General features: G+C 66.0%; 72 protein-coding genes and 1 pseudogene (1 of these 73 cut by a window edge). 23 read left to right on the top strand and 50 right to left on the bottom strand.

The features are described 5' to 3' along the window. Positions 1-12: 12 nt before the first annotated feature. The 6 genes from CVV68_RS11990 to CVV68_RS25140 all read right to left on the bottom strand — a co-directional run bounded on the left by CVV68_RS11990 (position 13) and on the right by CVV68_RS25140 (position 3,995). The gene (locus CVV68_RS11990; protein WP_110501227.1) at positions 13-543 is read right to left on the bottom strand and encodes a DUF4192 family protein; all 531 of its coding nucleotides are present in this window, start codon (positions 541-543) and stop codon (positions 13-15) included. An 88-nt stretch (positions 544-631) separates the two neighbouring features. Continuing rightward, positions 632-2,026 (bottom strand): MFS transporter, encoded by a 1,395-nt coding sequence (locus CVV68_RS11985; RefSeq protein ID WP_110501226.1) that lies wholly within the window; start codon positions 2,024-2,026, stop codon positions 632-634. Positions 2,027-2,082: 56 nt separating this feature from the next. After that, positions 2,083-3,072, bottom strand: coding sequence for a proteasome assembly chaperone family protein (locus CVV68_RS11980; protein WP_110501225.1), 990 nt, complete (start codon positions 3,070-3,072; stop codon positions 2,083-2,085). Positions 3,073-3,197: 125 nt separating this feature from the next. Further along, positions 3,198-3,389, bottom strand: a complete 192-nt coding sequence (locus tag CVV68_RS24245; protein ID WP_245933493.1) for a glycine cleavage T C-terminal barrel domain-containing protein — start codon at positions 3,387-3,389, stop codon at positions 3,198-3,200. A 181-nt stretch (positions 3,390-3,570) separates the two neighbouring features. Further along, positions 3,571-3,888 (bottom strand): hypothetical protein, encoded by a 318-nt coding sequence (locus tag CVV68_RS24240; RefSeq protein WP_497707310.1) that lies wholly within the window; start codon positions 3,886-3,888, stop codon positions 3,571-3,573. Next, positions 3,795-3,995, bottom strand: a complete 201-nt coding sequence (locus tag CVV68_RS25140) for a hypothetical protein (RefSeq protein WP_497707309.1) — start codon at positions 3,993-3,995, stop codon at positions 3,795-3,797. The genes CVV68_RS24240 and CVV68_RS25140 overlap by 94 nt, the downstream gene beginning before the upstream one ends. Before the next feature lie 179 nt (positions 3,996-4,174). On the opposite strand from CVV68_RS25140, the gene CVV68_RS11970 reads away from it, so the two are divergent. From CVV68_RS11970 to CVV68_RS11950, 5 genes are all read left to right on the top strand, one after another. Next, the gene (locus tag CVV68_RS11970) at positions 4,175-5,698 is read left to right on the top strand and encodes a leucyl aminopeptidase (protein WP_245933492.1); all 1,524 of its coding nucleotides are present in this window, start codon (positions 4,175-4,177) and stop codon (positions 5,696-5,698) included. Positions 5,699-5,973: 275 nt separating this feature from the next. Beyond that, positions 5,974-7,356, top strand: coding sequence for a dihydrolipoyl dehydrogenase (lpdA, locus tag CVV68_RS11965; RefSeq protein ID WP_110501223.1), 1,383 nt, complete (start codon positions 5,974-5,976; stop codon positions 7,354-7,356). A gap of 129 nt (positions 7,357-7,485) precedes the next feature. Then, on the top strand, positions 7,486-9,303 hold the full coding sequence (gene sucB, locus CVV68_RS11960) for a 2-oxoglutarate dehydrogenase, E2 component, dihydrolipoamide succinyltransferase (RefSeq protein WP_110501246.1): 1,818 nt from the start codon (positions 7,486-7,488) through the stop codon (positions 9,301-9,303). A 90-nt stretch (positions 9,304-9,393) separates the two neighbouring features. After that, a complete protein-coding gene (locus CVV68_RS11955; RefSeq protein WP_110501222.1) occupies positions 9,394-9,618 on the top strand; it encodes a hypothetical protein in 225 nt (74 codons plus the stop codon). A gap of 187 nt (positions 9,619-9,805) precedes the next feature. Next, complete coding sequence (locus tag CVV68_RS11950) at positions 9,806-10,234, top strand: OsmC family peroxiredoxin (RefSeq protein WP_110501221.1); 429 nt, start codon at positions 9,806-9,808, stop codon at positions 10,232-10,234. A gap of 144 nt (positions 10,235-10,378) precedes the next feature. Here CVV68_RS11950 and CVV68_RS11945 read toward each other — a convergent pair whose 3' ends face one another. After that, positions 10,379-13,927, bottom strand: coding sequence for a S41 family peptidase (locus CVV68_RS11945; RefSeq protein WP_110501220.1), 3,549 nt, complete (start codon positions 13,925-13,927; stop codon positions 10,379-10,381). A 94-nt stretch (positions 13,928-14,021) separates the two neighbouring features. Beyond that, a complete protein-coding gene (locus CVV68_RS11940) occupies positions 14,022-15,689 on the bottom strand; it encodes a serine/threonine protein kinase (RefSeq protein ID WP_170133157.1) in 1,668 nt (555 codons plus the stop codon). A 175-nt stretch (positions 15,690-15,864) separates the two neighbouring features. Here CVV68_RS11940 and lipB point away from each other — a divergent pair, with 175 nt between their 5' ends. From lipB to CVV68_RS23875, 4 genes are all read left to right on the top strand, one after another. Further along, on the top strand, positions 15,865-16,596 hold the full coding sequence (gene lipB / locus CVV68_RS11935; RefSeq protein WP_110501245.1) for a lipoyl(octanoyl) transferase LipB: 732 nt from the start codon (positions 15,865-15,867) through the stop codon (positions 16,594-16,596). Then, on the top strand, positions 16,593-17,609 hold the full coding sequence (lipA, locus tag CVV68_RS11930; RefSeq protein ID WP_110501218.1) for a lipoyl synthase: 1,017 nt from the start codon (positions 16,593-16,595) through the stop codon (positions 17,607-17,609). The genes lipB and lipA overlap by 4 nt, the downstream gene beginning before the upstream one ends. 92 nt (positions 17,610-17,701) lie before the next feature. Continuing rightward, on the top strand, positions 17,702-18,472 hold the full coding sequence (locus tag CVV68_RS11925; protein ID WP_110501217.1) for a DUF4191 domain-containing protein: 771 nt from the start codon (positions 17,702-17,704) through the stop codon (positions 18,470-18,472). A gap of 225 nt (positions 18,473-18,697) precedes the next feature. Further along, positions 18,698-19,180, top strand: coding sequence for a hypothetical protein (locus CVV68_RS23875; protein ID WP_146238875.1), 483 nt, complete (start codon positions 18,698-18,700; stop codon positions 19,178-19,180). Between the two features lie 24 nt (positions 19,181-19,204). On the opposite strand, the gene CVV68_RS11915 is transcribed toward CVV68_RS23875, so the two are convergent. Continuing rightward, the gene (locus CVV68_RS11915) at positions 19,205-19,642 is read right to left on the bottom strand and encodes an RDD family protein (RefSeq protein ID WP_110501215.1); all 438 of its coding nucleotides are present in this window, start codon (positions 19,640-19,642) and stop codon (positions 19,205-19,207) included. A gap of 179 nt (positions 19,643-19,821) precedes the next feature. Here CVV68_RS11915 and glnA (CVV68_RS11910) point away from each other — a divergent pair, with 179 nt between their 5' ends. Next, positions 19,822-21,246 (top strand): type I glutamate--ammonia ligase, encoded by a 1,425-nt coding sequence (gene glnA / locus CVV68_RS11910; RefSeq protein WP_110501214.1) that lies wholly within the window; start codon positions 19,822-19,824, stop codon positions 21,244-21,246. Between the two features lie 222 nt (positions 21,247-21,468). Beyond that, positions 21,469-21,864 (top strand): VOC family protein, encoded by a 396-nt coding sequence (locus CVV68_RS11905; protein ID WP_110501213.1) that lies wholly within the window; start codon positions 21,469-21,471, stop codon positions 21,862-21,864. Between the two features lie 57 nt (positions 21,865-21,921). Here the strand turns inward: CVV68_RS11905 and CVV68_RS11900 are convergent, their stop codons facing one another. The 4 genes from CVV68_RS11900 to CVV68_RS11885 all read right to left on the bottom strand — a co-directional run bounded on the left by CVV68_RS11900 (position 21,922) and on the right by CVV68_RS11885 (position 25,558). Further along, entirely contained in the window at positions 21,922-22,122 is a 201-nt protein-coding gene (locus CVV68_RS11900; RefSeq protein WP_110501212.1) for an AsnC family protein, read from the bottom strand. 136 nt (positions 22,123-22,258) lie between these two features. Beyond that, a complete protein-coding gene (locus CVV68_RS11895) occupies positions 22,259-23,164 on the bottom strand; it encodes a glutaminase (RefSeq protein WP_110501244.1) in 906 nt (301 codons plus the stop codon). Positions 23,165-23,261: 97 nt separating this feature from the next. Next, positions 23,262-24,017: an amino acid ABC transporter ATP-binding protein gene (locus CVV68_RS11890; protein WP_110501211.1), complete on the bottom strand. Its 756-nt coding sequence runs from the start codon at positions 24,015-24,017 to the stop codon at positions 23,262-23,264. After that, entirely contained in the window at positions 24,014-25,558 is a 1,545-nt protein-coding gene (locus CVV68_RS11885; RefSeq protein WP_211320808.1) for an amino acid ABC transporter substrate-binding protein/permease, read from the bottom strand. The genes CVV68_RS11890 and CVV68_RS11885 overlap by 4 nt, the downstream gene beginning before the upstream one ends. 1,361 nt (positions 25,559-26,919) lie before the next feature. On the opposite strand from CVV68_RS11885, the gene CVV68_RS11875 reads away from it, so the two are divergent. Then, a complete protein-coding gene (locus CVV68_RS11875) occupies positions 26,920-28,440 on the top strand; it encodes an arylsulfatase (RefSeq protein WP_110501209.1) in 1,521 nt (506 codons plus the stop codon). A 20-nt stretch (positions 28,441-28,460) separates the two neighbouring features. On the opposite strand, the gene CVV68_RS11870 is transcribed toward CVV68_RS11875, so the two are convergent. Together CVV68_RS11870 and glnA (CVV68_RS11865) are read right to left on the bottom strand one after the other, a co-directional pair. Further along, positions 28,461-31,514 (bottom strand): bifunctional [glutamine synthetase] adenylyltransferase/[glutamine synthetase]-adenylyl-L-tyrosine phosphorylase, encoded by a 3,054-nt coding sequence (locus CVV68_RS11870; RefSeq protein WP_110501208.1) that lies wholly within the window; start codon positions 31,512-31,514, stop codon positions 28,461-28,463. Between the two features lie 8 nt (positions 31,515-31,522). Further along, positions 31,523-32,863, bottom strand: a complete 1,341-nt coding sequence (gene glnA, locus CVV68_RS11865; RefSeq protein WP_110501207.1) for a type I glutamate--ammonia ligase — start codon at positions 32,861-32,863, stop codon at positions 31,523-31,525. Between the two features lie 233 nt (positions 32,864-33,096). On the opposite strand from glnA (CVV68_RS11865), the gene panB reads away from it, so the two are divergent. Continuing rightward, positions 33,097-33,927 carry a 3-methyl-2-oxobutanoate hydroxymethyltransferase gene (panB, locus tag CVV68_RS11855; RefSeq protein ID WP_245933501.1) on the top strand — a complete coding sequence of 277 codons (831 nt, stop codon included), beginning with the start codon at positions 33,097-33,099 and terminating at the stop codon, positions 33,925-33,927. Between the two features lie 96 nt (positions 33,928-34,023). On the opposite strand, the gene CVV68_RS11850 is transcribed toward panB, so the two are convergent. Beyond that, positions 34,024-34,983 (bottom strand): SGNH/GDSL hydrolase family protein, encoded by a 960-nt coding sequence (locus CVV68_RS11850; RefSeq protein WP_211320807.1) that lies wholly within the window; start codon positions 34,981-34,983, stop codon positions 34,024-34,026. Positions 34,984-35,175: 192 nt separating this feature from the next. Continuing rightward, positions 35,176-35,340, bottom strand: a complete 165-nt coding sequence (locus CVV68_RS11845; RefSeq protein WP_110501241.1) for an SPOR domain-containing protein — start codon at positions 35,338-35,340, stop codon at positions 35,176-35,178. 85 nt (positions 35,341-35,425) lie between these two features. Between CVV68_RS11845 and map the strand changes: the two genes are divergently transcribed. The 3 genes from map to CVV68_RS11830 all read left to right on the top strand — a co-directional run bounded on the left by map (position 35,426) and on the right by CVV68_RS11830 (position 38,058). Then, the gene (gene map / locus CVV68_RS11840) at positions 35,426-36,304 is read left to right on the top strand and encodes a type I methionyl aminopeptidase (RefSeq protein ID WP_110501204.1); all 879 of its coding nucleotides are present in this window, start codon (positions 35,426-35,428) and stop codon (positions 36,302-36,304) included. A gap of 61 nt (positions 36,305-36,365) precedes the next feature. Then, complete coding sequence (ppgK, locus tag CVV68_RS11835) at positions 36,366-37,160, top strand: polyphosphate--glucose phosphotransferase (RefSeq protein WP_110501203.1); 795 nt, start codon at positions 36,366-36,368, stop codon at positions 37,158-37,160. 13 nt (positions 37,161-37,173) lie between these two features. Continuing rightward, the gene (locus tag CVV68_RS11830; RefSeq protein WP_245933500.1) at positions 37,174-38,058 is read left to right on the top strand and encodes an SDR family oxidoreductase; all 885 of its coding nucleotides are present in this window, start codon (positions 37,174-37,176) and stop codon (positions 38,056-38,058) included. 327 nt (positions 38,059-38,385) lie between these two features. Here CVV68_RS11830 and nrdR read toward each other — a convergent pair whose 3' ends face one another. From nrdR to dinB, 26 genes are all read right to left on the bottom strand, one after another. Beyond that, positions 38,386-38,874: a transcriptional regulator NrdR gene (gene nrdR / locus CVV68_RS11825; protein WP_110501201.1), complete on the bottom strand. Its 489-nt coding sequence runs from the start codon at positions 38,872-38,874 to the stop codon at positions 38,386-38,388. A gap of 93 nt (positions 38,875-38,967) precedes the next feature. Then, positions 38,968-40,377, bottom strand: a complete 1,410-nt coding sequence (gene hisD / locus CVV68_RS11820) for a histidinol dehydrogenase (RefSeq protein WP_438502634.1) — start codon at positions 40,375-40,377, stop codon at positions 38,968-38,970. A 9-nt stretch (positions 40,378-40,386) separates the two neighbouring features. Next, positions 40,387-40,989, bottom strand: coding sequence for a hypothetical protein (locus tag CVV68_RS11815; RefSeq protein WP_146238873.1), 603 nt, complete (start codon positions 40,987-40,989; stop codon positions 40,387-40,389). Positions 40,990-41,040: 51 nt separating this feature from the next. Next, entirely contained in the window at positions 41,041-44,553 is a 3,513-nt protein-coding gene (gene dnaE, locus CVV68_RS11810) for a DNA polymerase III subunit alpha (protein ID WP_245933498.1), read from the bottom strand. 333 nt (positions 44,554-44,886) lie between these two features. Then, positions 44,887-45,810: an RluA family pseudouridine synthase gene (locus CVV68_RS11805; RefSeq protein ID WP_110501197.1), complete on the bottom strand. Its 924-nt coding sequence runs from the start codon at positions 45,808-45,810 to the stop codon at positions 44,887-44,889. Continuing rightward, positions 45,803-46,468 carry a signal peptidase II gene (gene lspA / locus CVV68_RS11800; protein ID WP_110501240.1) on the bottom strand — a complete coding sequence of 222 codons (666 nt, stop codon included), beginning with the start codon at positions 46,466-46,468 and terminating at the stop codon, positions 45,803-45,805. Before lspA ends, CVV68_RS11805 begins: the two co-directional genes overlap by 8 nt. Before the next feature lie 195 nt (positions 46,469-46,663). Then, the gene (locus tag CVV68_RS11795; protein WP_110501196.1) at positions 46,664-47,350 is read right to left on the bottom strand and encodes a DivIVA domain-containing protein; all 687 of its coding nucleotides are present in this window, start codon (positions 47,348-47,350) and stop codon (positions 46,664-46,666) included. 145 nt (positions 47,351-47,495) lie between these two features. Then, the gene (locus CVV68_RS11790; RefSeq protein WP_281268284.1) at positions 47,496-47,798 is read right to left on the bottom strand and encodes a YggT family protein; all 303 of its coding nucleotides are present in this window, start codon (positions 47,796-47,798) and stop codon (positions 47,496-47,498) included. 145 nt (positions 47,799-47,943) lie between these two features. Further along, positions 47,944-48,465 carry a cell division protein SepF gene (locus CVV68_RS11785; protein WP_110501195.1) on the bottom strand — a complete coding sequence of 174 codons (522 nt, stop codon included), beginning with the start codon at positions 48,463-48,465 and terminating at the stop codon, positions 47,944-47,946. Between the two features lie 73 nt (positions 48,466-48,538). After that, positions 48,539-49,333 carry a YggS family pyridoxal phosphate enzyme gene (locus tag CVV68_RS11780; RefSeq protein ID WP_245933491.1) on the bottom strand — a complete coding sequence of 265 codons (795 nt, stop codon included), beginning with the start codon at positions 49,331-49,333 and terminating at the stop codon, positions 48,539-48,541. 57 nt (positions 49,334-49,390) lie between these two features. Next, positions 49,391-50,143, bottom strand: a complete 753-nt coding sequence (locus tag CVV68_RS11775) for a purine nucleoside phosphorylase YfiH/LACC1 family protein (protein ID WP_110501193.1) — start codon at positions 50,141-50,143, stop codon at positions 49,391-49,393. A 60-nt stretch (positions 50,144-50,203) separates the two neighbouring features. Beyond that, positions 50,204-51,379 (bottom strand): cell division protein FtsZ, encoded by a 1,176-nt coding sequence (gene ftsZ, locus CVV68_RS11770; RefSeq protein ID WP_110501192.1) that lies wholly within the window; start codon positions 51,377-51,379, stop codon positions 50,204-50,206. A 234-nt stretch (positions 51,380-51,613) separates the two neighbouring features. Next, entirely contained in the window at positions 51,614-52,822 is a 1,209-nt protein-coding gene (locus tag CVV68_RS11765) for a cell division protein FtsQ/DivIB (RefSeq protein ID WP_110501238.1), read from the bottom strand. 130 nt (positions 52,823-52,952) lie between these two features. Next, the gene (murC, locus tag CVV68_RS11760; RefSeq protein WP_110501191.1) at positions 52,953-54,503 is read right to left on the bottom strand and encodes a UDP-N-acetylmuramate--L-alanine ligase; all 1,551 of its coding nucleotides are present in this window, start codon (positions 54,501-54,503) and stop codon (positions 52,953-52,955) included. A gap of 8 nt (positions 54,504-54,511) precedes the next feature. Then, positions 54,512-55,618, bottom strand: a complete 1,107-nt coding sequence (locus CVV68_RS11755; RefSeq protein ID WP_110501190.1) for a UDP-N-acetylglucosamine--N-acetylmuramyl-(pentapeptide) pyrophosphoryl-undecaprenol N-acetylglucosamine transferase — start codon at positions 55,616-55,618, stop codon at positions 54,512-54,514. After that, a complete protein-coding gene (gene ftsW / locus CVV68_RS11750) occupies positions 55,618-56,871 on the bottom strand; it encodes a putative lipid II flippase FtsW (protein ID WP_110501189.1) in 1,254 nt (417 codons plus the stop codon). The genes CVV68_RS11755 and ftsW overlap by 1 nt, the downstream gene beginning before the upstream one ends. A gap of 89 nt (positions 56,872-56,960) precedes the next feature. After that, on the bottom strand, positions 56,961-58,538 hold the full coding sequence (murD, locus tag CVV68_RS11745) for a UDP-N-acetylmuramoyl-L-alanine--D-glutamate ligase (RefSeq protein ID WP_110501188.1): 1,578 nt from the start codon (positions 58,536-58,538) through the stop codon (positions 56,961-56,963). Next, on the bottom strand, positions 58,520-59,632 hold the full coding sequence (gene mraY / locus CVV68_RS11740) for a phospho-N-acetylmuramoyl-pentapeptide-transferase (RefSeq protein ID WP_110501187.1): 1,113 nt from the start codon (positions 59,630-59,632) through the stop codon (positions 58,520-58,522). Before mraY ends, murD begins: the two co-directional genes overlap by 19 nt. Further along, a complete protein-coding gene (locus CVV68_RS11735; protein ID WP_110501186.1) occupies positions 59,629-61,179 on the bottom strand; it encodes a UDP-N-acetylmuramoyl-tripeptide--D-alanyl-D-alanine ligase in 1,551 nt (516 codons plus the stop codon). Before CVV68_RS11735 ends, mraY begins: the two co-directional genes overlap by 4 nt. Positions 61,180-61,185: 6 nt before the next feature. Next, positions 61,186-62,847, bottom strand: coding sequence for a Mur ligase family protein (locus tag CVV68_RS11730; protein ID WP_438502633.1), 1,662 nt, complete (start codon positions 62,845-62,847; stop codon positions 61,186-61,188). Positions 62,848-62,886: 39 nt separating this feature from the next. Then, positions 62,887-64,695 carry a peptidoglycan D,D-transpeptidase FtsI family protein gene (locus CVV68_RS11725; RefSeq protein WP_245933489.1) on the bottom strand — a complete coding sequence of 603 codons (1,809 nt, stop codon included), beginning with the start codon at positions 64,693-64,695 and terminating at the stop codon, positions 62,887-62,889. 63 nt (positions 64,696-64,758) lie between these two features. Further along, positions 64,759-65,490, bottom strand: a complete 732-nt coding sequence (gene ftsL, locus CVV68_RS11720) for a cell division protein FtsL (RefSeq protein WP_110501184.1) — start codon at positions 65,488-65,490, stop codon at positions 64,759-64,761. Further along, complete coding sequence (rsmH, locus tag CVV68_RS11715; protein ID WP_110501183.1) at positions 65,487-66,485, bottom strand: 16S rRNA (cytosine(1402)-N(4))-methyltransferase RsmH; 999 nt, start codon at positions 66,483-66,485, stop codon at positions 65,487-65,489. Before rsmH ends, ftsL begins: the two co-directional genes overlap by 4 nt. A gap of 235 nt (positions 66,486-66,720) precedes the next feature. After that, positions 66,721-67,158, bottom strand: coding sequence for a division/cell wall cluster transcriptional repressor MraZ (mraZ, locus tag CVV68_RS11710; RefSeq protein WP_110501236.1), 438 nt, complete (start codon positions 67,156-67,158; stop codon positions 66,721-66,723). A 491-nt stretch (positions 67,159-67,649) separates the two neighbouring features. Beyond that, on the bottom strand, positions 67,650-68,015 hold the full coding sequence (locus tag CVV68_RS11705) for an SCO2097 family morphological protein (RefSeq protein ID WP_110501182.1): 366 nt from the start codon (positions 68,013-68,015) through the stop codon (positions 67,650-67,652). A 213-nt stretch (positions 68,016-68,228) separates the two neighbouring features. Next, positions 68,229-69,533, bottom strand: coding sequence for a DNA polymerase IV (gene dinB, locus CVV68_RS11700; protein WP_245933488.1), 1,305 nt, complete (start codon positions 69,531-69,533; stop codon positions 68,229-68,231). Positions 69,534-69,945: 412 nt separating this feature from the next. Here dinB and CVV68_RS24235 point away from each other — a divergent pair, with 412 nt between their 5' ends. Both CVV68_RS24235 and CVV68_RS11690 read left to right on the top strand, forming a co-directional pair. Then, positions 69,946-70,509: a hypothetical protein gene (locus tag CVV68_RS24235; protein ID WP_245933487.1), complete on the top strand. Its 564-nt coding sequence runs from the start codon at positions 69,946-69,948 to the stop codon at positions 70,507-70,509. An 84-nt stretch (positions 70,510-70,593) separates the two neighbouring features. Beyond that, complete coding sequence (locus tag CVV68_RS11690; protein ID WP_110501180.1) at positions 70,594-71,697, top strand: polyprenyl synthetase family protein; 1,104 nt, start codon at positions 70,594-70,596, stop codon at positions 71,695-71,697. Positions 71,698-71,722: 25 nt separating this feature from the next. Here the strand turns inward: CVV68_RS11690 and CVV68_RS11685 are convergent, their stop codons facing one another. Further along, positions 71,723-72,076: an Rv2175c family DNA-binding protein gene (locus tag CVV68_RS11685; RefSeq protein WP_110501179.1), complete on the bottom strand. Its 354-nt coding sequence runs from the start codon at positions 72,074-72,076 to the stop codon at positions 71,723-71,725. A gap of 206 nt (positions 72,077-72,282) precedes the next feature. Here CVV68_RS11685 and CVV68_RS11680 point away from each other — a divergent pair, with 206 nt between their 5' ends. Continuing rightward, positions 72,283-73,863 (top strand): LysM peptidoglycan-binding domain-containing protein, encoded by a 1,581-nt coding sequence (locus CVV68_RS11680; protein ID WP_110501178.1) that lies wholly within the window; start codon positions 72,283-72,285, stop codon positions 73,861-73,863. A gap of 82 nt (positions 73,864-73,945) precedes the next feature. Continuing rightward, positions 73,946-76,111 carry a Stk1 family PASTA domain-containing Ser/Thr kinase gene (locus CVV68_RS11675; RefSeq protein WP_110501177.1) on the top strand — a complete coding sequence of 722 codons (2,166 nt, stop codon included), beginning with the start codon at positions 73,946-73,948 and terminating at the stop codon, positions 76,109-76,111. 33 nt (positions 76,112-76,144) lie between these two features. On the opposite strand, the gene CVV68_RS11670 is transcribed toward CVV68_RS11675, so the two are convergent. Both CVV68_RS11670 and CVV68_RS11665 read right to left on the bottom strand, forming a co-directional pair. Beyond that, positions 76,145-77,542, bottom strand: a complete 1,398-nt coding sequence (locus tag CVV68_RS11670) for a class II 3-deoxy-7-phosphoheptulonate synthase (RefSeq protein WP_110501176.1) — start codon at positions 77,540-77,542, stop codon at positions 76,145-76,147. A gap of 599 nt (positions 77,543-78,141) precedes the next feature. Further along, positions 78,142-78,822: pseudogene (locus CVV68_RS11665) on the bottom strand (lysophospholipid acyltransferase family protein); the annotation flags it as partial. Positions 78,823-79,007: 185 nt separating this feature from the next. On the opposite strand from CVV68_RS11665, the gene CVV68_RS11660 reads away from it, so the two are divergent. Both CVV68_RS11660 and CVV68_RS11655 read left to right on the top strand, forming a co-directional pair. Then, positions 79,008-79,757: an alpha/beta hydrolase gene (locus tag CVV68_RS11660; RefSeq protein WP_110501175.1), complete on the top strand. Its 750-nt coding sequence runs from the start codon at positions 79,008-79,010 to the stop codon at positions 79,755-79,757. Continuing rightward, positions 79,741-80,319 (top strand): hypothetical protein, encoded by a 579-nt coding sequence (locus CVV68_RS11655; RefSeq protein ID WP_110501174.1) that lies wholly within the window; start codon positions 79,741-79,743, stop codon positions 80,317-80,319. The genes CVV68_RS11660 and CVV68_RS11655 overlap by 17 nt, the downstream gene beginning before the upstream one ends. Before the next feature lie 36 nt (positions 80,320-80,355). Here the strand turns inward: CVV68_RS11655 and CVV68_RS11650 are convergent, their stop codons facing one another. Then, positions 80,356-81,423 carry an ROK family glucokinase gene (locus CVV68_RS11650; RefSeq protein WP_110501173.1) on the bottom strand — a complete coding sequence of 356 codons (1,068 nt, stop codon included), beginning with the start codon at positions 81,421-81,423 and terminating at the stop codon, positions 80,356-80,358. Positions 81,424-81,585: 162 nt separating this feature from the next. On the opposite strand from CVV68_RS11650, the gene CVV68_RS11645 reads away from it, so the two are divergent. Next, the gene (locus CVV68_RS11645) at positions 81,586-83,400 is read left to right on the top strand and encodes an AMP-dependent synthetase/ligase (protein ID WP_110501172.1); all 1,815 of its coding nucleotides are present in this window, start codon (positions 81,586-81,588) and stop codon (positions 83,398-83,400) included. A 90-nt stretch (positions 83,401-83,490) separates the two neighbouring features. Here the strand turns inward: CVV68_RS11645 and CVV68_RS11640 are convergent, their stop codons facing one another. The 3 genes from CVV68_RS11640 to gcvP all read right to left on the bottom strand — a co-directional run. Continuing rightward, positions 83,491-85,053 (bottom strand): MinD/ParA family ATP-binding protein, encoded by a 1,563-nt coding sequence (locus tag CVV68_RS11640; RefSeq protein WP_245933486.1) that lies wholly within the window; start codon positions 85,051-85,053, stop codon positions 83,491-83,493. A gap of 148 nt (positions 85,054-85,201) precedes the next feature. After that, positions 85,202-88,600 (bottom strand): pyruvate carboxylase, encoded by a 3,399-nt coding sequence (locus CVV68_RS11635; protein ID WP_110501171.1) that lies wholly within the window; start codon positions 88,598-88,600, stop codon positions 85,202-85,204. A 349-nt stretch (positions 88,601-88,949) separates the two neighbouring features. Continuing rightward, positions 88,950-88,992, bottom strand: the 3' portion of a protein-coding gene (gcvP, locus tag CVV68_RS11630) for an aminomethyl-transferring glycine dehydrogenase (RefSeq protein ID WP_110501170.1). Its footprint extends 2,867 nt past the window's final position; only the last 43 of its 2,910 coding nucleotides appear in the window; its start codon lies beyond the right edge, outside the window — the gene reads right to left on this strand; its stop codon occupies positions 88,950-88,952.

The following is an 88,992-nucleotide window of genomic DNA, read 5'->3' as shown; positions in this document are numbered from 1 at the left end:
AAAATGAGCGAGTCACACCTGGCCGGAGTAGCACCAGTCTGCCAGCCAGCCCCGGGCCAGCCAATATCCATTAGAGAAAACGAGTTCGGCGCTGACGAAACTGCCGGTGATCGTGATGTTGCTGCGTCCGGGCCACGGGCAGCAGCGCGGATTGGTGCACTCGATGCTGCGCCAATGCCCACGGCCCACGTACCAGGCGTCGCGCACTGGCATGCCCGCCCCGGCGAGGGAGGTCTGCAGGGCTTCATAGACGGGACGTTGCGCAAAATCCTGCGGGTCCGTCCAGTCCGGCCCGCCAAAGATGGCCACCAGGGCCCCGTCCGCCTGTTCATCGCTGGAGAGCTGCCCGGCTGCGATGTTGGCAAACGCGTCCAGATCGGCTGAGCCGCCCATGGGGAGGTCCATCCGCATGGTGGCCCGGAGGGCCTTGCCGCACATGCCGATGCACACCACGCTGTTTTCCGGCCAGTACCCGATAATGTGTGGGATGAATGCGAGCAGGTCCTCGCCGGCGCTGACTTTGATTTTGTCTTGTTTTCTCATGCCTCAAGGCTGTCCCGCGCCGGGAGCCGGCAACAGGGGCATCACGGGAATTTGGCTCATCTGTGGATAACGCAGTGCCTGTTGGCAGCTATCCGTCGGAGTCCTTTCCCTCCCCGCGGCCGTCTCCATCGCTGTCACGAAGGTACCGGCCGTCGCGCAGCTCGGTCCGGTACTGGGCCCGGCGGCGCCGGTTGTCCGCCAGCGCCTCGCGCAGCGGCGGCACGCTTTCCCCGGCCAGGGCCATCCGGCGGCGGACCTTGCCGCGCACCCGAACGACGGCCACGACGCCCACGGCCAGCACAATGAACTGGAAGGACAGCGCTATTCGGAAGGAGTCCAGCGAATACAGGTTGCCGCCGGAGAATCCGTTGTTGTTGAGCAGGTCCAGGATCAGCCCCACCACGTACATGGTGACCAGGGCAGCAAAGAAGCCGCCCACGTTCACAATGCCCGTGGCCGTGCCAATGCGGTGCGAGGGGTTGAAGGTGCGCGCAAAGTCAAAACCAATCATCGACGCGGGGCCACCGAGTGCCAGGACCAGCACCAGGAGCACCAGCAGCCACAGCGGGGCCGCACCGGGGTACAGGATCACGGCCAGCCAGGCCGCGGTAATGGAAAAGGTCACGGCCAGCACCATCGTGGAGCGGCGCATGGGGTGGCGGCCCACCCAGCCGCCCAGCAAGGGCCCGCAGATGATGCCGACCACCACGAACAGGCTCAGCAGGACGCTGGCCTCCACCGGGTCCAGGCCCTGGCCTGATACCAGGAACGGATAGCCCCAGGTCATGACGAAGACGTTTCCCGCGAACTGGGTGGAAAAGTGGCTCCACATGCCCAGCTGCGTGCCAGGCTGCGTCCAGGCCTTGGCGAGGTCGGCGGCAGTCTCCTTGATGCCTGGCTGCACGGCGGGGGCGGAGATCTCGGGCGTGTTGCGCAGCAGTGCCGAGGAAAGCACAAAGGCCAGCAGGCCCAGGGCGGCCAGGCCGAGAAAAGCAGGGCTCCAGCCCAACCCGTGCAGCACTATGGCAAACGGTGCGATGGAGATCAACTGGCCAAACTGCCCGAGCTGGCCGGTGAGCTGGGTGAGCATCGGCACGCGCCGGGCCGGGAACCAGGCCGGGATCAGCCGAATGACGGAGATGAAGGTCATGGCGTCGCCCGCACCCACGAAGATGCGGCCGACCACTCCTCCGGGGACCGAGGTTGCAGCGGCGAGCTGGAGCTGGCCAATGGTCATCAGGGCGGCACCGGCGGCAATCATCACGCGGGGGCCGAACCGGTCCACCAGTACTCCCACCGGAATTTGCAGGACGGCGTAGACAAGCAGCTGGATGACTGTAAACGCCGACAGTGCGGACGCCGTGGCGTGGAAACGGTCGGTCGCCTCCAGGCCGGCAATGCCGAAGGATGTCCGTTGTGTTACTGCCACGAGGTAGGCGAAAACGCCGACACCCCATACGGTCCATGCGCGTTTACTGTCCACCCGGCAAGCCTATGCCCCGAAGTGCCGGGTCAGTCCCCTGCACCCCTCCTCAGGGCTTAGATGTTGCCGGAATCACCGTCGTCGGGCCGGCCGGTGGATTTCCCGGCAGAGGGCCCGGCATCACGGCTCGCCAGGTAGGCCTCGACGGCGGCACCGAGCTCGTCGGCGTCGGGGAGTTCGTCATTGTCCCCCGCCAGCAGGGACCGGCGCGCCGTGCCGTCACTGTGCTCGTCATACTGGCGTTCGAGGTTCTTCACCACGGCCTGCACCTCAGCGGAGCCCTCGACCTGTTCGGTAATCTGGCGTTCCACGGCGCGCCCGGCCTCGCGCAGCCGTTCGCTGGGCAGCATCAGCGACGCCGCGGCCCCGAGGTATTCCAGTCCGGCAACGGCGGCAGGCGGGTACTCGGCGTCGGCCAGGTAGTGCGGGACGTGGATGGCGTAGCCCACCACATTGCGTCCCTCCGCAGCCAGCCGGTACTCAAGCAGGTGCCCGATGGCGGACGGCATGTCCAGCGTGGTCTTCCACGCCGAAATCCCCTCAATGAGCTCGGGCCGGTTGCCGTGCACCGTGGCCCCGATGGGGCGGGTGTGCGGCACCGGCATGGGCACGGAGTGCACCCACGCGGTCAGGTTCACGTCCAGGCGGCGCACCAGTCCCAGGACGGCGAGCGTGAACCGCTCCCACTGCAGGTCCGGTTCACTGCCGGAAAGAAAAAGGAATGGCTTGCCGAGGGCGTCGACCATCCGGTACAGCACCAGCGACGGGGCCTGGTAGTCACTGAGGTGGTCCTCGGTGAACGTCATGCGGGGCCGGCGTGAGCGGTAGTCGATGAGCTGGTCCACATCGAACACGGCCACGGGCTCGGCCGCCAGGTGGTCGGTGAGTTCACCGGCAATCTGGTTGATGACATGCCCGGCATCGGAAAAGCCGGTAAATGACATCAGCAGGTTCAGCCCGCGCAGGTCCTCGGCTTCCAGCAGCGCCTCGTTGAGGGCATAGAGGGACTCGGGGTCTTGAAATGGGGTGTACGCAATGTTATTCATAGTCTTCCTCACCAGCTTACGTCTCTCAAGGGCACAACGCTGTGGGTGCCCGGAAACATTCCGGACACCCACAGTTTGCTTGGGTTTTGCTTTGGCGCAGGCATGCCCCGCCGGCCGTTGGCGGCTCAGGCCCTCACGCGCACACGCACAAACGGCGGCTCGGCCACGGTGACGCCCAGGTTGCGGCCCCTGATGTCCAGCGCCAGGGTGCGCCCCAGTGGCACGGCCGGGTCCACGAGGGCAAGGGCGACGCCGTTGCCCAGGATGTGAAGAGGTCCCGGACGTCGTCCGGCCCACTGCCCGGCCCCCTGCCTCAAGCACGTCGACGCCGGCCCGCGGGACGCCGCGTTCGGTGGCCAGCAAGCCCACGAACTTCCTGTGCGCGCGGGCAGCCTTTTGCGCAGCCAGCATGTTCCTCCCCAGAAGGCGTCCGACTTCCAGTCCACGGCCCGGCCCACAGCGGCCTCCAGCGCGGTGATGCCGGTGGAGAGCTCATGGCTAAGAAGGGCATGCCCCCTTTCGGTGCGCAGAGATGTCGAGGACGGCAAGCACGCCAAAGCTGCGGTGCGGATTGCTGATTTCGACGCCGGACCCCTCGGCCTCGCGGGCCGCCTCAAGTGCGGCCACGACAGCGGCAGTGGTGGCGGTGTTCGGGATCAGGAGAAGGTCGGCGTCGGCGCGCACGTAGGCGATGAGGTCGCCGACGACTGTGCCTTCAGGCGTCAGGGCCAGCGTGTATTGGGCGCTGCCGGGCTGGATCCGGTCGAGGCCGCAAAGTCCACCGCACCTGCACCGCGAATGCCCGCTTTGCCCCAATGGGAGACGTCAAAGAGGCCAACGGAAGTGCGCACTGCGGTGGGCTCGGCAACCACTTGGCCACCGTCGTACTGCAGGGGCACCAGCCAGCCGCCAAACTTGGCCATCGTGGCCCGAGGTCAACATGCCATTGATGCAGGTGCCCTGCAGGAGTTCTTCGGGATTGTCGACCACGAGTCATGCGGTACGGCAGCCGGCAGTGGACCTCCGGCCGGGCAAAGAGACTACGATCGATTGGGAGTGCCACCATATTAATTTCAATCACTACCGTGAGGACATATACAACGTGAGTGCGAGCCACACCATCAGCTTCAATGTCATCAGCTCAGACCTCAAAAAGGTACCGGCCGATGCACTTGTCATTGGCGTCGGCAAGGGTGCCGACGGTCCTGTCATCCTTGATTCCCCCCTTTCCGCCGCAGCGGTGACTTCCCTCGGAGCCTCACTGGACGCCCTGGGTGTCAGCGGTGCCGCGGACCAGCTGGTCCGCCTGCCGGGCCTGCCGGAAACCGGCGCCAAGGTGCTCGTGCTGGCCGGTGTTGGCAAGCTCTCAGGCACCGAGATCACCGAAGAGTCGCTGCGCCGCGCCGCGGGTTCAGCCATCCGCCAGCTGGCCGGCCTCAAGCATGTGGTCCTGGCCCTGCCGACGACGGCGGTGGGCGAGGTGTCCGCGATTGCCGAGGGTGCCGCCCTGGGCGCCTACCAATACGCGAGCCTGCATTCCACCAGGGATGGCCGGAAGACCGCGGTGGCGAAGGTCACCATCCACTCCTCCCTGGCAAAGGACCCGGCCCTGGCGGCGGCCCTGGACCGTGCCGCCGTCGTCGCCCAGGCCGTCAACGCCACGCGCACGCTGGTCAACGAACCGCCGAGCCGCCTGTACCCCGCCACGTTTGCCGAGGCCGCGAAGGACCTGGCCAAGGGCCTGCCGGTGAAGGTGACCGTCATGGATGAAAAGCGCCTGCTCAAGGACGGCTACGGCGGCATCATGGGCGTGGGCCAGGGCTCCTCGCGCCCGCCGCGCATGGTGAAGCTGGAATACAAGTCGGACAAGGCTGTGGCCGACCTCGCCCTGGTGGGCAAGGGGATCACCTTTGACTCCGGCGGCATCTCCATCAAGCCCGGCGCCGGCATGATCACCATGAAGTGCGACATGGCCGGTGCCGCCGCTGTGCTGAATACCGTGCTGGCCGTGGCCGGCCTGGGACTGCCCGTCAACGTCACCGGCTGGCTGTGCATCGCCGAGAACATGCCCTCCGGCACCGCCATCCGACCCTCCGACGTGCTGACCATCTTTGGCGGCAAGACCGTGGAAGTGCTCAACACCGACGCCGAGGGCCGCCTGGTCATGGCCGACGGCCTGGTCGCTGCCTCGCAGGAGTTCCCCGATGTGATCATCGACGTCGCCACCCTGACCGGCGCACAGGTGGTGGCCCTGGGCCACCGCACGGCCGGCGTGATGGGCGACGACGGCGTCAGCGCAGCCTTGAAGGCCGCAGCGGACCGCGCCGGCGAGCTGGTCTGGCCCATGCCGCTGCCGGAGGAGCTGCGCCCGTCGCTGGATTCCCCCGTCGCCGACATGGCCAACATTGGCGAACGCATGGGCGGCATGATGACCGCAGCGGTGTTCCTGCAGGAGTTCGTCGGCAAGGACAAGTCCGGCGAACCCATCCCGTGGGCACACCTGGACATTGCCGGTCCGGCGTTCAACGAGAGCGCACCCTACGGCTACACGCCCAAGCAGGGCACCGGCATGGCGGTGCGCACCCTGGTGGCCTACGTCGAAGACGTGGTGGCACGCAGCGTCTAGCCGGCGCTGCTTAACAGGCAGGGCTTAACAGGCACGGCCCCGGCGGTGACGAACCGCACAGTGAGTATGACCACAAACGGCTTTACTGTGACAACGCCGAGGTGGAGCATGGATCATCTGACAGCTAAGGTGAATGCTGAAAGTAATTGTCCTTGACCTTGTTTATTGTGGACATGGACCGTATCTATCTTGAACATGGCAGGGCGGCAGCCCTGCCACAAAAATGGTGAGATGGCGCGAACACGTGCGCCATCCGAACGCGAGGGAGCGTCTAAGTGGCCGAACAGGCAGCTGGGCAAGAATTCGACATCCTGATTCTCGGCGGTGGCAGTGGCGGGTACGCCGCGGCATTGCGCGCGGTCCAATTGGGCATGAGCGTCGGGCTGGTGGAAAAGAACAAGTTGGGCGGCACCTGCCTCCACAACGGCTGCATCCCCACCAAGGCCCTGCTGCACTCTGCGGAGGTCGCAGACCACGCCCGCGACGCCGCCAAGGTTGGCGTTAACGTGCAGCTGAGCGGCATCGACATGAATGCCGTCAACGCGTACAAGGACGGCATCGTCGCCGGCAAGTACAAGGGCCTGCAGGGCCTGATCAAGGGCAAGGGCATCACCGTCATCGACGGTGAGGGCAAGCTCACCGCGGCCAACACCATCACGGTGAACGGCGTGAACTACACCGGCAAGAACATCGTCCTGGCCACGGGCTCCTACTCCCGCAGCCTGCCCGGACTCGAAATTGGCGGCAAGGTCATCACCTCCGACCAGGCGCTCACCATGGACTACGTGCCCAAGAGCGTGATTGTCCTCGGCGGCGGCGTCATCGGCGTCGAATTTGCTTCGGTGTGGAAGTCCTTCGGCGTGGACGTCACCATCATTGAAGGCATGGCCTCCCTGGTTCCCAACGAGGACCCGGCCATCGTCAAGGTCCTCGAGCGCACCTTCCGCAAGCGCGGCATCAAGTTCAACACCGGCACGTTCTTCCAGGGCGTGGAGCAGACCGCCGACGGCGTCAAGGCCACCCTCGTGGACGGCAAGACCTTTGAAGCTGACCTGATGCTCGTGGCCGTTGGCCGCGGCCCCTCCACCGCGGGCCTGGGCTACGAGGAAGCCGGCCTCACCATTGACCGCGGCTTCGTCATCACCAACGAGCGCCTGCACACCGGCGTCGGCAACATCTACGCCGTGGGCGACATTGTCCCTGGCGTGCAGCTGGCCCACCGCGGCTTCCAGCAGGGCATCTTCGTGGCCGAGGAAATCGCCGGCATGAACCCGGTGGTCGTTGAGGACATCAACGTGCCCAAGGTCACCTACTGCGATCCCGAGATCGCCTCGGTCGGCCTGAACGAGCCGCAAGCCAAGGAGAAGTTCGGTGAAGGCAACGTTGAAACCACCGAATACAATCTGGCCGGCAACGGCAAGAGCGCGATTTTGGGTACCGGAGGCATCATCAAGTTCGTTCGTGAAAAGGACGGCCCAGTGGTGGGCGTCCACATGATCGGCACCCGCGTGGGCGAGCAGATAGGCGAGGCGCAGCTCATCGTGAACTGGGAAGCCTACCCCGAGGACGTTGCGGGCCTGATCCACGCACACCCCACCCAGAACGAAGCCCTCGGCGAGGCGGCCATGGCATTGGCCGGACGCCCGCTCCACGGCTAGCAGTACCCCTACTTAGTGCACCCGGCGCCCGCGCCGGGTGCACTAAGCTCAATTACAAATGATCATTACTCATGAATTACATGTCTGGTGCTCTACTTGGCACCGCACAAAAAGGAGAACGGGGACGAAATGTCTGAATCCGTGAACTTGCCCGCCTTGGGTGAAAGCGTCACCGAAGGAACCGTCACGCGATGGCTCAAGCAGGTCGGCGAACGAGTTGAAGTGGACGAGCCCCTGCTGGAGGTCTCCACCGACAAGGTCGACACCGAAATCCCGTCACCGTTTGCCGGCATCCTGGAACAAATCCTGGTTGCCGAAGACGAGACCGCCGAAGTTGGCGCACCGCTGGCCTTGATCGGCTCCGGCGAAGGTGCTGCCGCCGAGGCACCCGCTGAAGAGGCCGCCCCGGCGGCTGAGGCTGCACCCGCGGCGGTAGAACCTGCTGACGCGCCTGCTCCGGCTTCCGAGCCAGCGGAGACCCCGGAACCGGCGGCCGAGCCTGCTGCTGCAGCGCCTGCCGGCGACACTTTCGAGGTCAAGCTCCCCGCCTTGGGCGAGTCCGTCACCGAAGGGACCGTCACGCGCTGGCTGAAGGCCGTGGGCGACTCCGTTGACATCGACGAGCCGCTGCTGGAAGTCTCCACTGACAAGGTCGACACCGAGATCCCCTCCCCCGTGGCCGGTACCTTGCTGGAAATCCGCGTCCCGGAGGATGAGACGGCGGAAGTTGGCGGAATCCTGGCCCTGATCGGCTCCGGCGCACCGGCAGCCCCGGCGGCCGAGCCCGCCCAGGCCCCGGCCACTCCGGCTCCTGCCGCACCCGCCGCACCGGCTCCTGCCGCATCAGCTCCTGCGGCACCGGCTCCTGCCACATCAGCTCCTGCAGCACCTACCGCACCGTCTCCTGCAGCACCTGCCGCACCGTCTCCTGCAGCACCTGCCGCACCGTCTCTTGCCGCACCCGCCGCACCGTCTCCTGCCGCACCCGCCACTCCGGCTCATGCCGCCGCTTCCGAGTCCAACTACGTGACCCCGCTGGTGCGCAAGCTTGCCAACCAGCAGGGCGTGGACATCTCCACCGTCTCCGGTTCCGGAGTCGGTGGACGCATTCGCAAGCAGGATGTCGTTGCTGCCGCTGAGGCCGCCAAGGCTGCTGCCGCCCCGGCACCAGCCGCAACCGGCTCCCCGGCACCCAAGGCCGCTGCCGCCGTCGTGCCTTCATCACTGCGCGGCACCACGGTCAAGGCACCCCGGATCCGCCAGGTCATTGCCCGGCGCATGCGCGAATCGCTGGATGCCTCCACGCAGCTCACGCAGGTGCACGAGATTGACATGACGCGCATCGTGAAGCTGCGCAACCAGGCGAAGGGGCCGTTCCAGGCAACCAATGGCACGAAACTGACGTTCCTGCCGTTCATTGCCAAGGCGGTGACCGAGGCGCTCAAGCAGCACCCCAAGGTCAACGGTGAATACAATGAGGAAACTCAGGAAATCACGTACCACAACGCCGAGCACCTGGCGATTGCCGTGGACACCGACAAGGGCCTGCTGGTTCCCGTCATCTCCAACGCGGGCGACCTGAACCTGGCCGGCCTGGCCGGCAAGATTGCCGATGTTGCCGCACGCACCCGCAGCGGCAAGATCGGTCCGGACGAGCTCTCCGGCGGCACGTTCTCCATCACTAACATCGGAAGCGTCGGCGCACTGTTCGACACCCCGATCATCAACCAGCCCAACGTTGCCATTCTGGGCACCGGCGCGATCGTCAAGCGCGCAGTGGTTGTTGCCGATGCTGACGGTGACGACACCATCGCCATTCGCCACATGATGTACCTGTGCCTGACGTACGACCACCGTCTGGTGGACGGCGCGGACGCCGGCCGCTTCCTGCAGACCTTGAAGGCCCGCCTGGAAGAGGGCGCATTTGAGGCCGACCTGGGCGTGTAATTTGTCCTAGCACCGCCGCAGCTGGCTGCCTTCCCCACGGGAAGGCGGCCAGCTGCCGTTTTATAGACACTTTGTCGCTAAACTGCTGGCATGACTGTACTCACGACCATCCGGGAGGCCACGAAGGACGATCTGACCACGGCCTTCCACATCAAGATCGGCGTGAAAATCGTCATTGCCATCGCCGTATTGGTTCCGGCCGTCATCGGCTACCGCAAGGCTGCGGCCAACCAGGAGGCATCCACCGGCCTGGCCCACGCCGTCGGCGGCATGGCACTGATCAACATCGCCGTCGTGACCCTCTGGTCCGTCTAGCGGCCCCCTGCATTTATGGCGCTTTTCCGGCCCGCCCCGTGGTTTGTGACCACCTGGCAGGCGGGGAAGGCGCCGTTTCGGTTTTTGGGCATAGGGTGGAAGCAGGCGCTGCCGACGCGGCGCCCGACCGTGCACAGGAAGCATCGCAACATCAACTACGTGCACCACCACTAACCAAGGAGTGAACATGGCTACGACTCGCAACGCCCACACAGGCTGGATCGGCGACCTTCCCAAAGGTGCCGGAAAAGTCACGCTGGACAGCTCTGGACTTGGCACGTTTGACGTCACCTGGAAGGCACGTGCGGAGCAGGCCGAGGGCAAGACCAGCCCCGAGGAGCTCATCGCCGCTGCCCACTCGGCCTGCTTCGCCATGGCGTTCAGCGCCGCGCTGAGCGAGGCCGGCAAGGCGGCCGACTACGTGAACACCTCCGCGGCCGTGACCTTCGTTCCGGGCACCGGCATCACCGGCAGCCATCTGACGCTGGCCGCAAAGATCCCCGGCATCAGCCAGGACGACTTCACCCGCATCGCCGACGGCGCCAAGGCCGGCTGCCCGGTTTCCGCAGCACTCGCCGGCATCGAAATCACGCTGGACGCCACGCTGGACGCCTAGTCCCCACGCCCTCCCAAATCGTGGCTCGCGAGCGAGCCACGATTTGGGCCCCTCGGGCGCGTGGGCCCATCCGATTTGGGGCCCACTGTACAGATATGGCGGCTCCCCCCTCGGGGGAGCCACCATATCTGTACCGTCTGGGCGTTACGGGCGCGGAGGGAGCGCTGCCGGTGCCACATTGCGGTGGCCGGCCAGCTCGGGCGGGCGCACCGTGGGGATCTCCTGCTGCATCTCCAGCAGCACGCCAATGGCGGCCTCGAGCTGGGGATCGTTGCCGGCCAGGTGGTCGTGGGGTGCGAACGGCACCTCAATGTCCGGGTCCACGCCGTAGTTCTCGACATGGAAGCCCTGTCCGTCGCGGAACCAGAAGGCGTACCGCGGCTGCGTGACTTCCGTGCCGTCTGCCAGCGCGAACTTCCCGTCGATCCCCACCACGCCGCCCCAAGTGCGCATGCCCACCACGGGGCCGATGCCGCGCAGCTTGGCAACGGCGGTGATGATGTCGCCGTCGGAGCCGGCAAACTCGTCGGTCAGGACCACCACCGGGCCACGGGGCGACTGCGGCGGGTAAATCTGCGGCTCCTGTCCGCGGGAGAGGCACCAGGCGTCCATGCGCTTGCTGATCGCCTCAGCCACCAGCGGCGAGGTGTGCCCGCCGCGGTTCCGCCGTACATCGACCACCAGGGCGTCCGCGGCCGTCTCCGTGTCGAGGTCGCGGTGCAGCTGCGCCCAGCCGCGCGGCATCATGTCCGGCACATGGAGGTACCCGAACTTGCCGTTGGAGGCCTTGCGCACCATGGCCCGGTTCTCCGCAACCCACTGCTGGTAGCGCAGGCGCTCCTCACTTTTCAGAGGCACGACGGCGACCTTGCGCAGCGTGGCCGTCCCACCTTCGCCCCCTGGCTGGCCACCCGGGGCACTGCGGATGGAAAGCTCCACGATCTTTCCGGCGGTTCCTGCCAGCAGGGCATCGGGGCCCGCAGCCGGTACGGCCATGCCGTTGACTGCTGCAATGATCTCGCCCGTCCTGACCGCCACCCCTGGTGCTTCCAGGGGGGAGAAGGCCTGCGGGTCCGACGACTCCCCCGCAATGATCGCAGCAACGGCCCAGCCGTCCGGGGTGGATTCAAACACTGCGCCCAAGTGTCCCTGCGCCCCGGCGCCTTCCTCCTCCTCGGGTGACGGGGTCACATAGGCATGCGAGGTGCCCAGTTCACCGTGCAGCTCCCACAACAGGTCCACCAGGTCGTCATGGCTGCCCAGCCGGTCCACCACGGGCCGGTACCTGGCGTGGACCGCGTCCCAGTCGGTGCCGGCCATGTCGGGCGTGTAGTAGAAGTCCCGCTGCAGCCGCCAGGCTTCGTCAAAGGCCTGGCCCCACACCTGGACGGGGTCAAGCCGGAGGACAATCCTGTCCAGTTCCACCTCGGTGTCGTCATCGGCGTCATCCGAGGCCTTCGCCGTGGCGGGCAGGACATTCACTTTCTCTCCGTGGACCGTGACAATCCACCGGCCGTCGCCGCTGACCCGGAAGGTGTCCAGTTCCTCCACCACGCGGGTCACTTTGCCGGTGGCAAGGTCCAGCCGGTCCAGGGCTGCGGCGGCCGGCTTGTCGGTGGTGTTGGCCAGGCCGTCGCCCGTGGTTCCAATGGTGCGGTCCACCTGCCACAGCAGACCGCCCGCGACGGGGTGCAACGCCTCATAGCGGTCCTGCCCGGCCGGCACGGCGATGATTCGTGCGGCAAGCCCGGCGGTGTCCACGCGCACTTCCGGCGCCTTCTCGTTGTCCTTGCTGCCCGTGTCCGCGTCCTCGGGATGCGGGTTGCCGTCCACGGTGGGCCCAAAGGGCGACGGCGTGTCCGCCGCCAGTGCCAGCAGGAACGGCTTCGTCGCGGCCGGAAAGCTCAGGTCGAAGGAGTGGCTGTCATAGACGGGGTCAAAGCTGCGCCGGGACAGGAACGCAATGTACTTTCCATCCGTGGTGAAGCCGGCGCTGAAGTCAAGGAAGCGGCCGTCCGTGAGGTCCACGATCCGTTCCTGCCCGGCCGCGGGCGCCACGGCGGCGAGACGAAGCCTGGAGTGGTTCCCTTCAGGGTCTGCGGGCTCATTCCACAGCAGCCAGGCGGAATCAGGGCTGAAGGACAGTTCGCCCACTGCCCCGGCAGGAGTTTGGGACACCAGATCCATGGTCCCCGCAGAAACGTCGACCAGCAGGACCTCGCCAAACTCCGTGCCAATGGCAATCCTGGCGCCGTCCGGGCTGGCCGCCGTCTGGGCCGCACGGGTCCGGGAGGGGTAGTCGATGCGCCGCAGTTCGCCGTCGCCGGCACGTGGGGCAGCGGCGGGCGTGGCACCTGTCGCGACGGCGGCCGCCGGCGCGGCTGCCTTCGTGCCGGATCCGGGACCGCCCTGCGCGTCCCCGGTTCCGTCATCCGCGGGCACGTCGACGCGGAAGGTGTCGACGTTGACAGCCTGGGCCGAGACGGGCTTGGGCAGCTGCGCGGCGCCGCCGCCGTCCCCGTTTTCCTCCACCGGGGTGTTTTCGGAACCTGCGGGCGCGGCCTCGGCGGGCGCAGTCCGGGCCATGGTGCGCGGCTGCGGCGATGCCGCGCCCAGCGCACGGATGTACAGCGCCTCCTCGCCACCGTTGTCCGCGACGTACAGCACGTGGCCGGATCCCAGCGGGCGGCCCAGCCGGGCCCGGACACCGGGTTCGCCGGCGATGACGCGGGCGGGCCCGCCGCGGTGCGTCAGCCAGTGCACCGTGCCGTGCGACTCGACAACGCTGGCCCGCCCGTCCGCCGCGGGAACCACCTCATTGAGGTGCTTTCCCGCCTGGAGCAGGTGGGGCGTGCGGGCGCCCGTGGCGGCACCGAGCGTGATGTCCAGCTGCACGGCCTCGCTGTCCAGGCTGTCCAGGACGAACAGGTTTCCGGCCGATTCAAAGACAATCCGGGTGCCGTCGGTGCTGGCGTGGCGGACGTAGAAACCCTCGAAGTCGGTGTGCCGTCGCAGCCCGGAACCGTCCGGCAGCACCGAGTACAGATTGCCGTGGCCCTCATGGTCGGAGAGGAAGGCGATCCGCCCGGACACCCACATGGGATCGCAGAGGTTGCCGTCCAGTTCCGGGACCAGCCGGGAAAATTCGCCCGAGCCGTCGGCGTCGATCCACAGCTTGCCGCTGGTGCCGCCGCGGTAGCGCTTCCAGGCGGCGGGCTCGCGGGAGAGCACGGAGGAGACCACCACGGGTCGTTCGTCGCCCACCACCGGGCCGAAGGCCACGCTGTCCAAGGGCCCGTAGTTGAGGCGTTCGCGGCGCCCCGTTGCCGGCTCGAGCGCGTAGGCCCAGGTCAGGCGGGAGTCCGCCTGTTCAAAGGCGCTGGTGACCAGCAGGCGGCCGTCGGGGGTGAAGCCCTTCACCTTCGTGCCGGCATGTCCCCAGTACGTTAGCTGGGACACTGGTCCGCCGTCGACGGGCACAGCCACCACCTCGGGTGCCTTCCCCCTCGTGACCGTCCAGACGAGGCTCTTGCCATCAGGGGCGAAGCGGGGGTTGCGCGGCGGGGACTGTTCTGCGGACACCCGCCATGCCCGTCCGCCGGCCAGCGGGGCAACCCAAACATCGTCCTGGGCTGTGAAGGTGAGCAGGTCCTGGTGCACGTGGGGGTAGCGGAAATAGCTGGAGGAAGTCATTTACGTATCTTAGCCACTGCCCCGCGATGCGCGGCGGAGGCCGCGACCCGGATTACGATGGGCCGTCCCGGGCGGCCTTTCCCGTCTCCAGCTCCTAACGGCCCGGCAGGATCTGCTGGACCACCCACCGCGAGCGAACCTGGACCAGGACGATGCGAAGCTGCTGCCGCTGTTCCAGCGGCTGCGAGAACACCACGCCGCCCTGGCTGTCGTGCTCGGCAAATGGACCGGTGGTGACCGTGGCCGACACCGTGGCCGATGCATAGGGTGCATCCGACCCTCCGGTTACCAGCTTTCGCGTGGCAACAGTCGCATCGGACACTTTTGACTCCAGGCCGGAGTAGGAATGCCTGGCCTGGGCCAGTTCCCGGGCGACCTTCGCATCAGCCGCCATGGCCGGGGATCCGGCGGCATTCACCGCCTCCAGCAACTCCAGATCCGCAGTGGACAACGCGTAGGAGCGCACCCAGGCAAGCGCCGGAAGGGCCTTGTCCGGCATCGGCGACAGCAGGCCGCCGCGGATCTGCGCTGGCAGCTTGGAAGCCTGATTCCCAAGTGTTGCGGAGCTGGCCGGCTGTGGGGCCGCGGTGGCGGCGCCGGCCTTGCCGGGAACACCCTTGCCGGATGCGGTGGTGGCTGCGGCGCCCGAGGGAGAACTCGCCACCGCGTCCGTGTTCGGGGCATCGGACGCCCCAATGCTTTGGGAAGCCAGGCGCCAGCCGGCGAACCCGGTTCCGGCCAGGACGACGGCTACCGCCACCGCCATGACTTTCCTGGAAAACCGGGGCGCCCACCTTGCTCCACGGGGGCCCCTGCCGTCACGTGTCCTTCCCCGCCGGCGGCCCGGGAGCGCGGGCCCGTGAATGCGGAGGCGCGAATACCTGCTGCGGCGCTGACGTGCCTCCCGCCGGGTCAGCAGTTCAGGCAGCACACTCGGATGTACCGACGGCGCGAGGGCCACGGGTTCGGCGCGGGCGCTGCGGAAGACCGCCTGGGCGAACGCGGCCGCCGGCGGGCGCTGCCCGGCACTTTCGGCAAGCCCCGCCTCCAGCGCGGCGGCCAGCTCGGGTGGGACGTCGCGCACGTACATGCCCAGGGGCATCCTGTCGCGGGTGGCCGGCGGGGCGTGGCCCGTTAACGCAAACCAGCCCACGGCGGCCATGGCATAGACGTCGGAGGCGCCGGACACCTCTCCGTCCTGCGGGCAAAAGAACCCTGGCGTGCCTCCGGCGCGTCCGTGCGGCTGGCCCGCAAGGCGGCCAAAGCCGAGATCGCCCAGCACCGGCTTGCCATGCACCGTGAGCAGCACGTTGCCGGGTGAGACGTCCCCATGGACCACGCCGCGACCGTGCAGAAAGGACAGCACCTCGCCCAGCGGCGTCAGGATGGTGACGCACTCCCCCACTGGCAGCGGCCCGCGGGCCGCCACCATGTCCTGGACAGAGCCGCCCGCGGCATGGTCCATCAGGAGCGCGTGCCCGCCCTGCCAAGGGGCGCCCAACGGCTCGAGGCCATGGACCCGAACCAGGTGGTCGTGGTCATGTTGGGCCAAAATGCGCCATTCCTGTGTGATCTCGCTTTCATTGTGACGGCCGCGCTCCGGTCCGTCGGCACCGCGCCCGCCCGCCCCGACACCAGCGGCACGCTGCGGCATGAAGCACTTGGCCGCCAGGTCTGGGCCGCCGTCCATTGGCCGCACCAGCCACACTGACGCCTGCGCCCCGCCGCCCAGCCTGCGCACGGTTTCGAATCCGACCAGCACAGGAGCTCCGTCCAATTCAGGGACAAGGCCCGGTCCCGTTTGCGCCCCATTTACATTCATATGTCAGTGATAGTCCCTTTTTGGCTTCGCCGCAGAAAGTTATCCACAGGTACGTCGCGCCGCTGCCGGTTTTTCGGATTTAGGCGAAGTTCCTTCTTCCTCTAAAGTGGCCTACATGACTGTTGAGTTCACTGAGGTCGGTTTTGCCCCGGATTTTGTCGACTACAGCGGTGCCTGGGACCAACAACGCAAAGTGCACGACGCCGTCGTCGCCGGCACTGCGGGAAACACGGTGCTGCTGCTCGAACATTCCGCCGTCTATACGGCCGGAAAACGCACGGAAGCTCATGAACGGCCCTTTGACGGCACCCCGGTCATCAACGTCGATCGCGGCGGAAAGCTCACCTGGCACGGCCCGGGCCAGCTGGTCGCCTACCCAATCCTGAGGCTGAAGGACGCCCGCGGCATCCGCGAATATGTCCACACGCTCGAAGACATCATCATTGAAACGCTCGCCGCATTCGGCGTGGCCGGTGTCAGGGTGGAGGGCCGCGCCGGGATCTGGCTGCTGGCGGACGGCAAGGGCCCCGACCGCAAGATTGCGGCCATCGGCATCCGTGTCCACGAGGGCGTGACCATGCACGGCATTGCCATCAATGCCAACAACGACCTGGCACCGTACGCCCAAATCATCGCCTGCGGCATTACCGACGCCGGCACCACGACGATTGCCGCGGAAACCGGCACCGACGTCGGCCCCGCCGCCCTGGTGCCCGTCCTGGAGGCAGCGGCCCGCCGCCTCCTGTCACCCCTTGTAGTGGACGCCGTCATGCAGGAGTCCCACCCCGACCCAGAAACAACCGGCGGCTCCACGGAGCGCAGCCTGGAAGAAGGAGCACTGCTGTGACTTTGGCACCCGAGGGACGCAAGATGTTGCGGATTGAGCAGCGGAACGCCGCTGTTCCGGTGGAGCGCAAGCCCGAGTGGATGAAGGCCAAGGTCGAGATGGGCCCGGAATACATCGCGATGAAGAACCTGGTCAAGGGCCAGGGCCTGCACACGGTGTGTGAGGAAGCCGGCTGCCCCAACATCTTCGAGTGCTGGGAGGACCGCGAGGCCACCTTCCTCATCGGCGGTTCCGAGTGCACCCGGCGTTGTGACTTCTGCCAGATCGATACCGGCAAGCCGTCCCCGATCGACATGTTTGAGCCCACCAAGGTCGCCAAGTCCGTGGTGCAGATGAACCTGCGCTACGCCACCGTGACCGGGGTGGCCCGCGACGACCTCGCCGACGAGGGCGTCTGGCTCTACGCCGAGACGGTCCGCAAGATCCACGAACTGAACCCGAACACGGGCGTGGAGCTGCTCATCCCGGACTTCTCCGGCAAGCCCGAACACATCACGGCCATTTGCGAATCCGGCCCGGAGGTGTTCGCCCACAATGTGGAGACCGTCCCGCGGATCTTCAAGCGCATCCGCCCGGCCTTCCGCTACGAGCGTTCCCTGGACGTGATCACCCAGGGCCGGGACCACGGCATGGTCACCAAGTCCAACCTGATCCTGGGCATGGGCGAGACCCGCGAGGAAATCTCCGTCGCGTTGCAGGATTTGCACGACGCCGGGACCGACCTGATCACGATCACCCAGTACCTGCGCCCCTCCGAACGGCACCTGCCCGTGGACCGGTGGGTCAAGCCGCAGGAATTCCTGGAGCTCTCCGCCGAAGCGGAGGAGATCGGTTTCCTGGGCGTCATGTCCGGGCCGCTGGTGCGTTCCTCCTACCGGGCCGGGCGCCTGTGGGCCACGGCCATGCGCAAGAAGGGCCGCGACATCCCCGAGCACCTGGCCCACATCGCCGAAGGCATCGAGGACTCCGGCCACACCCGACAGGAAGCCGCCTCCCTCATCGCGGCCCGGTAACCGCACCAATTGTTACCGCCGGGCGGCCCACGGGCAGCCCGGCGGTTTTTTGCGCACCGACCTCGCCCAACAACCGCTAGAATTGACGTACTATGGCCAAATCCACTGACTCCGCCCCCACCGCCGCTGACAAGCCGAAGCGCTCACTCTTCAACCGTGCCCCGAAAGACGGATCCAAGAAGAAGGCGAAGAAGCCTGGCCGCCTCAAGCAAATGGTGGACATCTTCAAGATGACCCGCCGCCACGACCCCATGGTCACCTGGCTCATGCTTGGCGCGTTTTTCGGTCTGATCCTGGTCTCCCTGCTCGTGACGCTGCTGGTGTCTCCGGGAAATTGGATCACCGGCCTGCTGCTGGGCGTGCCGCTGGGCCTGTTGGGTGCGCTGCTGATCATGTCGCGCCGGGCCGAGCGCGCCGCATATTCGCAGATCGAAGGCAAGCCCGGTGCTGCCGGTGCCGCGCTGAGCTCCCTGAAGAAGGGCTGGATCTTTGAAGAGCAGCCCGCCGCAGTGAACCCGCGCACCCAGGACGTGGTGTTCCGCGCCATCGGCAAGGCAGGCATCGTGCTCATCACCGAGGGCCCCGCCACCCGGGTCAAGGGCCTCGTGGACGCGGAGCGGCGCCGACTGAACCGGATCCTGCCCAACGTCGCCGTCACAGTGATTGCCACCGGCAAGGATGAGGGCCAGGTCCCCATTGCCAAACTGACCAAGAAGATGAACAAGCTCAAGGGAGAGCTGACCAAGGTCGAGGTCAGTGCCGTCAACAAGCGCATCTCCTCCATGGGTAACAAGCTGCCCATCCCCAAGGGCATCGACCCCTACAAGGCGCGCCCGGACCGCAAGGCAACACGCGGCCGCTAATCAAGTTCCAGTACAGCAGGGCCCGCCGGGACTTTCCGGCGGGCCCTGCTTGATTCTTGACGCGCATCCTGTGTGCGCCCGGAGACCGGGGCTCGATCCACAAGCGGTCTCGCGACTGCCGGCCACCTGCCCGCCCCGACGCAGGGCGTTGGTGGAGTGTCGACTCGGCCTATTTCAGTTTGTCCTGTGCTAGGCTCCCAGTAATTTCTTGGGGGAGGTGGATACATGAAAACAATCCGCTGCGCGTTGGCCCGGGTGGTCTTATCCATGGTGGCCTTGTCGATGGCGACAACGAACCTGGCAGCCTGCACTGCGGCTTCACCGGATCCCGCCCGTTCGACCTATGTAACGACAAGCACCAACCCAGTTCAGCCGGACGCCCATTCCCTGCCAGCTGTACTTCCAGCGCCTAAAATGCAGGGAACCGTCGTTGGAACCTTTGGCGCCGCCGATGCGGGAGGATCATTCGACGCCCGGAACGATGGACTGACGGTCGCCGTGAACTGCCAAGGAGTGGGCTCAGTAACGGTCATCATCGTCGGCAAAAGCGCGTATTCCCTGCCATGCGCTGAAGATCAGCCGACATCCTACGAAAACCGTGACTACACCGCCCATGGGACTGGGCAAGTCCAAGTGACCACCGCCGGGCAGGTGGTGTGGGCACTCACGATTGCCAGGCTCCCGCTTGCCGGTGCCCCGACCGGCTAGACACGGCACGCCGGCCACGGGTTACTACCGCCGGACCAGGACCGTCTTCATGGCGCGGTCGTGGAGTCCACGGTGGTCGGCATCGGTGATCACGGCCGGGATGACCAGGCACAGGAGCACGGCGCGAGCCACACCCGCGAGCAGGCCCGGCGGGCCGCCGTCGAGCCTCTGGACCTGGATCCCCACGATCCGGTGGCCAACGCTATAACCAAGGGTGCCCACCAGGACCACTTGTTCGAGCGCAAATATGCCCAGTATGACGGTGGAATTGGAGTGAAAAAAAGCGGCGGCAATGAGGTAGCACAAGGCCCAGTCGATGAAAATGGCCAGTATTCTACGCCCGGCGCGCGCCATGGAACCACGCCCGGATTCGGGCAGACCCAACCGCTCGCCCGGATATTTGGATATATTGGAAGTGTCCGGCCCGCTGAGCCAGGACCCGATGTCTTTACGTTCTACCACTCCTCAAGCCTACCCGTGGCGGCGCCAAGTTCACCCACCGGGCATTGGCCTGGGGCAGTTGTAACGTGCCGGAAACATTTCCGACACCATCGAGTAACGGCGCCGACATAGTCTTAGATCAGTTGCAGAAGCACCAGGCCGAACCGAATCGGCTGGAATCCAGAACGCCAAGGAGCAAGATGTTCAAGAACGCGGAAGAAGTCCTCCAGTTCATCAAGGACGAAGATGTGAAGTTCGTCGATATCCGATTCACGGACCTGCCCGGGGTCCAGCAGCACTTCAACGTGCCGGCGAAGACGGTCGACCTCGACTTCTTTGTCCACGGCCAGCTGTTCGACGGCTCCTCCATCCGCGGTTTCCAGGGCATCGCCGAATCCGACATGCAGCTGATCCCGGACCCCAAGACTGCGTTCGTCGACACGTTCCGCCTGGAGAAGACCCTGGCGCTGAACTTTTCCATCGTGAACCCCCGCACGGGCGACCCTTACCACCGCGACCCGCGCGGCGTGGCCGAGAAGGCCGAGGCGTACCTTGCGTCCACCGGCATCGCCGACACCGCATTCTTTGGCGCAGAGGCGGAGTTCTTCGTCTTTGACAACGTCCAGTACGAGTCCTCCCCGCAGGGCTCCTTCTACAAGATCGATTCCGAAGAGGCCAATTGGAACACCGGCCGGCCGGAAGAAGGTGGCAACCTCGGCTACAAGACCCCCGTCAAGGGCGGCTACTTCCCCGTGGCCCCCATTGACCACCAGGCAGACCTGCGCGACGCCATGTGCATCGAGCTGGACAACGCCGGACTCGCGGTTGAGCGTTCCCACCACGAGGTGGGCGCCGCCGGCCAGGCCGAGATCAACTACACATTCAACACCCTGGTGCACTCCGCCGACGACCTGCAGAAGTTCAAGTACGTCATCAAGAACACCGCCTGGGCCTGGGACAAGTCCGTCACCTTCATGCCCAAGCCCGTCTTTGGCGACAACGGCTCCGGCATGCACTGCCACCAGTCGCTGTGGAGCAACGGCGCCCCGCTGTTCTACGACGAGAAGGGCTACGCCGGCCTCTCCGACGTGGCCCGCTGGTACATTGGCGGACTGCTCAAACATTCCTCGGCCGTGCTGGCCTTCACCAACCCGACGGTGAACTCCTACCGCCGCCTGGTCAAGGGCTTCGAGGCCCCCGTGAACATGGTGTATTCGCAGGGCAACCGCTCCGCCGGCATCCGCATCCCGATCACCGGTTCCAACCCGAAGGCCAAGCGCCTGGAGTTCCGCGCACCGGATGCCTCCTCCAACCCGTACCTGGCGTTCTCCGCCCAGCTGATGGCCGGCCTTGACGGCATCAAGAACCGCATTGAACCCCCGGCTCCCATCGACAAGGACCTGTACGAACTCCCCCCGGAGGAAGCCAAGGACATCCCCAAGGCTCCAGAATCACTCGAAGAGGCCCTCATCGCCTTGGAAAACGACAACGAGTTCCTGCAGGCCGGCGGCGTGTTCACCCAGGACTTGATCGACACCTGGATCGACTACAAGCGCGAATACGAAATCAAGCCGCTCTCACTGCGCCCGAACCCGTATGAATTCGAGCTCTACTACGGCTGCTAGCTGGAACACGCGGGAATACTGGGAATAGTCCGCAAGCAGTCCGCGAGAGAAAAACTTCATGACAGAAATGAGTGGCCGGAACATTGCGTTCCGGCCACTCCTGGTTGGTCGCCGCCGATTCATGCCCGGTCTGGCTTCGCAGTCCGCTGGACGACAAGTCCTGGCAGGTGGAGACGGGTGCCGTAGCTGCCGGGCCATTGCCGGTACCGGTAAGGTAAGACCATGACGCTCAAACCTTTCTTGATGTTCACGGGCCAGGCAGAAGAGGCCATGAACTTCTATGTTTCCTCCTTCCCCGATGCTGAAATCCTCGCCTTGGAACGCCATGGCGGGGAAGAACCTGAGAGGGAGGGCTCCGTCAAAACGGCAAGCTTTCGGATTGCCGACCAGACCTTGCTCTGCATCGACAGCCCGGACGTGCATGCCTTTGGGTTCACCCCTTCGGTGTCATTCTTCTTTGACTGCCCGGATGAGGCATCCCTGGACACACTGTTTGCGCTGCTCTCAGACCAGGGACAGGTCATGATGCCACCGGGCGAGTACCCCTTTGCGAAGAAATACGCCTGGCTTAGCGACCGTTTTGGCGTCTCCTGGCAGCTGAGCGTCTCAGCCCGGTAGGAGCGTCCCGGCAGGTTCCTGGCTGGCCCTTGTCCCGTCCTGTCCGACCCAGGCCCGCTACCGCTTCCCGAATTTCTTGTGCACGGCCTGCTTTCTCACGCCCAGGCATAGGGCAATGGCCTCCCAGGAAAGACCTGCGACGCGGGCTCTCGCCACGATTTCCGATTCCGTGCGGGCCAGCTGCCTGCGGGATTCCGCCACTGCGTACAGCGCCTCGGCCGGGCCCATTCCATCCATGTTTGCCAATAGTGTTCTCATGGCCACCACCCTCAAAAGTCAACTTTAGTTGACAGTCGTGGGCATGTCAATGTAAGTTGACAGTCACTGCTGCGGGACCGGGCCGCACATCATCCGGTGCGGCGCACCCCGAAAGGTGCTGCGGCGTCGGTAGGGGCTAGAAAATGGACCAGCCCGTGCGTGCTGTGAACTCATCCAGGGCGGCGATGCCAGCCATGGAGTTGCCGTTGGGGCCCAGGGACGGACCCCATACCGTGATGGAGCAGCGGCCGGGCACGATCGCGACGATCCCTCCGCCCACGCCGCTCTTTCCGGGCAGGCCCACACGGTAGGCGAACTCCCCCGCGGCGTCGTACGTGCCGCAGGTGAGCATCACGGCATTCACGCGCTTGCTCTGGTTGCGGCTCAGGAACGGCGTGCCGCCAGCCGCAACGCCATGGCGGGCCAGGAAGAGTGAGGCTTTGGCGAGGTCTTCGCAGCTCATGGACAGGGCACATTGCCTGAAGTAACTCGCCAGCACGTCATCAACGGAGTTTTCCAGGTTTCCGTAGCTGGCCAGCAGGTGCGCCATGGAAGCGTTGCGGTGACCGTGGTCGGCCTCCGATGCGGCCACTACCGCATCGATGTCTACGGAGGGGTTGCCGGATTCAAGGCGCAGCAGGCCGCGAATGGAGACGGAGGCATCCCCCGTCAGCGTCAGCAGCCTGTCGGTGACAACCAGGGCGCCTGCGTTGATGAACGGGTTTCGCGGGATACCGCGGTCCGCCTCCAGCTGGATCATGGAGTTGAAGGGCGTGCCCGAGGGCTCCCGAAAGACGCGCCTCCAGATGGAGTCGTAGTCGTATGACATGACCAAGGCCAGCGAAAACACTTTCGAGATGCTCTGGATGGAGAACGGTTCCTGCCAGTCCCCCGCCCCGTAAATCTCGCCGTCAGCCATGGCCACACAGATGCCAAACTTGTCCGGGGAGACCTCGCCGAGGCTGGGAATGTAGGAGGCCACCTCACCCTGGCGGCACAGCGGCGCCACATGCCCAACAATCTCATCCAGGATCCCCTGCATGTCGCTCACGTGCACTCCCAACTGTTGTTCCGCCGTCGAACATAAAGATAAAAGGGGCGGCCCGCCAATCCAGCCGGCCGCCCCGCAAACAAAAACGCTAAAGGACCTTGGCCAGGAAGTCCTGCAGGCGCGGCTGCTCCGCGTGGGAGAAGATGGCTTCCGGAGCGCCTTCTTCACAAATGACACCGGCGTCCATGAAGATGACGCGGTCGGCCACCTCGCGGGCGAAGCCCATCTCGTGCGTGACCACCACCATGGTCATGCCCTCAGCAGCGAGGTCGCGGATCACCTGGAGCACCTCACCCACCATTTCGGGGTCAAGGGCGCTGGTGGCCTCGTCAAAGAGCATGATGCCGGGGTTCATGGCCAAGGCGCGGGCAATGGCGACGCGCTGCTTCTGTCCGCCGGAGAGCGACGCCGGACGGGCGTCGGCCTTTTCGGCAAGCCCCACACGCTTCAACAGTTCCATGCCCTTGGCGCGGGCCGCGGCCTTGTCCAGCTTCTTCAGCTCCACGGGAGCCAGCATGATGTTTTGCAGTGCCGTCATGTGCGGGAACAGGTTGAAGTGCTGGAACACCATGCCGATGTGCTGGCGGACGGCGTTGAGGTCCACCTTGGGGTCTGTGAGGTCATAACCGTCCACCGTGACAGTGCCGGCCGTGATGTCCTCGAGCTTGTTCAGGCAGCGCAGGAACGTGGACTTGCCGGAGCCGGAAGGGCCAATGACGCAAACCACCTCGCCCTCGGCAACGTCCACGTCAAGGCCCTTGAGCACCTCGTTGGAGCCAAACGATTTTTTCAGGTCGCGGACGCGGATCTTGGCTGTGGTTCCGCTTGCTGTGGCGTCACTCATTTGTTGAACTTCCTGTCCAGGACGTTGGAAAGCTGGGTCAAGATGAAGATCACGATGAAGTAAATGGCCGCCACGATCAGCAGCGTTTCACCCGTGCGGAAGTTGGCCGCATAGATCTGCTGGCCCTGGTACGTCAGTTCCGCGAAGCCAATGACAGCCAGCAGGGACGTGTCCTTCAAGGTGATGACGAACTGGTTGATGAACGACGGCGTCATGATTTTGATGGCCTGCGGTACCACCACGCGGCGCATGGAGGTTACGTAGCCCAGACCCAGGCTGCGGCTGGCCTCCAGCTGTCCGGGGTCCACGGACTGGATGCCGCCGCGGACAATCTCGGTCATGTACGCACCGGCGTTCAGGCTCAAGGTGATCACGCCGGCGCTCAGGACATTCAGCGGCTGGCCGGTGAGCTGGGGCAGGCCGAAGTAGAAGAAGAACGCCTGCACCAGCAGCGGGGTGCCGCGGAAGATCTCCACGTAAATGCTCGCAATGATGCGCAGGATCCGGCTTTCGCCGACCTTAAAGAAGCCGAACACGATGCCAAGCACCAGCGCGATGACCAGCGACAGCGCCGTGGCCAGCAACGTCATGCCCAGGCCCTTCATGAGCGCCGGGAAGCTGTTCGCGAGCAACTGGAAGAAGCTGGTCTGCTTGGCCGTTTCCGGTGCGGCCAGGTACTTGTCGAGGATCTTCTGGTATTCGCCGCTGGCCTTAAGGTTCGCCAGGCCTTTGTCGAATGCCGTGAGCAGATCTGCGTTCTGTCCCTTGTTTACGGCAAAGCCGTAGGAACTTCCCCGCTCCTTGGGGGTGACGATCTTCAGTCCGTTGTTTTGGCTGACGCCGTAGGCAAGTACGGGGTAGTCGTCAAAGACGGCCACCGAGTTTCCTGCCTTGACGTCGTCGTACATGGTGGCGGAATCGGCCAGTGCCTTGACGGTGAAACCGTACTTGGCCTTGATGGAGTTGGCGAAGGTTTCGCCCTCGCTGCCCCGCTTGACGGCGACCGACTTGCCCTTGAGATCGGAGTAAGTTTTGACGTCATTGTTGCTTTTGGCAACGGCCATCTGTATGCCGGAATCGAAGTACGGATCGGAGAAGTCGAAGATCAGCTTGCGCTTGTCCGTGATGGACATTCCGGCAATGACGCCCTGGACCTGGTTGGATTGCAACGCCTGGAGCGCTGCGTCGAAGCCCAAGGACTTGATGTCGACCTTGAAGCCCTGGTTGGCGGCGATGGCCCGCAGCAGGTCCATGTCGATGCCGACCAGGTCACCGCTGCCGTTGCGGAACTCGAACGGCGCGAACGTTGTGTCCGTGGCTACCGAGAACGTCTTGCCCTTGACGTCTGCCGCGGAGGCATGCGCGACGGCGGGGGCAACGGCAGATGCCAGCGGCGCGCTGGCGGGGGCTGGGGCAGGCATCACAGCGGCTGAGGCCGCTGCGATCCCCAGGAAGAGAGCCAGGACGGTCAGCACGGCGCCGAGCGCAGCCCTTCCGCGTTTTGTGGCCAACCGATATAAGTTCAAGATCTTCGTAACCATCCTTCAATTTTGGGGTGGCGTGACGCCACGGGCTGTGACTGTGGCGCGGGCGCAACAAGATGGTGCGCTTTTGGACCCAAGCGGGTGCCGGCGCAGTATCAGGGATAGATTCTATGCGAAATGCTGCCTCTAGCGGCGGTCAGTCGGTTTCCGGGCCCCAGCAGTAGGGGCATTCACGCTCGCAGAGGACACTGCCGTGCACGGTGCCGGCTGGAGCAACGGATCGCGGCGAAGGTTGCGGCCGACATGAACTTTCCGCGTTGCCAAGTGATGCCTGTGGTGCTTCGCTGGCGAGCAGGTGCGGCATGGCGGTGTCTCCTTTGACTCCGTGCGGGCTTCCCGCCTGCTCCCGATTGGTCGGGCCAAGCGGGGCGGGACTGGCCGGGCAAAAGTTTCCCCCGGCCCTTTCAACCCTAGTGTGACGAATGCCTCACAGCGGCAGCACCACCGACAAAAAACACACGGCAAAACTGTGCGGTTGCCACCTCTGCCGCCGTACCACCAAAAAAGGGGCCAGCCGGATGACCGGCCAGCCCCTCTATTAACTTTGGACAATTCGCTGTCAGCTGCTGCCCAACGGCCGTCGCCGGCCGTTACACCCTTATGCCAAAGTGGTGACCGGAGCCGAATACGGCCAAATCCACTGACCCGCCAACGTCGTCGAAGACGAAGCAGACCCGGCATACGGCCAAATCCACTGACCCGCCAACGTCGTCGAAGACGAAGCAGACCCGGCATACGGCCAAATCCACTGACCCGCCAACGTCGTCGAAGACGAAGCAGACCCGGCATACGGCCAAATCCACTGACCCGCCAACGTCGTCGAAGACGAAGCAGACCCGGCATACGGCCAAATCCAATGACCCGCCAACGTCGTCGAAGACGAAGCAGACCCGGCATACGGCCAAATCCACTGGCCCGCCGGAGCGGCGGTAGCCGAAGCCACCTGCGAGTGCGGCGATGTCAGGGGTCCCTGCGGGGCGGTTGCAGCTGCAGCCCCGCCAAGTCCGAGGAACATGGCGATCGCGGTAAAAACGGCACCGAATACGGCGATTCGGCCGGTCCGTGTGTGTTTCACGGGTTGACTACTCTGCATGGAAAACCCCTCGAATGATGATTCGTGTGACAGCCCGGACGGCCCCAAATCCCTCCCCCAGCGGGAGTAGGCTTGGCAGGCATAATTTTTATCGTATGCACTTGTCCCTTATAGTGTCATGCACGGATGGCCAAATTGTCCACCAATGTGCGGAAGTGGGTTTTGCGTGTCCCGGCAGAAAGGGCCTGCCACACGGCGCGCCGGGGTAGGCTCGGGGTGATTCCGCGGCCCTCCCGAGTGCCGTGGGACTGGAAGAAGGCAGCTGATGACCGACCCCAACGTGATCCTTATTTGTGCCGACGAATGGCGTGGCGACTGTCTTGGCGCCGAGGGGCACCCCCACGTGCAGACGCCGCACTTGGACGAACTGGCCTCCAGGGGTGCCAGGTTCCGGCACGCCTATTCGGCCACGCCCACGTGTGTCCCGGCGCGTGTGGCACTGTTTACCGGCCAGTCCCAGGAGCGCCACGGGCGGGTGGGCTACCAGGAGGGCGTGCCGTTCGACGCAGTTCATCCCGTCACGCTGCAGGGCGAGTTCCGCCGCGCCGGCTATCAGACACAGTCCATCGGCAAGATGCACGTTTACCCCGAGCGCAGCCGGGTGGGCTTTGACGACGTCATTCTCCACGACGGCTTCCTGCACCATACCCGGCGGGAACACCGGCTGAACTTCAAGTACTTCGACGACTACGTCCCGTGGCTACGGCGCCAGCCCGGAGTCACGGCCGACGAGGAATACTTTGATCACGGCGCAGGATGCAACTCGACTGTGGCACGGCCGTGGGACAAGTCCGAGCGCCTGCACCCGACGTCTTGGGCCGGCTCCCAGGCAGTGGAATGGCTGTACCGCCGGGACCCCACCGTGCCGTTCTTCCTTTATCTATCCTTCCACCGCCCGCATCCGCCCTACGATCCACCGGCATGGGCCATGGACATGTACCTGGACCTGCCCGCCTTCAAGCGCCGGTTGGGCGATTGGGAGCACCACTTCGAGTCCGTGCGAACCGATGGCAACCACCAGCTGGCCTTCGGCACCTTATCCGAGGCCGTCACCCACCGTACCCGTGCCGGTTACTACGGGCTCATGACCCAGATCGACTTGCAGCTCATGCGCCTTTTTGAGGCACTGAACGCGTTTGGCCTGGCCGGGGACACCATCGTGGCGTTTACCTCCGACCACGGTGAAATGCTCGGCGATCATGACTTCTACCGCAAGGCGGTGGGCTACGAAGGCTCCGCCCGGGTGCCATTCATCGTCGCACCGGCCCCAAACGACACCGCGGCGAAGCGCGGCGGCGTGGTGGATGAGGTGGTGGAGCTGCGCGACATCATGCCGACCCTGTTGGAGCTGGCCGGTCTGCCCGTGCCGGAGAGCTGCGATGGCAGGTCGCTGGCGCGCTTCCTGCGCCAGGCTCCGAAAGACGCTCCGGCGCCCGAACCGTGGCGCCAATGGCTGCACGGCGAACACGTGTACTTTGGCCAGTCCCTGCAGTGGGTCACTGACGGCCATGTCAAGTACCTGTGGGCCTCCGAATGGGGTACCGAGGAACTCTTCGATCTGGACAACGATCCAGGGGAAATGCACAACCTGGCGCCGTTGCCCGAACACGCCGAATTGCTGGCGCTGTGGAAGGGGCGGCTGACCGCGGATCTCACGGGCCGCGAGGAAGGCTTCGTGCGCGACGGCGCACTGGTCGCCGGGGCGGAGGCAGTCACCATGCTCGCCCACACCCGGGTGCTGCTGCCCAGCGGCTGGCACGGCCGGAATCCGTCCCGCCCCTGTTGACATGGCGGGCAGCGGCCGCTTTATCCGTAAAAAAGCCGCTCAAACACCGCCCGGGCCCGCCGGGTAAGCCCCAGGTAGTCCTCCTCGAAAGCAGTAGCCTGCCCTGGCTCGTAGCCGCACCAGCGCGCCACCGCCTCCAGGTCTCCGCGCGCTGACGGCAGCACGTCGGAGGACTTGCCGGTCCAAATCACGTTGGCGTTGCGGATCTTTCCGGCCAGCCGCCAGGCGGCTTCCAGCACGGAGGCGTCCTCGCCGTCCACCAGTCCCAGCGCATGGGCGCCATGGAGTGCCGCCACCGTCTGCGTAGTCCTCAGCGACGGCTCGCTGTGCGCGTTTTGCAGCTGCCACAGCTGGACCAGCCACTCAACATCGCTCAGGCCGCCACGGCCCAGCTTCACGTGTCGCGCGGGATCGGCACCACGCGGCAGCCGCTCGGATTCCATCCTGGCCTTGATGCGCTTGATCTCCCGCAGTTCCGTCTCGCCCAGGACGGCCGGGTACCTGACCGGGTTGACCATCTCGAGGAAGTCGACGGCCAGCTCGTCGCTGCCCGCCAGGGGAAGCGCCCGCAACAGCGCCTGGGCCTCCCAAGCGGAGGACCACCGGGCGTAGTACTCGCGGTACGCCTCGAGGGAACGCACGAGCGGGCCGCTTTTGCCTTCCGGGCGCAGGTCCGCGTCGATACTGAGCACGCGCTCGGCCATGATGGCCGGACGTACCGGCTGGGTCAGCATGGACATCAGCTTCGCAACGATCGCCTGTGCCTGCGCCTGGGCCTCCGCTTCGTCGGCACCCGCCACGGGCCGGTGGACAAAAAGCACGTCGGCGTCGGAGCCGTAGCCTATTTCGCGTCCGCCCTGCCGGCCCATGGCCACCACCAGCACCCTGGTCAGCGCCTGACCGCCGGCCTGGACGTCCGACTCGGCAACGAGCAGGGCCCCCAGCACGGCGGCCCGGTCCGCGTCGCTGAGCGCGGCGGAGACCTGGTCCTGGGACAACAACCCGGAGCAGTCCGCAATGGCGATCCGCAGGATCTCGCGCTGCCTGATCAGGCGGATCAGCCGAATGGCTTCCGTCGGCTCAGGGTGCCGGGACATTTTGGATTGGATCTCGGTCCACTGGGCCTCAAACGCCAGTGGAACCAGTTCCTTGTCGTTGCCAAACCAGGCCGTTGCCTCGGGTGAAACTTCCAAAAGGTCCGTCACCAGGCGGGAACTGGACAACACATGACACAGGCGCTCGGCTGCGGCCTGGTGGTCGCGGAGCATTCCCAGATACCAGTGCGAGGTTCCCAGCGCCTCGCTCACACGGCGGAAGGCGAGCAGCCCGCCGTCGGGGTTGACGCCGTCGGCCAGCCACCCCAGCAGCACGGGCAACAGCTGGCGCTGCAGGGCCGCCCGGCGGCTCACCCCGGCCGTCAGGGCCTCAATGTGGCGCTGGGCGCCGGCGGCGTCCCGGTAGCCGAGCGCGGCCAGCCGCGCCCTGGCCGCATCCGTGGTCAAAGCTGCGTCCGCGGCGCTCAGGTGCGCGGCAGTGGCCAGGATGGGCCGGTAAAAGATGTGTTCGTGCAGCGCGTGGACCTGCCGCTTGACCCTGCCCCAGTCTTCCAGCAGCGTCTCCGCGCTGGGCCGCTTGAGGTTCATAGGACCGGTGACCGCCCGCGCCAGGGCACGCAGCTGCTCCGGCGCCGTCGGCATCAGGTGCGTTCGGCGCATGTGCACCAGCTGGATTCGGTGTTCGAGGACCCTCAGGTAGCGGTACGCGCCGTCCAGCTTGGCCGCGTCGGTACGGCCAATGTAACCTGCCTTCATCAGCGCATGGATGGCGTCCGTGGTGGCCCGCAGCCGCAGGGATGGATCATTTTTCGCGTGGACGAGCTGCAGCAGCTGGACCGTGAATTCAACGTCGCGCAGCCCGCCCTTGCCCAGCTTGATCTGCCGGCCGGATTCGGAGTCGCGGATGTTGGCGGTGACGCGGCGGCGCATGGCCTGCACTGATGCCACAAAGCCGTCCCGCTCCGAGGACGTCCAGATCAGGGGCGCCACGGCATGTTCAAACCGTTCGCCCAGTTCCAGGTCCCCCGCAATGGCGCGCGCCTTCAGCAAGGCCTGGAACTCCCAGTCGTGGGCCCAGCGCTGGTAGTACTGCAGGAAGGATTCAAGTGTGCGCACCAGCGGGCCGTCCTTGCCTTCGGGACGCAGGTTGGCGTCCACTTCCCACAGGCCGGGCTCGCGCTCAGGCGCGTAGATGGTCTGGGACACTGCCGAGGCAAGCGCACTGCCCACGGTGACGGCGTGCGCCTCATCCAGCCCACCGGCGTCGTCCGGGCCGGCGTCCGCGGCCTCAATGACGTACATGACGTCGACGTCGGAAATATAGTTCAGCTCCCGTGCCCCGCACTTGCCCATGCCGATGACACTGAGCTTCACGGCGGCCACGTCCCGCGCCGGAAAATGGTCCGACACCTCAGTTCGAGCCACGGCCAGTGCGGCCTCCAGGGCGGCCGCGGCGAGGTCGGCAAGCTCGGCGCCGACCAGCGGCATGACGTCCTGCGGCGACGCGGCGCAAAGGTCCCGGATGGCCAGTTCGGCCAGGTGGCGCCGGTACTGTGTGCGCAGCGCGATCCTCGCTTCCGTGCCGGACACCGCCGCCGCGGGCATGCCCGACGCCGGGTCCGCACCCACCGCTGCCAGCATCGAGGCGCGCAGGACCGCGCCGGGGACTGCGGCCGGTTCCGGGGACGTCGGCGTGTCCAGGACGTCGATGTGTTCGGGGTGCCGGATCAGGAACTCGGCCAGGGCCTCCGAGGCACCGAGCAGCCGGAAGAGGGCCTCGTTGGGGACCTCACTGCCTGTTTCGGCGTCGGTGGCGGTGAGCTTGCCGTACGCGGCCGGCACGGCACTGAGCAGCCGGACCAGGGACTGCACGGCCAAGTCGGGATCGTTGGCGGACTTCAACGCCGTGAGCAGGTCGCCCTGATCGAGCCCGGCCAGCTCCCGGAAGCCCAGGAACCTCTCACTTTTTTCGAGGTCGGAGAAGCCCAGGGTGATCAGGGTGCGGGTCAGGGAACTCATCGGTTGGGTTAGAGCACCCCCAGGTAGCGGTTGATCTCATAAGGGGTGACCTGAAGCCGGTAGTCCTGCCATTCGTCCCGCTTGTTGCGCAGGAAGTGGTCATAAACCTTTTCACCCAGGATCTCCGGCATGAGTTCAGAGTCCTCCATCTGCCGGACCGCGTCATGCAGGCTCGAGGGCAGCGGGTCGTGGCCCAGCGCCCGGCGTTCAGCGGTGGTCAGGGCGCTGACGTCCTCCACGGCCGCCGGCGGCAGTTCATAGTCTTCCTCAATGCCCTTCAGCCCGGCCCCCAGCAAAACCGCATAGGCCAGGTAGGGGTTGGCCGCGGAGTCAATGCCGCGGTATTCCAGCCTCGAGGCCTGGCCCTTGCCGGGCTTGTACAGCGGCACACGCATCAGCGCCGAACGATTGTTGTGGCCCCAGGAGACGTAGCTGGGCGCCTCTCCCCCGCCCCAGAGGCGCTTGTAGGAATTCACGAACTGGTTGGTGACGGCAGTGAATTCCGGCGCGTGGCGCAGGATGCCTGCCATGAACTGCCGGGCCGTCTTGGACAGCTGAAATTCCGCCCCGGGCTCGTGGAAGGCGTTCGTGTCGCCCTCAAACAAGGAAAAGTGCGTGTGCATGCCCGAGCCGGGGTGATCCGAAAACGGCTTGGGCATGAACGTGGCATACGTGCCCTGCTGGATGGCGACCTCGCGGATCACCGTGCGGAACGTCATGATGTTGTCCGCAGTCTGCAGGGCATCGGCATAGCGCAGGTCAATCTCGTTTTGGCCGGGTCCGGCCTCGTGATGGCTGAACTCGACCGATATGCCGACATCCTCAAGCATGGTGACGGCCGTGCGGCGGAAGTCCTGGGCCACGCCGCCGGGTACGTGGTCAAAGTAGCCCGCCTGGTCCACCGGGATGGGGATGCCGTCCGGGCCCGGCTTGTCGCTTTTGAGCAGGTAAAACTCAATCTCGGGGTGGGTGTAGCAGGTGAAGCCCATGTCCGCAGCCTTTTCCAAGGTGCGCTTGAGAACGTTGCGCGGATCCGCCGTGGAGGGTTCGCCGTCGGGCGTGAGAATATCGCAGAACATGCGTGAGGTCTGCTCGGTCGTCCCGCGCCAGGGCAGGATCTGAAACGTGGACGGGTCGGGCTGGGCCAGCATGTCGGATTCAAACACGCGTGAGAGGCCCTCAATGCTCGATCCGTCAAAACCCAGGCCCTCCTCAAAGGCGCCCTCGACCTCCGCAGGGGCAAGCGCCACCGACTTCAGGCTGCCCACCACGTCGGTGAACCACAGCCGGACAAACCGGACATCGCGTTCCTCGATGGTACGCAAGACAAATTCCTGCTGGCGGTCCACTATGGCCCTCATTTCCGTTCACTCACCGTAGTTGGCTAAAAAGCCCGTGCCAGAACCGACAACGCTGATTCTCTCCACCTTGTTGGGCCCTCAATCCATACTCTACTAAGGACTGGAAGGCGGCATGGACGAATTAGTGCACCGACTCGTAATAAGCTCTAGGCATGCCTTCAACAAGCACACCCGACGCCGCCGATTCCGCCAACGCCGCACCCGCGCCCCCTGCCGCGGAGATGGCGGCACCGTATGGTTCCGGCATTCCCGCCACGGCTGCCCGGATCCGCACCCACCACCTGCAGGCGGCCAAGCGCAATGGCCAAAAATTCGCCATGCTGACCGCCTACGATCAGTACACGGCACAGATCTTTGACGAAGCAGGCATAGAGGTGCTGCTGGTGGGCGATTCCGCGTCCAACAACGTCTTGGGCAACGAGACGTCCCTGCCCATCACGCTGGATGAAATGATCATCTTCTCCCGTGCCGTGACCGCTGGCGCCAAGCGCGCCCTGGTCGTGGCCGACCTGCCGTTTGGCAGCTACGAACAGTCACCTGAACAGGCCATCGCCTCCTCCGTCCGCCTCATGAAGGAGGGGCTGGTCCACGCCGTGAAAATGGAGGGTGGCGCGTACTACGCCCCCACCGTGAGGGCGCTGACCCAGGCCGGCATTCCCGTCATGGCCCACATCGGCTTTACACCGCAAAGCGAACACATGCTCGGCGGCTACCGGGTGCAGGGCCGTGGCGAAGCGGCCCAGGCCATGGTGGACGACGCCGTCGCGCTGGCAGATGCGGGCGCGTTCTGTGTGCTGATGGAAATGGTCCCGGCCGCCACGGCCGTTGCCGTGGAGGCGGCCGTTTCCGTGCCGACAGTCGGTATCGGGGCCGGGAACAGCACCACGGGGCAAGTGCTGGTGTGGCAGGACATGGCCGGGCTGCGCACCGGAAAGATGGCAAAGTTCGTCAAGCAGTACGCCCAGTTGCGCACCGTCCTGGCGGACGCAGCCAAGGCCTACGGCGACGACGTCCGCGCGGGGACGTTCCCCGGCCCGGAGCACACGTTCTAGCTTCCGTGACGCACGGCCGTTCCACCTTGGCCCGGTCCCGCAGCCGACCCGGCAGGACCCGGCTACCGCGCCTGTCGCCGACCCGGCCGGACCCGGCTACCGCGCCTGCCGCCGACCCGGCGTGACCCGGCGGTGGCCGGGCAGCAATCGCCGGACGGCGACGTCGTGCCCCGTTCGGGTGGGGACCAGGCTGACCTCCGTCCCTGATTGGCGCGAAGCCCTGAAAGCGAACCAGGCCAAGGGACGCCGCCGCCCCTTTTGGTATACCCGGTGGGGAACACCGGTCAAGCCGCCCGTGCTGTAGCCGGCGGCAGCCACCACGCTGGGGAGCATTACCCGGGCCGCCTCGGCATACCCGTGGGCGGAGGGATGCAGATGGTCGGTGGAGAACATCAGCTTCCGTTCGCGCCTGAAAATCGGTCCCAGCAGATCCGCCAGCGAAACAGTTCGCCCCCCGTTACGCAGCACCACAATGGTCTGGCCGGTGGCCAGCATCCGGCTCAACCAGTGCGCGCTGAAGCGCAGCGGTTGCAGGAACACCGACACGGTGCCCATGTCCGGACAGGAAGCCACAACCACGTGGCTGCCGCGCCGCCGAAGTTCCCGGACCGTTGCCGCCAGCGCAGCCAGCGACCGGCTGATGTTGCTCAGGTGCAGGACGTCGTTGCCTCCGACTATGATGACTGCAACTTGCGGTCGCAGGCCGCGGGCGTCGAGGGCTGCAAGCTGGAGGCGGAGGTCCTCGGATGTTGCGCCGATGAAGGCGACATTGTCCAGCGTCACCGGTCTTCCCGTCGTCGCGGCCAGTCCATCGGCCAGCATGTAGCCCACAGACCCCTCCGGTACTGCTGCACCATATCCCACAGCAAGGGAGTCGCCTAGAAGTACCAGGCTCAAGGGTTCTTCGCCATCCTGCCCACCAAAAAATCCCGTGGCGGGGTGGGAGCCGACCGAGTCCCGGGGCGCCAGCCGTTCATAGGCCCACAGTCCCTCGAGTGCCGTCAGGATCCCGACGCCGGCCGCGGCGCCGCCGGCGATGGCGGCAACCGCACCCACCCGCTGCAGTAGACGTGCACCGTACGCACGTGGGTCAAGACCTCGGGCGGTGCCGCCTTTTCCGAGGTTGCCCACTGGCCGCGGCCGCGGCGGGGCAGATCTGCCGATTTCCATGGTTCCTCCCTGGTGAATCGCGTCCTCCAGGAGGATCACAACCAGCCGATCCCCCTGTCGGTCCGGCCGATGATTGCCTCAGTCGTCGTCCTTGGCTTCCCAGTCTTCGTTGCGCTCGTGGACCTTGGCCGGCGCCTGCTCGGCTTCCTCGCGCGTGTTGTAGGGACCGATCAGCTCCTTCCACCCGGACTGGGCGTCCTGTTCAACCTGACGGGTGTTCACGTTGTACCAATACTGTGGCATCTTTTCCTCCAACTGGCCGGGGTGCTTGCTGCCATCATAGGCCCTGTCCACCACACCCCTGCAGCAAAACTTATAGGATGGATCCATGTCTTCCACAGCAACCTCAGCACCCCTTGGCACATTGGTTCCGGGCACCATCAGCCCGCAGCTGCCCGTCCCCGCCTCCATCCCCCGCCCCGAGTACGTGGGCAAGGCCGGTCCGGCACCATTCACGGGCTCCGAGGTAAAAAACGCTGAAACGCTGGAAAAGATCCGCATCTCCTCCAAGATCGCCGCCCAGGCCATCGTGGAAGTGGGCGCACACATTGTCCCGGGAGTGACCACGGACCAGCTGGACCGCATTGGCCATGAATTCCTGCTGGACCACCAGGCATATCCCTCCACGCTTGGATATCGCGGCTTCCCCAAGTCCCTGTGCTCGTCCCTTAACGAGGTCATCTGCCATGGCATCCCGGACAGCACCGTGGTGCAGGACGGGGACATCATCAACATTGACATCACCGCGTACAAAAACGGCGTGCACGGCGACACGAACTGGACCTTTGCCGTTGGCGACGTCGACGACGAGTCCCGACTGCTCGTCGAGCGCACCCAGGAGTCCTTGAACCGGGCCATCCGCGCTGTGGCGCCCGGGCGGGAAATTAACGTCATTGGCCGCACGATCTCCGCCTATGCGAAGCGTTTTGGCTACGGCGTGGTCCGGGACTTCACCGGCCATGGTGTGGGCGAGGCATTCCACACGGGACTGATTATTCCGCATTATGACGCGGCCCCGGCCTACAACACTGTTCTGCAGGAGGGCATGGTGTTTACTATCGAACCTATGCTCACCCTGGGCGGTGTTGAGTGGGACATGTGGGCTGACGACTGGACGGTTGTCACCAGGGACCGGAAACGCACTGCCCAGTTCGAGCACACCATGGTGGTCACCGCCACGGGTGCCGAAGTCCTGACCCTGCCCTAAAACCATCTGCCGCAAGACCCCTTGCGGCAACGCCCTGCCCCTTCCACGTTTGGAGCCCCGCATGTCCACGAAGCACTCGTCCACGGAAACTGTCATCGGCATCGACATTGGCGGCACCGGCATTAAGGGCGGGATCGTCCGTTTGGAGACCGGCGAGATGGTGGGCGAGCGTTTCCGGATTGATACGCCACAGCCCTCCACCCCGCAGGCCGTCGCCAAGGTGGTCAAGGAGATCGTGGACGAGCTCATGACCCGCAAGCACGCACCGGCCGCCGATGCGCCGGTTGGCATCACGTTCCCTGCCATCATTTCCCATGGCATTGCCCGTTCCGCCGCCAATGTGGACAAGTCCTGGATTGACGCCGACGTGGACAAGATTTTCTCGGAGGAGCTGGGCCGCGACGTCCAGGTCATGAACGACGCCGACGCCGCCGGCCTCGCCGAAGCGCGCTATGGCGCCGGCAAGGGAGTCAAGGGCACGGTGTTGGTCATCACGCTGGGCACGGGCATCGGCTCGGCCTTCATTTACAACGGCAAGCTCATCCCGAACGCCGAACTGGGCCACCTGGAAATTGACGGCTTCGACGCCGAGTCCAAGGCCTCCGCCAGCGCCCGGGAACGCGACGGCCTCAGCTGGGAGGAGTACGCAGGGCGGCTGCAGCGTTACTTCTCGCACGTCGAGTTCCTGTTTTCCCCCGAGTTGTTCATCATTGGCGGCGGGATCTCCAAGCGCAGCGAGGACTACCTGCCGGCGCTGAAGCTCCGCGCCAAGATCATCCCCGCGCAGCTCGCCAACAATGCCGGCATTGTTGGCGGCGCGCTGCAGGCCGCCGTGCACTTCAAGATCACCAAATAGGCCGCTCGTCTTGGTGATTGAGCCGGGGCCCACGCCTGCGAGTGTCCCGCTGGGTGGGCCCACAGCTGAGAGGGCCCCGCTGCGAGCTGGTGAGCAGCGGGAGCAGGTGGGGACTTGCGAGCAGCGGGAGCAAGCGGGGAACGAAACCCCCTCCAGCCCGGTCGCCATTGTCACAGGTGCCAGCCGCGGGATCGGCGCAGCCGTGGCCGCACGGGCAGCGGCGGCCGGCTTCGCCGTCGTCGTCAATTACAGTGCCGACACTGCCGGCGCCGCGAACGTTGTCCGGGAAATCAGGAACGACGGCGGCACAGCTGTTGCCCTGCAGGCGGACGTCAGCGATGCTGCCCAGGTCACGCGGTTGTTCGATGCCGCCGCGGCACTGGGCCCGGTTACTGCCGTGGTCAACAATGCCGGTGTCACGGGCGATCTGATCGGACCCCTGGTGGATGTTCCGGCGGAGACCATCAAAAGGGTCCTTGACGTCAATGTGGCAGGAGTGCTGTTCATGTGCCAGGAGGCACAGCGCAGAATGTCCACGCTTGACGGCGGCGCGGGCGGCGCGATAGTCAACATTTCCTCGACGGCCACCAAGGCCGGCTCCCCCGGCACGTGGGTGCACTATGCGGCGTCGAAGGGCGCCGTGGACGTGCTGACCGTCGGATTAGCCACGGAGGCAGCCCCGCATGGCATCCGCGTCAACGCGGTTGCCCCGGGAAGCACCAACACCGGACTCCACGCTGCCGCCGGCATGCCGGACCGCGTGGCAAAGCTCAGCCCCACCGTCCCGCTGGGCCGGGGCGCAGAACCGGATGAAGTTGCGGCTGCCGTCATGTGGCTGCTCAGCGGCGAGGCAGGCTACGTCACGGGCATCGTGCTGCCCGTCTCCGGCGGCCGCTAAGGGCAGCTGCCGCGATTGAACCTGCCATAAATCCTGTTTGGGCTGTCCGGTTTGGTCAGTTCGCCCCTTGCCGCCCCGGGACGATTGTTCACGTGGCAGGCCCGTCACCGTGCGTGCCACGAGCCCGCCTTGAAAGTACACGTAGGCGGGCTGTGCGCACAGCTCTTTCCCCGGCCGCTGCCGCGAAACCTGCGGCGGCCCCGTCGCGGGCACGAGGCCAAGCTCATTCCACCGGCAGCTTGGGCAGCGGAGGCCCGGGCACCAGTGCAGAGTGCCGGCGGCGGCCCGGGCTTCCCCTCCCGGGCGCCGCCGGAGTTGTTGGTGCCGCTACTCCGCGACCGACCGTGCCGGTGCGCCGGCGCTCCCCGCAGGATATTCGCGGCGCAGCTCCTTGATGGACTTTTCAAAGTCGTCAAGGGATTCAAAGGCCTGGTAAACGCTGGCAAAGCGCAGGTAGGCCACCAGGTCAAGCCGTTGCAGAGGGGCCAAAATGGCCAGGCCGACGTCGTTGGCGTCGATCTCGGCGGCGCCGCTGGCCCGAATGGACTCCTCCACCTCCTGGGCCAGCATGGCAAGGTCGTCTTCGGTTACGGGCCGACCCTGACAGGCCTTGCGCACACCGCTGATGACTTTGCTGCGGCTGAAGGGTTCGGCGACGCCGGAACGCTTTGCCACTGAAAGGCTGGCAGTCTCCACAGTGCTGAAACGGCGGCCGCACTCGGTGCACTGGCGGCGCCGGCGGATGGAGGAACCGTCGTCGGCCAGGCGCGAATCAACCACGCGTGAGTCGGGATTACGGCAAAACGGGCAGTACATCCAGATCCCTCCAGGAGCGGTTAATCTCAGTCTATGACTACATATGGGGAAATTACAACAACGTAATTACTAGATGTAGTGGTTGGGGGCCGTCTAGGGGAATCGTGCGGCCACGGCGTCGCCGTGGGCGGGAAGGCCCTCGGCGCGTGAGAGCGTGACCACGTGGCCGGCCACCGCCGACAGCGCCGCCTTGTCATAATTGATGAGCTGGACGGCGCGCAGAAACGTGGTGACGTTCAACCCCGACGAGAACGCGGCCGTGCCGCCGGTCGGCAACACGTGGTTGGACCCGGCACAGTAGTCACCCAGGCTGACGGGGCTGTAGTCCCCGACAAAGACCGCTCCCGCATTGGTGATCTGGGCTGCCACGGCCGCGGCGTTCTCGGTCACCACCTCAAGGTGCTCGGCCGCGTAGGCATTGCATACCGCCACGCCCTGGGCCAGGTCGCCCACCAGCACCACGCCTGACTGCGGCCCGGAGAGTGCCGTCTCCACGCGCTCCCGGTGCGCAGTCCCGGCCACCTGAACCGCGAGTTCATGTTCGACGGCGTCCGCCAGTTCGCTCGACGTGGTCACCAGGACGGAGGCCGCGTTCGGATCGTGCTCGGCCTGGCTGATCAGGTCCGCGGCAACGAATACCGGGTTGGCGGTATGGTCCGCCAGCACGGCAATCTCCGTGGCACCCGCCTCGGAGTCAATGCCCACCACGCCCTTGACCAGGCGCTTTGCCGTGGCCACAAAGATGTTGCCGGGGCCGGTGACCACGTCAACTGGTTCCAATTCCTCCCCGTCGCCCTGCACGGTTGTTCCCGCCGGGACACCATAGGCAAAGGCGGCAATTGCCTGGGCCCCGCCCATCGCATACACCTCGTCAATGCCCAATAGGGCCGCCGCCGCCAAAACGGTCAGGTCCGGCAGCCCGCCAAATTCCTTTTGCGGCGGCGACGCCAGCGCCACCGAGCCCACCCCGGCGGCCAGCGCGGGCACAACGTTCATGATGACCGACGACGGATAGGCCGCCAGTCCCCCGGGCACGTACAGGCCAACACGCCGCACGGGCAGCCAATGCTGGGAGACCACGGCACCGTCGGCGATGGGCAAGTCAATGTCTGCAGGGCGCTGCGCGGCGGCAAACGCCTTGGCGCGGGCGATGGATTCCTCCAGGGCGGCCCGGACGGACGGATCCAGGGCTTCCAGGGCTTCGCGCAAAGCCGCGGCCGGGACACGCGGGTGGGACTGGGCCACGCCGTCGAACTTTTCAGCCAGCTCTGCGAGGGCGGCAAAGCCGCGGGAGCGAACCTCGGCAATGATGCCGGAAACGGCCGCCTCGGCTGTCGTGACGGTGGTGGCGGGCGTGCGGGGAACGGCGTGCTTGAGCTCCGCGAGGGTCAGGCTGCGGCCGCGCAGGTCGGTGCGCGCAAAAGTGAAATGGGCGGCCGTGTCGGGCGCTGTTGCCCGGCGGGCTGGCGGATCGGTGGACACGGGGGTTTCAAGGTTGCTCACACGCCAAGTTTAGCGGCTGCCACGGGGAGCGGGCACAAACGAATACGCGAGGAATGTGTACAGGAACACCACCGCGGTGGTGACGAGCGGCCACAGGAGCAGCACCGAGGCCGAACGGAGCGAAAACACCATGCTCGGGTTGGGCAGGTTGTCCGGCGGAGTCTGGAAAAGGTCTCCGGCGAACACGCCCAACCGCCAGGCTAGGACGGAGCCCAGCAGTCCGCCCGCGGCGGCAGCCAGCAGCCGCGCCGTGGCACCGGCCCCGCCGCCGTGTCGGGCGGCGGCGCGGACCAGCAGGACGGCGGCGGTGAGTCCGGCCAGCACGCCAAGTCCCGCGAGCACAAGGTCGCGGGCCACCCAAATCGTATAGTCCTTGCCTTCACCGTAAAAGGCGCCGCCGGGGGCCGCCAGCCACCACAGAATTCCCAGCACAACGCCCGCGCCAGAGGACAGGGCAAACCAGCGCTGCCACCCCGCGGCCTGGGCGGTCGCCATTGCACGACGCGGCCGGGCCGAATAGGCATGGGGAGGGTATGTGGCAGGGGCACCGGCGGGCCCGGCATGGCGTGGACCCGCTGTCCCCGCCGTGCCCTCGGGCAGCATTTCACTCATGGATAAACCCTAACTCCCCATATAGCGCGGGCACGTGCAACCGGCACACCATCACCCTTCCAGACAGGTGGGGCCCAGGAGGACCTTCAGGTCCCCGAACAGAGCCGGCGTCGGGTTGACCCGGTGGTGCAATGGCAGTTTCATGACCTTCACACTGCGGGTGCCACTCAGGTGCATCTTGACCTCGGTGTTGCCGCGGTGGGTGCCCAGGACGTCCTTGAGCGCCAGCAGAACTGGTTCGGTGGCCTTGTGCTCGGGCATGTGGATGACCAGCGGGCCGGACAGGCCTTCGCTGAGGTCCGGCACCGTCAGTTCCATGGCGTTCAACGTGATGGCGCCGTCGTCGCGCTTTTGCAGGCGTCCCTTGATCACCACCACCAGGTCCTCGGCCAGGATGGTGGCGATGGGTCCGTAGACCTGGCCAAAGAACATGACCTCCAAGGATCCGCCAAGATCCTCGACCTCGCAGCGGGCGTAAGGATTGCCGCTGGTCTTGGCGATGCGGCGCTGGAGGCTGGTGATCATGCCGGAAATGGTGATGATGTGCCCGTCCTGCGGGCCGTCGTCGGCCAACACGGAGGTGATGGACATGTCGGCGTTCTGGCTGAGAATCCCTTCCAGGCCCTGCAGGGGGTGGTCGGAGACGTACAGGCCCAGCATGTCGCGCTCAAAGGCAAGCTTGTCTTTTTTCTCCCATTCCGGCAGGTCGGGGATATCGGTGATCAAGGCAGACTCCGGCTCGGCGTCGACCCCGCCCAGGCCGGCAAAGAGGTCAAACTGGCCCACGGCCTCGTTGCGCTTGAGCGTGATGACTGAGTCAATCGCTTCCTCGTGGATCATCGCCAGGGCCCGGCGCGGGTGGCCCAGCGAGTCAAAGGCGCCAGCCTTGATGAGCGACTCTATGGTGCGCTTGTTGCACACGACCGCCGGGACCTTCATCAGGAAGTCGGAGAAGCTCTCAAAATTGCCCTTCTCCGTACGGGATTCCACCAGTGCGTTGACCACATTGGAGCCGACGTTGCGGATGGCGCCCATGCCAAATCGGATGTCCTTGCCAATGGGCGTGAAGTTCAGCGCGGATTCGTTGACGTCCGGCGCCAGCACGGTGATGCCCATGTGGCGGCATTCGTTCAGGTAGAGCGCCAGCTTGTCCTTGTCGTCGCCCACGGACGTCAGCAGCGCAGCCATGTATTCGGCCGGATAGTGGGCCTTCAGGTACGCCGTCCAGTAGCTGACGACGCCGTAGGCGGCAGAGTGGGCCTTGTTGAAGGCGTAGTCGGAGAACGGGAGCAGGATGGCCCACAAGGTGGTGACGGCGGCGTCGGAGTAGCCGTTGTCCAGCATGCCCTGGTGGAAGCCGGCGTACTGTTTGTCCAGCTCGGACTTCTTCTTCTTGCCCATGGCGCGGCGCAGGATGTCGGCCCGGCCCAGCGAGTAGCCGGCCAGCTTCTGCGCAATGGACATCACCTGCTCCTGGTAGACGATCAGCCCATACGTGCCGCCCAGGACGTCCGCGAGTGGCTCCTCCAACTCGGGGTGGATGGGGGTGATGGGCTGCAGACCGTTCTTGCGCAGGGCGTAGTTGGTGTGTGAGTCGGCGCCCATCGGGCCGGGGCGGTACAGTGCCAGCACGGCGGAGATGTCTTCAAAATTGTCGGGGCGCATGAGCTTGAGCAACCCGCGCATGGGACCGCCGTCGAGCTGGAATACGCCCAGCGTGTCCCCGCGCGCCATCAGCTCATAGGACTCGCGGTCGTCCAGCGCCAGGTTTTCCAGGTCAAGGTCAAAATCCTGGTTGGACTTGATGTTCTCCAGGGCGTCGGTGATGATCGTGAGGTTTCGCAACCCCAAAAAGTCCATTTTGATCAGGCCAAGGCCCTCGGCCGTCGGGTAGTCAAACTGGGTGATGACCTGCCCGTCCTGGAAGCGGCGCATGATCGGCACCACGTCGATGATGGGATCGGAGGACATGATGACGCCCGCAGCATGCACGCCCCACTGGCGCTTGAGCCCTTCCAGGCCCTTGGCTGTTTCAAAGACCTTTGCCGCTTCCGGATCACTGAGCAGCAGCTGGCGGAAGTCACCGGCCTCGCCGTAGCGCTTGGACTTGGGATCCTCAATGTCGTGCAGCGGGATGTCCTTGGCCATGACAGCCGGCGGCAGCGCCTTGGTCAGCTGCTCGCCCATGCTGAACGGGTAGCCCAACACGCGCGAGGAGTCCTTCAGCGCCTGCTTGGACTTGATGCTGCCATAGGTGACAATCATGGCCACGCGTTCGTCGCCGTACTTTTCGGTCACGTACTTGATGACCTCGTGCCGGCGCCGATCATCGAAGTCGACGTCAAAGTCGGGCATGGAGACGCGCTCCGGGTTTAGGAAGCGCTCAAAGATCAGTCCGTGGCGCAGCGGGTCCAGGTCGGTGATGCGCATGGCATAGGCCACCATCGAGCCGGCACCGGAGCCACGCCCGGGTCCCACGCGGATCCCGTTGTCCTTGGACCAGTTGATGAAGTCAGCCACCACCAGAAAGTAGCCCGGGAAGCCCATCTTGATGATGACTTCGAGTTCAAAGTCGGCCCTGGCGCGGACGTCGTCGGGAATGCCGGCCGGGTACCGGTACTTGAGCCCGGCGTCGACCTCCTTGACCAGCCAGGACGTCTCGTCGTCGCCGGGCGGGCACGGGAACTTCGGCATGTAGTTGGCGTTGGTGTTGAAGGACACCTCGCACCGCTCGGCAATGAGCAGCGTGTTGTCGCAGGCCTCGGGGAGTTCTGAAAACAGCTGGCGCATTTCCGCGGGGGACTTCAGGTAGTAGCCGCTTCCGTTGAACGCGAAGCGGGAGCCGCCCATGTCGTAGGTGGGTTCCAGCAGTGTGGAGCCGGACTGCAGCGCCAGCAGCGCCTCGTGCGCCTTGGCGTCGTGTTCGTGCGTGTAGTGGAGGTCATTGGTGGCGACCAGCGGAATCTGCAGTTCCCTGGCCAGCTTCAGCAGGTCCTTGGTGACGCGCCGCTCAATGTCCAGTCCGTGGTCCATCAGCTCACAGAAATAGTTTTCCGCACCAAAGATGTCCTGAAACTCGGAGGCGGCGGCCTTGGCCTCGTTGTACTGTCCCAGCCGCAGCTTGGTCTGCACCTCCCCGGAGGGACAGCCGGTGGTGGCGATCAGGCCGGGGTGGTATTCATTGAGCAGCTCGCGGTCCAGGCGCGGGTACTTGCCGAACACGGAGTCCAGGGAGGCCAGCGACGACGCCCGGAACAGGTTCCGCATGCCCTGGTTGTTGTAGCTCAACAGCGTCATGTGGGTGTAGGAACCGCCGCCGGAGACGTCGTCCTTCTTTTGGCTCTCATCGGTGCGCCACTTCACGCGGGTCTTGTCCGTGCGCGCGGTGCCCGGCGTGACATAGGCCTCGATGCCGATGATCGGCTTCACACCCGCATCCGTGGCCTTTTTCCAGAAGTCAAAGGCACCAAACAGGTACCCATGGTCCGTGGTTGCCAGCGCCGGCATGCCCAGCCTGTTGGTCTCATCAAACAACTCCGTCAGGCGCGCGGCACCGTCAAGCATGGAGTATTCGGTGTGCGTGTGAAGATGGACAAAACTGTCAGTCGATGAGCTAGCCACCGCACCATTCTACGGTGGTTGGCTGCCACTCAATTTCGGGTGCCACTCACCACCCTCATTCGACCCGGACCGGTGCCCGCCCAGCCGAACCCCGTATCACCTTTGGCGCCGCCCAGCCGAACCCCGTATCACCTTTGGCGCCGCCCAGCCGAACCCCGTATCACCTTTAGTTGCCAACTGACGGAACGCCCTCGCAGTGAGAGAGCGGTCCGCCGAAAAGCGCCAAAGGTGATACCGCGTCGGCCAAAAAGCGGGCAAAGATGATACGGCGTCGGGTCAGTGCCCGTCGCGCAGGTGCTCCAGCGCGTAGTGGAGGTCTTGCGGGTACGGGCTGGTGACGCTGACCCATTCGCCGCTGGAGGGGTGGGTGAAACCGAGCCGGTGGGCATGCAGCCACTGGCGGGTCAGGCCCAGCTCAGCGGCGAGCTTCGGGTCCGCGCCGTAGGTGAGGTCGCCCGCGCACGGGTGGCGCAACGCGGAAAAATGGACGCGGATCTGATGCGTCCGCCCGGTTTCCAGGTGGACCTCCACCAGTGTGGCCTTGCCGAAGGCCTCCAGGACCTCGTAATGGGTGATGGACGGGCGGCCGTCCTCAATGACGGCAAACCGCCAGTCGTGGCCGGGGTGGCGTCCGATCGGCGCGTCGATGGTGCCCTGCAGTGGATCGGGCAGCCCCTGGACCACGGCGTGGTAGACCTTCTCCACGGTGCGGTCCCGGAACGCCTGCTTAAGTACGGTGTAGGCGTGTTCGGTCTTGGCGACCACCATGGCGCCGGAGGTGCCCACGTCAAGGCGGTGGACAATGCCGGCCCGTTCCTGCGCGCCGGAGGTGGAGATGCGGTAGCCGGCCGCGGCCAGCCCGCCCACCACGGTGGGGCCAACCCAGCCGGGCGACGGGTGTGCGGCGACGCCCACGGGCTTGTCAATCACCACGAACTCGTCATCGTCGAGCAGGATGTCCAGCCCGTCGACGGGCTCCACCACCACCGCGAGCGGGTCCCGGCGTTCCGGGATGGTGACCTGGATGCTCGCTCCGGGCCTGAACTTTTCCGACTTGCCCACAGCCGAGCCGTCCTGGAGCACATGGCCCTCGGCACACAATAGCGCGGCGGCCGACCGCGAAATGCCCAGGAGTGCGGCCAGTGCCGCGTCAATCCGTCGTCCGGCTGCTTCCCCGGGGACGATGAACGTCTCAGTCATTGCCGGGCTCCCCCATCCCGGCAGAACCGGCGGCGTCCGGCGCGGCGGATGCCGGCCCCGCTGCCTTTCGGCCGCCCAGGGGTATGCCCAGAAGCGTCAGGAGGCAGATGGTGATGACACCTCCCACCACCCCCATGTCCGCCATGTTGAAGATGGCAAAATGTGGGAAGGAAATGAAGTCCACCACGTGGCCCATGGCGAAGGACGGCTCACGGAACAAGCGGTCGGTCAGGTTGCCCAGCGCGCCGCCAAGCAGCAGCCCCAGGCCGAGCGCCCACCAGAAGGATCCGATGCGCCGGGCCAGGACAATGATGAACACCGCCACGGCGGCCATGACCAGCGTGAAGAACCAGGTGAAGTTCTCACCGATGGAAAAGGCTGCGCCGGAGTTGCGGATATAGTACCACTGCAGGATGCCGGGGATGACGGGTGTCCGCTGGCCTTCGACCATGGTCGAGGTGACCCACAGCTTGGTGAGCTGGTCGCACACATAGGCCAGCGCGGCAAACCCCAGCCACACCAGCACGAAGGTCCGGCGCCGCGATGTGGCCCAGCCGCCAGCCGCGGACTCGGCGGAGTTCGCCCCGCCGGGGACGCCGCCGGGTGTACGGCTGGAGGCGGGGTGGGAGACGGGTTCCTGCTGTGAGTCGTCGCTCATGGCTCTTTCGTTGTCACTGCTGTTGATAAGCACGGGTGGAACGGGCGGTCCCTCCAGGGGACACATCAATCATAGGTGCCGCCCTGATGGGGGGCCGACGGCATTAACGCCAGCAAGCCGGTGCTGCGGGAATTTCCGCACCACCGGCTTGCTGCCTAACTACAAGTAGCCCAAGCGCCCTGGGACTCGGAGCCCTTAGGACTCGGAGCTGCCTTCGGAGAAGTCCGGGGAGGCAACGGAGCCGCGGGCATCCAGATCGCGCAGCTGGCCTTCAATGTACGTCTTCAGGCGTGAACGGTAGTCACGCTCGAAGCCGCGGAGCTGCTCAACCTTGCGCTCAAGCACGGAACGCTGCTGTTCCAGGGCGCCGAGTGTCTTCCGGCTCTTTTCCTGGGCATCGTTGACCAGCGAGCTGGCCTCGATCTGTGCTTCGGCAATGATCTTGTCGCGCTGCTCCACACCTGCGTTGACGTATTCGTCGTGCAGCTTCTGTGCCATGGCGAGAACGCCTGCAGCTGATTCCACACCGGACGCGGCGGCGACGGGTGCCGGTGCAGCAGCTGCGGCAACTGGCGCCGCCTCAACCACGGGGGCTTCCTTGGCTGCCGGCTCGGGGGCGGCAGGCTTGGCCGGTGCCTCCGGAGCCTTTTCCACAACTTCGGGAGCCTTTGTTGCCACCGGAACTACAGCAGCGGGGCCGGCCTGGGAGTTTGTCGGGCTATCAGCAAGCTGCTTGCGCAGCTCATCATTTTCCTGATGGAGCCGGCGCAGTTCCACGACAATTTCGTCAAGAAAGTCGTCGACTTCGTCCTGGTCGTAGCCTTCACGGAACTTGGTCGGCTGGAACCGCTTGTTGACAACGTCTTCTGGCGTAAGCGCCATCTAGTCACCTCGTTGGTCTGAGTGAGTCCGAATCCGGCCGAAGCCGTTCAAACTACGGTACCTAGTACAAATCATGTGATCCGTACTTGGGTTGTATCGCTTTTTACAATATAACTTTTTAGCCTTGAAAACTAACCACGCGGCACTAAACCGCCAAAGTCCTTGTGACACTCATCGCAATACCCACCACGACGAGCAGCAGCAGGAAGCCGATGTCCAGCGACACACTGCCTATCCGCAGCGGGGGGATCAGGTGCCGAAGCTTGCGCAGCGGCGGGTCGGTCAGCCGGTAGATGAAGGATGCGCCCACCAGTGCGGCACCATGCGGGCGCCATTCGCGGGCGAAGACCTGTATCCAGTCAAATACCAACCGGATCATGAGCGTGAGGAAGTAGAGCAGCAACAGCAGGTAAAGCAGCCCAAAAACAAGGCTTAACGGATTTGGCACGCGTGTGAACACATTCCCTAGACAGCGGATGAAAGTGGAACTGAATCAAATTAACAGTATCGGGTTTCCACCGTTACCGTATATAACGCATTGCCCGGGCACTTGGTGCCCGGGCAATGCGTTATAGCTGTTTTGGTTCCGGCGGTCAGCTCTGGTTGAAGAAGCTGGCCTGGGTGTCGGAGAGCTTCTTGTCGTCCCCCAGGACCTCAATGTAGGACGGGGAGAGCAGGAAAACCTTGTTGGTGACGCGTTCGATTGAACCGCGCAGGCCAAAGACCAATCCGGCGGAGAAGTCAACCAGCCGCTTGGCGTCGGCTTCACCCATGTCAGTGACGTTCATGATGACGGGAATCCCGTCACGGAAGCTCTCACCGATGATCTTGGCGTCGTTGTAGGAGCGGGGATGAACAGTGGTGATTTGACGCAAGCTTGCAGCCTCTTCCCGATTTGATGCGGCACGCTTGATGGGGGTGACCGGTGCCCGGTATTCGTCGTCGCCCGCCTTGGGCGCAGCGGGCTCGGCAACGGGGGCAGGGGCTGCTTCCCGGTCAAAGTCCGCAGCCGAGTCCTCACCCTTGTGAAGTGAGGGGGCCTGCTCGGCCTCGTAGTGCTCGTCACCGTCGGCGAGCCCAAGATAGATCATTGTCTTGCGCAGAGCGCCAGCCATGGTTAGCTCCTCATTAGTCTGCATTTGCGGGAAGGTCGATCAAACGTGCGCGTTGTTGCCAACAGCTAAAACGCTACCGTACGGCGGGACGCGGGCCGAGTATATCGGAACCGACACGCAGGTGTGTCGCCCCGGCGGCAATGGCCGCCTCCAGGTCGTGGCTCATGCCGGCGGAGATCCCGGTGGCACCGGGGTGTTCGCGCACCACGGCGGCAGAGATGCGTGAAAGCAGCTCAAAGGCGGGAACGGGATCTGCACCCAGCGGGGCCACGGCCATGACGCCTGCCAGCGACAGCCCGGGTGTGCCTGCCACCAGTGCAGCCAACCTGAGGACGTCCGACGGCGCCGCCCCGCCGCGTGCGTCCTGCTCCCCCATTGCTTCACCCTGCCCGGCTGTGCCGAACACCGCGGTGCCACCGCCTGCCGAGCGGGGGGCGGCCTGCGACAGATCCACCTGGATATAGCAGGCAAGGTCCGGGCGGTCGTCGAGGTCCTGCTGCGTGGCCATGGCCCTGCCCAGCGCCGTCACCAGCGCGGCGCGGTCCACCGAGTGGACCGAATGGGCATACCGCACCACGGATTTGGCCTTGTTGCTTTGCAGTTGCCCGATAAAGTGCCAGCGCAGGGAGGCATCGGCAACCTCGGCGGCCTTGGCGGCCGCCTCCTGGTCGCGGTTCTCGCCGACGTCCCCCACGCCCAGTCCGCGCAGGAGCACGACGTCGGCGGCAGGGTGGAACTTCGTCACGACGACCAGGGCCGGCAGGGCGCCTGCCCGACGGCCGGCGGCCTCGGCGGCAAGGCCTATCCGCACCTTGACGGCGGCCAGGTTCTCCCGCAACGCCAAGCCGCGGGCTTCCAGAGTGTTCATGCGGGGCATACCTTCACTTCGACGGCGGATCAGCGGAACGGCAAAACGGCAAGATGATCAGGACACGGCGCCACGGGCCAGGGCGGCAAAGCCAATGAAGCGGCCCTCGGCGCCGCCATCGCGGAGCGTCCTGCGATGGGAGAACAACGCATCATCTTCAAGGGTGCAAACGCCCACATTGCGGGCTGGTACGCCCAGCGCCGCCAGTCGGGCCTCAACGGCTGCCGGGAGGTCCAGCGCCGGCGTCCCCCAGGACGTGCGGGAATACGCTGCCGGCTCCACGGCCGACACGGCAGCGCGCATATCCCCGGGGACCTCGTAGCAGCGCCCGCACACGGCGGGGCCGATCCACGCCTGCAGGGAAACGGCGCCGGAGGCACGGAGTTCGGCGACGGTGGCGGCAACAACGCCCTTTTCGATGCCGGGCCGGCCGGCATGGGCAACGCCGAGCACGGGAGCACCGTCCGCGCAGAGTCCGGCGAACACCACCGGCACGCAATCGGCAACCATCACGGCAAGGCTGGCCGACCGCGACACCATCGCATCCGCCGTCGGCCCTACTGGCATGCTGGACGGGGACGGGCCGGCCGCGGCCACCAGGGCCACGTCGCTGCCATGGACCTGGTTCATGTACTGCAGGTGCAGCGACACCGGGGACCCGGCCAGCTCCGTCACGCGGGCGTCGAGGACGGCCCTGCGGCCGGCGACCCGGTCGGGTCCGTCGCCGACGTGAAAGGCCAGGTTGCCCGCTCCGGCACCCGTGAAGCCCACCCAGAATCCGGGCCGGACTTCTTCAGAAAACCACAACACAGGCAAACTGGCCTTTCCGCGCGGCCATCAACGGCCGCATTGCCAACGGGTGGGCAGGACCTACTTCAGGAAGTCCGGCACATCCAGGTCGTCGGAGCGGTGTCCCGTGAGGTCGGGCTCAACAATCGCCGGCAGCTCGACGTCGAAGCCGCCGTCGGCCGGAACATGTGCCGAGGACTGCTGGCCCCACTGGTTCAGGTTCGTCACCGAGGCGCCGGAGGAGGGCACCGTGACCGGGACCGGCGGCGCCGCCGGGGCGGCTGCGGGCTCGGACGTTGACAAGATGTTGTCCGGGGTGTCAAAGCCGGCGGCGATAACGGTGACGCGGGCCTCGTCACCCAGCGCGTCGTCAATGACCGCGCCGAAGATGATGTTGGCCTCGGGGTGGGCCACTTCCTGGACCAGGCGCGCGGCTTCGTTGATCTCGAACAGGCCCAGGTCGGAGCCGCCCTGGATGGAGAGCAGCACGCCGTGGGCGCCGTCAATGGAGGCTTCCAGCAGAGGCGAGGCGATGGCAAGTTCGGCGGCCTTGACGGCACGGTCCTCGCCGCGGGCCGAGCCGATGCCCATGAGTGCCGAACCGGCGCCCTGCATGACGGACTTGACATCGGCAAAGTCAAGGTTGATCAGGCCCGGGGTGGTGATGAGGTCGGTGATGCCCTGGACACCGGAAAGCAGCACCTGGTCTGCGGAGCGGAACGCGTCAAGGACGGAGACGTTGCGGTCGCTGATGGACAGCAGCCGGTCGTTGGGGATCACGATGAGCGTGTCAACCTCGTCGCGCAGCGCCTCAATGCCGTTGTCGGCACTCGTGGCGCGACGGCGGCCCTCAAAGGTGAACGGGCGGGTGACCACGCCAATGGTCAGCGCGCCGAGCGTGCGGGCAATGCGGGCCACAACGGGTGCGCCGCCGGTGCCGGTGCCGCCGCCCTCGCCGGCGGTCACGAAGACCATGTCCGCGCCGCGGAGCACCTCTTCGATTTCTTCCTGGTGGTCCTCGGCGGCCTGCCGTCCGACGTCGGGGTTGGCACCGGCGCCGAGCCCACGTGTCAGCTCCCGCCCGACGTCAAGCTTGACGTCCGCGTCACTCATCAGCAGCGCCTGTGCGTCGGTGTTGATGGCAATGAACTCAACGCCGCGCAAGCCCACGTCGATCATGCGGTTCACTGCATTCACGCCGCCGCCGCCGATGCCGACGACCTTGATGACGGCCAAGTAATTCTGGGGTGCTGCCACGTTAAGTGTCCCTTGTTCGTATCTTGCTTGAAGTTCTTTGGGTCCTGCTGGAGCCGTGCAGCTTCAAGCTGTACTTGAAGCTGCGCAGCTTAACCCTCTACTTGAAGGTTATAGTTATGTCAACTAACTCTTGTCAGTGACGTTATGGTGCATCGCGTCCGCATGCAATTACCGCCGCCGCGTGTCGTGCGAATCCGAGGCAAAAAAGTGCCTCCACAGCCGTTGTGTCCCCATCTAGCGTGTCACAGGATGGCGGGGTGCGCTGACGTCGTACACCTTGACCGGCGGCGGGGCTGGCTTTCCGGCCTCCTGGGTGGGCACCGGTGCCGTAATCAGGGCCTCCAGGACCTGGGCCTTGAGATCCATGTCCGAGGCATTGCCCCACACCACCGTCTTGCCGTCGACCATCTGCAGCTCCACCGCGTCCGGCGACTTCGCCGACGCGCTGGCCAGCTTGCCCAGCACGGATTGCGGAAGCGTTGCCAGCACGGCCGTCATGGCGCTGAAGGTGCCCTTGCCGATGGCTGCCGTGCCGCCGTCGATCAGCGGCAGCGCCACCTTTGCCGGATCATGCACGGTGCCCAGCTGCACGCCCTCCTGGTCCACCTGGATCCAGTTTTTGCCATTTTTCAGCAGTGCCACGGGTATCCGTTCCACAACGTGCACCAACAGGGTCGACGGCGGACGGGATTCAATGCGCGAGCTCTTGATCTGCGGCACCTTGGCCAGCAGCCCATCCACGTCACCCTGGGTCACCTGCGGCAGCGGACGTCCCAGCAGCGGCGCAACGGCAGCCTGCAGCGTCGTGTCCTGCACCAGCTTCTGTCCGTCAAAGGTGACCTTCCGCACGGCCAGCGCGGGTGAGAAAAGCGCCACGACCATGACCACGGCCAGGACGACGGCGACTGCCGCCACCCCCAGCCACACCCGTCTCCGCCGCCGCTTGTGTGGCGGTTCGGGGAAGGCCAGCACGCGGGCACCGCCCCCCTCTTCCCCGGAGTGGTTCCTGCCACCTGGCGTGGTGGAGTTTTGGGTGTCTTTCCCGGCGCCGGTTGTGCCGCTGCGTTTGGCACCGCGCCCGGTCCCCGGCAGGAAACTTCGCAGTGTGCCGGGCCCGTTGCCCGGGCGCGGCGCGGCGCCCCTTGCCCCGGAGTCCTTCGCTGCTGTTACCTTGCCGGCTGTCCCCTTTGTTGCCCCGGCCCTTGCTGCCGCCCCGCGCCCGCGGTGCGCAGTGCGGCGGCCTGCAGGGCTGCGGTCTGCAGTGCCGCCGTGTGGCCCGCTGCCCGGTGCAGTTTCGTTCGGTGCAGTGCCACGGGCTGAACTGTCCTTGGGGGCCGGCTTGGATGCTGCCCTGGGGCGCGCCGGAGTGACAGCGGCCGGCTGCTCCACTGGGACCGGCGCAACGGACACTTTGGCGCTGGTGGCACGGGCCTTCGATGCCATATCACCGGTGCCGGGTCCGCCGGACTTCGGCAAACCGCTTGCGGAGGCAGCGGGACCTTGTTCCGGGAGACCGGGATTTCCGGTCGGCGTGGCTCCGGGCCGGGAACTGATGATGCGCGGTCGCCTCGGCTCAGCCACGGGTGCCGCCACTGGGGGTGCCGCCATTGGCGCCGGTCCCCGGGGTGTTCCGGGCCTGATTGCCCGGCACCGGATTTGCCGCCGCCTGATTGCCCGGCGCCGCATTGAGGGCGGCCACCAAGGCTGGTCCATGGGCGGTCACATCGCCGGCGCCGACGGTCAGGATGATGTCCCCGGACTGGGCCGCCCCGACCAGTGCCGCCATGGCGGCCGCGGGCTCGGGTGCATAGCCGATCGGCACCGACAGCGCATCGGTGATAAGGGTGCTGCTGACGCCGGGAATGGGGTCCTCACGGGCCGGATAGATGTCCAGCACGGCCACGGTGTCGGCCAGGTCCAGGGCTCGGGCAAATTCGGCCGCGAATTCCCTGGTTCGGGAGAACAGGTGGGGCTGGAACAGCACGTGTACCTTGTGTCCCCCCGCCACGGTCCGGGCGGCCTTCAACGCCGCAGTGACCTCGGTGGGATGGTGGGCGTAGTCGTCGAAGACCCGGACGCCGCGTCCCTCCCCCTTCAGTTCGAAGCGCCGGGCCGCGCCGTTGAACGTGGCAAGCGCTTCGGTGGCGCGGTGCACGTCTACACCCAGCTCCAGGGCCACGGCCACGGCTGCGGCCGCATTCCTGATGTTGTGGGCGCCGGGAACCTGCAGATGCAGCGGCACGGCAGTGTCGGCGGCCCCGGGGCCCAGCAGCACGCCGGGGATGGCCAGTGTGGTGTCGGTGTCAAGCCCGGTGCCCGTGCCTGCGACGATGTGGATGTCGGCCCCGTCGGCAAAACCGTAGGTGACGGTGCGCGTTCCGGCCGCCGCAGCCAGCACGGCGAGGCGGGCCGAGCCGGGGTCGTCGGCGCAGGCCACCAGGACGCCGTCGGCCGGCAGCAGCGCGGTGAAGGATTCAAAGGCTGCGAAAACGGCCTCAGCCGTGCCGTAGTGGTCCAGGTGGTCGGCCTCCAGGTTGGTGACCACGGCGATGCGGGGACTGTAGTTCAGGAAGGAGGCATCGGATTCATCGGCCTCGGCCACAAAAACATCCGCCGTGCCGTGCGCGGCATTGACGCCCAGCGCCTGTACGGTGCCGCCCACTGCGAACGACGCGTCAACGCCGGCGCCGCGGAGCATGACGGTGATCATGGACGTGGTGGTGGTCTTGCCGTGCGTCCCGGCCACGGCCACCACCCTGTCCTCCGCCATGGCGGCGGCCAGTGCCTGGGAACGGTGCAGTATCCGCAGCCCGGCTGACCGGGCGGCCACCAGTTCGGGGTTGTCCGCCCGGATGGCGGTGGAGACCACAATCGTGTCCACCGCGGCCACATTGGCTCCCTCGTGGCCCAGGTGCACCACCGCGCCCAGGGCCCCCAGCTCGGCCAGCCCAGCGGAAGCCCTGGCGTCAGAGCCGCTCACGGGCACACCCTGGCCAAGCATGATCCGGGCAATGGCGGACATGCCTGCCCCACCCATGCCGATGAAGTGCACCCGGCCCAGCTGCGCCAGGGTGGGAGGCGTATAGGGCCTGGGAGCCGCCGTCCCGGACTGGTCGTTAATCATTTTGCCGCTCACTTTCGGGCCGCCGCAAGGACCATGTCCGCCATGCGTTCGGCGGCATCGCGGATGCCCAGCGCGGAGGCGCGCGCGCCCATGGCGGCCAGCCGTCCACTGTCCAGGCACAGCGGGATGACGTTCTGTTCAATCCAGCCGGTGTCCAGCTGCGCGTCGGGCACCAGCAGGGCGGCATCGGCAGCCACGAGCCCCGCGGCGTTGCGGGCCTGCTCGCCGTTGCCCACCGGCAGCGGCACAAACACCGCTGGCAGTCCGACGGCGGCCACCTCGGACACGGTCCCGGCACCGGAGCGGCACAACAGGATGTCGGCGGCCGCGTAGGCGTCCTCCATGGCGTCCACATATTCGAGCTGGCGGTACAGCGGTGCAGTGAGCAGTCCGCCGTCGGCCGCGGTGACGGATTTGCCGTTGCCGGTGACATGCAGGACCTGGATGCCGGCGGCACCCAGCGCACCAACGGCGCCGGCCACGGCCCGGTTCAGGCGCAGCGCGCCCAGCGAGCCTCCGGTGACAACCAGGGTGGGAAGGTCGGGCGCGAGTCCGAGGCGTTCGCGGGCGGCGCCCTGCTCGGCGGCACGGTCCAGGCCGGCAACGGCGGGGCGCATGGGCATGCCCACCACGTGGCCGTGGCGGATTTTCGTGGCGGCAAACGCCGTGCCGACGCGGATGGTGTAGCGGGCGCCGACCTTGTTGGCGAGGCCGGCCTTGGTGTTGGCCTCGTGAATGACGATCGGCACGCCCAGCGACTTGGCCGCCAGGTACATGGGAGTGCAAACGTAGCCGCCAACGCCCACCAGGACATCCGCCTCCGCGTCGCGCAGGATGTCCTTGCCGCGGGCGATGGCGCGGCGCATGCGCCCTGGCAGCTTCAGCAGATCCGGTGAGGGCCGGCGCGGCAGGGGAATCCGGTCAATGGTGGCCAGTTCAAACCCGGCCGCGGGGACCAGGCGTGCTTCCAAGCCGTCGGCCGTGCCCACGGCCAGGATGGCGGCGTAGGCAACGCGGCTGCGCACGGCATTGGCGATGGCCAGCAGCGGGCTCACGTGCCCGGCGGAGCCCCCGCCGGCCAGGACCACGGAGAGCGCCGGTCGGTTGGGTTTCATCATGGTTCTATCGTGGCACTTTCTGGTTCATTGCGGGCAAAGGAGAGGACGACGCCGAGGGCCGCCAGCACCAGCACGAGCGCGCTGCCGCCATAGGAAATCAAGGGCAGGGGGACGCCGATGATCGGCAGGAGCCCCGCGACCATGGCGATGTTCACAAACGCCTGGCCGATGATCCAAGCCAGGATGGCACCGCACACCACCCTTGCGAAGGTGTCGTTGCGCTTCATGATGACGCGGAAGATGGCGAAGGCCAGGACGGCGTAGAGGGCAATGATAGCCAGTGTGCCGATCAGGCCCAGCTCCTCGCCAAGGATGGCGAAGATGAAGTCGTTGTGGGCTTCCGGGATCCAGCTCCACTTTTGCCGGCTTTGGCCCAGGCCAACCCCGAACCAGCGTCCTGAGGCGAGGGCATAGAGCCCGTTCTGCGCCTGGTCGCACAAGCCCAAGGTGGGGTCGCAGTTGCCGAGCCACCCGGAGAGTCGGGAGGTCCTGTTGCCGCTGAAGGCCGCCAGGAGGACGGCACCGAGCAGGCCCGCCGCGAGGGCGGGCAGCAGTACCTTCAAGGTGGCGCCGCCAAAGTACATCCCGGCACCGACCACGGCCATGACGATGACAGAGGTGCCCAGGTCCTTGCCGGCAAGGATCAGGCCCACCATGACGACGCCCACGGGCACGATCGGGAGCAGCGCGTGTTTCCAGTCGCGGACCAGTTCTCCCTTGCGGGCCAGGATCAGCCCCATCCAGAGCGCCAGCGCCAGCTTCGCGGCTTCCGATGGCTGGAAGCTGAGCGACTCGCCGAGGTTGATCCAGTTCCTGTTGCCGTTCACTTCCTTTCCCAGCGGTGTGAAGACGGCAATGAGCAGCAGGGCCGACAGCCCCAGGGCGGGCCAGGCGAGTTTTTTCAGGCCGGAGGGCGGGACTATGGAGAGTGCCATCATCAGCACCATGCCGGCGGCGGCAAAGATGCTCTCCTTGATGAACAGGGAGTAGGGGTCCTTGCCTTCGGAAATGGATTCAGCGGCCGACGCCGAGAGCACCGTCATGAGCCCGATGCAGGTCAGTGCCACGGTGGTGCCGATGATCCAGTAGTAGGCGGCGCTGGGGCGTCCGGCCAGTTCATTGATGCGGTGGCGCAGCCGCTGCAGGCGGCCGGGTTCGGTGCCGCCGCCGGGGGTCGCCGTCTTCGTCGCGGCCGGCGCCTTGGCAGCGGGCCCGGCTGTTGCCTGCGGTGCTGCCGCCTTTGCCGTCATGGCCGTTCCCGCTGGGGGCGTCGCGCCTGTGCCCTTCCTGGGGGCGGTCCGCTGCGCGGAGGTTCCGGGTTGTGCCGGTGTTCTGGCCACTATGACTCCTTGTTGGCGCTCGCCCGTCGTTCCAACAGCTCACGGACCGCGCTGATAAACGCCTGGCCGCGGTGGGCGTAGGAAGAAAACTGGTCCATGGAGGCGGACGCCGGGGCCATGAGCACGGTGTCACCGTCCGCAGCCAACCCGGCTGCGGCCGCAACGGCCTGTGCCATGACGGCGTCGCCAAAGATGGGTGTTTCCACCATTCCTTCCTTGCCAGTTTGGGCCCTGCCCGTCTCAATGACCGGCACATCCGGGGCGTGTCGTGCCAATGCCCCGGCCAGGGCGCTGCTGTCCTCACCGATGAGGACCACGGCCTTGAGGCGGTCCGCATGCGCGCTGACGAGCCCGTCATACTCGACCCCCTTGGACAGCCCCCCGGCAATCCAGATGACGGGCTTGAACGCCGACAGGGATGCGGAGGCTGCGTGCGGGTTGGTGGCCTTGGAGTCGTTCACCCACAGCACGCCGCCAGCCTTGGCCACCGGCTGGATGCGGTGGTCGCCGGACTCAAAGGCCAACAGGCCGTCACGCACGTTTTCCGGCGTGAGGCCGTAGGCGCGCACCAGCGCCGCTGCCGCCGCGGCGTTGGCGACGAGATGCCTGGGAACCAGGTCCGCAATGTCGCTGACGTGGGCCAGTTCGACGGCGGAATCCTTGCGTTCTGCGATGAAGGCCCGGTCCACGATCAGCCCCTCGACCACCCCAACCATGCTGACGGCCGGCATGCCCGTGGTGAAGCCGACGGCACGGCACCCTTCGCGGACCTCGGCTTCCTCGACCATGCGTTCAGTTTCAATTTGTTCGGCGTTGTAGACGCACGCAACCTTGGTGTTGGCGTAGATCTTGGCCTTGTCCGCCGCATAGGCCTCGAAGCTGCCGTGCCAGTCCACGTGGTCCTCGGCCAGGTTCAGGCACACGCTGGAGAGAGGCTCCAGGGATTGCGTGAAGTGCAGCTGGAAGGTTGAGAGCTCGACAGCCAGGACGTCCCAGCCTTCGGGGTCGCGCACGGCATCCAGGATGGGGGTGCCGATGTTGCCGGCGGCAATGGCTCGCAGCCCCGCGGCCACAAGCATGTGTTCCACCATGGTGGTGGTGGTCGTTTTACCGTTGGTGCCGGTGATGGTGATCCATTCGGCCGTCTTGCGGCCCGCGCGGGTGCGTACGCGCCAGGCGAGCTCCACGTCGCCCCAGATCGAGACGCCGGCGGCGGCGGCCGCGGCGAGCAGCGGGTGGGAGGGCTTGTAGCCTGGGCTGGTAACGACCAGTTCGGGCGCCTCCCCGCCCACCAGGGGCAGCAGGATGGAGGAGTCCTGGCCCAGAATGACCTCCTCAACCCCAACAATCTTCAAGGTTTCAGCGGCGTGGCGGGCGTCGTCGTCGTCCGAGGAGGCGACCACCACCACGCGTGCGCCCAGCTCGGCCAGCGTGTCCGCCGCGGAGAAGCCTGTCTTGGAAATGCCCGTGACCACCACCCGCAGGCCGGCCCAGTCGGCGTCCCAGCTCGTCAGCTCCGCCAGCCGGCCGGGGCCGGCGGGCCTTGATGCAGTGCTGGTCACAGTCGAACTACCCATTCAGCGTAAAAGGCGCCCAGCCCCACGGCCACCATGAGCCCGGCCAGGATCCAGAACCTCACCACCACCGTCACCTCGGGCCAGCCCTTGAGTTCAAAGTGGTGCTGCAGCGGTGCCATCCGGAACACGCGCCGGCCCTTGGAGAGCTTGAAAAAACCGACCTGGATGATGACGGAGAGGGTAATCAGCACGAACAGCCCGCCAATGATGAACAGCAGGATTTCCGTGCGGGAGAGGATGGCAAACCCGGCGATGGCGCCGCCGATGGCCAGCGAACCGGTGTCTCCCATGAAGATTTTTGCCGGGGACGTGTTCCACCACAGGAAGCCGATCAGGGCGGCAAACATGATGACGGCGATGAGGGACAGGTCCAGCGGGTCGCGGACCTCGTAGCAGACCGATTCAGAGGGGATCTTGCGGGAGCCGCAGACCTGGCTGTTCTGCCACACGCCAATGAGTGTGTAGGCCCCAAACACCAGGATGGCGGCGCCGGTGGCCAGCCCGTCCAGGCCGTCGGTGAGGTTCACCCCGTTCGTGGTGCCGGCAATGATCAGGTTGGACCAGATGACAAAGAGGACCACACCGAGCCCGGCGCCGGCAAAAGCCAGGTTCAGGGAAGGGATGTCGCGGGCAAAGGAGATGAACGTGCTGGCGGGGGTCCGTCCGCTGCTGTCGGGAAAGCCCAAGGCCATGATGGCAAAGGCAATGCCGATCACGGCCTGCCCTGCGAGCTTGCCCTTCGCATCCAGGCCCAGGCTGCGCTGGTTGGAGATCTTCAGGAAATCATCCAGGAAGCCCACCAGGCCCTGCCCCACCATCAGGAAGATCATGAGCAGCCCGGAGGCCGTGGGCCCTTCCACCGCCGGGTTGATCAGCCAAATGATCAGGTGGGTGAGGAAGTAGGCGCCGACCACCGAGCCGACCACCACCGTTCCGCCCATGGTGGGGGTGCCGCGCTTGATCTGGTGTGTCGTGGGCCCGTCGTCCCGGATGATCTGCCCGTACCCCTTTTTTACCAGGAGGCGGATAAACAGCGGTGTGCCCACCATGGCGAAGGCCAGGGCCAGGCCGGTGCCAATAAGCAATGCGATCATGGCTGCTGGGTCCTTTCGCCGGGAGTCTGCAGGTGGGGGTGTGTCGGGGCGCCGCTAGTGGGTAATGCTATCCGATCACCCAACGGCCGGTCCCCCAGCAGGCGGTCACCCAGGAAGCGCAGGCCGGCACCGTTGGATGACTTGACCAGGACCACGTCGCCCGGGGCAAGCTCACGTTCGAGCACCGCGTAGGCGGCGTCGGCGTCGGCCACAAACATGGATTCTTCCCCCCAGGACCCCTCCATGACCGCACCCACATGCATGGCCCGCGCCGCGGCGCCGACCACCACCAGGCGGGAGATGTTCAGCCGCACCGCCACCCGGCCCACGGCGTCATGTTCCAGGACGGAATCCTCGCCAAGCTCAAGCATTTCACCCAAGACGGCCCAGGTGCGCCGGCTGCCACCCTCCCCCAGTTCGGCCAGCGTGCGCAGGGCGGCGCGCATGGACTCGGGGTTGGCATTGTAGGCGTCGTTGATGACGGTGACGCCGTCCGGGCGGTCCGTCCGCTCCATGCGGTAGCGGCTGACGGGACCCTGTGTGCTCAGCGACGCTGCGATGTCCGCAGGGGCGGCACCGGCCGCATGGGCCGCCGTTGCCGCGGCCAGCAGGTTGGTCACGTGGTGCAGGCCCAGGAGCCTGCTCGTGACGGAATGCACGCCGGGTTCCCCGGGGAACGACAAATCAAATTCGGGGTGCCCGCCCGTGGTCCGCACATTGCGTGCCTGGACGCTGTTGTCCTGAACGGTGTTATCGCGGTCGGCGCTGGAAAACCAGGTGACGGAAGCCGCGGCCCGGGCGGCCATGGCCCGGACGCGGGAGTCGTCGTAATTCAAGATCGCGGTGCCGTTGGCCGGCAGGGCGGCAACCAGCTCACCCTTGGCCAGGGCGATGTTGTCGATCGAGCCGAATTCCCCGGCATGGGCGCTGCCCACGCACAGGACCACGCCAATGTCCGGGTGGACGATGCCCGAGAGGTAGCTGATCTGCCCCACCTTCGTGGCACCCATTTCAATGATCAGGTAGCGGGTGGCCTCCACCGCGCGGAAGACCGTCAGCGGCACGCCGACCTCGCCGTTGTACGAACCCACAGGAGCCATCGTAGCCCCGAGGGGCGTCAAAATGCCGGTCAGGAGGTCCTTTGTGGTGGTCTTGCCCGCTGAACCGGTGATGCCGATCACGGTCAGCGCGGAATGCGCGCGGATCCTTCGCACCACCTCGGCTGCCAGGACCCCCATGGCGAGCACGGCGTCGACGACGACGACGGCGGGAAAGCAAGTTCCGGCGTCGTCCGCCCCTGCGGGCCCGGCAGGCATCGGGACCTCACGCTCGGCCAGGGCCAGAACGGCGCCCGCGGCAAAGGCCGCGGCGATGAAGTCGTGCCCGTCGGCGTGCTCGCCGGCCTTGGCCACGTACGTGCCCCCTGGTGCGGCGTCCCGGGAATCGGTGGCGATCAGTGCCACGTCGATGCGCGTGGCGGGATCCGTCCCGGCGGAAAGGCGGCCATTTGTAAGCTCGGCAATCTCAGCCGCTGAAAAATCAATCATGTCGGTTTAAGACTCTATCCTGCTGGCGGTGGCGGCGGGGAATCCAAAATGGTCCAGGGCCGACCGCAATTCCACCCTGTCATCCAAGGCAACGTTGACGCCCTTGACCTCCTGATGGACCTCGTGGCCGCGGCCGGCCACCAAGATGGTGTCGCCCGGCCCCGCCAGCTCCACCGCGCGGAAAATCGCGTCGGCGCGCCGGTCAAATTCTTCAATGCGCCGGCCGCGGGCGCGTCCTTCGTTGGCCTGCACGGCGCCCTGCAGCACGTCCGCCCGAATGGCCGCTGGATCCTCGTCGTGGGGGTCGTCGTCCGTGATGATCACCACGTCGGCACCCTCCACGGCCACGGCACCCATGATGGGGCGCTTGGTGGCGTCACGCTCCCCCGTGGCACCAAAGACGACAATGACCTGCGAGCCTGCCTCCGGCGAACGCACGGCCACCAGGGCCCGTTTCAGGGCATCCGGATTATGCGCAAAGTCAACCACGGCAACTGGCGCCGTGCCCACCAGCTGCATGCGCCCCGGGACGTCCACGGTGAAGGGGTCATGCGTGTCAAGGGCCTCCTGCAGCGCCGTCTGGACGGCCGGCACGGCGTCCGTGCGAGCCGCTGCGCCAGGTCCCGCGTCAGCGAGGAGCTGCTCCGCGACCATCACCAGGGCAAGGGCGGCATTGGAGACGTTGAAATCCCCTGCGAGTCCCGTGTGCACCGCAAGGAACGCGCCGTCCGGGCCATGCAGCTCAAAGCGGGAGCCAATCCCGTCGCGCCGCATCCGGGAGACCCGCCAGTCCGCGTCCGCAGGCGCCGCCTGGTCCGGGCCTGCCTGGTCCGTGCCAGCCTGCTGCCCGGTGGCCAGCGTCCGCACGGGGACGGTGGCCTCAGCGGCCATGCGGCGGCCCCAGGGGTCATCGACAGTGACCACGGCCCGCTTGGCGTGTTCCGGGGTGAACAGCCGGGCCTTGGTGGCATAGTAGCCCCCCATGCCGCCGTGCAGGTCCAGGTGGTCCTGGGTCAGGTTGGTGAAGCCGGCCACGTCAAAAACCACCGAGTCCACCCGGCCGAAGGCCAGCGCATGGGAGGACACCTCCATTGATGCCGCTCCCAGCCCGCGCTCAGCCATCACGGCCAGCAGGGCATGCACGTCGGTGGACTCGGGGGTGGTCAGCTTGCTGGGGATGGGTTCGTCCCCGGCCAGGATTTCGATGGTGCCGATCAGACCGGTAGTTTTTCCCAGTGCCCGCAGCAGGGAGTTCACAAAATAAGTGGTGGTGGTCTTGCCGTTGGTGCCGGTCACGCCAAAAAGGGGCATGTCCCCGGCACCGCCATAAATGAGCGCCGCCACCGCACCTGTTGCACCGCGGGGGTCCGGGCAGCCAAGCACGGGAACAGGGAGGGCGTCTCCGAGTTGGCGGGTGCCGGCGTCGTCCGTCAGCACGGCCACCGCACCCGCGGATACGGCGGAGGCGGCAAATGCGGCGCCATGGGCGTGCGCCCCGGGGAGGGCGATGTAGAGGTCCCCCGGCAGGACGGTGCGGGAGTCAAGGCTGGCTCCTGTCACGGCCATGTCCGCACTGGCGCCCGCATCCGCTCCGGCAAGGGCCGCAATGGTGCCAAGCGCCACGGCGCCGTGGTGAACGGGTCGCGGCGGGTGTGCTGGCTGTTCCACTAAAACTCTGTCTCTCATTCTCTAATCTGTCCGCCGGGGCTACTTGTAGAACTTCGGCGGCATGGCGGGAGGGGTGGTGGAGGGCGGCACGTTGTAGGTGCGCAGGACCTGTCCCATCACCTGATTAAATGTAGCCCCCTGCGTCACGCCGTAAATGCTTCCCTTGGGCCGTTGGACAGTGATTGCCACCACGTACTGCGGGTCCTCCATGGGGGCCATGCCGATAAACGACGACGTGTACCCGTCAAATCCCACGCCGTTGTCCGCCGGCGCCTCCGACGTTCCCGTCTTGCCGCCCACCCGGTAGCCCGGAATGTTGATGGCGTTGTAGTGGGACATGGTGGCCACGCCCTCCAGCATGAGCCGGTCTTCCGCAGCGGTCTTGGGGGTGATCACCCTGATGCCGGGAGCCTGCTTGACGGTGTCCACCGTGCCGTCGGCGGACGTCGTGGAGTCGATGATCTGGGGCTTGAGCCTCATGCCGTCATTGGCCACCGTCTGGTAGATGAAGGCTGACTGCAGGGGTGTCTGGGCCACGCCCTGGCCGAATAGCACCGTGTATTCCTGGCGCCCGTCCCACTGCTGCCAGGGCGCCAGGATGCCGGGGCTCTCCCCCGGAAGGTCGATCCCGGTTTTCTGTCCCACCCCGAACTTGTGCAGCCAGTCGTAGCGCTCCTGCTTGGTCATTTGGGAGCCCGCCATGACGGTGCCGGTGTTCATGGAGTCGGCAATGATGCCCGCCAGGGTGCGTTTTTCGGTGCCATGGACAAAGGCGTCGTCAAAGGTCTGGCCGCCGATGGTGAGCGAGGGCGGCACCAGGAAGTGGCTCATGGGGTTGTAAAGGCCCTTTTCCATGACACCTGAAGTGGTGACGATCTTTTCGGTGGACCCCGGCTCCACCACGCTGCTGACCGTGCGGGAGCCGACGTCGGCGGTCTTGGAAGCCCCGGGGTTGTTGGGGTCGTAGGAGTCGGAGTCCGCGATGGCAATCACCTTGCCGGTCTTGGCCTCCAGCACGGTGATGCTGGCCCAGTCGGCACTGTACTGTTCCTTTTGCTGCTGGGCCGCCTGCTGCGCGTAGTACTGGATGTCCTCGTTGATGGTGAGCTTGACGGTCTGCCCGTCCACGGCGGGTGAGGTTTTGACCGGGGCCGTGGGGATGATGATGCCGTTTTTGCCGGCCTGGTAGGTACGGGAGCCGTTTGTGCCGTTGAGCTTGGCATTCATGGTCTGTTCAATGCCGGCAAGGCCATTGCCGTCCGCACCCACAAAGCCCACGATCGGGCCTCCCACCGAGCCCATGGGGTACACGCGCTTGGTCTGCGGCTGGGAATAGATGCCCGGCACACCCAGGGCAGCCACCTTCCCTTCCACCGCCGGGCTCACGTCCCGGACGATGTAGTTGAAGACCTTGGTTCCCGTGGCGTTTTTCTTCACCTTGGCAAACGGCAGTCCCAGCACCGTGGCCAATTGCTGAAGGCCTTCATCGCGGGTCAGCGTCACCATGGTTCCGCTGTCCGCGTTGTAGTGCTTGTACTGCGGGTAGAGGGCACTGTTAACCTGGGACACGGTGATGTCATAGCGCAGGATGCTCTCGGCCAGCACCTTGCCGTTGGCGTCCACGATCTTCCCGCGGACTGCGGGTAGCTGCTGCACAACGGTGCGCTGGCTTTCCGCGGCCTCGGCCATCTTTCCCACGTCCATGCCCTGGATCATGACCAGCTTGCCGGCGATGACCAGCAGGAAGACGACCATGGCGATGAAACCAATGCGCATGCGGCCGCGGCCGACCTTGTTGAGTTGGTGTGCAGTTGCACCCCGTGCCGCCTTGGAGGAGTCTTGTGCCACTGCTTTTCCTTGCCGTCTAGCCCTGGTGGATGGCAAGAACCCGCCATCCACTTTTCTAAAACCTTAGCTGTCCTTCTGCGCCGGCGCCGGGATGGTGCCGCCGTTCAAATCAGGTGTCACGGCCGCGGGCGCCGCCCCGGCACTTCCCGCCTGGGTTTTGGCCCGCACCTTGGTCTGCGCCTTCGTCTGCGTCTTCTCGGCGTCAGCCACCGCCCTGCCGTCCTGCGCCGGCACGGCCGCGTCCTTGGCCTGCGTGTCGGCTGCCGCCTGGCCCGCCGGCGGCTTGTTGATGTCGGCCGGGGGAAGCGCCACCAGGCCCTTGGTGTCAGCAGTGGCGGGCTGGGGATTCCCAGTAACCTTTTTGGTGCGGACGTCGATCTGGCCGGTGGCCCCCGCCGGGACCATGCCCATTCCGGCAGCCCTCGCCACCAGGCTCTGCGGGGCTTCCTGGGCGGAGAGGCCCAGTTCCAGTGCCTGGTTCGACTTTTGCAGCGCGGTCTGCTGGTTCGTCAGGGCCACCAGCTCGTACTGGCCCTGGGAGACCGACACGCTCATCACGAGCACTGCCGCGAGGGCGCCCACCACGAGCAGGAACAGCGAAACCACAATGGGCGTCCGGTTCCGGCGCGGGATGGAAACCACCAGCGAAAGCGGGGTCCGGGGCCGGGGTTCCCTGGCCGGCTGCGGGGCACCGGCCGGGTGCAAATCCGCCAGCGACAGCGCCCGGGCGTTGTTGCCCTCGGTCGAGTTGCTGCCCACGGTCGAGGGGATCACGCGGGATGCAAGCTGGCTCATGCGGCGCTCCTGACTTTCACTTTTTCCACTGCCCGCAGCCGCGCGGAAGCGGCTCTGGGATTTTCTGCAATTTCTTCGTCGGTAGGTATTTCGGTGCCCTTGGTCAGGCGCCTCAACGTCGCCTTGTGTTCCTCGAGCTCCACCGGGAATCCGGCCGGCGCGCTTGACCGCGATCCGGCGGCAAAGACGGCCTTGACGATCTTGTCCTCCAGGGAGTGGTAGGACATGATCACGGCGCGTCCGTGCAGGGCCAGGGCGTCGACCGCGGCGGGGACGGCACGTTCGAGCACGTTCAATTCCTCGTTGACTTCAATGCGCAGGGCCTGAAACGTCCGCTTGGCCGGGTGTCCGCCTGTGCGGGCCGCCCCTGCCGGGACCACGTTGCGGATGATCTCCACCAGCTCACCCGTGTGGGTCAGCGGTGCCTTGTCGCGGGCGGCCACAATGTGGTTGGCAATGCGGCCGGCGAATTTCTCCTCGCCCCACTTGCGGATGATCCGGACGAGTTCCTCTTCGGAGTAGGTGTTGACGATGTCGGCCGCCGTTTGCCCGCGGCTGGTGTCCATGCGCATGTCCAGCGGTGCGTCAAAGGAGTACGCAAAGCCCCTCTCCCGCTCGTCAAGCTGGAGGGAGGAAACGCCCAGGTCCATCAGGATGCCGTCGATTGCGGGGATGCCCAGATCATCCAGCACCGCATCAATCTCGTCATAGACAGCGTGGACCAGATCGGTGCGGCTGCTGAAGCGTGAAAGCCGCGCGCCCGCCAAGTCGAGGGCCTCCGTGTCCCTGTCAATGCCGATCAGGTGAAGGTCGTCAAACCGCTGGAGCATCGCCTCGCTGTGGCCGCCCATGCCGAGCGTGGCGTCAACGACGACGGGGGTGCGGCCGGCAAGTCGCGCGGCCTCGAAGGCAGGTGCCAGGAGATTAATGCAACGGTCCCGCAATACGGGGGTGTGGCGGGCGGACGTAGGTGGCGTGGGGTTCCCCGATGTCATTACGCCTCCGTTTCTCATGGGTCCAATGGGTCCGAACCTGCCGGTTTGGGTTTCAGCGCTCAATAGTTGCCACGGAAGACCGTTCTTAAACCAGGTCCCCCTCCGCGCCGAGCCTTGTCCCGCCTGGCTCCGGGGAAGGTGAGCCAGGTTTGACACTGCTGGGCGGGTGGAGACCTCATTCAAGATCCGTCCATTTCCGCTCACAGGGGTAAACCCCAAGGTGGTTGGTGCTGGGTTACTGCGCGGTGTTGCCGGGGATGGCGTTCTCGTCAATTTCCGAGAATGCCTTTTCCTGTGCCCCAAGGTAGTCATTCCAAGTCTTGGCATCCCAGATCTCCGCCCGGTTGCCGGCGCCAATGACCACCAGTTCCCTATCAAGTGCCGCATAGGCACGGAGTGTGGCCGGGATGGTCACACGCCCCTGCTTGTCCGGCACTTCGTCGGAGGCTCCGGAGAGAAAGACACGGATATAGTCCCTGGCCTGCCGATTTTGCATTGGCGCGCCGACCATGTCCGCGTGGACCTTCTCAAACTCCCTGGCACTGAAGACGTAAATGCAGTTTTCCTGTCCCTTGGTCAGGACAAGTCCGCCGGCCAGTTCCTCCCGGAACTTGGCTGGAAGGATGATCCGGCCCTTTTCGTCAAGGCGCGGTGAGTGTGTTCCGAGAAACATCTCCACCGCCTTCACATCCGAGGTCCCTAGAGCAACCTTTCACCATTCCTCTCCTACGCGCTCCACCTTACTCCACAATCCTCCACCGTCAACGCCGCGGCCTTCAATAATGGGGCGTGTCGCCCATGACTTCCGCGCCAATACTGGGAAGGAGTCGGCCGTGCCTGGTGGAGGGGTTTTTTGGTTTCCGGCGCGTTGGGTGGCCCAGATGGTGCGCCAACCTCTGTTTGGCGGGACGGAACGGCCCCTTCTAGCTCTTTTTTACGGCCGGGTGGGGAGAAGTGGAGCGGGACGCGGGGGAAGTGGCGCGCCCTGTGGCGGGCAGCGGGGTGGGGAGAAGTGGCGGCGGTTTTGGGCACAAAAAAAGCCCGCGCTGCGGGCTTATTTGGCATCGCGTGCCCACAGACAGTCCATCTGTGTTGCTGGCGGGCCGCTTCAGGCAGGGAGTCTTCCGCAGCCCCAGTTGTGGGCGTGTCCGGTTGTGTCGGCGCCTATTGCTCCTTGCGGCGCTCTTCCCAGCGCTCTTCGAGGCTGTTCATGAAGCCGCTCTTTTGCTTGGTCCCTGATTTGGCGCCGGTCGTGGGGTCGCCGCTGAACTTCGGCCGCGAAATTGCGATGTACACGCCGGCTCCCATGATGAGGAAGCCAAGGATTCCCACCACGATTACCTTGATGGCAACGCCACCGAGCAAAACCATGATGCCGACAATCATGACCAGGACGCCGATCACAATGTGACGGGTGGACAGTGAACGTGCCGGATCCGATGCCAGGGTGTGGGCAAACTTCGGGTCTTCGGCATGCAGCTGCTGTTCCAGTTGATCCAGCAGTCTTTGCTCGTGCTCCGAGAGGGGCATGACGACCTCCTTCAATTAAGGGCCATGGGCGTCTTAACTCGTTAACGCTTTCAGTGCCTGCATTAGTTCCCCGCGGGCCTCAAACTGGTTTTTTGACCGTTTCCGCAGAGCACCAATGAGTTTTGAAGTCATTGCTGAGAGAACTCCTACTACTAACAATAGGCGTGTTTCGACGGAACTGAAACCCGGCGCAGGGTGATCGCGGAAGGGCCGTCAAAATGTTTCTGGACGGCTGGGCCCGGGGTCCTTTCGGGCCGACTTGAGGAGACGGGCGGGCACTATCCTGGCCGTGCCAAACTTCGCCGCAATGGCGTCCCCCACCACCTCTGCGTTGCGTTCATTGTCTTCGCGGCGGTCGAGGGCCAGTTGCAGCGGCGCCGAACTGGTCGGCTCAAGTGCTTCCACGCGGACCCCGATCAGCCGCACGCTTTGCGGTCGGGTGCCCAAGGCGCGCAGCAGGCCGGTGGCGCCGGTGTAAATCTGCCCTGCACTGTCAACGCCTGCGCCCATTGCCTTGGACCGGCTGATCGTGGAGAAGTCTGAGTACTTGACTTTCAGCGCCAAGGTCCGCCCGGCCAGTCCGGCTTCCCGCAGGCGTCCGGCCACGCGGTGGGAGAGCCGCAACAATTCCTTGGTGAGGACGTCGTCGTCGAACGTGTCAACGGCAAAGGTCCCCTCGGCACCGATGCTCTTCTCCACGTGGACGGGCGTCACCGGCCGCGGGTCGATGCCCCACGAGAGGTTGTGAAGGGCCCGGCCGCCTGCACCGAGTGTTTTCGACAGCACGGCAACCGGTGTGGCGGCGACGTCGGCCACGGTGAAAATGCCCAGGCGCTGCAGGGCCTCCAACGTCTTGGCGCCCACACCCCAGAGTGCCTGGACGGGCAGCGTGTGGAGGTATTCCACCGTGCGGTCCTTCTCGATGAGAAGCATGCCGTTCGGCTTGCAGCGCGTCGAGGCGATCTTCGCCACAAACTTCGACGCCGCAATGCCCACCGAAGCCGTGATGCCAAGTTCGGCCTCCACCTGCCGGCGCACAAGTGCACCGATCTCCAGCGGCGTGCCAAGCCGGCGCAGCGCGCCGGAGACGTCAAGGAAGGCCTCGTCCACGCTGAGCGGTTCCACCTTGTCGGTGATGGAGTTGAACAACTCCATCACCTGCCCGGACACTTCCTGGTACGCCCCGTGCCTAGGTTCAATTACGACGGCGGACGGCGCCATCCGCATGGCCGTCACCATGGGCATGGCCGACCGGACTCCCAGCGCCCTGGCCTCGTACGATGCCGAGAGCACCACCGAGCGGCCCTCCGGGAATCCGACAATGACCTGGCGCCCCTTGAGTTCCGGACGCTGGCGCAATTCCACGGCGACAAAAAATGCGTCCATGTCCACGTGCAGGATGGTGCAGCCGGACTGGTCCAGGACCCGACCTGCCTGTCCCAGGCGCAGCTCTGCCTCGGCCCGGCTGCTCGCTGGCCGGCCCGGGCGCTCCGGCATGCGCCGCGGTTGCTGTTCCACGCCACCAAGCCTACTGGCCGAGGGGCCCCGACGGAGCGAAGCGAGGTTGGGGAGGCCGGTGGGCGCTACTGGCCGAGGGGCCCCGACGGAGCGAAGCGAGGTTGGGGAGGCCGGTGGGCGCTACTGGCTGAGGGGCCCCGACGGTGGGCGCTACTGGCTGAGGGCCCCGACGCGGGGGCCCACTGCCGCGAGGGACCCGCTGCGAGCTTGCGAGCAGTGGGAGCGGCTGGGGATTGCGAGCGGTGGGAGCCTCCGGGGACGAAGCGAGGTTGGGGAGGCCGGTGGGCGCTACTGGCCGAGGGGCCCCGACGTTCCCCTCGCGCCGCCAGCCGCGCGTGCGGCCGCCCTGCCGCCAATGGGTAAACTGGAGGCGATCCATTGCACCGCTACCGGCAGCTAAGGAAAAACAGTGATGCCCAGCTCCAATTTTCGCCTCCTGCGCCCCGGCAGTCGGTCGCCGTGGCAACTTCCCGCGACCGCAGCCGTTGCCGCCGTCGTGCTGCTCTCGGGCTGCTACGGCGGCACCGGCACAACTCCCTCCGGCTCTCCGGGCGCATCTGCTGTGACGGCCACGTCCGCCATCACGCCATCGCCGTCGTCGCCGGCCGCGGCAGGAGCCAGCCCCACAGCGGAAACGGCGCAAAAGGAACTCGTGGCGGGCTTCCCCTCCAAGCTCATTCCGTTGATGAAGGGCGCCGAGGTCCAGACGTCGAGCCTCCAGCGTTCCACCCCGATTTCGGTGGCTTCGCTGACGGCGACACTGACGGCCAAGCCTGCGGACGTGCTGGCGTATTACACCAAGGTGTATCTGGGCCAGTCGTTCACTGCCCTGCCGGGCGATTCGGTGGACGGCACACCGACCAAGACGTTTGTGCGCGATGCCGGGAAGGAAAGTGTGGTTGTTGGGGTGGTCCAGACGGGCTCCACGGCAACGGTGACCATTGGGGCCAACGTGGTTCCGGCCTCCCTCAAATAGGTACAAAAATAGCCAGCCCTCGAACGCCGCCCCAACAAGGCCCGCCGCGGGGCCGAAACCTCACACAGCAAGGACCCACCAAGCATGACCGCATTTGCCGCCACCCCCCAGGAATCAACGGCCGCCGAACAGGAGGCGTTTGTCACCGCGGTGGCAGGGAAGCTGACGGCATTCCTGGCAGAAAAGAGCATGCTGCTGGCGGGCATCTCCACGGACTCCCTGGTGCTGGTGGACTCCATCGCGTCCCTCGTGACGGGCGGTAAGCGCATGCGTGCGCTCCTGTGTTACTGGGGCTGGCGCGGTGCCGGCGGCGCGCCGGGCGCCGAGGAGATCATCATGGCCGGGGCCTCGCTGGAACTGTTTCAGGCGGCCGCACTGATCCATGACGACATTATCGACCGTTCGGACACCCGTCGCGGCGGCCCCAGCGTCCACCGCCAGTTCGGGACCCTGCACGGCAGGCACGGATGGTCCCTGGACGAGGAACGCTTTGGCCACGCGGCCGCCATTCTCACCGGGGACCTGTGCCTGTCGTTCAGCGAGGAAATGTTCGCCGCCATCGGCGCCGGCGCCGGCAGCCGCGCCCGCGCGGTGTTTAACCTGATGCGAACAGAAGTCATGGCCGGACAATATCTCGACATCCTCGAGGAAGTTTCGGGTCCCACCAAGCCGCACGGCACGGCCGTGGCCCGGGCGTCTGCCATCATCCGCTTCAAGAGCGCCAAGTATTCATCCGAACACCCGCTGGTGCTTGGCGGCGCACTGGCCGGGGCGTCCCCCGAACTGCTGTCCGGCTACAGCGCGTTCGCCCTGCCGCTCGGTGAGGCTTTCCAGCTGCGCGACGATGTCCTGGGAGTCTTTGGCGACCCGGCCCAGACGGGCAAGCCCGCCGGAGATGACCTCCGCGAAGGCAAGCGCACCGTGCTGGTGGGCCTGACCATCGACGCTGCCGGTGAACCGGAGCGTGAATTTGTAGACACACACCTGGGGCGTCAGGACCTGAGCGACGCCGAGATCGGCAGGCTGTGTTCCATCATGGTAGATTCCGGGGCCCTGGCCGGGACGGAAGAGATGATCTCCGCACTGAGCAGCACCGCATTCACTGCCTTGGCTGGCCTGCCGATCGACGGCGCCATAGCGGCTGCCCTGTCAGCGCTTGGCCGGAGCGCCGTTTCGCGCACGTCCTAGCCTGGAAGGGCGAAAGTCGTGGCTGCTACCAGCCCAGGGCGGCGGCGCGGCGGCGGATTTCGGTCTTGCGGCCTTCGTGCAGGGCGTCGATGGGACGGCCCGGCAGGGAATCGTCAGGGGTGAACAGCCAGGTGATGGCCTCTTCGTCGTCGAAACCCGCGTCATGGAGGACCGTAATGGTGCCGCGCAGGCTCTCCACAATGTGGTCGTCGATGAAGAAGCCGGCCGGTACGGCGCGGATCGAGCGTTCGCCCACGCGGGCGGCCAGCAGGGAGCCGTCCTTGACGAGGGCATGGACCTTGGTTACGGACACGTCGAGCTTTAGTGCGACGTCCGGCAGCGGCAACCATTCACTGACTACATTTTCAACATTACTCACGTGTTCTAGGTTCCCACAGGATTGGCGCCGGCGCACACCATGACAGGGCGGCCGCATGGCGCCGAGAGAATTACACGGATGTATTTTCGATCGTTTGTCCCCACGGGACTGTCACTTGGGCGAATTTGGTGTAAATTCACAATAGTCACACAAGTAACACCATCACCACTAGCACCAACCGTCCCGGAAACCAGAGGATCGCACCCATGACTTCCCCACGTCCTTCCCGGCCCGTGTATGCCAGCGGCAAGCAATTGGCGGCTGTTGCCACGGCCGCCATTCCCGTCGTTATGCTTTCCTCACTGGCACTGGCTCACCCTGCCGCTGCGGCGCCTGCCCCCACGGGGCCCAAAATTCTTCCCTCCGCGCTCACCCAGGGCGGGCTTGCCACTGCCGTCAAGGCGGCGCAGAGAGTGGCCGGCATCCCCACCTCAGTGGTGGCCGGGTCCCTTCCATCGCGCATTGCCCCCCAGTCACCGGCCATGAAGACCTACAAGGTGGCGGCGGGCGACACCATCTCCGCCATTGCCGCACGCCACGGTCTCTCCACCAGCGCCGTGCTTGCCCTCAACAAACTCAGCGCCACGACCATCATTTATCCCGGCCAGCAGATCAAGCTCACCGCCGGAAGCGCTCCAGCTGCACCGACTGCCCCCGCAAAAACTGCAGGCAGCTCCTCCACGGCAAGGTACGTGGTGAAGAGCGGGGACACCATCAGCGCCATTGCCGCCCGGCACGGCCTGTCCACCGCTGCGGTGCTCGCCGCCAATGGCATGAACAATGCCACCATCATCCATCCGGGCCAGGTCATCAAGCTCGGCGCATCGGCCGCCCCTGCGCCCGCCCGGGCCGCAGCCCCCGCTCCAGCCAAGGCGTCCAGCGCCAAACCGGCCACCGGAAAAACGTACGTCATCAAGTCAGGCGACACTCTCTCCGGGATTGCGGCCAGGCACGGAGTGGGTCTGGCGGCACTTGCCTCTGCGAACGGCATCTCGGTCAACGGCATCATCTATCCCGGACAGGTCATCAGGCTCGGTGCATCGGCGGCAGCCCCGGCCGCCAAGGCTGCTGCCACCCCGGCCAAGGCGTCCAGCGCCGCCCCCTCTTCCGGGAGCAGGTACGTCATCAAATCGGGCGACACCCTTTCCGCCATCGCCTCCAGGCATGGCGTGGGCCTGCAGGCGCTGGCCTCCGCGAACGGCATCTCCGTCAACGGCACCATCTACGCGGGCAAGACCCTGACCATCCCCGGCATCAAGGCGGCTTCCAGCTCCGTCACGCCGATCAAGCAGGCGGCACCCAAGGTGCCCAACACGTTCCTGCACTACACCTACCCGGACGCCGTGGTGGCCGACGCAAACAAGAACCTGCAAGCCCTTCTCGCGGCACCCTCCCCCACCAGGGCACAAATGAAGGAAATGGTTGCCCGCACTGCGGCCAGCATGGGCGTTGACCCATCCCTGGCCATGGCGTTTGCGCAACAGGAGTCCGGATTCAACCACCAGGTGGTCTCCCCCGCCAACGCCATCGGGACCATGCAGGTCATCCCCGATGCCGGCGATTGGGCCTCCGGGCTGGTGGGACGAAAGCTGAACCTGCTCAACCCGCAGGACAATGTCACCGCCGGCGTGGCCATCATCCGGGCGCTGCTCAAGGGCGCCAAGACTGAGAGCCTGGCCATTGCGGGCTACTACCAGGGCCAATACTCCGTAAGCGTTCATGGCATGTACCCCGACACCAAAAACTATGTGGCCAGTGTTCAGGCACTCCGCAAGCAGTTCCGCTAAACGGATGCCGCCAACGAAGGCACGGGGCCGCCAGCGAGTGTTGCTGGCGGCCCCGCCACGTTTCACCCAATAGGATCGAAGGGTGCAAGACGAGCCGTTGGATCCCCTGATTGGGGCCACCATTGATGACCGCTACCTGGTGCTGGCCAAGGTCGCGCGCGGAGGCATGTCCACTGTCTATCTCGCCAAGGACATCCGGCTCAACCGCAACATTGCCCTGAAGATCCTGCACCCGCACCTGGCCACCGACAACGCGTTCATCGAACGGCTCCAGCGTGAGGCGTGGAGCGCGGCCAGTCTTTCCCACCCTCACGTGGTGCAAATTCATGACCACGGCGTCGGCGCGGCGCATGCGTACCTGGTGCTCGAATACATCGACGGGCACACCCTGCGTGAGGTCATCAATTCCAGCGCGCCACTCACCCCGCGGCAGGCCCTTGACCTGCTGGACCCCATCGTGGAGGGCCTGGCAGCTGCCCATGCCGCTGGGCTGGTGCACCGTGACGTCAAGCCCGAGAACGTGTTGATCTCCCGAAGCGGATGGGTAAAGATTGGCGACTTTGGTCTCTCCCGCGCCGTCACCACGACGACGAACACGGCGACACTGCTCGGCACGGTCGGGTACATAGCCCCGGAACTGGTCAATGGCGACGGCGGAGACGCACGCAGCGACATTTACTCCGCCGGGATCATGCTTTACGAGTTGCTGACCGGCGAACAGCCCTTCCGAGGCAAGATACCCATCGCCGTGGCGATGCAACACGTGCGTGACGACGCTCCCCCGCCTTCCGCTGCCGTGCCCGGACTGCCGGCGGAAATGGATGAGTTGGTCCGCTACATGACCGAAAAGGATCCCGACCACCGCCCCGCCAACGGTGCGTCCCTGTTGGAGGACCTGCGCCACATCCGCCGCACCCTGACACCGGAGGAACTTGACGCCGGCGGGACACGGCGGCATGGAAACCCTGCAGCCCTGTCTGCAGCGACACCCGGCAGCGCCGATACGGAAGCGCTGAGTGCCGCCGTGGACGGCTTCGCCACACCCTTGGGCAATCCAACTGAGGCAATCGACAACGGCGGTGCCGGCGACCAGGCCAACGGCACCACCGTCATCGACGCACCCCTCTATCCCACCAGCGTGATTCCCGCCGCCAACCGGCTTTACGTCGATGACGCAGCAGACACCGCAACGAACACCCCGCACTTCGGCGCGGCGGGCACGGAGTCCGGCGCCGGCGTCGACCATGAAAGTGCGGAAATCGCCCCGGCCGGCCTGTCCAAGCGGGAGGCGCGCGCGGCAGCAAAGGACCGCGCGAAGGCAGCCGCCCGGCCCATCACCACACTGGGCTCCGCACACCCACGTCGGCGTGCCGCCATCTGGATCCTGGTGGTGGCGGTGCTCGGACTCCTGCTGGCCGCGGCCGGCTGGTTCCTGGCTCTTGGGCCCGGCGCCCTCGCCACCGTTCCCAACGTGCACAACAAAACCGTCGGGCAGGCCCAGGTGCTGATTCAGGACCAGGGATTCGAGCTGGCCGCCACATCGGAGGTCTTCAACGAAAAGACCGCGGCGGGGCTGGTCGTGGACACGGATCCCACGGCCGGCACGGAACAGCGCAAGTTTCGCGGCGTGACGATCCTTGTCTCCCGGGGACCTGTCCTGTACCCGGTTGCCGCACTTGCAGGCAAGACACTGGCAGATGCCAAAGCGGCGCTGGCGGGCGGCCACCTTGCCGTTGGCGCCGTGGCGGAGGCGTTTGACGAGAAGGCCAAGGCCGGCACTGTGGTCAGCCAGAATCCCCAACCTGGCACCGAATTCCGGAGCGGCACGAAGGTAGACCTGGTGGTCTCCAAGGGGCCCAAACCCATCCCCGTGCCGTCGCTGGTGGGCAGGACCTCCGCTGATGCCCAGTCCGCCTTGAAGGGGGTGGGCCTGGTGGCTGCCGTGGCCCCCGACCAGGTCAACAGCGCCACGGTACCCGCCGGGTCCGTCGTGTCGCAGTCGCCGGGCGATGGAACGCTCACGGCCGGCGGCAAAGTCACGCTGACAATCTCCAAGGGACCCAAGATGGTCATGGTGCCGGACGTGGTGGGCAAGCAGGTTGACGCCGCCAGGGCCCAGCTCGAGGCCCTCGGCTTCAAGGTGAAGGTGGAAAACGTGTTCGGCGGCTTCTTTGGCACAGTCCGCTTCCAGGACCCCCAAGGCGTGGAGGCCCCTGAAGGCAGCACCGTAACCCTGCGGGTCATCTAGCCGGGTCTTCTCCGGCCGCCGGACCGCCGGGTACTACTTGTTCTGGCCCAGCGCCCCGGCGACGAGGAACGCCATTTCCAGGGACTGCTTGTGGTTCAGGCGGGGGTCGCACACGGACTCGTAGCCGGTCAGGAACGCTTCCTGGTCGACGGGGTCCGCGCCGCCCAGGCACTCGGCAACGTCGTCGCCGGTCATTTCCACGTGCAGGCCGCCCGGGAACGTGCCGAGGCCCTGGTGGACCTCGAAGAAGCCGCGGACCTCGTCGATGACGTCGTCGAAGTTGCGGGTCTTGTAGCCGTTGGGCGAGGTGACGGTGTTGCCGTGCATGGGGTCGGTCACCCACAACACCTGCGCTCCGGAGGCCGTGACCTTCTCCACCAGGTTCGGCAGCTTCTCACGGATGTTGGAGGCGCCCATGCGCGTAATGAAGGTGAGGCGGCCGGGCTCGCGGTTCGGGTCCAGCTTCTCGATCAGGCGCAGCGCGTCGTCCGGGGACGTGGTGGGGCCGAGCTTGACACCGATCGGGTTGCGAACACGGGAGAGGAAGTCCACATGTGCCTGGTCGAGGTCGCGGGTGCGTTCGCCGATCCACAGGAAGTGCGCGGAGGTGTCATACGGCGTTCCCGTGCGGGAATCGATGCGGGTCAATGCGCGCTCGTAGTCCAGCAACAGTGCCTCGTGGCTGGCGAAGAACTCAACGGTCTTCAGCGCCTCGAAATCGGCACCGCAGGAGGCCATGAACTTGATGGCCCGGTCGATGTCCTTGGCCAGCTTTTCGTAGCGGCTGTGCGCCGGGTTCGAGGTAAAGCCGCGGTTCCACTCGTGCACCAGACGGAGGTCCGCGAAGCCGCCCTGCGTGAACGCGCGAATCAGGTTCAGCGTCGACGCCGAGGTGTGGTACGCCCTGAGCATGCGGGATGCGTCGTGCTTGCGCGACTCCGGTGTGAATTCAAAGCCGTTCACGATGTCGCCGCGGTAGGCCGGCAGGGTAACGCCGTCGCGGGTTTCGTCGTTCGAGGAACGCGGCTTCGCGAACTGACCGGCCATGCGCCCCATCTTGATCACCGGCAGCTGCGCGCCGTAGGTGAGCACCACCGCCATCTGCAGGATGGTCTTGACGCGGGCACTGATCCTGTCCGCCGTCGCCGCCTCGAACGTCTCGGCGCAATCGCCGCCCTGCAACAGGAACGCCTTGCCCTGGGCAGCCTGTGCCAGGCGGGAGCGCAGCACATCCACCTCGCCGGCAAAGACAAGCGGCGGCAGGGCCGACAGTTCCTTGACGCTGGAGGAGAAAACGTCCGGATCGGACCAAGTGGGCTGCTGGGCGATGGGCAGTTCGCGCCAGTCGTCGAGGCCGGGATAAAAAGCGGCACCGGGGACGGAAGGGCCGGCTGCGGGTGCGGGTGTTGCTGGAAAAGTTAGGTCAGTCACCCCTCAAGACTATCCCCCGTCGCCGCCGGTCCGGGAACGCGTCCACGTCATGAGATCGGGGGCCCGCCTCCAGGGGAAGCACGACGCCGGAGCGTGCCTCAATGCTGACGGCCCACCCTGCGCCGGGACGGATCGGATGCCCCTCAATGGATTGCCGTGCCTGGAAGTTACGGCTGTGCCTTGTCCGGCGGCGTTGCGCTGCCGGCTGCTTTTGCGCCCGTTGCCTTCGTGCCCATTGCTTTCGTGGGTTCACCGGCCGCCTCGACGTCTGTTGCTTCGGTGCCAGCGGCATCCGGGCCCGGTTCGCGGACGGTGCCATTGCCCGGCTCGCCGCCGTCCTTAACGGCAACCCCGCCGCCCGAAACACTGCCGCCATGGAACGGATCCTGGAGGTCGTCCTCGGCCCGGAGGAAGGGAACCTTCGGCTCCACCTTGGCACCAATCACGGTGACGGTGCCCGGTGCCACGGTGGTGGACGGATCAATCCGCACGGCGTCGCCGGCCTTTTTGGCCGGTACGGCACCCTTGGCGACTTCCTCGGTCTTCGCGGCCGCGGGTTTCCCGACGCCGGCTTTAACGCCTGCTGACTTAGCCGCCTTCTCAGCAGCGATCCTGTCCTTGACCGTGCCGGCGTAGGAGTCAACATACTCCTGCCCGGAGAGACGCATGAGCTCGTACATGATTTCGTCGGTCACCGAGCGCTGCACGAACCGGTCGTCGTGCAGGCCCTGGTAGCGGCTGAAGTCCATGGGCTCGCCAAAGATGACGCCCAGGCGGCGTATGTTGGGGATGCGCCGGCCGATGGGCTGGACCTTGTCCGTGCCAATCATTGCCACAGGAATCACTGGCACGTTGGCGGTGAGGATCAGTTTGGCTACACCCACCTTGCCCCGGTACAGCCGGCCGTCGGGGCTGCGCGTGCCTTCCGGATAAATGCCCAGCAGGCCGCCGCCGTTGAGCACCTCGACGCCGGTCTGCAGGGAATTGGCGGACGCGGAGCCGCCCGAACGGTCCATGGGCAGCTGGTTGGTCAGCTTGAAGAAAGCGGCCGTGAGCCGCCCCTTGAGGCCGCGTCCGGTGAAGTAATCACTCTTGGCCAAAAACACGACGGGGCGCGGCACCATCAACGGCATGAAGATGGAGTCCGAAAAGGAAAGGTGGTTGCTGGCCAGCACGGCCGGGCCGTCCAGGGGGATGTTATCCAGGCCCTTCGTCCAAGGGCGGAACAGGACTTTGAGGACCGGTCCGAGGAAGATCTTCTTGAGCACCCAATAAATCACTGTAAAGTTCCTCTCCGGCGCGGCCGGTTTGCAGCCAGGGGTGATCAATGCTTTCACCCGCATCGAACGTAACAACAGTAGTCTAGTAAGAGAGGCACCCCGGGTCGTTACGTCGGTGCACTGCGCCTTTGGTGTGGGCGCCGGATTGGTGCATATACTCATGGCACCTGACTTATGGAGGCCCCATGGCGACCGCGCAATCGTTCCGCTCCGGCGGGCACGGCAGTTTGGCACGGGTCGGTGTGGCGGTCAGCCACGGATTCACCGGCTCCCCCGTCAGCATGCGGCCCTGGTCGGAATTTCTGGCCGACGCCGGTTTCGCCGTCAACATGCCGCTGCTGGCCGGCCACGGAACGACGTGGCAGGATCTTTCCCGGACCCCGTGGGAGCACTGGTACCGCGACTTTGAGGCCGCCTACCTGGAGCTCTCCTCCCGCTGTGACACCGTCTTTGTGGCAGGCCTGTCCATGGGCGGTGCCCTCGCCTTGCGGGTGGCGGCCAAGCACGCAGTGGCCGGAATCGCCCTCGTCAACCCCGGCCTGACGTTCAGCGACCGCCGGGCCCGGTATTCGGGCCTGTTGAAGCACGTGCTCAAAAGCGTCTCGGCCATAGGGGACGACATCAAGGCGCCGGGCATCACCGAGGGCGCCTATTCGCGCACACCCGTGGCCGCCGTCCATGAGCTGTCCAAGCTGTTCACCGACACCATCCCGCTGCTGCCCCGCGTCACGGCCCCGGCCCTGGTCTTCCGCTCCACCGTGGACCACGTGGTGCCCGAATCGAGCATGGATGCGCTGAGGGCCGGTCTCGGCTCACAGGAGTTCACTGTGGTGTCGCTGTCCAACAGCTACCACGTGGCCACGCTGGACAACGACGCACAGCAGATTTTTTCCCAGTCCAGCGACTTCTTCCGGAGGCATGCAGGTGCAATCTGACCACGGACACGACACGCCCAGCACAGGGGGAAACGACGGCGATGAGGCCGTCTGGCTCGACCTGGTGGCCCGGCTCGAGGAACCGGGCGACAGCTTCATGGACAGCCCGCCCGGCAGCGGCACCTCCGACGGCGGTGCTCCAGTGGAAGGGGCCGGCCGAGGGGACGGCCGTGCCGCCCAGGGCGTCGACGACTTCGATCCCCTGGGGGTGTGGCGCCAGCAGAGTGCGGCTGCACCGGAAGAAGCCGACTACACCCGGGCCACGGGCGCTGGCGGCTCCGCGGCCACGGGACCCAGGGACTACGACGACGAGGACCTCGATGAGGTATTTGTCCCGGAGGACCTGCCCAGCCTGGCCGGCGCCAATCCAGCCATCATGCTCTCTTGGATCGGGGCAGCCGGCGGGCCCATTTTTCTGGTGCTCGCCGCAATCTTCTGGCGCGGCATGCCGCTGCTTGGCGTCATCGGGGTCATAGCTGCCTTCCTGGCCGGCACGGGCTACCTGATCTACCGGCTGCCGAACAACCGCGACCACGACAGCGGCGACGGCGCCGTGGTTTAGGCCGCTCTCCCACCTGCCTGCACTTTTTCGTTGCGCCTAGCCGCGGGCCCTGCCGTCGCGGCCCCTTCGGCCGCGCCGGACGCCGAGCCGGTGGGACCGGCGGACCCGGGAGAGGTCCGCGGCACCGATCAGCCCGGCCGCCGGTCCCAGCTCGGCTCCCACAATGTAGGCCTCCTGGCGGAATCCCCGGCCGGTCAGGTTTTTGGCGTATGCCCGACGGGTCGGGGCCAGAAGCAGGTCCCCCGCCGCGGAAAGTCCGCCGCCAATAACGAACAGGGCCGGGTCCAGGGCTGCCGCAAGATTGGCGATGCCCAGTCCCAGCCAGTCCCCCACTTCCTCCACGAGTTCCCTCGAGGTAGCCTCGCCGGCCAGTGCCAGTTCCGTCACCACTGAGCCTGTGATGTCTTCCGCCTGGCCATTGACGGCGGCCAGCAGTTCGGTGGCCATGGGCGACTTTGCCCGGGCCAGCTCCCGTGCTTCCCTGCCCAGCGCGTTGCCCGAGGCGTACTGTTCCCAGCAGCCGCGGTTGCCACACTCACAGCGGTGCCCGCCGGGCATGATGATCTGGTGCCCGAATTCCCCCGCCATGCCAAAGCTGCCGCGTTCAACGCGCCCGTCCACCACCAGCGCACCACCGATCCCAGTGCCCAGTGTCAGGCAGACCAGCCGGTCGTGGCCGCGTCCGGCCCCAAAGCGCCATTCGGCCCATGCGGCGGCGTCGGCGTCGTTCGCCAGCGTGACCGGGCGGTACAGCAGGGATTCCAGGTTTTTGCGCAAGGGCTCGTTGCGCCAGGCCAGGTGCGGGCTGAACACGACGGTGCCGCCGTCGAGGTCCATCCATCCGGCGGCCCCGATGCCCACACTCCGCAGCTCGTGCCGGGACCCAAGTTCGCGCACCAGTTCAACGATCACGGCTTCGACGGCGCGCGGATCCCGCCCTGGCGTGTCCCGCCGAAGTTCCTCGCGGATGTTGCCCAGGCCGTCCACCACGCCGGCGGCGACTTTCGTCCCACCAATGTCTATGCCCAGCGCCAAGCTGCCGCCGACGGCCGCCCGTCCCGGAAATCGCAGGGTTGGGCTGAAGACGGGGCGAGGTTGTTGCATTCCACGATTCTAGCCACCCCGGCAGCGGCACCGCCGAATTGAATGTGTGATCCAAACGACATAATGTTACTGGTGAGTAACTTATTCGGTCCGTCTGACTGCAGCGTGCGCCGGATAGAGTAAGGCCAAGCCATGCTTGACTGTCATATCGAAGGAGCCAAAGTGCGCGAGATTACCGTTCCGGCCCAGGTGGTCAGCCCCCGGACCATGAACACCACAGACTTTGTGTTGCGCCAGGCACGGCTGGAGACAAATCCCCCCTTGTTCTCGCGCCGCAACGCGGACAACGTCTGGGTTGACATTTCGGCCAAGGAGTTCCATGCCGACGTCTGCGCCATCGCCAAGGGCCTGATCGCCTCCGGCATCCAGGTGGGCGACCGCGTGGGCATCATGGCCCGCACCCGCTATGAGTGGTCGCTGGTCGATTTTGCCATCTGGTTTGCCGGCGCCGTATCCGTGCCGATCTACGAGACCTCCTCTCCGTCGCAGGTGGCCTGGAACCTGGGCGATTCCCAGGCGGTGGCCGTCATTGCCGAAACGGCCGCCCATGAAAATGTGATCCGCCAGGCCGCCCAGAACGAGGGCCTGACAACGCTCAAGGACGTATGGCAGATGGACGGCGACGGTCTGGACGCCCTGCGCGACGCCGGCCGCGACGTGGCCGACGACGTCCTGGAGGTCCATCGCACCTCCAACGGCCTCGACGACGTCGCCACCATCATCTACACCTCCGGCACTACCGGCCGCCCCAAGGGCTGCATGCTCACGCACCACAACTTCGTGGAACTGAGCGAAAACGCACTTGCAGTGCTCGGGAGCAGCGTGGTTGCACCGGGCTCGCAAACCATCATGTTCCTGCCGCTGGCCCACGTTTTCGCACGTTACATTTCCGTGCTGGCAATCGCCGGCGGCGCCAAGGTGGGGCACACCCCCGACATCAAGAACCTTCTCCCGGACCTGCAAAGCTTTAAGCCCACGTTCATCCTGGCCGTGCCGCGGGTCTTTGAAAAGGTGTACAACTCCGCCGCACTCAAGGCCGAAGGCGACGGCAAGGGCAAGATCTTTGCGGCGGCCGCCCAGACAGCCATCGACTTTTCCCGGGCCAGCCAGGGGGGCAGGGTGCCGATGGTGCTCAAGGCCAAGCATGCCCTGTTCGACAGGCTGGTCTATGGGAAGCTCCGTGCGGCCATGGGCGGCAACGTCCGCCACGCCGTCTCCGGCGGAGGCCCGCTGGGCGAACGACTGGGCCACTTCTTCCAGGGCATCGGCCTGCAGATCCTGGAGGGCTACGGACTGACAGAGACCACGGCCCCGATCACCGTCAACCGCCCCGAGCGCATTAAGATTGGCACCGTGGGCGCCCCGCTGCCGGGCAACGCGGTCAGGATTGCCGACGACGGCGAGATCCTCGCCCAGGGCGTGTGCGTCATGAAGGGCTACTTTGGCCGCGACGACCTCACCGAGGAAGCCTTTGTGGACGGCTGGTTCCGCACCGGGGACATTGGCGAGCTCGACGACCAGGGCTTCCTGAAGATCACCGGCCGGAAAAAGGAAATCATCGTCACGGCCGGCGGCAAGAACGTGGTTCCCGCGCTGCTGGAGGACCAGATCCGTGCCGACGCCATCGTCTCCCAATGCCTGGTCCTCGGCGACAACCGCCCGTTCATCGCCGCCATTGTCACCTTGGATGAGGAAGCACTGCCGCAGTGGGGCCGGCACCACGGCCTGCCCGAGGGCATCACGGTGGCCCAGGCAGCGAAGGAACCGGCCGTCCTTGACGCCGTCCAGCGTGCCGTCGACAAGGCCAACGGATCCGTCTCCCACGCCGAATCGATCAAGTCCTTTCGCATTGTCGATACCGACTTCACGGAAGGCTCCGGCCACCTGACGCCGTCCCTGAAGGTCAAGCGCGCCCAGGTCCTGAAGGATTTCGACGCAGTGGTGGAAGAGATTTACACGGCCAGGAAGCCTGCATAAGGGCAAGAGCGCCCCGCGGCGGACAAGAGTTATCTCGAAACTCGCCGAGGAGTGACACTCGAGGCGGGAACGACGGTGCCTTTCGGGGCTTTAGGAGCGCTGAAGCTCCGTCACGACCAGTGCCGCCAATTGCTTCGCGGCCAGCCTGGTCGCGGGCCGCAGCTTGGCCACTTCAACCCTCGAGCCTTCAGCCAGGTGCTTGTCATACGGGATGCGCAGCACGTTCCTGACCCGGGACTTGAAGTGTTCCTCAATCTGGTCGATGTCCACCTGGGTTTCCCCGCTGGACATGTTGATGACCACGATGGCGTTGGCGACCAGGTCAACACGGCCGTGGGCCTCCAGCCACGACAATGTCTCCGACGCAAGCCGCGCCTCGTCCACGCTGCCGCCGGAAACCAAGACCACGGCGTCGGCCTTCTCCAGCGTCCCCTTCATGACCGAATGCACCATGCCGGTGCCGGAGTCGGTGAGCACAATGGAGTAGTACTTGCTCAGGATGTCGGTGACGGCGCGGTAGTCGGAGTCGTCGAAGGCATGGGCCACCGTGGGGTCGGTGTCGCTGGCCAGCACGTCAAGCCGGGAGCCGTCGCGGGCCACATAGTTCGACAGCTGCGAGAACGATGTCACGTTGAAGCGGTCCTTGACCAGGCTGCGGGCGGTGAAGTCGGCGCTGCCCGGCGAGCGGTCCGAGAGCGTGCCGCGGTCAGGGTTGGCATCCATGGCGATGACGCGGTCCTCGCGGGTGTCGGCCAGCACCATGCCGAGCAAGGTGGTGACGGTGGTCTTGCCCACGCCGCCTTTGCGGGAAAGCACGGGGACAAATCGGGTGTGGTCGCCCAGGCGGGAGGCAATCAGGTTTTCCTGTGCGCGTTCCAGCCGGACCTTGTCCGAATCCCCCACATTGACCGAGCCAAAGCTCGCCTTGAACAGCCACAGCCGCCAGCCGCCCACGGGAGGCGCGGCGGCCTTGTTTAGCAGGCGGTCGCTGGTCAGCGCCGCAGCCGGCTCGGGGCCGTCCTCGCGCTGGCGTCGCGGGCTGGCCCCCGGAGGGCCTCCCCCGTCCACGGCCGCCGCAGGGGCGTCCTCGTAGTCGGCCTCGTAGGCGGTTGGGGATTCATGGCCGGCCGCGGCCGGCAGCGGGAACGCCAGGCCGTCATCGTCCTCCCGCGGCGCCACGGTGGACTGCGGCATGCCGGGGGCCATGGTGGGTTGGGCGGGGATGGACACCGGCGTGACGGGCGCAAGTGTTTGCACCGCGCCGGTAAATGCAGGGTCGGTGGTGGCGGTGGCCAGGTCTAGCGCGGAGCCGTCCGCCCCTGACGGGCCCGTCGTGATGGTTACAGTCGGCACCGCGGCGCCGGTCGATGGCGGCACATTTGATTCCGGGCCTGCTGATTCCGGATCTGCGTTTTTCGACGCGTGGCCCTCGGTCCCGTCGCCATCCGGCGCGTCAGCCGCCGTGTCAGCGGCGCCATCCGGCGCGTCAGCCTCCGTGTCAGCGGCGGCGGACCCTGCTGCTTCGTCGGAAGCACCGTCGTGGGAAAGGTCCGTGCCATCGGTGCCAGCCGCCGCCGGGATGGCCTCGGCGGGGCCGGCCTCCCCGGTCACGGCTGTATCGGTCTCATCCGGCCTGCTGTTCTTGTTCGCCATGTCTGCCTTACCCACTAAAACGCCGCCGCGGCCGGAAAGGGATTTTCCCGGCCGCGGTTGCGGAACTCATTGATTTTTAGTCTAGCGCAGCGCTGTGGTGCCGCCACCGGCGGCGAAGGGAAGAACCCGGTCAAAAAGGACCTGTGCCCTAGCCCTCGATCACCACCAGCAGGTCCCCGCCCTGTACCTGTGCCACGCCGCCCACGGCGAGCCGGGAAACGGTGCCGCCCACCGGCGTCGTGATGGAGGCCTCCATCTTCATGGCCTCAATGGTAGCGACGGTGGCCCCGGCCTCCACGACATCGCCCACGGCAACCTTGAGGCTGACAGCACCGGCAAACGGTGCGGCGACATGACCGGCCACGCCTTCGTCCGCCTTTTCCGCGGCCTTGACAGTGCTTTCTACGCTGCGGTCGCGCACCACCACCGGTCGGCTTTGGCCATTGAGCTTGCACGTGACGGTGCGCATGCCCCTTTCGTCCGCTTCGGAGACGGTTTCCAGGGAGACGATCAGGCGCACTCCCTTGCCCAGCGGCATGACGTGCTCCTGGCCGCGCTGAAGTCCGTACAGGTAGTCACGCGTGTCCAGCACCGAGATGTCCCCGTACGTTTCGCGCACCGTGGCGAAATCCTTGGCGGGGCCGGCGAACAGCAGCCGGTTCAGGGCCGCACGCCGGGATTCGCTGTCTCCTGCGAGCTCTTCGCTGTCCTGCGGGCTCAGCGTGCCCATGCGTTCGACGACGGTGCGCCCCTGCAGTGCCTTGGTGCGGAACGGCTCCGGCCACCCGCCGGGAGGGGTGCCCAGTTCCCCACCAAGGAAGCCCACCACGGAGTCCGGGATGTCGTAGTTCTGCGGGTTTTCCTCGAAGTCGGCGGGGTCCGCCTTGATGCCCACCAGGTGCAGGGCCAAATCGCCCACCACCTTGGACGACGGCGTGACCTTCACCAGGTGCCCCAGGATCTTGTCCGCGGCCGTGTACATGTCCTCGATTTCCTCGAAGCGCTCGCCCAGTCCCAGTGCGATGGCCTGCTGGCGCAGGTTGGAGAGCTGACCGCCGGGAATCTCGTGCTGGTACACGCGGCCGGTGGGGCCCGCCAGACCGGATTCAAACGGGGCATACACGCGGCGCACTGCTTCCCAGTAGGGCTCCAGCGAGCTGATCGCGGCCAGGTCGATGCCGGTGTCGCGCTCGGTGTGCGCCAGAGCGGCAACCAGGGCCGAGGCCGAGGGCTGGCTGGTGGTGCCGGCCAGGGAAGCGGAGGCGACGTCGACGGCGTCGACCCCGGCATTGGCGGCCGCCATCAGGGTGGCGAGCTGGCCCCCGGCCGTGTCGTGGGTGTGCAGGTGCACGGGCAGGTCAAAACGGTCGCGCAGGGCCGTGACGAGCTTGGCCGCGGCGGCAGGGCGCAGCACCCCGGCCATGTCCTTGATGGCCAGGATGTGGGCGCCGGCAGCCACAATGCGGTCCGCCAAGGCCAGGTAGTAGTCCAGCGTGTAGATGGTTTCGGCCGGGTCCAGAAGGTCGCCGGTGTAGCACAGCGCCACCTCCGCGACTGCAGTCCCCGTGGCGCGGACGGCCTTGATGGCAGGCTCCATCTGGTCCACGTCGTTCAGGGCGTCAAAGATCCGGAAGATGTCAATGCCGCTGGCGGCGGCTTCGCGCACAAACGCGTCCGTGACCTCCGCCGGGTAGGGCGTGTAGCCCACGGTGTTGCGCCCACGCAGCAACATCTGCAGGCAGATGTTGGGCAGTGCCTCGCGCAGTTTGGCGAGGCGCTGCCAGGGATCCTCGCCCAGGAACCGCAGGGCGACGTCATAGGTGGCACCGCCCCAGGCCTCCACAGAGAGCAGCTGCGGGGTCAACACGGACACGGCCGCTCCGGCGGCAACCAGGTCCCTGGTCCGTACGCGGGTCGCCAGCAGGGACTGGTGGGCGTCGCGGAAGGTGGTGTCGGTGACAGCGACGGCGGTTTGGGCGCGCAGGGCTGCGGCAAAGCCCTCGGGGCCCAGTTCGGCCAGTTGCTGGCGGGATCCGGCCGGGGCTTTTTCCACGTCCACATCCGGCAGCTTGCGGGCCGGGTCATCATGGACCAGCAGCTCGCCGTGCGGCTTGTTGACAGTGACGTCCGCCAGCCAGGACAGCAGCTTGGTGCCGCGGTCGGAGGAAACGCGGGCGTGCAGCAGTTCCGGGCGTTCGTCGATGAAGGAGGTGGCGACGTCGCCGGCGTTGAAGGCCGGGTCCTCGAGCACCGCCTGCAGAAACGCGATGTTGGTGGACACCCCGCGGATGCGGAACTCGGCCAGGGCGCGGCGGGCACGGGAGACGGCCGTCTTGTAGTCGCGTCCGCGGCAGGTGAGCTTGACCAGCATGGAGTCAAAGTGCGGGCTGATTTCGGCGCCCGCGTAGATGGTGCCGCCGTCAAGCCTGATGCCGGCGCCGCCGGCGGAACGGTACGTGGTGATCTTTCCGACGTCGGGGCGGAAGCCGTTGGCGGGATCTTCGGTGGTGATGCGGCACTGCAGGGCGGCACCCTTGACGTGCACGGTGTCCTGGCTCAGGCCCAGGTCAGCGAGAGTCTCACCGGATGCTATCCGCAGCTGTGCCTGGACCAGGTCCACGTCGGTGATTTCCTCAGTGACAGTGTGTTCCACCTGGATGCGCGGGTTCATTTCGATGAAGACGTGCTGGCCCGCCCGCTCTCCCACGGTGTCCACCAGGAACTCGACGGTTCCAGCGTTGACGTAGCCCATGGCCTTGGCGAATTTCACGGCGTCGGCGTGCAGCGCCCTGCGGATGTTCTCATCCAGGTTCGGGGCCGGGGCGATCTCCACCACCTTCTGGTGGCGGCGCTGGAGGGAGCAGTCGCGTTCAAAGAGGTGGATGACGTTACCTTCGGCATCGGCCAGGATTTGCACCTCGATGTGGCGGGGGCGAAGCACGGCCTGTTCCAGGAACATTGTGGGGTCCCCGAAGGCGGCGTCGGCTTCGCGCATGGCTGCGTTGAGGGCCTCGGGAAGTTCCTCGCGGGTGTCCACGCGGCGCAGGCCGCGCCCACCGCCGCCGGCAACGGCCTTGGCGAAGATCGGGAACCCGATCTCGTCCGCCGCGGCGATCAGCGTGTCCGGGTCGGAGCTGGGCTCGCTGGACTTCAGCACCGGAATGCCAGCCTCGCGGGCTGCCTTGAGCGCCAGGAACTTGTTGCCGGTCATTTCCAGCACCGCGGCGGGCGGGCCCACGAAGGTGATGCCTTCGGCAGCGGCGGCCGCCGCCAGTTCGGGGTTCTCGGAAAGGAACCCGTAGCCGGGGTAGATGGCGTCCGCACCGGCTTCCTTGGCGACGCGGATCACCTCCGCCACGTCCAGGTAGGCGCGGACGGGATGCCCTTCCTCACCGATCAGGTAAGCCTCGTCGGCTTTCTGGCGGTGGATGGAGGTGCGGTCCTCATAAGGGAAAACGGCAACCGTCTTGGCGCCGAGCTCATAGCTGGCACGGAAGGCACGGATGGCAATTTCGCCACGGTTGGCAACCAGAATCTTGGAAAACATGTCACTCCTGTGTGAACGCTGGTTTGGCGGCCGCCGGCCGCTGTGGCAGCTGGCGGGCCGCTGGAAATAATGGTTCAGGAAATGTGGTTTGCACGGTCCAGTCAATGCACTGCACGGTAGTGCCACTGAATCGTTGCTGTAGAAAAAACTAAAGTGGTGTAAGTTTCACCCGGCCGCAGGCGGACCTCCAAATGCTGTGTCGCAAATCACGGCTCGCGGCCGTAACAAAAACGTCGCCGGGGTGGTGGGCCCACGCGCCCAAGGCCGAAACCAGAAGCGTTGGGCCCACAGCCCCGAGGGGCCCCAATTGCGGGTCGCTTGCGACCCGCAATTGGGGAGGGGCTGGGGACTAGAACACCTCCGCCAGTTCCTCAATGGACGGGCAGGAGCAC

The sequence above is a fragment of the Arthrobacter livingstonensis genome, from assembly GCF_003219815.1.
Classification (GTDB): domain Bacteria; phylum Actinomycetota; class Actinomycetes; order Actinomycetales; family Micrococcaceae; genus Specibacter; species Specibacter livingstonensis.
Note: the sequence above shows the minus strand (reverse complement) of the source record. Positions and strands in the feature narration are given on the sequence as shown.

Coding starts and splice junctions, on each gene's coding strand:
- CVV68_RS11990 (WP_110501227.1), bottom strand. CDS start 543: ATGAGAAAACAAGACAAAATCAAAGTCAGCGCCGGCGAGGACCTGCTC.
- CVV68_RS11980 (WP_110501225.1), bottom strand. CDS start 3,072: ATGAATAACATTGCGTACACCCCATTTCAAGACCCCGAGTCCCTCTAT.
- CVV68_RS25140 (WP_497707309.1), bottom strand. CDS start 3,995: ATGGCCAAGTTTGGCGGCTGGCTGGTGCCCCTGCAGTACGACGGTGGC.
- sucB (WP_110501246.1), top strand. CDS start 7,486: ATGTCTGAATCCGTGAACTTGCCCGCCTTGGGTGAAAGCGTCACCGAA.
- CVV68_RS11955 (WP_110501222.1), top strand. CDS start 9,394: ATGACTGTACTCACGACCATCCGGGAGGCCACGAAGGACGATCTGACC.
- CVV68_RS11950 (WP_110501221.1), top strand. CDS start 9,806: ATGGCTACGACTCGCAACGCCCACACAGGCTGGATCGGCGACCTTCCC.
- CVV68_RS11945 (WP_110501220.1), bottom strand. CDS start 13,927: ATGACTTCCTCCAGCTATTTCCGCTACCCCCACGTGCACCAGGACCTG.
- lipB (WP_110501245.1), top strand. CDS start 15,865: ATGACTGTTGAGTTCACTGAGGTCGGTTTTGCCCCGGATTTTGTCGAC.
- CVV68_RS11925 (WP_110501217.1), top strand. CDS start 17,702: ATGGCCAAATCCACTGACTCCGCCCCCACCGCCGCTGACAAGCCGAAG.
- CVV68_RS23875 (WP_146238875.1), top strand. CDS start 18,698: ATGAAAACAATCCGCTGCGCGTTGGCCCGGGTGGTCTTATCCATGGTG.
- glnA (WP_110501214.1), top strand. CDS start 19,822: ATGTTCAAGAACGCGGAAGAAGTCCTCCAGTTCATCAAGGACGAAGAT.
- CVV68_RS11905 (WP_110501213.1), top strand. CDS start 21,469: ATGACGCTCAAACCTTTCTTGATGTTCACGGGCCAGGCAGAAGAGGCC.
- CVV68_RS11900 (WP_110501212.1), bottom strand. CDS start 22,122: ATGAGAACACTATTGGCAAACATGGATGGAATGGGCCCGGCCGAGGCG.
- CVV68_RS11895 (WP_110501244.1), bottom strand. CDS start 23,164: ATGCAGGGGATCCTGGATGAGATTGTTGGGCATGTGGCGCCGCTGTGC.
- CVV68_RS11890 (WP_110501211.1), bottom strand. CDS start 24,017: ATGAGTGACGCCACAGCAAGCGGAACCACAGCCAAGATCCGCGTCCGC.
- CVV68_RS11885 (WP_211320808.1), bottom strand. CDS start 25,558: ATGGTTACGAAGATCTTGAACTTATATCGGTTGGCCACAAAACGCGGA.
- CVV68_RS11875 (WP_110501209.1), top strand. CDS start 26,920: ATGACCGACCCCAACGTGATCCTTATTTGTGCCGACGAATGGCGTGGC.
- CVV68_RS11870 (WP_110501208.1), bottom strand. CDS start 31,514: ATGAGTTCCCTGACCCGCACCCTGATCACCCTGGGCTTCTCCGACCTC.
- panB (WP_245933501.1), top strand. CDS start 33,097: ATGGCGGCACCGTATGGTTCCGGCATTCCCGCCACGGCTGCCCGGATC.
- CVV68_RS11845 (WP_110501241.1), bottom strand. CDS start 35,340: ATGCCACAGTATTGGTACAACGTGAACACCCGTCAGGTTGAACAGGAC.
- map (WP_110501204.1), top strand. CDS start 35,426: ATGTCTTCCACAGCAACCTCAGCACCCCTTGGCACATTGGTTCCGGGC.
- ppgK (WP_110501203.1), top strand. CDS start 36,366: ATGTCCACGAAGCACTCGTCCACGGAAACTGTCATCGGCATCGACATT.
- nrdR (WP_110501201.1), bottom strand. CDS start 38,874: ATGTACTGCCCGTTTTGCCGTAATCCCGACTCACGCGTGGTTGATTCG.
- CVV68_RS11815 (WP_146238873.1), bottom strand. CDS start 40,989: ATGAGTGAAATGCTGCCCGAGGGCACGGCGGGGACAGCGGGTCCACGC.
- dnaE (WP_245933498.1), bottom strand. CDS start 44,553: ATGCTTGACGGTGCCGCGCGCCTGACGGAGTTGTTTGATGAGACCAAC.
- CVV68_RS11805 (WP_110501197.1), bottom strand. CDS start 45,810: ATGACTGAGACGTTCATCGTCCCCGGGGAAGCAGCCGGACGACGGATT.
- lspA (WP_110501240.1), bottom strand. CDS start 46,468: ATGAGCGACGACTCACAGCAGGAACCCGTCTCCCACCCCGCCTCCAGC.
- CVV68_RS11795 (WP_110501196.1), bottom strand. CDS start 47,350: ATGGCGCTTACGCCAGAAGACGTTGTCAACAAGCGGTTCCAGCCGACC.
- CVV68_RS11785 (WP_110501195.1), bottom strand. CDS start 48,465: ATGGCTGGCGCTCTGCGCAAGACAATGATCTATCTTGGGCTCGCCGAC.
- CVV68_RS11780 (WP_245933491.1), bottom strand. CDS start 49,333: ATGAACACTCTGGAAGCCCGCGGCTTGGCGTTGCGGGAGAACCTGGCC.
- CVV68_RS11765 (WP_110501238.1), bottom strand. CDS start 52,822: ATGGCATCGAAGGCCCGTGCCACCAGCGCCAAAGTGTCCGTTGCGCCG.
- murC (WP_110501191.1), bottom strand. CDS start 54,503: ATGATTAACGACCAGTCCGGGACGGCGGCTCCCAGGCCCTATACGCCT.
- CVV68_RS11755 (WP_110501190.1), bottom strand. CDS start 55,618: ATGAAACCCAACCGACCGGCGCTCTCCGTGGTCCTGGCCGGCGGGGGC.
- ftsW (WP_110501189.1), bottom strand. CDS start 56,871: ATGACGGCAAAGGCGGCAGCACCGCAGGCAACAGCCGGGCCCGCTGCC.
- murD (WP_110501188.1), bottom strand. CDS start 58,538: ATGGGTAGTTCGACTGTGACCAGCACTGCATCAAGGCCCGCCGGCCCC.
- mraY (WP_110501187.1), bottom strand. CDS start 59,632: ATGATCGCATTGCTTATTGGCACCGGCCTGGCCCTGGCCTTCGCCATG.
- CVV68_RS11735 (WP_110501186.1), bottom strand. CDS start 61,179: ATGATTGATTTTTCAGCGGCTGAGATTGCCGAGCTTACAAATGGCCGC.
- ftsL (WP_110501184.1), bottom strand. CDS start 65,490: ATGAGCCAGCTTGCATCCCGCGTGATCCCCTCGACCGTGGGCAGCAAC.
- rsmH (WP_110501183.1), bottom strand. CDS start 66,485: ATGACATCGGGGAACCCCACGCCACCTACGTCCGCCCGCCACACCCCC.
- mraZ (WP_110501236.1), bottom strand. CDS start 67,158: ATGTTTCTCGGAACACACTCACCGCGCCTTGACGAAAAGGGCCGGATC.
- CVV68_RS11705 (WP_110501182.1), bottom strand. CDS start 68,015: ATGCCCCTCTCGGAGCACGAGCAAAGACTGCTGGATCAACTGGAACAG.
- CVV68_RS24235 (WP_245933487.1), top strand. CDS start 69,946: ATGCCCAGCTCCAATTTTCGCCTCCTGCGCCCCGGCAGTCGGTCGCCG.
- CVV68_RS11690 (WP_110501180.1), top strand. CDS start 70,594: ATGACCGCATTTGCCGCCACCCCCCAGGAATCAACGGCCGCCGAACAG.
- CVV68_RS11680 (WP_110501178.1), top strand. CDS start 72,283: ATGACTTCCCCACGTCCTTCCCGGCCCGTGTATGCCAGCGGCAAGCAA.
- CVV68_RS11660 (WP_110501175.1), top strand. CDS start 79,008: ATGGCGACCGCGCAATCGTTCCGCTCCGGCGGGCACGGCAGTTTGGCA.
- CVV68_RS11655 (WP_110501174.1), top strand. CDS start 79,741: ATGCAGGTGCAATCTGACCACGGACACGACACGCCCAGCACAGGGGGA.
- CVV68_RS11650 (WP_110501173.1), bottom strand. CDS start 81,423: ATGCAACAACCTCGCCCCGTCTTCAGCCCAACCCTGCGATTTCCGGGA.
- CVV68_RS11640 (WP_245933486.1), bottom strand. CDS start 85,053: ATGGCGAACAAGAACAGCAGGCCGGATGAGACCGATACAGCCGTGACC.
- CVV68_RS11635 (WP_110501171.1), bottom strand. CDS start 88,600: ATGTTTTCCAAGATTCTGGTTGCCAACCGTGGCGAAATTGCCATCCGT.